The organism is Paramesorhizobium endophyticum, assembly GCF_014640615.1.
Lineage (GTDB): Bacteria > Pseudomonadota > Alphaproteobacteria > Rhizobiales > Rhizobiaceae > Paramesorhizobium > Paramesorhizobium endophyticum.
On record NZ_BMHH01000011.1, the window covers coordinates 1 to 113,134 of the forward strand.

The following is a 113,134-nucleotide window of genomic DNA, read 5'->3' on the forward strand; positions in this document are numbered from 1 at the left end:
CCATCAGAGCGAAGCGATCAGTCGCCAGTGGCGCCGCCGCCGTCGTTGTGTCGCTATATAGGGTCCACACCGCCAAACTGTCAACGCACAAAATGCGCCTTTATGAACTTTTTTCGAAACCCCACTCCCCGCCCCTGTGGATAACCCAAAACGAAAAACGGACGGGCGCCCCCACCCGTCCGTCTCCGTCCCCCGGCCCCCAAGCTCGGCCCACCCGGCCCAAGCCCTCTCCTGCCGGTCAGGTAACCGCCCGCCCCTCCGCGTCGAACCGATAGGTCTTCGCCGCATCCGGCGTCGCGAAAAGCTCGGCCCCCGGCTCGGCCCTGTACTCTCCGAAAAGCCTGATAGTGATGAGCCCGGCCTCCTTGCTGTCGAGATAGACATTGGTGTCCGCGCCCAGATGCTCGACATGCATGACAGTGCCGGCCCAGGCGCCGGACTTCGGATCGACCGTAATATGCTCTGGCCGCACACCTATCGTCTTCACGCCATTCTGCCCCAGCCGCTCCGCATCGATGAAATTCATCTTGGGCGAGCCGATGAAACCGGCGACGAACAGATTGGCCGGGGAATTATAGAGTTCCATCGGCGCACCGACCTGCTCGACCCGCCCATTGTTGAGAACGACGATCTTGTCGGCGAGCGTCATCGCCTCCACCTGGTCATGCGTCACATAGATCATGGTCGCCGAGAGGTCCCGGTGCAACCGCGCGATCTCGAGCCGCGTGTTGACGCGCAGCGCCGCGTCGAGATTCGACAAAGGCTCGTCGAAAAGGAACAATTTCGGCTCGCGCACCAGCGCCCGGCCGATGGCGACGCGCTGCCGCTGGCCGCCGGAGAGCTCCGCGGGACGCCGCGCCAGATATTGCTCGAGCGACAGCATGGCCGAGGCCTTGGCGACGCGGGCATTGACTTCCGCCGCCGGCGCACCGGCCTGCTTGAGGCCCAGACCCATATTGTCGCGCACGGTCAGATGCGGATAGAGCGCGTAGGTCTGGAACACCATGGCGATGCCGCGCTTGGCCGGCGGCACATGGCCGGATGCCTCGCCGTCGATCAGAACCTCGCCTGAGGTCGCATCCTCGAGCCCGGCGATGATCCGGAGCAGGGTCGACTTCCCGCAACCGGACGGCCCGACGAAGACCACCAGTTCCCCATCCTTCACATCGAGGTCGATGCCCTTCAAGACATCGACCGAGCCGAAGGATTTGCGGATATTTTCCAGTTTCAGCGTACCCAAAACAATTATTCCCTTAAATTACAGCTTGATGGCCTTGCCGGTGCGCACGCTCTCATCCGCCGCCAGACAGATGCGCAGCGATTGCACCGCGTCCTCCATATGACGGGTCAAATCGATGCCCTCGCGGATCGCCTTCAGCATATAAGCCTGTTCCAGATCGCAGAGCTTCTGATGGTCCGGCTCGCCTTCCATCGAAAGATGCCGGTCGGCTTCCGCCAGATTGCCCGCCGCATCGAGCTTCGCCGGATGCACCCGGATGACGGAGGTCTTCGTATGCGTGTCGATATCGGCGGACTTCGCCCCCTCGTCCATGACGATGGAGACGGAGCCGTTTGGCGAGATGACGTCCTTCACGAAGAAGGCCGTTTCCGACATCATCGGCCCCCACCCGGCCTCATACCAGCCGATGGAGCCGTCATCGAACAGCACCTGGAGATGGCCGTAATTATACATGGTCTCGTCGATTTCGGGCGAGAGCCGCAGGCCCATGCCGCGCACCTCCACCGGCTTGGCGTCGGTGATCTGGCACATCACATCGACATAATGCACGCCGCAATCGACGATCGGCGAAGTGCTCTGCATCAATTGCTTGTGCGTGCGCCAATGGTCGCCGCTCGATTGCTGGTTGAGGTTCATGCGGAAGACATAGGGCCCGCCGAGCGCCCGCGCCTCGGCGATGAGCCGCATCCAGGAAGGGTGGTGGCGCAGGATATAGCCGACCACCAGCTTGCGGCCCCTCGCCTTCGCCACCTCCACCACGCGCACGGCATCGGCCACGTTGGGCGCCAGCGGCTTTTCCACGAACACATCCGCGCCCGCTTCCATCGCCTTGATGGCGTAATCTGCATGGGTGTCGGAATAGGTGGCGATGCAGGCAAGCTCTGGCTTCAGCTTCTCCAGCGCTTCATCGAATGCATTGAAGAAAGGATATCCCCTCAGCTCCTCGGGCAGGTCGATCCGTGAGCGGTTGACGAGGCCGACGATCTCGAAGCCGGGATTGTTATGATAGGCAAGCGCGTGGCTCAGCCCCATATGGCCGAGACCGGCGACCATGACCCGTACCGGCTTTGCGTTTTCAGCACTCATTTGACTGCTCCTGCCGTGATCCCGCGGATAAGCTGGCGGGAAAAGAAGAAATAGAGAACGAGCACCGGCAGGATCGCCAGCGACAGCGCGGCGAGTACCGCGTTCCAGTTGGTGACATATTGGCCGATGAACATCTGCGCGCCCAGGGTGACGGTCTTCGTCTCCTCCGCCGGCGCGAGGATCAGCGGGAACCACAGATCATTCCAGATCGGGATCATGGTGAAGACCGCGACCGTCGCCATCGCGGGGCGCACCAGCGGCAGCACCAGCCGGAAGAAGATGCGGTATTCGCTGAGACCGTCGATGCGCCCGGCATTCTTCAAATCGTCCGAAACCTGCTTCATGAATTCCGACAGGATGAAGACGGCAAGCGGCAGCCCCTGCGCGGTATAGACGAGGATGAGCGAGGTCAGCGTGTTGACGAGCCCGCCCGCCACCATCAGTTCGAGGATGGAAACCGTTCCGAGCCGGATGGGGATCATGATGCCGAGCGCCAGATAGAGGCCCATCAGCGTGTTGCCGCGAAAGCGATATTCGGAAAGCGCGAAGGCCGCCATTGCGCCGAACACCAGCACCAGCGCGATGGACACCACCGTCACGATCAGGCTGTTCTGGAAATAGAGCAGGAAATTGCCCTGGGTGAGCACCGTCTCGTAGCCGATCAGGCTGAACGTCTCCGGCGTCGGCGGCTGCATCGGCATGCGGAAGATCGCATTGCGCGACTTGAACGAATTGATGATGACGACGAACACCGGAAACAGCGCGATCAGCGTATAGGTAATCAGCACCGCATGGGCGGCTATGGTGCGGGGTAAGGAATGGGTGGCGCGGCTCATTCTTCAGCCTCCTCAGAACTGATACCGGCGCAGACGCCGCTGGATGCCGAAAAGATAGAGGCCGACGCCCACGAGAATGATCAGGAACATGACCGAGGCGATGGCAGCGCCCATATTGCGGTCGCCCACCTGAAGCTGGAACCCGAAGAAGGTGCGGAACAGGAAGGTGCCGAGGATATCGGTCGAATAGTTCGGTCCCGCCAGCGCGCCCTGCGTTGTGTAGACAAGGTCGAAGGCGTTGAAATTGCCCACGAAGGTCAGGATCGAGATGATGCCGATGGAAGGCAGGATCAGCGGCAGTTTGATCTTCCAGAACTGCGCCGCGCCGGTGATGCCGTCGCATTCCGCCGCCTCGACGATCTCGTCGGGGATCGACAGCAGCGCAGCATAGATCAGCATCATCGGAATGCCGATGAACTGCCAGACGGAGATGAGACTGACGGTAATCAGCGCCGAGCGCTCCTGCCCGAGCCAGGGGGCGAACAGGCTCTTGAGGCCGACAAGGTCCAGCATATTGGGCGCGATGCCCCAGAGCGGCGAGAGGATCAACTTCCAGATGAAGCCGACGATGACGAAGGATAGGATCGTCGGAATGAAGATGGCCGAACGGTAGAAGGCGCTGAACCGCAGCTTAGGATGGCTCAGCAGCGCCGCCAGCAGGACGCCGATGGGGTTCTGCACCAGCATATGGATGATGAAGAACCAGACATTGTTCACGAACGCATTCCAGAAGCTCGCCGCCCAGCGCGGATCGCCGAACAGGGTGCGGAAATTGTCGAAACCAGCGAAAACGGAAACATTGTTCTCGACCCGGAACAGCGAAAGCTGCAGCGTACCGAAAAGCGGCAGGATCATCACCGCCGTATAGATCAGAACCGCGGGCGCGAGAAAAACGGCGATATGCCATCGCACGGGCCTGATTTTTGCGGTTGTCGTCGCCATTCTACCTTCCAAAAATTTATGTAGCGGGGCCGCCCTCGCCCTTCGAGGCTCATTCCGCTTCGCTCCATGAGCACCTCAGGATGAGGGCTATTGGAACGTCGCGCCCCGCCTCGGGTCGCAAATGCCTGCCCCGGCATTCGTCTACCTTGCCGACAAACGCTTACCTCTCAGAATGAGGCGCGACAGGCTTATCCCTCATCCTGAGGTGCTCGTGAAGCGAAGCGGAACGAGCCTCGAAGGGCGAGGGATAAGCCTGCGCCGGTCAAATATCCCGGCGCGCATTAAACGGGCCGGGATATGTCATCACTTCGCCGGCTTGTACCAGCTATCGAGCCCCTTCTGCAGCTTCTCAGCCGCAACATCAGGCGTATCGGTCCCGTTGATCACGTTCGCCGACTCGATCCAGGTCTCGTTCTCCAGGTTCGGCGTGCCGCGCGACAGGATCTGGTAGGTCGAGCGGATCGTCGGCTGGCACTTCTCGCGCCAGGAGACGAATTCCTGGGCCAGCGGGTCCTGCATCTTCACCGGCGTCGAGGACAGGCTGAAGAAGCCCGGCAGCGCGTTGGCGTAGATTTCGGCGAACTCGGGCGAGGCCACCCATTCCAGGAACTTCTTCGCCGCTTCCGGATTCTTGGTCTTGGCGTTCATGCCGATACCAAGGTCCGTGTGGTCGGAAATGTAGCAGGTGTCGCCCGCATTCTTCACCGGCGGCGGGAAGGCCCCCATCTTGAACTGCGCCTGCGTATTGAAGGTCGAGATTTCCCACGAGCCGGCGGGGTAGATCGCAGCGCGGCCGAGCGTGAACAGGTTCTGGCTGTCCGGATAGGTCTGCGCCTCGAAGCCGTCGCCGAGATAATCCTTCCAGCGGGCAAGCGTCTTGAACGGCTCGACCCATTGCGGATCGGTCAGCTTTTCCTTGCCTTCGATCAGCGCCTTGCGGCCTTCCTCGCCCTTCCAGTAGTTCGGGCCGATATTCTGGTAGCCCATGGTTGCGGCTTCCCAGAGATCCTTGGTGCCCATCGCCATCGGGATGTAATTGCCATCCTTCTTGAAGGCGTCGAGAACGGCGAAGAACTCGTCTTCCGTCTGCGGCACTTTCAGGCCCAGCTTATCGAACGCTTCCTGATTATAGATGAAGCCATGGATGACCGAGGCCACCGGCACGCAGAAGGTGTCCTTGCCATCGTCCGTGATCCAGGCCGACTTGGCGACGGGGCTGAACTTATCGATGCCGGGCAGATCGTTGAGCGAGGCAAGCTGGCCCTTCTGGAACAGCGCCAGCGACTTGTCGAACGGGCGGCAGGTGATGATGTCTCCGGCCGAGCCGGCGTCGAGCTTGGCGCCCAGCGCGGCGTCATATTCCGTCGGCGCGGACGGGTTGAATTTCAGCTTGATGCCGGGGTTCTTCGCCTCGAAGGCCGGGATCAGCTTTTCCTGCCAGATCGGCAGGTCGTCATTGCGCCAGCTTTCGATGTTCAGCGTCACGTCTTCCGCGTTGGCCGCCCTGGCAAAGCCGAGCGTGGCGGACGCCAGCAACACCGCGATCATTGTCCTGTTCATGATAATTCTCCCCTTTTGCGCCTGATGGCGCGTTGTTCCCGCATAAACTTGTTATGCAGCACACTCTAATAGGAACCGAAATTCCCCTCTAATTCGACGAGCGCCGGACGCAGTTTCTGCCCGTTGCCGTCGAGAAGCTTTTGCGCGGCGCCGATATCCGCCGCGCCGGCCGCCAGCAGAACCGCCGGCTTGACCGCGCCGCCCGCCTCATCGAGACAGGCTTCGGCTTTTTCAAGGCCGCAATTCGCTATGGAGGCCACGATATGCGCCGCCCTCGCCTTCAGCTTCTGGTTATCCGCGTGAAGATTGACCATGTAGCCGTCATGGACATGGCCCAGCCGGATGGCCGCGAGCGTCGACAGAAGGTTCAGCGCGATTTTCTGGGCGGTCCCCGCGCCCATGCGGGTGGACCCCGCTATGATTTCCGGCGGCGTCGCCAGGAGAATGCCGATATCGGCCTCCTCAAGGATCGGCGCGCCGGGATTATTGGCCATGGCGACGGTCTTCGCGCCACGGCTTTTCGCAGCCTGAAGCGCGCCGACCGCATAGGGCGTCGACCCGCTGGCTGAAATGGCAATGAGGCAATCATTTGCGCCGGGATCGATCGCAAGCAAGTCCTTGCGAGCGCTCTCCGCATTGTCCTCCGGCGCGCCGGTCAGATGGGTGAGGCTCTCGACCCCGCCCGCAAGCAGGATGACGATGCGGTCGCGCGGAATGCCGAATGTGCCGGGCAGCTCCAGCGCATCGGCCAGCGCCATCAGCCCCGAGCTTCCGGCGGCGGCATAGATGATCCGCCCGCCCTTTTCGAGCGCGTCGGCAGCCAGACCCGCCGCACGGGCAATATCATCGGAAACACCGGAGACGACAGCGGCGGCATCTTCCTGCGCTTTCGCAAGAAGCGAAGCGATCTCATGCGGCTGACGGCAATCGAGGCCGCGCGCCTCTTCATTGAGCTGTTCGGTCCGGTTGAGGGCCATTTTTGTTCTCCCACATTTTGATAATGCCAAAAAAATACCACTTGTCCAGAGACCTTAACGGTTTCTTGCGATGAAATTTCACACCACAGAAAAATATCCTTAATTTGCAGTGGTTTGAGAATTTTAGGCGGCAGATGGTTTTTGGCTCTTGGCTATTGGTACTTTATTGGTATCATCACAAATGAGTAGGAGACCTCAGCGCGTGGAACTATTTCTCGGGATTGACGGCGGCGGCACGGGATGCCGTGCGGCGCTGGCCGACCAGACGGGGCGGATCATCGGGCGCGGCAAGAGCGGCGCGGCCAATATCATGACGGATATCGACACGGCCCGGATGAATGTGCTCGCCGCGACCGGGCAGGCTCTGGCGGAAGCCGGGCTTGACGAGAGCGCCTATGGATCGATCTCCGCCGTGCTCGGCCATGCAGGGGCGAACGTCAACAACAATGGCGCGCGCTTTGAAGAGATGCTGCCCTTCGCCCGCGCCACGGTGAAATCCGATGTGATCATAGCGCTGCATGGCGCGGTCGGCGATGGCGACGGCACGGTCGTCGTTCTCGGCACCGGCTCGGTGTTCGTCACGCGCGAGAAGGGCCATATCCGCACCATCGGCGGCTGGGGCTTCAAGGTGAGCGACCTTGCCAGCGGGGCGCGCCTTGGCCGCGATCTGCTGGAGGAGGCGCTGCTCGCCCATGACAGTGTCCACCCCGCCACACCGCTGGCGGGAAAAACCATGGCGCTGTTCGAGAACAATCCGGACAGGATCGTCACCTTCGCCCGTGACGCCCTCCCCAGCGATTTCGGAACTTACGCCCCCCTCGTCTTCGAATATGCCGGCAAAGGGGATCCGCTCGGAGTCCGGCTTATCGAGCGGGCGGTGAAGACCATCGAGGAAGCGCTCGACGCCATCATGCCGGCGGATAAGGTGCCGCTCTGCCTGATCGGCGGCCTCGGCCCTCTTTACGCAGAGAGGCTTTCGCCCAAATATCGGGAGCGCATCCGCCAGCCCCTGGACGACGCCCTGGGCGGGGCGGTCAAGCTTGCATTTCAACTCTATGGGCGCGAGGCGGGCCATCATGGCTGATTCCATGCAGTCCGTTTTCGCCGGTATTGCGGCGCAATCGCCCGGAAGCGGCCCGCTTTACGTTAAATTGAAGCGGATCATCGAGGGCGCCGTGGAGCGCGGGCTCATCAAGGCGGGCGACGCCCTGCCGCCCGAGCGCGAGATCGCCAGCATGGCCGAGGTGTCGCGCGTCACCGTGCGCAAGGCCGTGCAGGAGCTGGTGAAGGAAGGGCTGCTCATCCAGCGCCACGGCTCCGGCACCTTCGTCGCCTCGCGGGTAAAGCCCGTGGAGCAATATCTGACGCAGCTCACCTCCTTCACCGAGGACATGGCCCGGCGCGGCATGATTGTCCGCTCGGTCTGGCTCGACCGGGGCCTCTATGTCCCCTCCCCCGAGGAAATGGTGACGCTCGGCCTCACCTCAGGCGAAAAGGTCGCCCGGATCAGCCGCCTGCGCGTCGCCAACGATACGCCCATGGCCATCGAGCGGGCGGCGCTCTCGCCTGCCGTCCTGCCGCGACCGGAGGACGTGACCACTTCGCTCTATGCGGTGCTGGCGGAAAACGGCAACCGCCCGGTGCGCGCCATCCAGCGCATTTCGGCTGCGATCCTTAAGGAAAACGACGCCCGCCTGCTTGACGTTCAGCCGGGTTCCGCCAGCCTCAATATCGAGCGTATTTCCTATCTCGAATCCGGCAAGGTGGTCGAGTTTACCCGCTCGATCTACCGCGCCGACGCCTATGAGTTTATTGCCGAGCTGCGCCTGAGCGAATCCTCAGGCCAGCCGGCGGAAGCAGCGGGAGCCGTGCTTTAAATGACTGAAACCACACTTATGCGCGCCGAAATCAGCTCCATTCCGGAGGTGGTCGCGCGTTTTCTCGATGCGTCGGACGAAACGATGCGCAAGGCGGGCGACCGCTTGCGCGAGAAGAACCCGGCCTTCCTCGCTTCCATCGCCCGCGGCTCATCCGACCATGCCGCGACCTATCTGAAATATGTCGCCGAGCTCACCGCCGGCGTTCCGGTCGCCTCGCTCGGCCCTTCCGTCGCCTCGATCTATGGCGCGAAGCTGAAACTGGCCAGCGCCGCCGCCATCGCCATTTCGCAATCCGGCAAGAGCCCTGACATCGTGACCATGGCGACCATGGCGCGGGAAAGTGGCGCCCTCACCTATGCGATCAGCAATGCGCCCGATTCCCCCTTGGCGCAGGCAAGCGATGTCGCCATCGACATTCTTGCCGGACCGGAAAAAAGCGTCGCTGCGACGAAAACCTTCATCGCCTCCGCCGTCGCCGGCCTTTCCCTTCTGGCGCACTGGACCGGCGACACGGAGCTTCTCGCCGCGCTGCGGCAATTGCCGCGCTTCTTGAGCGATGCGCTCCATTGCGACTGGTCGCCTCTGGCGAATGCGCTGGAAGGCCGCGACTCGCTCTATGTTCTGGGACGCGGTCCCTCCTTCGCCATCGCCAACGAAACGGCGCTGAAATTCAAGGAAACCAGCTCCATCCACGCCGAAGCCTATAGCGCGGCGGAGGTGCTGCACGGCCCCGTCGCCATCGTCGGCGAGGCTTTCCCGGTGCTGGCGCTCGCTGCCCGCGACCAGGCGGAGCAGTCCGTCATCGAAACCTGCGACCGCATCGCTGGGCAGGGCGCAGCCGTCTTCATCACCTCGACGAAGGAAACTGCCGCGACCGCCCTCCCCTTCGTCGCCACGGCGCATCCGCTGACCGATCCGCTGGCGCTGCTCGTCTCCTTCTACGGCTTCGTTGAGCAGCTCTCGCGCCATCGTGGCTTCAACCCGGACCAGCCCCCTCACCTGCGCAAAGTGACCGAAACGATATGAGCGAACGATATGCCCTGACCGCGCCGCGCCTTTTCGACGGCGAACAATGGCACGACGACGCAGCCCTCATCGTGAATGGCGGGCGGATCGAGGACGTCGTACCCAGGGGTACGGTTCCCTCTGGTTTACATACAGTCGTGTATGAAGGCGGGATGATCGTCCCCGGCTTCATCGACCTGCAGGTCAATGGCGGCGGCGGCGTGCTGCTGAACGAACACCCCGACGTGGAGAGCATCCGCACCATCTGCGCCGCCCATGCCCAGTTCGGCACCACCGGGCTGCTGCCGACGCTCATCACCGATACTCCCGAAATCACCGCTGCGGCGATAAAAGCTGGAGAGGAAGCGGCGCGGGAAAACGTCCCGGGTTTCCTCGGCCTGCATCTCGAAGGCCCGCATCTGTCGGTCGCGCGCAAGGGCACGCACCACCCGGCCCTCATCCGCCCGATGGAAGAGGCCGACCTCGCCCGGCTAGTCGAGGCGCGCAAGCACCTGCCCGTGCTGCTCACAACGATCGCCCCGGAAAACACCACCGTCGAGCAGATCAGGGCGCTTGCCGGGGCCGGTATCATCGTCAGCCTCGGCCATTCCGATTGCTCCTACGCCACGGCAGCTGAGGCCGCAGCAGCTGGCGCGTCGATGATGACCCACCTCTTCAACGCCATGAGCCCGCTCGGCCACCGCGAGCCGGGCATGGTCGGCGCGGCGCTGGACATCGGCGCGCTCAATGTCGGGCTTATCGCTGACGGCTTCCATGTCGATCCGGCGTCCATGCGTGTTGCGCTTCGGGCCAAGGCGGGACCGGGCCGTATCTTTCTCGTCACCGACGCCATGTCGACCATCGGCACCGGCATCACGGAATTCACCCTCAACGGCCGCACCATCCACCGCGCCGGCGGCCGTCTGACGCTGAACGATGGCACGCTGGCGGGTGCGGACCTCGACATGATCTCCGCCGTCCGCTTCATCCACGAAACGATCGGCCTGCCGCTGGCCGAAGCCCTGCGCATGGCCTCGCTCTATCCCGCTGAAAGCATCGGCCTCGGCGGCCAGCTCGGCGCATTACGGCCAGGTATGCGCGCCAGCTTCCTGCATCTGAGCGAGGGGCTGGAGGTGGAGAGAACGGTGATTGATGGAAAAATCGTTTTTGGGGAGCCGCTGGAATAAACGCTGGCGAGAAAGTCTCGCACCCTCCTTCCCCCTTGCGGGGAAGGTGCCCGCGTCAGCGGGCGGATGGGGGTGGTGACGTTTACGCCAAGTTCTCCGGCAAAAGTGCAAACGTCACCACCCCCACCCGACCCTTCGGGCCACCCTCCCCGCAAGGGGAGGGAGAGCGCCGCAGACATTGCAATTCCCCCCAGCCATTTCATCAACAAATCCCTTGCACCCCCTCCCCCAACTTCCTAACGTCCGCCAGCAAAAATTGCGGCGGGAAGAACATGCTGACGAAGAAGGGAAAATACGGCCTCAAGGCCATGGTGCATCTGGCCGAGGTAGCCGAAGGTGAAGTCGCCACCGTTCAGGACATTGCCACGACGCGCCGGATTCCCCGCAAGTTTCTCGACAATATCCTCGCGGAATTGCGCAATGCCGGGCTGGTGACGAGCCGCAAGGGCAAGGGCGGCGGCTTCCGGCTGGCCCAGCCCGCCAATGAAATCCGCATCGGCAACATCATCCGCGTTCTCGACGGCCCGCTGGCGCCGATCTCTTGCGCCAGCAAGACCGATTATCGCCCGTGCGAGGATTGCACGGAGGACGATTGCGAGGTGCGCCGCATGATGCTGGAAGTGCGCGAGGCGGTGGCAACCGTGCTCGACAACAAGACGCTGGCGGAAGCTGGCGCTCCGGTGGTGGATGCGTTGGTGGGGCAGTAGTTTAACTTGCAATCCCAAGCGCTCTACGGGCCCCGGTCCGCACCTTCCTTCCCCCCTGCGGGCCACCCTCCCCGCAAGGGGGAGGGAGGGAGCGAAAACGCCAACGCCCCCTATTTCGACAAACAATTCTTCAGCGAATCCGCCAGATTCCGTATCAACTGCGGATAAAGATCCGGGCCATCCTTCAACGTCGAGCCGAGCGGATCGAGCACGCCGGACTTGGCCTTGGTGCCCTCGATTACCGTATTGACCAGGCGTGGCTCGAATTGCGGTTCCGAGAAGACGCAGGTCGCGCCCAGTTCCTCGATCTTGTCGTGGATCTCCTCGACGCGCTGCGCGCCGGGCATATTCTCCGGATTGACGGTGATCGAACCCGCCACGTCAACGCCGAAGCGATGCTCGAAATATTGATAGGCGTCGTGGAAGACGATGAAGGGCTTGTCCTTGACCGGCGCAAGCTCGGAGGCGACTTCCTTCGTCAGGGCGTCGAGCTTCTCATTATACGCCGCCGCATTGCTCTTATATTGCTCCGCATGCGCGGGATCGGCCTTCGCCAGCGTTGCCGCGATATCCTTCACCATAAGCTTCGCATTCTCAGGATCGAGCCAGAGATGCAGGTCATATTCGCCATGGTCGTGATCATGATGAGCGTGGCCGGCTTCGGCCTCTCCCCCATGCGCGTGATCGTGGCCTTCGCCGCCATGGTCATGCGCCTCGAACGGGCCGCCTTCTCGGAACGGCAGCTTGGTCAGGCCGGGCGTGTTCTCCAGCGCGACAACCTCCGCACCCTCACCCAGCGTCTCCAGCGGCTTTTCCAGGAAATTCTCCATGCTTGGCCCCATCCAGAAGATGACCTTGGCGTTCTGAATCGCCTCGGCATCGGAAGGCTTGAGGCTATAGCCATGCTCCGAGCCCATGCCCTGCACGATGACGGCGGGCTTCCCCACCCCCTTCATCACAGCGGCGACCAGCGACTCCACCGGCTTGATGGAGGTCACCACACCTTCCCTGTCGGCAGCAAAAGCAGAGCCTGCCGAAACGCACATGACGGAAGCGAGCAGAAGGGAACGGAAAAGTCGCATGATATCCTCTCGGTTTGCAGCGAAGCATTTCGACGGCGCATAAAGGCGGCCATCGACTGATATGTTATTAAATTACACCAGTTGCGTTATGCTATAACGTCTGCCATAAGGCCTGGCAAGTGTTCGTTGGGGAAATTATCATGTCAACCTTACCCCCCCTTATCGAGATCCGGAATGCCGGCGTCGTGCGCAGCGGCAGACGGCTTGTGCGCGACATCAGCCTGCAATTGGCGCGCGGCGAAATCGTGACCCTGATCGGGCCGAACGGCGCGGGAAAAAGCACCACCGCCAAGCTGGCGCTCAAGATCATGAAGCCGGACGAAGGCGAAGTCATCCATGCGCCGGGCCTGCGCGTCGGCTATGTGCCGCAGAAGCTGGCAGTGGACTGGACGATGCCCTTGACCGTCGAGCGGCTGATCACCCTGACCGCGCGGCGAACCAGGCAGGAAATAGCGCTGGCGCTGGAGTCCGTCGGCATCCCGCATCTGGCAAAAGCGGAGTTGCGCCATCTGTCGGGCGGAGAGTTCCAGCGCGCGCTGCTGGCCCGCGCAATCGCGCGCCAGCCGGATGTCCTCGTTCTCGACGAGCCCGTGCAGGGCGTCGATTTCGCCGGGGAAGCCGCGCTCTACGAACTGATCGAGAAGGTGCGCGACAGCACCCATTGCGGCGTGCTGCTCGTCTCGCATGACCTGCATCTGGTCATGGCCGCGACCGACCGCGTCATCTGCCTCAATGGCCATGTGTGCTGCAGCGGCACGCCGAAGGACGTGGCGGCGAGCGAGGAATATGTCCGGCTCTTCGGCCCGCATGCGGCGGGATCGTTCGCAGTGTATGAACATCGTCACGACCATACACATCTTGATGATGGCCGCGTCCGCCATGCGGATGGCACCATTACCGATCATTGCCACGAGCATGACGGGCATCATTCATGAAACGACATTAGAGCGCTGTTCGTTCTGATAGAACCAGAACGGCGCTCTAAGTATTTGTTTTAGCCGCATGATCTTATCCGAAAAGTCTGCAACTTTCCGGGATCATGCTCCATCCACAGCGGGGGACCCCATGCTTGACGACTTCTTCGTCCGCGCGCTCATCGCCGGCGTAGGCCTCGCGCTCACCACCGGGCCGCTCGGCTGCTTCATCATCTGGCGGCGCATGGCCTATTTCGGCGACACCATGGCGCATTCGGCGTTGCTGGGCGTCGCGCTCGCCTTCTTTTTCGACATCAACCTCATGATCGGGGTCTTCGCCGTCGCGCTGCTGATTGCGGTGCTGCTCCTGTTTTTGCAGCGCCGCGAATCGCTTTCCACCGACTCGCTCCTCGGCATCCTTTCCCATTCCACGCTGGCGCTGGGCCTGGTCATGGTCGCGTTCATGACATGGATAAGGGTCGATCTGCTGGGCTTCCTGTTCGGCGATATCCTCTCCGTCTCGAAATCCGATATCGCCTTCATCTATGGCGGCGGGCTTTTCGTGCTGCTGGTCATGGCGTGGCTGTGGCGTCCCCTGCTTGCCGCGACCGTCAACGAAGACATCGCCGAAGCGGAGGGCCTCTATCCCGATTACTCCCGCATGATTTTCATGCTGCTCATGGCCCTCGTCATCGCCATCGCGATGAAGATCGTCGGCATCCTGCTGATCACCGCCCTCCTCATCATTCCCGCGGCGACGGCGCGGCGCTTTTCGAGCACGCCGGAACAGATGGCCGTCTTCGCCTCGCTTCTGGGCGCGGTCGCGGTGATCGGCGGGCTGTTCGGCTCGCTGCATTTCGATACGCCGTCCGGCCCATCCATCGTCGTGGCCGCATTAGGGGTTTTTATTTTGAGCCTGTTGCCACTACATATAGTCTATCATCCGCAACAATTGAGGGGCCCTTACTCCGATGACGAGCAGAAATGAGCTTACCCGTAATCAGAGCCTGGTCTTTGATGCGCTTGCCAAAGCCGAGGGACCGCTGAGCGCATATACGATCCTCGACAAGCTGCGCGACGACGGCTTCCGTGCGCCGCTGCAGGTCTACCGGGCGCTCGACAAGCTCGTGGATTTCGGCATCGTGCACCGCGTCGAAAGCCTCAACGCCTTCGTCGCCTGCGCACACCCGGATTGCGGCCAGCACGGCGTCGTCGCCTTCGCCATCTGCGACAAATGCGGCCACGTTTCGGAATTCTCCGACGATGTCATCGAGGATCAGGTACGGGGCCGCGCAAGCAGCAATGGCTTCAAGCTGTCCAAGACCACGATCGAGATTCGCGGCACCTGCGCCAACTGCCTGAATAGTTAAATTTATTTTCGGCGGGGCGGATCATCCCTCATCCAGCCTCGCCTCGCTGCCTCCCCTCCCTTATTCACAAAAACGACTGCGCCGGCTTGCGCCCTGATCACGGCGTCCAGGCTCGCGATAGCCTGCCTGCGCGCCTTATTCCTTTGCATTTTCAAGCATAGCGCGGCCTGCCTCAGCGCACATCAGTATTTCTAAAAAGAAAACACAACTCCCTATAAATTGGGAGAAATTATTTGGAGTAAAACCTTACTCGATAAACAAAAGTCGGCCGACAAATATGAAACTATCCGCATGTTTTATCATGAATTACTGCAAATTTACGAATTCATTTAATTTCGATTTCACTAATGGACGCAAATATCCGCCTCGGGGCGGATAGACCGGTTTCATTGCCGGTATTCCACTAGGCACGACTCGTCAATCTCGCCTCAAGCAAGTCTTAAAGCGATTGAGGAGCCATCATGCTACACTATATTCACCCAGATCAACGGTCACAATACCGATCACTTCTTGAAGATTATTTTCGCCTTCGCAAAAATATCTTTCACGACAAGCTTGGATGGAGTGTAAAAATCACAGGAGACATGGAAAAGGACGTCTACGACACGATGGATTGTCTTTATATTCTCTCCACCGATGCAAAAGGAAAACTCCTGGGCGGCCTGCGCCAGATGGTTACCACCGGCCCGACCCTGACATGGGAAGCCTTCTCCGATCTCGTCCCTGACCGCACCAGCATCATGTCGCCGCGCGTGTGGGAGACCACCCGCTTCTGCGTGTCACCCGAAGCCTCGCATCTGAAATTCAACAGCGGCGTCAACCGCGTGGCCATCGAGCTCTCGCTGGGCGCCATCGAGTACGGCATCGAGCATGGCGTCCGCCGCCACATCGCCGTCTGCGAACGCACGGTATTCGAACTGTGCCGCTCATTCCGCGTCCCCTCGGAAATCCTCGGCTCCCGCATCGAGCCTAACGGTTCGGAAATTCTTTGTGTGGCATGGGAGGTCAACGAAGAATCCGCGGCGAGGCTGAAATGGGCAGGATCGATGGCACAGGTGGCATAAGGGCAATTTCCGCCATCTCATCGCGGGCGCCGCACGGTGCGTAATCCCTCGATAAACGAGAAACGCAGCTCTGAGCGCCGCCGTACGCGGCTGCGCTCGGGGAAGGTGGTCGATTTGACCGGCCGTTTCCTGATCGAATGCCAATTGCATGACATCGCCGGCGGAGGCGCGAAACTCCGCGTCGCCGACCCGCGCAAGGTTCCCGACCGTTTCTGGCTGTTCGACGATTTCTACGCCCGCGCCCTGATCGCCGAAGCGGTCTGGCGCGAGGGCCTCGAACTTGGCGTCCGCTTCCGCCACGACCCGGAAGTGCTGCCACTCAGCGAAACGCGCCTGGCGGAACTGGCCGGGAAATATTATTCGCTTTGAGTGATAGAGCAAATGCGGTTCTTTGGGTCCCTTTGCGCGCCTGGGTGTCGCTTCAGTGACTTGATGAGCGCCGAGCCGCCCGGTCAAAAGCTTCGACGACCGTATGATACAGCGCAGGCGGCAAATCATGCCCCATTCTATCCATCAGCATGAGGTCCGCATTCGGGATCGAAGCTGCGGTGTCTCGACCGCAAGCCGGATGGAATATCGGATCATCAGTACCATGAATAACGAGCGTTGGTGCGGTAATGGTCGCCAGGCGTGAGCGACGGTCACCGGCCACAGCCATGGCGGCGATCTGCCGTGCGGAGCCAGCGGGATCATAGGCGCGCCGGGTCTCCTCCAGGATGAGGAGGCGATGAGCCCTTTCGTCAAACGCATGGCCGCTGCCGGCGATGCGGCGTGCAAAGGCAAGCTTGTGTGCAAGGAAGCCGGTTTCGTCCGCGGCGGGATCCGGCGCCGGGCGCATCATCATCGCCATGACCTCGGGCGTGGCCCGGGGCAGCATGGGATTGCCCGTGCTCGACATGATCGAGGTCAGCGACAGCACCCGCCCGGGATACTTGTACGCCATAATCTGGGCGATCATCCCGCCCATCGAGCGCCCGATAACATGCGCCCTCTCGATGGCGAGGATGTCCAGCAGCCCAATGGCGTCCGCAGCCATGTCGTGGAGCATATAGGGCACCTTGGGTTGCTGCCCAGCCATCAGCGCTGCCGCCAGTGCACCGAAATCCGGCGGAGGGCACTGGTGAAAATGGGTCGAGTGTCCGCTGTCCCGGTTGTCGAACCGGATCACGCGGTAGCCGCGCGCCGCCAGCGCTTCGCAGAAAGGAACCGTCCACCGGATCATTTGCGTGCCTAACCCTGCGATCAGCAGGATCGCCTCGTCGGCCTCGTCGCCGAAACTGTCAAAGGCCAGATCGATCCCATTGGTCTTCGCGATGGCCATGATGCTATTCCGCTCGGAGTAAGGTTGAATGAGCCGGCACGCCAAACGTCAGGCGCAGGAGGTGCGACCGGATGTCTTGGGGCCAGTCCGCGATGCATTCCTCCAGCCTGGGGCGATCATCCGCGAAGAGCGCGCGCGTCGCCTCCTCGTAGCCCGGCATATCCCCCGCCATGGCCAGCATGAAGTGATAGGCGGCTTCCTGGGCGGAACGTTTCTGCTGTCGCGTTCCCCCGCTTCGGCGGGCCTCGTCTACCAGCCTTCTCAGGGCGGCAGATGCGCCACCCGGCTGAGCGGCCAGCCAGTCCCAGTGCCGCGGCAGCAGTGTCACCTCCCGCGCAACGACGCCCAGTTTTGGTCGCCCCCGGCCCCTTGGTTCGGAGCTCTCGTCCTTCGTGAGTTCAGCCGCCTCATCCGCACGGGGGCGGTAGCGCCCCGCCTTCATCCGAGGCGGCTGGGACAATCTCTCAACGATGTCGGCCTCGGACCCGCGCAGGTCCAGATCGATGACGCGGCCGGTCGCATCGTCGAAAACGAGGATCGCATTCGATGAGCGATTGTCGGTGACCGCTTTGACCGCGAGAGCCACCTCGACCAGCGGGCCGGAGAGGAGCAAGCGATGGCCGTCAAAGGCCGTGCAGGGTTTGGCAAGGAGGTCGGACATGTTCGGCACCATAAGTTAGGCGTCAATTACTACCCGGATAAAAAACTTGCGTCAATATTGCCCGGGTAGTATTCATGAAGGGTGTCCTGTAGGCACCGAGGCGATATGCAGTCGCCTCGCAACGGAGTGAAAGGTGAAAGGATGAAAAGCGAGGCGCGCAAGGCGGCGGTGGCAGCCTACAAACAACGCAAGGTCGTCGGCGGGGTCTATGCGGTTCGCTGCGCGGCTTCCGGCGAGACCTGGGTCCGGACATTGGCCCAACATCGAGACCATTCAGACCCGCCTGTGGTTCACGCTGCGACATGGCATCCACCCCAGGAGGGAGATGCTCGAGGCTTGGCGTCGCCACGGCGAGGCGCAATTCAGTTTCGAAATCCTGGAAAGGCTGGAGGATGAGCCATCATCTTATACGCGTGACTCGTCCTTGAAGGATCTGGCATCCCTTTGGCGGGAGAGATTGAAAGCCAAGCCGATATGAGAAGAGGAAATTCCAACTTCCGCTATTCACTTTCACTATCCACTACCCGCCATTCGCCAGCTTCTTCCCGATTCCCTTCATGTTCATCTCGCGGATTTCGTCCGACGACATATAGGTGAACTGCTCCACCAGAAGGTCGCGCACGACCGGCTCGGGGAAATGCCTGTTAATACCGTCGATGACGGATTTCTTCACCGTCTCGAAATTTACCTTCTCGACCTGCTTGGTGTCGGAATAGCTTCCGTAGAACTGCCGGAAGATTTCGTCCTTGATGAAATATTCCAGCGGAACGGTAATACGGCCCTTCGCCTTCGGATCGATCGTGTAGACCAGCTGCGCGATGACATAGCCCGCGACCGACCCGCCGCTCATGACCGGCACGCTGAACACGTCGGTCTTGTTATATTCCATCCCGCCGAGATAGCTCGCCTTCTCGTCTTTCCCCTCGGACGGCACTCGGTTCTTCGCCGTGAAGAACAGCGAGCCGAGAGCCACAACGCAAATCCAAAGGCCGATCAGTACGATGCGGATCATAGGGCTTGACCGGCCCTTGCATCGCGCAGCGTATAGGTGCCGTCCGCTTCATGCGTCTCGATGGCGGTGCGGATGATGTCGGAGAGCTCGCCCACGGCGCGCAAATGCAATTGCAGCGCATCGCAATTGCGCTCCAGCTTCTGCCGCAGCCGGTCGAGCAGCGGCTGTAACGTCCTAAGCGCCGATGCCTCCGCCCGCGCCGATGCCTTGTTCATCGCCCGGGTGAAATCGTAAAGCCCCCTGCTCTTACGGGCGTTGATTTCCACGAGGTCCGGATGCGCGCCTTCGAGCAGCATCTGCGTTTCCGTCTCGACCACCGTTTCCAGCCGTTCGATGGCGTTGACGACCGGCTTCAGCACGGCTTCGACTTCCGCCTGCTCCCTAGGCGTATCCGCGGCTTCGATGATGGCAAGCATGTTTTCAGATGTCATCAGACGTTTCCTTGAGCTGTCCGCGGCGTCGACTCCATATCCGCGTCGGTATCCAATTGTTGCTTGATGAGCTGGCGCTCGGCCTGGTGCAAAATGGCGGCTTGCGTGGTTCCGTCAGCCGCCCGCCTGCCCTGCGCCTCCAGCATGCGGGCAATGCCGATGCCGCCCGCATCCGCCATTTTTTCCGCAATCGCTTCCGCCATCATCGATTTCCAGTATTCCCCGGCGATGCCCTGCCCGAACACAGCATTTGCATCCTGCGGAAACATCGACTGCACGAAGGTCTGCAGCATGAACGCCTCGAACTTCGTATAGGCGGAAGCCGGCTTGGCGATTGTCGGCTTGAGCGCATCCGCGGGCACGGCCTCGACGGAGAAGGCCGGCGCGGACGGATCGGCCGCCATCCGCGATGCCGCGATGCTGCGCAGCCGCTCGACCGACGCCCGGTATGTTTCGGGATCGGCGGCATTGGCCACGTCGAGCACCAGATCTGACGGCGGACTTATCGCCATGTCGGTTCGTATCCCTTTCTCATCATTCGCAGCACTTTAAAGGCCCAAACTTACGGCAGGCTTGAGTGAGTTTGCTTTGCCGCAAATTCCTCGATGAGAAGCGCCAGCGCCTTTTTCTCATCCTCGCGCCGGCAGTCAGCCATGCGCTCCCGCAGCATTTGCGTGCGGCGCGAGGTCTGAAGCAGTTCCTGCCGCAAGCCGGTGAGTTCCTGCTCCAATTCGCCCTTGCGGCGCGTATTGGTGCTGATTCTCGCCAGGATCGCCGCCGGATCGACGAAATGCGCTTGGCCCTGATAGCGGCGGTCGAGCATCAAGAGCAGGTCTTCATTCTCAGAGACGATCCGTGTGAGCGTGCCGGTAAGGCTGCCAATGGCCATTTCCTGCCGCGCCTTCATCAGGGCCTGCAGCGCGATCATCTTCTTGAGGCTCTTCGCGTCCATCGAAACTCCCTCAGAAACTGCGCAGATGCTGGCCGATTTCGGCGTTGAAGAAGCTCAGCAGTTCCGGCAGCAGGAAATAGATGAGCGTCAGCCCACCCGCGAGCACGAAGGGCAGCGAGATGAAATAAACCGGGATCGTCGGCGTCAGCTTGTTGATGAGGCCGATTGCGATGTTGACCAGGATCGCGAAGACGATGAACGGCGCGGCGATGCGCAAGGTGCCGGTAAAGGCAGCCGAAAACGCGTCCGTGATATCCACCAGCGCCGCACTGGGCTTGAGCCCGCTATCAATGGGAATGACCGAATAGGAGGCGAGCAGAGCGCGCAACACCTCCAGATGCAGATCGGTGACGAAGAACAGGAACAGCGCCGAAAAGGTGATGATGCTGGCGATGATCGCCTGCGGCTCCGTCTCCTCGATGGCCGGGCTTGGCGATCCGGAATAGCCAATGGCCATGGCGATCACATTCGCCATGAATTGCAGCGCCCAGAAATAGATTTGCGCCAGAATGCCGATAAGCCCGCCGACGATGCTTTCCGTCACGATCATCCTGAGCAGCGTCCACGATTGCGCATTCGCCAGCGACCCCGCCATGCTTGCGCTCATCAGCGGCACCACCGCCAGCGAGCACGCAATCGCCAGGAACAGCCGCACCGACATGGGCACGCGTGGGCTCGATATGCCCGGCATGACCATCAGGCACGCCCCGACGCGGGCGAAGACGAGGAAGGCGGCGGGGACCATTTCGTTGATGGGGAGGGAGAGGAGAAATGGAGGCACGGTCAGCCTGCTCCATATCCGGTTAGGCTTGCGGCTGGAACACCCCCCTCTGCCCTGCCGGGCATCTCCCCCACAAGGGGGGAGATTACGCCTTCATCGGCGCTTGGTACCGATCGCAGACGTTGCAGGATGAGCGATGGTCGTTGCGTCAGCCAATCTCCCCCCTTGAGGGGGAGATGCCCGGCAGGGCAGAGGGGGGTGAATAGCGCAGTCATCGAAACCCAATCCACCCTACGAAATCGTCCCCAGCGCCTTCACCTCCACCCCGCGCGCAATCTCCACATGCGAAAGCACCGCCAGCGTGGCGAACAGGCGCTCGATGATCATGCGGATATAAGGCCGCGCTTCCGGCGAGGCGACGAGGACGAAGCGTTCGCCATTGTCCATATGCTTGCGGATCGCAGCGCTCGCTTCGGTGCCGAACTGTTCCAGCAGGCGCGGGTCGATGTCGAACTCGATCACCTCGCCCTTGGCGTCGCGTTTCAGGCTCTGGTGAAACACCATGTCCCAGCGATTGCCGAGCCTGAGCACGTTGAGCACGCCGTTCTCCGACAGATCGCCGCAGATCTGCTGCGCCATGCGCATGCGCACATGCTCCACGATCAGCTCCGACCGGCGCACATGCGGCGCGATTTCGGCGATGGCTTCCAGAATAAGATGCAGATTGCGGATCGACACCCGTTCCGCCAGCAGCAGCTTCAGCACCGCCTGCAAGCCTGAATAGGACAGATGCGCCGGGCAGATATCGTCGAGCAGCTTGCGATATTCCGGCCCGAGCCGGTCGAGCAGGATGCGCATATCCTTGTAGGAAAGCAGCTGCGCCAGATTGTTGCGGATGATCTCGCTTAAGTGAGTGAGCAGCACCGAGAGATTATCGACCGTCATATAGCCGTCGCGCTTCAGTTCCGCCGCAAAAGTCTCCGGCACGGAATAGGCGCGCATGCCGAAGGCCGGCTCGCGCATTTCCTCGCCTGGCACGGCGGGCGGCGTGCGCTCGCCCAGCACCACCAGCGTCTCGCCCACCCGCAGCTCATGCGATGCCACCGCCGTGCCATGAATTTTGATCCGGTAGACTTTCGGCGGCAAGCCGATTTCGTCCGTCACCTTGATCTCGGGGATGACGAAGCCGTATTCGAGCGCGAATTTCTTGCGCATCTTGTTGACGCGGTGGGCGAGTTCGTCCTGCTGCGCCAGAAGCCGGGTGGAGAGTTGCTTGCCGAGGCAAAGCTCGATCTGCGCCGTCTCCAGCGAAGCCTTAACCGAATTGCGCTCCTCGTCCTCCTTCTGCTTGGCCTTTTGCGCCACCTCCGCGTCCTCGTCCGCGCGGCGGCGGGCGGCGCGGCGCGGAATGGCGAAGCCGACAAAAGCCATGCCGCCGGCAAGCACGAAGAACGGAAACGCCGGCAGCCCCGGCAGCACGCCGAGCACGAAGAGCAGCAGCGCCGCGATGAACAGCGCCTTCGGATAAGCGCCGAGCTGGCCGAACACCGCCTGGTCGGTCGACCCGCGCGTGCCGCCCTTGGAGACGAGCAGGCCCGCCGCCAGCGACACGATCAGCGCCGGGATCTGCGTCACAATACCGTCGCCGACGGAGAGCTTGGTGAACACATCCGCCGCCTGCCCGACATCCATGCCATGACGAGTGACGCCGATGATGATTCCGCCGAAAATATTGACGGTGGTGATGATCAGACCGGCGATGGCGTCGCCGCGCACGAATTTCGACGCGCCGTCCATGGAGCCGAAGAAGGAGCTTTCCTCCTCCAGTTCGCGGCGGCGATGCTGCGCCTGCTTCTCGTCGATGAGGCCCGAGGAAAGGTCGGCGTCGATGGCCATCTGCTTGCCAGGAATGGCGTCGAGCGTGAAGCGCGCTCCCACCTCCGCGATACGGGTCGCGCCCTTGGTGATGACGAGGAAGTTGACGATGATCAGGATGCAGAAGACGACGATGCCGATGACGAAATCGCCGCCCATGACGAATTGCGAGAAGCCATGGATGACATGCCCCGCCGCCGTATAGCCCTCATTACCATGGGTGAGGATCACGCGCGTCGTCGCGATATTGAGCGACAGCCGCATCATCGTCGCGATCAGCAGCACGGTCGGAAACGCGGAAAAATCGAGCGGCCGCTGAATCCACAGCGAAACCATCAGGATCAGCACCGAAAAGGCGATGGAAAAAGCAAGGCCGATATCGAGAATCACCGGCGGGACCGGCAGGAACAGGACGGTCAGGATAATGACGATGCCGGCGGCAAAGCCGATATCGCTGCCGGTCAGGAATCCCTTCTCGCCGAACGTTTTTGTTGCGCCTTGCTGCACATTATTCTCCCATGCTGTTCGCCGAGAATAAACGGCGAAGCTTGCGCGAGGGATTCGGTCTGAATGGACAACCAGGCTCGGAAAGACTATAGTATCGTAAGGTAATACCTTTTGATACGGTGATGGCACCATGACAACAGCGACATCCGTCAAGCTTGACGATGAATTAAAACAACGAGTGCGCGATTTGGCCGATGTGCGTCAACGCTCGGCGCACTGGATCATGCGTGAAGCGATCCAGCAATATGTAGACCGTGAGGAAGCCCGCGAGAGCTTTAAGCAGGAAGCGTTGGCGTCCTGGGCTTCCTATCAGGAAACCGGCCTCCATCTGACTGGGCAGGAAGTCCGCGAGTGGTTGAACACCTGGGGCACCGATGACGAAAAGGCTATGCCTGAGTGCCACAAGTAATCATTACGCAATACGCGGCGGAAGGTTTGGAGCGCTGCCGCCGGTTTCTGGCCGCCAAGGTCCCGGAGGCGGTCAGGCGAGCCAGTCAAGCCATCGAGCGGCAATTCCTGCTCCTGGAAGCGACACCGGGCATAGGCCGGCCGTTTCCCGACATGCCGGAGTTGCGCGAGCTGGTAATACCGTTCGGAGATTCCGGCTATCTCGCGCTATATCGCCATGAACCGGTTGACGATGCGGTGTATGTACTGGCCTTCCGGCATCAAAAAAGCGGGATATTGATCAAAACCCCTTCTCAATCCTCGAATAGGCTAGCAGGGTGAAGGAATTGATCTGCGCGCCGACGAAGGGGGCGGTGAAGGCGAGGACAATGAAGATCACTACGATCTTCGGCACGAAGGTCAGCGTCATCTCCTGAATCTGCGTCAGCGCCTGGAAAAGCGCGATGCCGATGCCCGCGAGCATGGCGGCGAGCACCGCCGGGCCGGAAGCCGCGAGAACCGTCCAGATAGCCGAATTGATGATGTCGAGCGCGTCGGCTTCGTTCATGCTGTTTCCTGGTGCTTCTGTCGCCAAGCGCCCTCGCCCTTCGAGGCTCGCTTCGCGAGCGCCTCAGGATGAGGGCTACGGGAAGCGCTGGCTCCCTTCCCCCTCATGGTGAGGTGCGAATGGACCATGAGGAGCGACCCTGAGCCTGTCGAAGGGAAGCCCCGAAGGGGAATGAGCCTCGAACCACGAGGGAGAAGGGAGCCAGCGCTTAACTGATCGTCACCCCTGATGTAATCGGCAACTCTTTCCCGTCGGCGAGCTTGGCGAGCAGGCTGCCGTCCTGCTGGATGAGCACGGACTTCACCTGGCCCGTCGTATTGCCGTCCGCACTCGTGACCGTGTGGCCGATAAGGCTGTCCGCCTGCGAGAGCAGGGAATTGCCGAGCAACTTCTCCAGCTTGCTGTTCATCTGCACCGCCTGTTCGACATTCGAGAACGTCGCAAGCTGCGAGACATATTGCGTGGAATCCATCGGCTGCGTGGGGTCCTGATTCTTCATCTGCGCCACGAGCAGCTTGAGGAAGGACTGGTAATCCGCCGACGCCGCCCCTGATGTCGCCTCGTTGGTGGTCTTGGGCGTGTTCTGCGTAGTGGTGTTGGTGTTCGTCGTCGGGTTATAAACGCTCGGTGTCGTCGTCATGCCATTGCCTCCGCGGGCTGATTTTTCGATTCAGGTTTGCGCTCCGTCTCACCGCCGGTCATGATCCGCGCCTCGCCGGGATAAAGCCCGCGCAGCGTCTTCAGCGCCTCGAAGATACGGTCCTGATGGACGAGCTCGTCGACCAGCTTCAGGCCCTTCAAAATTTCCGCATCCTCGAATGCGCCAAGCGTCGCCTTGAGCATGGTGTTGAACGTCGCGCGCGCCTTTTCGGCAAGCGCCGGCTCGATCAGCATGGTCTGCGCGGCGAAATAGAGCTGCTTCAAAGGCGTCGTCGTCTGCTCGGGCTGCAGCACATGGCTTTCGAGAAGGAAGGTGGCGTTGTTGAGCAGTTCCAGTGAAACCTTGCGGTCGGCGCGCAGCACCGCGCCATTGATATAGATCTTCTCACCGGCTCGAAGCGAAAGGCGGATGGTATTCTTCGGCGCGGGTGCCATTAAAGACTGTCCCTGATCGTGCGGGTGATGTCGATGATGGTGTCGTAATCCTCGGACTGCCCCTGCCTGATCCGCTCCAGCTCCTTGAGGATGAAGATGCCGATGGAGATGATCGCGGCGCGCAATTCCTTCGGCAGGGCGTTCTCGGCGCTGCCCAGATCTTCGATCAGCGTGGTCCAAAGCCGCATCGTGAAATAGCCGGCATCGATCGCCTCGCGCGATGATGCCCCTTTTTCGCGCGCCTCCACCAGCATGTCGATGCAGCGGTCGAAGAGCTGGCGCTCGCGCTCCTTGGCGCTTCCGGCATCCTCACTCATCACATCTTCATAGCGCATCTGGTACATGGCGTCTCCCGGGGCATTGCGATAAGAAAAACCTCAATATAATTAAGTGTTCTTCATGTTTTACTTGATGTGTTATTTTGTATACTTGAATCGATACATCAAAAATCTACTTCAAGTAATTGAGAAGACTCAAGCTCATCAGCCGCGCGGTCATTGCATAGGAGGTGTCGAGCTGGGTCTGCAGCGCGGTGACGCGCGTTGCCGCCTCGTAGGGATCGACCGCTTCCAGATCGAGGACCGAGTTGTTGAGGATGTTGAGCTGGGCCGCGATACGGGTATTGGCGCTCGCCGTGCGGTCCTGCGCGATGCCGAGGGTCGATTGCGACTGCGACACCCCGGTAATGGCTTCAGTCGTGCTCGTCAGGGCCTTATCGACAAGCGCATTGAAGGCCCCGTCGCTGAGGCCGATACCGCCCAACTCCGCCACCATGGCGAAGCTCATCGCCGCCTTGCGGAACCCTGAATCATTGGCGCTGACGGAGGTTTCGGCGAGTTCCGTCGGGGCGATACGGCTCTTGATCACATCGCTCGATGCCTGCGACCAGTTCTCGCTCCAATTGGCCTCGCTGAACTCGTCCGCAAAGGCCCCGTCGAGGAATTCCGTCATCTGCTCGCCCGTGATGCCGGCCACCTGCGGATCGTCCATGCCGAAGCCGAAATGATCCTCGAACGCCTGCTGGACAGATGCTCGCGCGGTACTGCCATCGGCATAATAATCAGCGACCGGCTTCACATCCGTATTGACGCCGGAGAAGATATATTCGCCGTTGAAGCTGCTGTTGAGCAGGCCCGTCATCGTCTGCAGGCCCGCCTTGGCACTCTCGACGATGGTGGTCTTGCCTTCGGGTGTGGAGGTCGCGCCGGTCAGATTGGCGAGATATTTCTGCGATTCCTTGATGACGTCGCTGATCGCCGTCTGCGAGGTCTTCATGCGCTCGCCGGTGAGCTTGTTCATGTCGCTGAGCGAGGTCAGCCGGTCATATTCCTTGCGCAGCGAGATGGTCTGGCCCGCGCGCGAGCCCAGCGCCAGCCCCACGTCGAAGACGGTGCCGGTGGTGGCTTCCTTCTGCGCCTTGATGAGTTCGGCCTGCGCCTTGGAAACCACCGAGCGAAGGCTGCTGTTAAGTGCGTAGGTGGAAACTGATTGAGCCTTCATGGGCCTTACCTCACCGCATTGAGGAGATCGTCGAGCATGGCGCCGACGGTTGAAAGAATCCGGCTTGATGCGCTGAACGATTGTTCGATTTCGAGCATCAGCGCCATTTCCTCATTGATATCGACGCCCGTGGCATTGGAGAGCGCCTCTTCCGCCCGCGAGGCGATGATGGCGTTGTAGTCCTGGTTTTCCGTCACGATCTTGCGCTTGCCCTCGAGCCAGCCGGAGGAGGCAGCGCTGTAATCGACGATGCTCAGATTCGTGCCAAGGCCCGCCGCGGTATCGAACGGGCGCTTCTCCCCCATGAGGCCGATCAGCTGCTGCAGCCGCCCGGAGAAGCCTGAGGCATTGTCCTTGTTGTAGATGTCGTCATGCCCGTCGCGCAGCAATTCCGGATTGCCGCCTTCGGAGCGGATATAGTCTGAGGGGACATGGATCGTCCCCGCCGCGCCCGGCTTGGTCATATCGCCGGTAACGCTGAAAAGCCCGGTCCGCCCGCCCTCTTCCGAGAAGATGCCGACAAGGCCGCGCGCCATTTCATCGAGCTGGCTCTGATAGTCCGGAGCGATCTGGTCGCGCAGTTGGAGGAGGCCCGAGAGTCGTCCCGTGCCGTAGGGTTGGTCGAACGTGCCGTGCGACAGCGGCACGCCATCCACATAGACATTGTTGCCGCTCGTGCCCGGCGCGAAGCCCGGCGTCGGCTCGAAGCTCACCTGGCGCGCCGTTTTTTCGAACAGCGTCACCCCGTTGTCGGCGAAGATCACCATGTCGTTGTCGCTGCGCGTCATCGTCGTGATGCCGATCTCGCCCGACAGATCCTTCAGGATCGCGTCCCGCTGGTCGAGATAGTCGGAGACATCGGCCCCTGAGCGCGTGCCATTGACGATCTTGCCGTTGACCTCTTCGAACCGCGCCAGCAGCTGGTTGATGCCATCGACCGAGGTGGCGATATCCTGGTCCGCATCGGCGCGCAGCTGCTGGATTTGCGTCGTGCCTTCGTTGAGCGCCTGGGCGAGTTGCACGGCCTTGTTGACAGCCATGTCGCCCGTCGTGCCCTGCCCCGGCTGCGTGGCATAGGTCTGCAGCGCATCGCGCAGGTCGCCGATGAGCGCCGCGGGCGATCCGGCATAGTCGTTGGCGGAATAGAGCGAGGATAGCCGGTCGAGCCCGGCGGCGAGCGTGTCCGAGGCCATGGTCTGGCTGTTGGCCTCGATATAGCGCGTGAGCAGCGCCTCGTTCGCCGCGCGCCCGACATTCACTGAGAGCGAGCCATATGCACCCGACACCAGCGAAGAGGTGCGCCGGACATAGTTTGGATCGCTTGCGCCCGCGATGTTCCGGGAGACGACCGCCGTCTTCTTCGACGCTGCGGCCAGGGAATTCTGGGCCGTAAGCAATGCAGAACTAAGTGACATTTTTGATCCAATCCCCGCCAGTATTGGAAGCATTTCGTGGCGAAATCCCGGTATTCGGTCTCAAAATCCCGGCGAAATCTTGTTTAAAGGAAGGCCGGGCGCCCGCACGCCCAACCCTGAGGTTGTAGAACTATCGTTTGAGGTTGACGAGCACATCCATCAAATCCGCCCCCGTCTGGAAGGCCTTGGAATTGGCGGTGTAGCTGCGCTGCGCCTCGATCATCTCGGTCAGCTCTTCGGCGATATCGGCATTCGATTCCTCGAGCGCGCCGGAGGAAATGCTGCCAAGGCCGTTATCCTGAGGAAATCCGAGTTGGATATCGCCGGAGTCCGCGCTGGGCGAATAGACGTTGCCGGAGAGGACCTTCATATTGTCCGGACTTGCAACATTGCCGAGCGGAATACGGTAAATCTCGCGCTGGCTGCCGTTCTCGTAGAGCGCCACCACCGAGCCGTCATCGCTGATATCCACGCTCTTGATCGCGCTCGGACCCTGCCCGTCGATCTTCGCTTCATAGACCGTGTATTTGCCGCTGAGTTGCTTCGTCGCGGACAGATCGAGATTGAGCGTCTGTCCGCCCGGAATATCGATCTCGAGCTTGCCGCCGGTCAGGTTGTTTCCACCCGTCAGCTTGCCCGTGTCCGGGTCGAAGGCCATGGTGGAGGTTTCAAGCAGCCCCCCCTCCGAATAGGGAAAGCCGCCACTGGCCGATGCCTTCGACTGGTCATAGACCGCGACCTGCCAGGTGTTGTCGGCGGTCTTGGTGTAATAGACGTCAAGCACGACCGCCTTGCCGAGATTGTCAAAGGCGACGAGCGAGGTCTTGTTGGTGAATTTCGAATTGGCGTCGTTCGCTCCAGCCGCGGGCGGCGGGGTGATTTCGGCATCCGCCGGCAAATTGACCGTGAATTTGCCGTTTCGGCTTGGATCAGCGACCAGATCCATCTGTGCGATGTTGATCTTCTCAAGTCCCTGGAAGCCGTTGGCGACGTTATTCACCTTGCCGTCAACCACCGGATAGCCCATCAAATAGTAGCCTGCGGTGTTCTGCAAAAAGCCGTCTGGATCCTTTACGAACGAGCCCGAGCGCGTCAGGTATGGTGTACCGTTCGCATTGCTGACGACGAAGAAGCCATTGCCGTCGATGGCAAGGTCGGTCGGCGAATCCGACGGGCGGATGCCGCCCTGGTCGGAAATCCCATAGCGCACATCGGTCTTGACGCTGCCGGAATTATACTGCCCGTCCGTGCTCGGCAGCACCAGCGAGGAGAACTGCGTGTTGGCGCGCTTGTAGCCGGCGGTGGAGGAATTGGCGATGTTGTCGGCGACTGCCGAAAGCCGGTTCACCTGGGCATTCATGCCCGAAACGCCGGTACGCATCATTCCATAAAGGCTCATAGGTGTCTCCTGGAGCATTCGCAGCCAGGCCGGGCCGGGCATCGCGCAATGCGTAAAACCAAACTTGGGAATCCCGGAATCCGAGGCTAGTCCACGGCGCTTGCGTGAACCTGATGCCCCCCTAGTATCGTGATTTCGAAGTTCGCTTGGTTTCGATATCGACCTCGAGAACTTCGAAATCACGATACGAGTCGGATACTCACGATTTACTGGGAAAGCGGCACATGGGCAGGCCGGGAAACCGGCCCGGCGAATTACTCGATGTTGATGCAGTAGCCGAGGAAGCGCTTGGAATCGATGGGATCGTAACCGAGCCGCTCCCGAAGCTTCTTGCGCAGCTTGCTGATATGGCTTTCGACCACGTTCTCCTCGACTTCCGCGTCGAAGATTCCGTAGATCGCATTGAAGATCTGCGTCTTGTTGAGCCGGCGGCCGCGATTGGCGATCAGATATTCCAGAATGCGCCGCTCGCGCCGGGGCAGGATGAACTCCACGCCGTTGACCTGCGGATCGCGCCCGTCGGAGAAGACGCGGATCGGCCCGACCTGCGTGCTCGCCGCCTCGCCTTTCGCCGCATCCACGCCCGCCCTGCGGCGGATGGCGTTGATGCGCGCCATGATCTCGCGGACATGCACGGGCTTGCGCACCACATCGTCGACACCCGACTGGAAAAGCTCCAGCGTATGCTCCAGCGATTGCGTATCGTTCACCGCGATAACAGGCGCGGGAGAGCGCTCACGTATCTTGAGTGGAAGGTGGTTGCGATTGGCGCATTCGCCAATCAGGAAAGCTTCGACCGCCAGAATATCGCTCTGCGCGACGCTGTCGACCCAGTCGCCGAAATCCGTTGGAGAAAAACCTGTCGTTGAAATGCCTTCACGTCCGAACCATGCGGAATATCCGCTGGTCACTAGGTTGCGTTCGTCCACAACCACAATCATCGGCCCGCCTCCGAATCAGTATGTGCCCCGTATGGTTAACGGATAACTGGCGCGATGACTCGCCAGCAATCCCAATTAATTGGGGGCAATGATTTGGAGGGCGGAGTGAGTCAAAAAAGCCACAGGGACCGAAGGAGCCAGGAACAAGAACGCTTGTCATTCTAGCTATATAAAACTGTAAGGAGCGATGGAATTCACATTTAGTGACAGCAGGTTACCTGACTATTCGAAGCAGAATTTCCGCGCCTGCGCCGTCCAGTTTCCGAAGCCCGTCGCTACCATATTCTCCATCACGCGGCAGACATATTTCTTCTGGGCCGGGTTGTTGTTGGGCCCGGCATGGTAGCGGGCCACCGCCAGCGTCCAGCTGCCCTCGCGCGCGCGAAGCTCTTTCAGGAACCGCGCCGCGTAATCGACATTGGCGCGGGGCTCCAGCATCTGCGCCACCGAGGGGAACTTGTTCCCGTGGAAGTAGTGGTTGATCTGCATGCAGCCGAGGTCGATCAGCTTCGCCCCCTGCCTCTGCGCTTCGCGAAATCCGAGCAGCGCCGCCGATGCCGAGGGGAAGAATTTCGCGCTCCCCTCGATGTTCATCGCATAGGGCTGCAGGGAATTCTTGCGCCCTGTTTCGGTCAGCCCCACTGCATAGAGAATGCCGATGGGGATGCCGTATTTGGCCGAAGCCTTGTGCATCTCCCGCTCGCAGGAATTTTCCGCCCGCGCCGGGAGAGGCGCCAGCAGGCTAGACCACAAGACCGCGATCGAGACGGCGGCCCAAAGGCGCGTCCACGGCTGCGGACGTCCCGCCCCGCTGCGCTTTTTCATCATCCATCCACGACCCGCGCTCGCCCCGGTTGCCATTGCCCTCTCCCTGCATCTGGGTCTGCGCCTGTCCGCCATTGCGCCCGCCGGACTGGTCCTGCGCGCCAAAATTCTGCTGTCCCTGCTGGCCGCCTCCCATATTCGCGGTCGAGGAATTGGCCCGCTCCGTCACCGTGACGGAGACGACGGCATTGTCGCCGAGGCCCGTCGACTGCAGCGCCTTGCTCAGCATGTCGCGGTCGGCGGCAAGCCGCTCCGCCGTGTCGCGCCGGTCCGCCATCAGTTCCACCTGCATACCCTCAGGGACGAGCCGGAGCCGCGCGGTGACGGTTCCAAGGTCCTCCGGCTGCAGGCGGATGTGAAGCGTTTTGGCGACACCATAGCTGCGCTCCGAGATGACATCCACGCCCGCGATATGCATGGGCTGCCGGACGGGCGCAGCCGCGCTAGCGGGCGCCTGTGGGGCAGCGGAAGCGCTTGGCGCGTTGCCCGTGCCTTGCGTGGCTGGCTGCACCCGTTCTGCACTGGACACCGCATCGTTCCGTACAGGCTGGCTGGGCGCATCCGGCTGAGGATCTCGCGGCTCACCCTTCGTCTCCTCCTGCGGGCTCGCCGCCTCCGCCTTCGGAGACGCTAGGCTATTCGTCGCGGGAGCATCACCGCCCGGCTGCGGTGCGACATCCGCATGACCAGCCTGCTTCTTGCTCGCCTGGGGTTCTGCCCGTTCCATGGGCTTCACGCGCTCGGCCTTGGGATCGTCAGCGTCCCCAGCACGTGCCGCATCGACAGGAATTTCATCGACCGTATCGTCGGCGGGGGCTTTCTTCTTCCCCTCCATGTCGGGCAAGAGGAAATCCGCTTCCGCGCTCACCGCCGCCGTTTCCGTGCTCCTGGTCAGGAAGGGATCGAGCGCCAGCATGGCCTGCGCCGCGAGCGCCGAGAGCGGATCGGGCTCCCGCGTCTCAGGCTTGCCATCCTCGGCTTCCGCTTCTTCCAGCTTCGAGACCCGCTTGCCGCGTGGCTCCACTTTGTCCGCCATCTCCCGCACCAGCGCCTCGAAACCGCCCGCCTGCTTTGGATCGGCATCCTTTTCATTGGCATGAAGTGCGTGCTTGCCGCCGGTGCGCGCGGCGTGGGCGGGGGGCTGCGTCATCTGGGGCAGGATATCCTTGATCGTCATTGCGTCTTTCCCAAAAGCCGGTCGATCTCGGCCAGCTTTTTCTTCGTCTCGTCCATGGTCTCCTGCACCGCGCTATCGACTGGCGGGGTTTCCGCGACCGGCTCGATCCATTCGGGGCGCGCCTCCTCCTTATCAGCCGAAGCAGGAACCGGCCTTGCGGAAGGCTCCCGCACGACGCGCCCCGCCATCGCCTCCGCCGCGTCGAGCAGCCGCTGGTCGCGCTCGTGGAGCCGGTCCCTCGGGATTTCCGAGAGTGTGCGGATCGCCTCGCTCGCTCCGGTCGAGGCAGCCGCGCTCGCCGCCGAGTAAAGCCGCGCCTGCGCGTCGTCGAGGCCCAGTCGCTGCGCCAATTCCACTGCCTTCGCTGATGTGAACCGCGCGCGCTCCATCTGCCCGTCGAGCAGCGCGCCACGCGCCACGCGCAGGTAGAACGCCCGCTGCGCCATGGGGCTGGCGAACCGCATCAGTTCGGCAATGTCGTCGTTGGAAATGCCGTCCTTCAACTGCATCAGCGCATCGACAAATTGCAGGTAGAAATCCTCTGCATAGGGCGAACGGGAGAAGCGCTGGAGATAATTGCGCGCCAGCAGCTTCACCCTGCCCGCATCCCTCAGGCGCGCCGCGGTCTTGAGGCTGCGCCGGATCGCCGCCTCCTCGAAAAGCGAGCCCGGCACCGACACGCGGATCGTGTCGAGCCGCTTCAGCGCCAGCGCCGGATCGCTGGAAGCAAGCGGCGGCGAGGTCACCAGATAGATCGAGGCCACCAGTTCCGGCGGAAGGCCTGGCGGCAGCGGCTCGGCGAACTGCCTCACCGCCTCCGCCGTATTGGCATCCGTATAGGCGAGCGCGCCCGCCACCAGCCGCGGCGCGAGCATCTCGGGCGGCGCATCCTTGAGAATGCTCCGCACCACCTCCGGATTGCCGCCATTGAGCAGATAGATCACCGCCGCATGGAGGTTTTCCGGCTGCGACCACACATCCGAAGGGCTCGCCTGCATCTGCCCCGCAATGCGCGTCAGCACCCGCCCCAGCATCGCCAACGCCTCCGGCTTCCCCGCCACTACCTGGTCCTGCAGCATGCGCAACGAGCGGACGAGTTGGTAGGGTTCCAGCTTGGGCAAGGGCGAGGCGGCGAAAGTGCTGGTGGCGAGGAGCGAGGTGGAGGCGGCGAGGAGGAGGATATGCAGGGAGCGCCGGAGGCTGTTCATGAGGATGCTCTCCGCATGAACGGAAACGTCGGCGGGACAGTACCCCCCTCTGCCCTGCCGGGCATCTCCCCCACAAGGGGGGAGATTGGCTGTGACTTCCGCTTTCGCCAATCGCCAATGCAAGCCGAACTAAGCGCCGTCACCGATGAAGGCCAATCTCCCCCCTTGTGGGGGAGATGCCCGGCAGGGCAGAGGGGGGTGTGCAACGTTTCCATCCTCACCACCTCTACGGCGCCGTCTTCAAAAATATATCGATCCGCCGGTTCTCCGCCGCATTCGGATCGCCAGCCTTTTTCGGCTGCCTGTCGGCATAGCCCTCCACCCGCAGCACGCGCTTTTCATCCAGCCCGCCGCGCACCAGCATATAATAGGCCATCTGCGCGCGGGCGGAGGAGAGCCGCCAATTGTCATAGGTGGCGCTCTTGAAGGGCCGTGCATCCGTGTGGCCGCTGATGATGACGTCGCCCTTGCGCTCCGAGATGATCTTCGCGATCTTCTCCATCACCTCGATCACGCGCCGGTCCGGCTTGGCAGAGCCGATGGCGAACATGCCATAGTCGATCTTGTCGGTGAGCTGGATCAGCACGCCGCCCTCGGCAGGCACGACGGTAATGTCGGGGCTGTTCCCGGTCTTCGCGCCGGCAGTGGCCTCGGCGATATCCTTCACCAGCTTTTGCGCTTCCGTGCCATTAGCACTGCCCGCGCCCTGCTGCGCTTTTGCCGAAGCGGCCCCCTCGCTCTTCTCTTCCTTCGCAGGCTCGTCCTTGGGCTTGTCGGCAGCGCCCTCCTGCTTCTCCGCCCCATCCTTCCCGGCCTCGCCCGTCTCCTTGGCTGCCTTCGGCGGCGCAGGCTCGGCGATGGCGGGGAAAAGCTCGTCGTCGGCGCGGTTCGACCAGTAATCAGGATTGAAGGGGTCGCGAAAGGCCTTGCCGCCCTCCGATCCCGTCAGCGGCCCGGCAACGCTCGCGCCGCCCTCGCCCGCCTTCGACTGGTTCTGCAACACGCCGCTCTGATTGGCGATGTCGGCGAGCACCGCATAGGGCTCTTTGAACATCAGCCGCTCTTCCGCTTCCGTCGGCACCTCGGATTTCTGGTCATTGATGACCTTGGTGCCTTCCTCGGTCTTCTTCTCGCTGTCGAAGCGGACCTTGCCGTCGTTCTGGTCGATCTCCTCGACGCCCTTGCGGCTCGAATGCCGGTCCACCAGCTTGACCGGGTTGAAATAGCTCGCCACCGCCGCCTTGGTTTCCTCATTGGTGGCGTTGATCAGCCACATGACGAGGAAGAACGCCATCATCGCGGTCATGAAATCCGCATAGGCGATCTTCCAGGTGCCGCCATGATGCTCGTCGTGATCGTCGCCATGGCCCCGGCGCACGATAATGATTTCGCGATCGGTCTCGGGGTCCCGGTTCATCGGATCAAAACTTTCAATTCTGCGAGGATTGGCGCGAGCCGCGTTTCGATGACTTGGTTGTCAAGCCGCAGGCTGAGTTCCGCCGCATTCGCCTCGATGGGAATGAAATTCTCGGATGCGAAGCCCTCGAGGCCGTGCAGCGCGTCGAGAAGGTCGCGCGGCCCCCGGATTTCCATGCCCATGGCGGCGGGAAGGCACGCCGTAACCTGCCGCGCGAAATCTGCCACCGCCGCCCGCTCGATATGCGCGGCAATGAGCGGCTCGATCAGGTCCGCCAACTGGCGCGAGAAGGAGGCTTCCAGCGTTTGAAGCGCCGTCTCCACCTGCGCCGTCAGCCGGTCCGCTGTCTCGCTTAGGACGGATGCTCGAATGCCCGTCATCTCCTCCTCATGCGCGCGCTGCAGGCGCTGCTTCTCCGCCTCGTAGAGCGCATCCGCCTCCGCCCGGCCCGCTTCGCGCCCCGCCTCGAAAGCCTGCTTTACCTGCAATTCGACATCGACCGCCGCTTCGAACGCCTGTTCAGCGCTGGGCTCGTCCAACTGCTCCGGTTCCGGCTCTTCCTCGCGCAAGGCGGACAGGATCACCACCCGCTCGTCGGGAATCCGCCGCGGCGAAAAGTCGGTCAGGAAACTGGCGATGGAAACGGCGCTCATCGTCAGGCGGCCTTGCGCTCGGTTGCCTCGGGCTCGAAGCGCCGCTCGACCGGCGCGTCTTCATGCACCCATTGCTTCAGCACCGCCGCCACGCGCTCCTCGTCCATCTCGATCATCTGCTCCAGCCGGTAACGCGCCGGGGCGCGCATTCGCTGGCGAAGGTCGCCAAGGCTCTCCTGCGCCTGGGCGGCGTAATTCGTCGGGCCGGGCAGCGCAGCCTCGCCGGCATTGGCGAGTTGTCCCGTGCCGGTGAAATCGGGAATGGCGACATCGCTGCCCTCGCGCTTGGCGACAGCCTGCACATTGGAAACGGCCATTTCGCGCATCAGCGGTCGCGCGCCGAACCAGATGATCAGCACCACCGCGCCGATCAGCGCCGCGGCATTGATGAGGCTGCCGGCCTGTGACAGCAGCATCTCCGATACCGGCTTCGAAAGCGGCTGCAGATCCTCACCCCTGGCGTCGAGGAAGTTGAGCGCCGTCACATTGACCACGTCGCCGCGCTGGGCGTCGAGCCCCGCCGCCGTGGAGACGAGATCGCGGATCTTCGCCACCTGCTCGTCGACGAAATTGGCGGGCGGCGGGTTGGTGCCCGCCGAGGCGAGCAGCCGCGCCTGATCCACCACCACGGCGATGGAGAGCCGCTTGACCGAATAGCCGTCGCTCACCGTCGAGACGGTCTTGCTGTTGATCTCGTAATTGGTCAGTTCCTCGCGGCGCTCATTCTTCTCCGACGAGCTTTCGCCGTTCCGGCTCTGGATTTCCTCCTGCGGGATGTTCTGTTCCACGCCGGTGGCGTTGTCGTCCTTGGAGTTCTGCGAGGCGGCATTCTCGCGCACCACGCGCACGGAGCGTTCCACCCGCGATTCGGGGTCGTACACCGTCTCGTTGACCTGCCTGCGGTCGGTATCGAGCGCCACCTGCACGCTGGTCTGGAAATGGCCTAGCCCAAGATAGGGCGCGAGCGCCTTGCGGATATTGTCGTCGATGGAGGCGGAGACCTGCGCCTCGAGCGTCGCCGCCGCGACCGCCGCGCCGTTGGTGGCGCTATCGCTGGAGGCAAGCAGCCGCCCATTGGTATCCATCACGGTGATCGCGGCGGCATCGAGCGAGGGAACGGCGGCGGCAACGAGCTGACGGATCGATTGCGCCGATTCGACTGCAAAACCGCCCTCTGTACGGATCACCACGGAAGCGGAAGGCTTCTGGTCGCCGCGCCGGAAGCTGCCCTTCTCCGGCAAAACGATATGAACGCGCGCGGCCTTGATGCCCCGGATCGCCTGGATGGTGCGCGCGATCTCGCCTTCGAGCGCACGCACGCGGGTGATTTCCTGCATGAAGGAGGTGAGGCCCAGCGAGCCCATATTGTCGAAAAGCTCGTAGCCGGCATTATTGCTGGTCGGCAGGCCCTTTTCGGCCAGATGCATGCGCGCCTGCTCCGCCTTGCCGAAGGGAACGAGGATGGAGGTGCCGTCCGACTTCACGTCGAAGGGTATTCCCGCCTCGCCGAGCGCCATGCCCATGCGGTTCACATCATCGCGGTTGAGGCCGACATAGAGCGTCTCATAGGCGGGCTGGCTGAAATAGAAGCTGGAGAAGAGGATCGTGCCGAAAAGCGCCGCGCCGACGAGGCCCAGCGCGATCAGCCGCTTCGTCCCGAGCCGGGCGAGCGCCCCTGAAAACTGTTCGAGAAACTGCCGGAAATTCTTCTGCATCGCATCCTGCCGCCACATTACAGGACGGACAGTAGAGCGCGAAGCTTGCGCGAAGGTGGTTTCGGCAGAAATAGCTAAGGGACCGTGCCCCCCGCACGGTCCCCCGCCCCCCGCTTTAGCCCCCTAAATCCGCAGCTTTAGCCGCGGAACAGCGAGAGGATCTGCTGGTTGCTGGAGTTGGCGATCGAGAGCGCCTGAACGCCCAGCTGCTGCTGGACCTGCAGGGCCGAAAGACGCGCCGATTCCTTGTTCATGTCGGCATCGACGAGCTGGCCGACGCCCTTGTCGATCGAGTCGCTCAGCGAAGAGAGGAAGCTCTTCTGGCTGTCGATCTGCGACTTGGCCGCGCCGAGCGTCGCTGCACCGGTCGTCAGGCCGGCGAGAGCGGTTTCGACTGCGTCCAGCGCCGTCTTGATATCCGCGTCGGATTCCGGCGTACCAGCTGCCGGGGCGAAAGCGGCCATTGCAGTATTCAGCGTGCCGACGATACCGCCCGTACCGGCGCCATCCAGAAGCTGGATTTTGGCCGCTTCGACATTAATCGTATCGACGGTCACGGAGGTGCCGGTACGATTATAGGACGCGACAACCTTCAGGTCTGCAGCGGCAGTGCCATCGGAAACCAGCAGGTTCGTGCCGGCATACTGGGCATTTTTGGCGAACGACGTGATGTTCTTCGTGATCGAGGTGATTTCGTCCTTGATCTTCAGCTGATCTTCAGCGCTAGCGCCCTGAGCGGACACGAGCTTGGTCTTCAGCTTGTCGACTTCATCCTTGATCTTGTTGATCGCGGAATAGGCCGTATCGACCTTGCCGGCGCCGAGGCCCAGCGAGTCCTGAACGGCCGAGTTGGCCTTGTTGTCGGACTTCATCGAGGTCGCGATCGACCAGTAAGCCGCGTTATCCGAGGCCTCGTTGATGCGCAGGCCGGTGGAGATGCGGTTCTGGGTGGCTTCGAGCGACTTGTTGGTGGAAGCCAGCGTCTGCAGCGCGGTCATCGCTGCGGAATTGGTCAGAAGACTCATGGGTATTGCCCCTGTTCACAGGCATGACCTTCCGATAGCCGTAAGGCTTTCCGGACGAAATCATGCGATTTATGGAATGGTTTTCGGGACAGGCCGGATTGATACCGGCATGAGCGGAGCGGCATCATGCCTATTTGCCGACAACAGCGGCAAATCCGTCATGCCGCTACCCTATCGGCGAATTCTTACCAATCGTTTAATGCAGATCAAGAAAACGACCTGATCAGGCTTCCCACCAGAATATTCCACCCGTCGATCAGCACGAAGAACAGGATCTTGAACGGCAGCGACAGCACGGTCGGCGGCAGCATCATCATGCCCATCGACATGGTGAGCGTGGCGACGACGAGATCGATCACCAGAAACGGCAGCACGATCAGGAAGCCGATTTCGAAGCCGCGCCGCAATTCGGAAATCATGAAGGCGGGAACGAGGATGCGCAAATCCACCACGCCATCCTCGCCTGTGCGGAACGATGGATCGGCGAGATCCTCGAACAGGCGCAGATCCTTGTCTCGCACCTGCCGCAGCATGAATTCGCGGAAGGGCGAGGAGATTTCCCGCAGCGCCACCTCCTGACTGATCTCATTGCGCATCAGCGGCTGCACCCCGTTCTGCCACGCCCGGTCGAAGGCCGGGGCCATGACATAAAACGTCATGAAAAGGGCCAGGCTCACCATAACAAGATTGGCGGGCGCGGTCTGCAACCCGAGCCCGGAGCGCAGCATGGAGAAGGCAATGGCAAAGCGCGTGAAGCTCGTCACCATGATGAGCAGACCCGGCGCGATGGAAAGCACCGTGAGCAGTCCGAGCAATTGCACGATCTGCCCGCTCGCCGCCCCGCTTCCGGCGGGAAGCAGGCTTTGCAAGGAGGGAGCGGTTTGGGTTTGCGCGGCGGCCTCGCCCAGCGCAAGCAAAAGAAACGCCGCGGTGAAAGCGAAAGCGGTCCCTGTTTTGGCGATGGTGCGAAATACCCCCCTCTGCCCTGCCGGGCATCTCCCCCACAAGGGGGGAGATTGGCTGTCAGATACGCTTTCGCCAATCGTCAACGTCCCAGAGGAAAGCACCGTCGCCGATGAAGGCCAATCTCCCCCCTTGTGGGGGAGATGTCCGGCAGGACAGAGGGGGGTGTCACCGCGCAAGCATCCCCATGTTGTCACGAGCAACTGCCCCATCACTCCACCACCAGCGAGTAAATAAACACCCGCTCCACCTTGCCCTCGGAGCGCATCTTTGCGCGTTCTTCCAGATCAGCCCGCAAATAGGCGAGCCCCGTCGCGCCCTGCAGTTGCATCAGGCTAGCGCTGCGCAGGAAGGCCATGAAATCGTCGGAAATCTTCATCGCCATGTCGGGCGCAATTTCCTCGCCGGGCTTGGCGACCAGCCCTGCCTCCAGCCTGATCCAGGTCGAGGACGGCACGGCGAGATTGGTGAGAATCGGCTTCAGCGCCACCACGGCCCCGAGCGGTTGCGCCTCGGGCTTTTTCTCCGGCGCTTTTTCTGGGCTCGCACTGGCCGGCTCCCCTGCTCCGCCGATAAAGCCGCCGAGAAACCAGCCCCCGCCGGCGGCGATAACGGTCAGCAGCGCCACCGCCGCGATGAGGCCCACAAGCGAGCCGCTCGCCTCTTTGGCCTCGGATGTTTTCGTCGCGCCCGCCATGATTTGCCTCTGAGCACGATCCCGAAAAGTTGCAGACTTTTCGGACAGGATCATGCCTAAAAAAATCGAATACCTGGAGCACGCAGTGCTCTAGAATGGAGAAACCTGATCGAGGATCTGCTGGCCGTAGGGCGGCTGCATGACCTCGCTGATGCGCCCGCGCCCGCCATAGGAAATGCGCGCCTCGGCGATCTTGTCGTAGGAGATGGTGTTGTAGCCGGAGATATCGCGCGGCCGCACCACGCCCGCCACATTCAGCACGCGCAGCTCATTGTTGACGCGCACCTCCTGCGAGCCGCTGATGACGAGGTTGCCGTTGGGCAAAATCTCGGTGACGATAGCGGCGATGGAAAGCTTGATCTCCTCCTTGCGCTCCACCACGCCTTTCCCTTCCGAGCGGCTGTCCGAATTCGACTTGAGCTGCCCCGCGAAATCCCCCGCCGAGCCGCCGCTCGTCGAGAATTCCCCGCCGAGCCCATAAAGCCCGGAGGAGACGCGCTGGCGATTGCTCTTGTTATCGAGATTGGCCTTGTCGTTGATCGAGATGTTGACGGTCAGCACATCGCCCGGGCTCGATGCACGCGGATCGCGGAAGAAATTCGTCGAGCGCTTGTTCCAGAGCGAATATTTGCCGCCCCCCGGCTGCGCCGGATAGCCCGCGCTCGCGCCATAGCCGCCATAGGACGAGCCGATATCGGTCCTGACCGGCGTCAATTCCGGCGTGCGGTTGACCTCTTTCAGCGAGTTGGCGCAGCCGGAAAGCCCAAGCAGCCCGGCATAAACGATTATCATTGTCTTTTTCATTGGATCCGGCCTGCCGTTTCAGGCTTCGTCTTGCTGCCGCGTTTTTCCGTCGATTGCGCACCGACGATGACGCGCGCCAATTGCGCGGATTTCTCCGCCGGCATCTCGTTGAGGATCACGCTCGATGTGCGCGGGCTGAGTTTGAGAAGCAGTGCCGCCGCCGCCTCGTCATCGATCAGCGCCAGCTGCGCCGCCGCCGCATCCGGCTTCATCTTGGAGATGATCTCGACCAGCGAATCCTGCGCCTTGGCGATGAACTCGTTGCGCCGTTGCAGCCAGACTTCATACTCCTTGCGCTTTTCCTCCAGCGCGGCGACGCGCTCATCCACCTGCTTGCGCAGATCGTTGAGTTCCTTCGTTTGGATCGCATAGCGCGCATCGGCGGCATTGTCGGTCAAATTGCTGCAATATTTCTGGATTTCCTCGACGCCCGAAGGCATCTGCGGAATGGCGTTGGTTTGCTGGGCGTGGGCGGGGAGCGCAAGGGCGATGATGGCTGCGACTGCAGCGCCAAACACCCCCCTCTGGCCTGCCGGCCATCTCCCCCACAAGGGGGGAGATTGGATGTCAGTTCCGCTTTCGCCAATCGCCAGCGTTGCAAGATTACGCGCCGTCACCGATGCAGGCCAATCTCCCCCCTTGTGGGGGAGATGCCCGGGAGGGCAGAGGGGGGTTACGCCGCGCCAACACTTCCAACTATATGCAGATACCCACCCCATCATTGCACCACCAATTCCGCATGCAGCGCGCCTGATGTCTTGATCGCCTGGAGGATCGCGATGATGCCGGTCGGCTTCATGCCGATCTGGTTGAGCCCCTTGACCAGATTCTCCAGATTGGTGCCGGACAGCACGCCGATCTTCGATTGCTGTTCATTGGCCTCGATATTGGTCGTCGGCACCACCACCGTCTCGCCATCGGAGAACGGCTCGGGCTGAGAGACGACAGGCGTCTCGGTGACACGTACGGTGAGGCTGCCATGGCTGATGGCGACCTTGGAGATGCGTACCTTCTCGCCGATGACAACCGTGCCGGTGCGCTCGTCCACCACCACGCGGGCGATTTCGTCGGTCGCGACCGGCAGGCCCTCGATCTCCGCCAGGAAACGCGCGGCGCTGATGTTCTTCGGCTTCCGGAGCCGGATCGACTTCGCGTCGCGCTCCTTCGCCACCGGCTGTCCGTAGCGGCGCTTGGCGAAGATATTGATCGTATCCGTCACGCGGATGGCCGTGGTGAAATCCGGGTCGCGCAATTCGACGACGAGATCGTCCCGGCCGAAATTGCCCTTCACCTCGCGCTCCACCAGCGCGCCGTTGACGATGCGCCCGCTGGTCGGCACGCCCTGCGTCAGGGATTCCGCCTCGCCCTGCGCCGAAAAGCCTGACACGATCATATTGCCCTGCGCCACCGCGTAGATTTCGCCATCCGCGCCTGCGAGCGGCGTCATCACGAGCGTGCCGCCCTGCAAAGATGTTGCATCGCCCAGCGAGGAAACCGTCACGTCGATGCGCGAGCCCGCGCCCGCGAAAGCAGGGAGATTGGCCGTCACAATGACCGCCGCCGTATTCTTGGAGCGCGTCGCGCCGCTGGGCGCGCTGATGCCGAGATTATCGAGCATCGCGCGCATCGATTGCTCGGTGAAGGGAGAATTGCGCAAGCTATCGCCCGTGCCCTTGAGACCTATGACGAGGCCATAGCCGACCAGCTGATTCTCGCGCACGCCCTGGATAGTGGCGATGTCTTTCAGCCGCGCCACCACGCCGCCCTTGCCCAGATCCGAATAGGCCATCTTCGACGGCGAACCGCCCGAGCCGAGCCAATCGGCATCGGCCTCAGCAGCAGTTGCATAATCCTTGTTGTTGCGCGCCGATTCATCCGCGGCAAGCGGCGAGACACCCATCAAAAGCGCAAGGCTGGTGGCGACGATCCGCTTCACTGCATTCCCACCTGTATCCTGCCATCGGAAAGCACGGTTCCCGAAACGACGAGACCGCTATCGATATTGCGCGCCTTGATGAAATCCCCTGCGGAACCGGGCTCAAGCGGCGTCCCCATCGCCGTGATGGTGAGCCCGCCAGCGGTATAGACGAGCGGCGCGGGAACGCCGCGCTTGACGAGCGATGGTTCGCTGACCGCGCCGATGAGAATGGGCTTGCCGGGCAGCAGCGTCCGCCGCGCGATCTTGCCCGTCACCTGTTCCGGCGTTTGGGCATATTGCTGGGCGGCTTCGGCGCGGATGGTGAAGGTTTTTTCCAAAAGCGCGGTGTCACCGACCGTCTGGCCGGGGTAGATGACGGCCGAGGGCACGACGAAGGAGATGCGATCGGCATGGGCCGCGGGTGTAACGCCGAGAAAGATGACCGCAAGCGTAGCGACCCGCTGGAACACCCCCCTCTGCCCTGCCGGGCATCTCCCCCACAAGGGGGGAGATTGGATGTGAGTTCCGCTTTCGCCAATCGCTACCGTCGCAGAGTAACGCACCTTGGCCAATGCCAGCCAATCTCCCCCCTTGTGGGGGAGATGCCCGGCAGGGCAGAGGGGGGTTCTCTTGGAAGCGCGGCTCTTCACAAACATCGTCAACTTACCGCAAATTCTTCGAAACGACCGCCGCCATTTCGTCCGCGGCCTGGATGACCTTCGAGTTCATTTCATAGGCCCGCTGCGCCGTGATCAGTTCGGTGATTTCCTTGACCGGATCGACGTTCGAGGCTTCCAGATAGCGCTGTTGCAGCTTGGCGAAGCCGGGATCGCCGGGTACACCGACGATAGGCGCGCCGGAGGCTTCCGTTTCGCGGAAGAGATTGTTGCCGAGTGGCTCCAGCCCTGCCTCATTGGTGAAATTGGCGAGCGTCAGCTGGCCCAAATTAACCTGTTGCACCTGATCCTGCAGCTTGGCGAACACCTGCCCCGTCTCGGTGATCGTCACCTCCACCGCCTCGGCCGGAATGGTGATGGCGGGCTCCACAGGGCTGCCGTCGATGGTGACGAGCTGGCCGTCCGGATTCCGGTTGAACGCGCCGGCGCGGGTATAGAACGTCTCGCCAGTAGGGCTCTGAATCTGGAACCAGCCATTGCCTGAAAGCGCCACGTCGAGCGGATTGCCGGTCTGGTTGAAGCTGCCCTGGATATGCAGATTGCGCACCGCCGCCGTCTGCACGCCAAGGCCCACCAGCGCGCCCTCCGGCACGATGTTCTGGTTCGCCTGGTTGGGCACGCCCGCCGACCGCTCCGCCTGATAGATGAGGTCCGAGAACTCCGCCCGCGCGCGCTTGAAGCCGGTCGTGTTGATATTGGCGATGTTGTTGGCGATGACTTCCAGATTGAGCTGCTGGGCATTCATGCCCGTGGCGGCGATGGTGAGCGCTTTCATGTTAGCTCCTTAAGCCTAGATCTGCATCCGGCTGATTTCGAGATAGGCCTGCACGATCTTGTCGCGGATTGCGATGGCGGTCTGGAGCGATTGCTCGGCCTCCATGATGGAGCTGACCACTTCCCGTGCCGGCACGTCGCCGGTCATCGAGGAGATGGACGTCGCCTCGGCGGTCCTGAGCTTGTCGCCGGTGGCGCTCGTCAGTTGCGACAGCACGTCGCCGAACGAAGCGCCGCTGCCGGATTCAACCGGCTTGGGCGCGACCGCACCGGCCTGGCCGCCATTGACGACTTCGCTGAGGTTCGACAGCGCATTGCGGGTGGAAACACTCAACAGAGAATCGATCATCACGAGTTCCTCAAAAGGTCGATGGTCATGGCGATCATCTCGCGGGCCTGCTTGATCACCTGGAGATTGGCTTCATACGAACGGTTCGCTTCCCGCATGTCGGCCATTTCGACCACCATGTTGACATTGGGATATTTGACATAACCGCGCGCATCCGCCGCCGGATGGCTCGGGTCGTACTGCTCGGTGAAAGGCGAGGAGTCGGCGCCGACCTCGGCGACGCGCACCTCCTGCGTGCCTGTCGTATGTTCGAGCTCGGTGCGGAACGAGACAGTCTTGCGCCGGTAGGGATCGGCCTCCGGCGTCTTGCCGGTCGATTGCGCATTGGCGATGTTTTCGGAAACGATGCGCAGGCGCGTGGATTGCGCGGAAAGCCCCGACGCCGCCACCTTCAACGCGCTGACGATTGGATCGGACATAGCGCGCTACCCTTTCACCGCCGCCAGCATCATGCGGTGAAACGCCTTGACGATGCTGGTGTTGAGCGAGAATTCGCGGTTCACTTCCCCGGCCTTCATCATTTCCTGTTCCAGGTTGACGGTGTTGCCGGAATGGGTCGTCTCGCTCACATCCTCCTGGCGCATCTGCACGGCGCTGATGCCGCTGGCATTGACCTCCAGATGGTGCGGATCGGTCGCGGCCATGCTGAGCTGCGTCTTTTCGAGCACGTCGGTGAAGGGATCGACATCGCGCGCGCGAAAGCCCGGCGTGTTGGCATTGGCCACATTGCCCGCAACCGCCGCCTGCTTCACGGACAGCCACTGCGCCTGCCGCGACGCCAGATCGAAGAGATGAATCGGCCCCATAGAGAGATATCCCGCCTTGGAGCAAGCCCAGGAAAAGTGCGAAGCGGTTTTCCGTCCGGACTTGCGAAAGAATTGCCCCATTAACTGATCGTTAACCTACGCGTCGAATCTTGTGTGAGGCTTGCGCTACTGCGCCAGCTCGATCACATCCCCTGCCGATGTCTTGAGCTGCCACGTCCCTGCCCCTTCGCTGCGGCTCACCGCAACCAGCGTGCTGCCGTCGGGCAGGAGCGAACCCTTTTCCACGAACCAATATCCCGCGGCGTCCTCGATCATCGCCATGCCGCCGACCACCTCGCGCAGGTAGAAGACCGGCTTTTCCGGGTAAGGTTGGTTCTCCGGCGCCGTGTCATCCACCCCGGGCGCGCGCGGCTGGCCCTTGCCGTTCGACATGGTCGAACCGGTCGGGTTGGTGTCGAGTCGCGGCGTGGCCGCGATGGTTTCCGATGGCAGGAACGGCCCCGGCTTGCGGAAGACTGTCTGCTTCGAACGGTCGAGCGGGTCGCGGATGTTCTTCTGCTCGGCATTTTGCGGCGGAGCCGTATCCGCGCGGTCCCAATAGACGACGAAGGGCAGCATGGCGCAGCCCGCCGCCAGCGCCACCCCCGCCGCCTTCAGATAGCCGTCGATCACCTTCGCCGTTCCGAGCAATCCGGATACGGAATCAAGGGCTGGCTTGATATTCTCGTCTTCGCGGCTCATGCGGCCTCCTTGGCATGATCCCGAAAAGTTGCAGACTTTTCGGATAAGATCATGCGGCTATTCTGTTTTGCCGCGCAGCGCGGCAGCAAGATCGTTATAGGGGTCGGTTGAAACGGGCGTTTCCGGCGTCTGCCGCATCGCCTCGTAAATCTTCGGCACCAGCGCCACCGCCTGGTCGAGCAGGCCGTCGCTGCCCGGCTGGTAGGCTCCGATGGCGCGCAGATCCCGCGTCTCCTCGAAGCGGGCGATCAATCCGCGCAATTGGCTGACCAGCTTCTTCTGCTCCGGCGTCCAGCCGTATTGCGCAAGGCGCGAGACGGAGCCGGGAATATCCACAGCCGGGAACCGTCCCTGCGCCGCGATGCCGCGCTCCAGCACGATATGCCCGTCGAGCGTACCGCGAATGGCGTCCGAGACAGGGTCATTATGGTCGTCCCCATCGACCAGCACCGAATAGATGCCGGTAATCGTGCCGCTGCCTTCCAGCCCCGGCCCGGCCCGTTCGAGCAAGCGCGGCAACTGGCTGAACACGCTCGGCGGATAGCCGCGCGAAACTGGGGGCTCCTCGGCGGCGATGGCGACTTCGCGCGCGGCATGGGCGAAGCGCGTCACCGAATCGACGATCAGCAGCACATTCTCGCCCCGGTCGCGGAAATATTCAGCGATGGCCGTCGCGGTGTTGGGCGCAAGCCGCCGCATCATCGGGCTCTCGTCGCTGGTGGCAACGACGGTGACCGTCTTGCCCAGCTTGCCGGCCATGGTGTCCTCGAGCATGTCACGCACTTCGCGCCCGCGCTCGCCGGTAAGCGCGAGCACCACCGTGTCGAAATCCGCCGCCTTCGCCATCATGGCAAGCAGCGTCGATTTGCCGACGCCCGACCCGGCGAAAATGCCGAGACGCTGGCCGAAACAAACTGGCGTGAAGATGTCGATGACATTGACGCCGGTGCGCAAACGCTTGTCCACCCGCGCGCGGCGCATGGCGGCTGGCGGCGCGCTGTCGGCGGGCATGGGGGCATCGCCCGGCATCAGCGGTCCATTGCCGTCGAGCGGACCGCCCAGCGCGTCGATCACCCTGCCCTTCCACTCGGGCGACGGGGCAATGCGCCATGCGCCATCGGCAAACACCGGCGCGCCCAGCGACGGCACCACGCGGTCGTCGAACGGCTTAACCAGCACATGGGTTTCCGCCACGCGTATCACCTCGCCCCGGTAAAGCCGCTCGCCGCAGCGCATCATCACGCCGTCGCCCAGCGTCGCGGACCGCGACAGGCCGCGCACCGCCACCGCCGAGCGCGAGACGTCGCTGACCGTCCCGCCAATGCCCGACAGCGGCGACGGCGCGGCGCTCTCGCGGCGGACGAAGGCCGTAAGCCGTTGCAGCGGAAGCGAAACGGCCGTCGTCATCAGGCTTTCGAGCCGAGCGTCTTGACCGCTTCGGTCAGGGTGCTTTCCTGCGTGCGAAGCAGCGCGTCCACCTGCTCGAAGGCGCGGCTGACGGCGATGAGCCGCGTCATCTCGGTGATGCCATCGACATTCGAGCCCTCGATGGCGCCCTGCACCACGCCGACGCTGGCGTCATCCACCACCGCCTGCGCTGGAATATCGGGAATGACGGCGGAATTGCCCGCATGGATCAGATTGGCTTCCTTGGGGATCGCGAACAGCCCGATGCCGCCCACCTGCGCGCCGTTCTGGTAGATCGCCCCGTCGGATGAAATCTTCGGCGCGCCGGCGTTGGGGTTGATGGCGATCGGCTGCCCGCCCGCGTCGAGCACCGGATGGCCCATGACGGTGACAAGCTGTCCGTCCGGCGTCATCTGCATCCGCCCGTCGCGGGTGTAGACCTGCCCCTGCGGCGTCAGGATCGACAGCCACGCCTCGCCCTTCACCGCCACATCGAACGGATTGTCCGTCTGGATGATCGGCCCGCCCTCGGTGCGGATATAGCTCTTGCCGGCGGAGGCGAAAGCGATGTCGTCACTGGCCTTCATGGAGACGAGCGAGTCGAACTTCGTGCCCTCGCCGCGAAAGCCGGGGGTGGACATGTTCGCCACATTGTTGGCGATGGCGTCCATCCGGCGCTCCAGCGTGATCTGCGCGGAAAGCCCGACATAGATGGAATTTTGCATGGGTTTACCTCCCGCCCGGCTTGAAGCTTTGCAGCGTGGTGAGGATGTCCATGGAGATTCCCACCGATGATGTGCTGCCCAGAAGCAGCGAGGCGATGGATGAGGTGCTGCCTGCCGATGGATTGTTCATCTCGTACATCGCAGAAAAGCGGGTGAGGAACTTTTCCATTTCCTTGGGGTCCGACAATGACGCGATGTCGAGCCGGTCCTCGATCATTTTCGCCTGCTTGTCGATATCCGCATTGGAGACGAATGAGGGAATGCCCAGCGCCGTCTGCACCACCTGCAAAAGCGCCTTGTCGCCGAGAATTTCATAGGCGTTGGTCAGCTTCCCGGCCTTGCGCTGGAAATAAAGCGCCAGCCGCACGCCCTCATTCTGCTCGCCCGCTTCTTCCTCGAGGGTCTGGCGGGTATATTTATCCACCACGCCCTGCTGCGCCTCCTTGGAAGCGGTGGCCTTATCGCCCAGCCCGGCGAAATCGAAGGTTGTGGCGAATTCCTTGTAGCGCTTGTCCACCAGCGTATTGGCCATGCTCTCGCTGTCCGTGACGCCTTCGGTCAGCACCTTGCGGATGAACGCCTTGGCATAGGCCATGTCCTCCAGCCCGTAGGCTTTCATGGCATAGCGATAGAGCCGGTCATCGGCCATGAAATCGTCGATCGTTTTCACATTGCCGATATTTTCGAGATAATAGGCCGTCTCGCGCTCGACCAGCGGTTCCTTCGATACCCGCGTCAGCGACCGCGTCATATTGGACGTGATCATGCGATAGCTTGTAAGTGTATCGACCATGCCGCCGCTCCCTTGAAATCGTTTGGGAGCCTTTATCGCCCGGAAAGCTTGCCTGAAGCTGGCTTCAAACGCAGGCGCATAAAAGCCAGTTGCTTCTATAAATCGCCCTAAGGCCGCCGCCCGGCGAACAGATCCGCTTTGCTCTTAACAAACTTGACCATCCGGTCGGCCACGGTGCGGATTTCCCGGCGGTGGCGGTCGTCATTGTTCATTACAAGCCACTGGCTATGTCGGAGCTCGGCAATCTCCTCACCTGCCCGAACCAGCCGCATGTCCTGATCTCCGACGAAGCAAGGCAGCACCGCCGTACCCGCGCAGGCTAGCGCGAGATCGCGCAGCGAGCGGGGCCGATTGACCGTTACGGTCAACTGATCCGCCCGGTGCTGACGCGGCCAGCGCAAATAGGCTGAAATGGCATCCTCCTCGCAAACCGCCAGCCACTGCTCGGCGACGGAAGGATGAGCGTTGCGTGCATGATACGCCGCATAGGCGACCTCACCCAGCTTGATCGCCGCCAGATTGGACTCCTGCGGCTCGAAAGCGCGGATACCGATATCGTTTTCGCGATGAGTGAGGCTCGCTCGCCGCTCGGCGATGGCAAAGTCCAGGGAAAAGTCATCACGCTCGGTGCGGATAGCCGAAAGGTTACGCGTGAGCATCCACGCATGCCACGTGCCACAGGCGATCCGCACGAGCGGCGATCCGTTACTTTTACGCTTCCAGCTTTCGATCCGGCGGGCAGCGCCCTCCATGTCGAGAATTTGCGTAAACAAAGCCGACCCCTCGGCGGTGAGCTGGTAGCCCGTGCGGCTGCGTGAAAAAAGCGGACGCCCCACCGCCTCCTCAAAATCGAGCATCCGGCGGCTGATCGTGGCGGGGCTTAACGCCGTCACCGCCGCTGCGCCGGAGAGCCCGCCGTGACGCGCGACATGCATGAAAAGCTCATAGGAGTCCCAACCGATGTTTTTCATGGGTGAAAAACATAGCCGGATTTGACAGGTACAAAAAGCAGATTTTAGCGCATAGGAAAGATGACGGCATTTCAATGGAGTTTCCTATGCGAGATAATGTCGTCGGCCCCCTTCTCTTCCCCGAACGCCCGCGGACAAAGAGCGAAATCAGCCCTCTGCAGGCTGAGGATGAGTTTTATGAAGAGTTCGGCCATCCCTTGCCGCGGTGGCTTACCGCACTGTGCACTTTGATAAAAAGGGTGCCAGGGCGATCCCTTCACCCTCGTCCTTCGAGGCTCGCTTCGCGAGCACCTCAGGATGAGGATGAAGGGGCGGCGGCACCTCAGGATGAGGGTGAAGGAGCGTCGGCGCCTCAAAACGAGAACGAAGCGGTGCCGGCGCTCCAGTAGCCCTCATGGTGAGGTGCGAATGGAGCGCAGCGGAATTCGCCTCGAACCACGAGGGCGCTTGGCGCTGCGTTCAGCAAAACACCAAGCCCCCCGACAAGCTTCGCGCAAGCCGCCCGCTCTATCACTGCGCGTGACCGTACCCGCAGGAGAGAAAAGCTTTGGGCATTATCATCGGCCTCGTCGTCACCCTCGGCTGCATGCTCGGCGGCTTCATCGCCATGGGCGGGCATATCGGCGTGCTCATCCAGCCCTGGGAGTTCGTGATCATCCTCGGCGCGGCGCTCGGCACCTTTCTCGTCGCCAACCCGTTCTCCACCGTCAAGGACACGGGCAAGGCCTGCATGGAGGCGTTCACCAACGCCGTGCCGAAGCAGCGCGACTATCTCGACATTCTGGGCGTGCTCTACAGCCTGATGCGCGAACTGCGCTCCAAATCGCGCAACGAGGTCGAGGTCCATGTCGACAACCCGCAGGAATCGCCGATTTTCCAGGCATTTCCCAGCGTCCTGAAGAACAAGGACCTGACCAGTTTCATCTGCGATTATTGCCGCCTTATCCTCATGGGCAATGCCCGCTCGCATGAGATCGAGGCGCTGATGGACGAGGAAATCCAGACCATCTCGCGCGACAAGCTGAAATCCTACAGCGCCATGGTCGCCGTCTCCGAAGGCCTGCCCGCGCTCGGCATCGTCGCCGCCGTGCTCGGCGTCATCAAGGCCATGGGCGCGCTCGACCAGTCGCCGGAAGTGCTGGGCCATCTGATCGGCGCGGCGCTGGTCGGCACCTTCGCCGGCATCTTCTTCTCCTATGCTGTGTTCGCCCCCATCGCCACCAAGATCAAGACGACGCGCGAGAAGAACAACCGGCTCTATATCGTCGTCAAGCAGACGCTGCTTGCCTATATGAACGGCGCGCTGCCGCAGATCGCGCTCGAATATGGGCGCAAGACCATCTCCTCCTACGACCGCCCGTCCATCGACGTGGTCGAGCAGGAAACGCTGACCAGCATCCCCACCCAGCAGGCGGCGTGAGATGACCGAATTTGCCGGCACCTCGCCTCAAGGGTCGAAGCCCGACGTTCTGGCGGAAAGCATCCTGCGCGCCGCCGGCATGTCGGTGGACGACCTGAAATCCCTCGGCCATGTCTTCAAGGACGCGGCCAGCACCTTCTCCATCAGGATGAAGGAACTGGCTCCCATCGCCGTCGAGACCGAGATATCAGGCCTGGAAAGCGTCGAGCGGGCGCAGGTCGAGGCGCTGCTTGCCCGCCATGGCATGATCGTGCCGGTTGACGTGGCCTCCTGGGGCAGCACAATCCACATGGTCGCCGACCGCGCATTCGTTTTTACCGGGCTGGAGGCTCTCTTCGGCGCCGGCGCGAATTTCGGCGCCGTCGAAAGCTTCAAGCCTTTCACCAGCATCGAGCGCAAGGTCGCGCGCGAGCTTTTCGCCCATCTCGGCGCGGCGCTCGATCACGTCTTCGCAGGGGCGGACGAGCGTATTTTCCGCGTCGGCGAGCCGGTGGACACTAGCGGCTTCGACCCCGAGGAATTCGGCCAGTCGCGCCTCTTCGCCTGCGCCTTCACCATCCGCGCGGCGGGCAAGACCGGAACCGTGCGCCTGCTGATGCCCCGCGCCTGCCACCGCCCGATGCAGGACGCGATTGCCGAATTGCTGCGCAAGCCATCCGCCCATTCGGACCCGGCCTGGGCCAAGAAGCTGCGGCTGGAAGTGAGCCGCGCCAAGATCGGCATCGAGGCCTTCATCCATCAGGGCACGATGACGCTGGACGAAATCGCCCGGCTGAAGCCCGGCCAGGTGCTGAAGCTGCCGAAGGACGCCATCGAGCAGGTGCGCCTGCGCTCGGGGAGCCAGGCGCTGTTCAAATGCACGCTCGGCAAGGCCGGCGCAAATTTCACCGTGCGGATTGGCGATCCCGTCAATCAGGAAGAGGATCTTATCGATGAACTTGCTGCTGGTTAACGCGATTTCCGCGGGGCTTTCCCTCGTCTCCATCGCCATCGTCATCGTGGCGCTGCGCAAGGCGGCGGAGACGATTCGCCTGGGCCGGGCGCTCGCCGACGGCATCGCCGCCTCCTCCGCCGGGCTGGAAAAGGCGCTGGCCGCGCTGCAGGCCGAGCGCGACGATCTGCGCGACGAAAGCCGCAAGCTGAGCGCGCGGCTGGAGGAATCCGCCAAGGCGCAGCGCGAGATCAACCGCTCGCTCGACCTGATGGAGCGCATCCGCGCCGAGTTACAAGGCGACGTCCGCGCGCTGCGCAGTTCGATTACCGCGCGCCCGGTTGCCACGGCATCGACGCCTGCGCCCCTCGCTCAAACGGCTCCGGCAAAGCCCGCGCAGGCCCAACCCGCGAAACTGCCGGTGTTCGTGCATCGCCGGGTTCAGTCCGCCGCGTCCACGATTGGAACCGGACGTTCATGAGTGCGTAATCTCCCCCCTTGCGGGGGAGATGTCCGGCAGGACAGAGGGGGGCACTGTCCCGCCAGCATTTCCATTTCAAGAAGGTCACGACCATGAACAACGAACTCGACGAAGCGATCGAAGCGCTGAAAAGCGACCAGCCTCGCTCCACCCGCCAGACGGGCGCGAGCCATGGCGGCAAGCCCAATCTCGACCTCATCATGGGCATTCCCGTGGATGTGCAAGTGGTGCTGGGCGGCACGACCATGCCGGTCGCCAATCTCATGAAGCTCGGGCGCGGCGCGGTCGTCACCCTCGACAAGCAGATCGGCGATCCCGTCGATATCGTCGTCAACGGGCGCGTCATCGCCCGCGGCGAAGTGATCGTGCTGGAGGACGATTCCTCCCGCTTCGGCGTCAGCCTGACCGAAGTTATCGGCAAGTAAGATGTACGAACAAGAGACGGCAGACGAAGCAGACACGAGCGAGGCCGCGCGAGCCCTGTCCCTGTCCGGTCCGCAGAAGGCGGCGGCGTTGCTGGTCGCCATCGGACGGCCTGCCGCGGCGCGGCTGCTCAAGCATTTCCAGCAGGACGATCTGCGCCTCCTTGCCGCCCACGCGAAGAAGCTCGACCCGATCTCCCCGTCCGATTTCGAGGAACTCGTCCAGGAATTCGAGGACGCCTTCGCCGATGGCGCATCGCTTTCGGAAGCAGGCTTGCGCTTCGAAGGCCTGTTGCGCGAGGCCCTGCCGCAGGAGGAAGTCGACGCGCTCTTCGACGACCGTCCGAAGCCCGCTCTGGTGCAGGAATCCGTCTGGGATCAGCTGACCCGCTTGCCCATCGAAACGCTGCAGGCCTATCTCGTCGAACAGCACCCGCAGGTCATCGCCTATACGATTTCGAAGCTGCCCTCCGACATCGCTGCACGGCTTTTCATCGCCCTGCCGGCGCGCCTGCGCAGCGCCGTCGTTCAGCGCACGCTGCATATCCGCTCCGTCACCCCGGCCGTGTCGGCGATGCTGGAGGATGTGCTGCGCCGCGAGGTGACCGGCAGCACGGACCGAGGCCCCCAGCAGGCTAACCACGGCCAGATCGCCAACATCCTCAACCAGCTCGACAAGACCGAAATCGCCGACATGCTGGAGAGCCTGTCCGATCTCAACACCGACGACCTGTCGAGGATCAAGGCCAAGCTCTTCACCTTCGACGACATCGCCCGCCTGTCGCAGCGCGCGCGCCTGCTGCTGTTCGATGAGGTACAGACCGAACAGGTCGCCACGGCGCTGCGCGGCGCGGATCCGGAACTGCAGGAGATGATCCTCTCCTCGCTCTCCACGCGCGGACGCCGCATGGTGGAGACGGAGCTTTCCGCCGCCCAGGGCAACATCACCGCGCAGAACATAGCCGACGCCCGCCGCGCCATCGCCCGCATCGCCATTTCGCTCGCCGAACGCGGGCTGATCGACATCGAGGCGGATGGCGGGGCGGGGTGAGCCGTGGCTGTCGTTTGGCGTAGCAATTCCCCCCTCTGCCCTGCCGGGCATCTCCCCCACAAGGGGGGAGATTGGATGGGAGTTCCGCTTTCGCCAATCGTCAACGTCGCAAGATAAAGCGCCTTCATAGATGAAGGCCAATCTCCCCCCTTGTGGGGGAGATGTCCGGCAGGACAGAGGGGGGTGTCTCGAGCCAGCGCTTCCAGTTTAACCAATGATGCACTCTAATCGAGTCTCGCGCCATGTCGGAAGCCCCCGATAAAGAAAGCAAAACGGAAGAGGCCACCGAGCAGAAGATTCGCGACGCGGTGGAGAAGGGCAATCTTCCTTTTGCGAAGGAAGTGCCGATCCTCGCCTCCGTCGTCGCTTTTCTCATCATCGCCGTGTTCATTGCCGCCCCGGGGGCTGCCAAGCTCACCCTGTTCCTGGCAGAGCTCATCGACCGGCCCGAGGACTGGCATTTGAATTCCAGCGAAGACGCCGGACAGCTTTTCCAACTGCTGGGACTGGCGGTCGGCACGGCCCTGCTTCCGATATTGATCATCGTGCCGCTCTCCGGCCTCGCCGCATCCGCCCTTCAGAACGCGCCCCGCTTCGTCGGCGAGCGTATCCGCCCGCAATTCTCGCGCATCTCGCCTGCCAAGGGCTGGGGCCGTGTTTTCGGGCGCGCCGGCCAGGTTGAGTTCCTGAAATCCCTGTTCAAGCTTCTGGCCGCGAGCCTCGTTGTCTTCTTCGTCTTCTTCAACAGCAATGCGCTCTTCACCGACGCCGTCGCCACCGACCCGCGCGCCCTGCCTGAGTTCATCCGGCAGAACGTCGTTCATCTCCTCGCCGCCAACGCCGTGGCCATCACCCTGCTGGCCGGCTTCGACATCGCCTGGTCGCGCATTCACTGGCGCCAGGAGCTGCGCATGACCAAGCAGGAGATCAAGGACGAGCACAAGCAATCCGAAGGCGACCCGCTGGTGAAATCGCGCATCCGCTCGCTCGGACGCGACCGCGCGCGGCGACGCATGATCGCGGCGGTTCCCACTGCCACCCTCGTCGTCGCCAATCCGACACATTTCTCCGTTGCACTGCGCTACCGGCCCAACGAAGATTCGGCGCCTGTCGTCGTCGCCAAGGGACAGGACCTGATCGCCCTGAGGATTCGCGAGATCGCCGAGGCGAGCGGCGTTCCCGTCTTCGAGAATGTGGAGCTCGCCCGCGCCCTCTATGCCCAAATGAAGGTCGATCAGGTCATAGCGCCAGAATTTTACAAGGCGGTGGCGGAACTCATACAGTTCATCAATTCCCGCCAGAAAACCTATGCAAATGCGGTGAGGTCATGAGAAGCACGCAATATTCGCAGACGCGCGAAGCCATCATCGCCGGCCATATGCACGAGGTCGTCGAGGATTTGCGGCTCGTCGATGTCGCTGATTACATCGCCTTCATCCGCTGCGAGCTCTTCGCCAACATCGCCGATATCGTCAACTCGGCGACCGAACTGCATTTCCAGCCGCAGACGCTGCAATTCGGCCATGGCGGAGAATATGAGCTCGACTGGAACCGCCCTCCCCGCATCACCCTCGACATGGAGTTCCGCAATGAGGGCGTTTACGCCTATTTTCGGGTGCTGATCGACGCTGATGGCGCGCAGATCGACCTGAACCACATCGCCTTCGACCATGCGGACGAAAGCCCGGAGCGCAACACGGCGCGGCTGGCGGCGGCGTTGGAGGAGGCGCGGGTACGCTTGGTGGAAGGACAGGGGAATAACGGACAAGGGCAGTAAGTTACCCGGCTATTCCCTGCTTTCCTTATTGGCTAGTTCTGCAAATGCGAAGCATCCGGCATCTCGATGATCCCGAGCGACAAGGCCGTCGCCACCGCCGAGGTGCGGTTGGAGCAGCCGAGCTTGATCTTGGCGTTTTGCAGATAGGTCACCACCGTCCAGCGGGCGATGTTGAGGATTTCGGCGATCTCGCCATCGGTCTTGCCGCTGGCCGCCCAGCGCAGGCAATCGATCTCGCGCCGTGTCAGCAGGTTCGCAGCCGCTCCCGCCGTGCCTTCTCTCGTCCCGTAGAGCGAATTGTGGATGAGGCTCGACGCGCTGATCAGGTTGGTCCGCATCTTCGCAATGAACTGGTCCTTGTCGGCATCACCGACATCGAAGGTGAAAAGCGTCGAGCCCGGGAAGCCGTGAGTGTTGGCCACCCCCACGCCGACGAAGAGATTGCCGAGCCCATGCTTCTGCGCGTCGCGGATGAAATCCCTTATTTGGTCGCTGTTCTTCGCATCCTCGTCGAGATTGCGCAGCGTGCCCGCCGCGTCGCTACGCAGAAGAGGGGAATCGTCCTGCATCATCGGGTCGACGCTGAAGTAATTCTTGGCGGAATAGCGCAATATCCAGCTGGTGGGATAGGTCATCACCACCGATAGGTCAGAGGGATTGCTCTTCACCGTCTCGTCAAACCGCGTGCGTGAAACATGCCCTATATGCTGGCAGCCGAGTTCATCGCGAATACGGCAAAACAGCTCCAATGTGCCACTCTTGGAAGAAGAACCGAAAAAGCTCTTCTTGAAATTTGGAAAATGCACAAGATCAAGGCTCATTGTACGTCCTTAGCCATCCCGCCGGAAATGAATGATCGTCTCTCGCAACGCCGTTCCATAAACGGCATTGCGAGTGTAAGCGAGTCGAATATTCGACATAGCTACAAGACGCGCAACTGACGCAAAAAGAAACCGGCATCTCGAGCGGATTCAACAACTTCCGCAAGCTTATGCACAGGAAGGAGGGGAACTGTCACGCAGTTGACTTAACGTTAACCATTGCTGGTTGCGTGACCGGTAAAATCTTCATTTTGCAGGAGATTTTTCAGTTTACCGCGATTTCGGCGCATAGCCGGCAAAAAACAGCTCCACCGCCGACACGACAGCCGTGCGGATCTGTTCTTCGCTAGGCTCCTCAGGCATCACGCCGAACAGCCGCTGCCGGTAGATGCCGGCAAGGAACATGTCGCTCAACTGATGGGTCGCCAGTTCCGTATCGGGAATGTCGAGATGACCGCCCGCGACCTGCATGTCGAGGAATTTTTTCAGCAGCGTCTTGCCGCGCTTCGGCCCTTGGTCATAAAAGCGCGCGCCGACTTCCGGCATCCGTTCGACAACGCCGATGACGATGCGCTGGGCCTGGATGAGGGGCTCCGATGTGATCAGCTTGCCGAGTTTGACACCGAACCGGACGAGCGCGTCCCGTCCCGATAACCCCCTCTCCGTATCGTCGAGAAGTTCATCGAACAGTTCGGCGCGATATTCATCGCACAGCGCCTCGAAAAGCTCTTCCTTGTTGGCGAAATAAACGTAGATCGTGCCCTTGGAGACGCCCGCCTCGCGCGTAATGTCATTCATGCTGGCGGCGTCGAAGCCCATCTGCATGAAGACGCGCCTTGCCCCTTCCAGGATCTGCCTGCGCTTTGCCGGGTCCTGCCCCGCGCCCAGCCGGGGCTGGCGGGGACACGCCGCCTCGCCGCGATCCCCGCATTTCTCAGTGCGGACATCTCCAGCTTTGCTTCGGCCCCGTAGTTTTTTAAACACTCTTCAACGCTCTTTCACATTTTTTCGAACCGATTGGTTCGATTGCCTCTTGATATGGCGCGTGTGCTGATCTAAGTCAACCGTCGAACCAATCGGTTCGTTCGCGGTGAGATTTTTCATAGAAAGCCATCTTCCCCATGTCGACAACGAGAACCGCTGCCAAGCCTGAAGAAAGCGGCGAGGTCCGCCCATTTCCTGCACTGAAGCAGGGGCATGAGGGTCCGGCGCCCGTGGAGCCTCCCCATGCCGAGCAGCCGGCGCCGCAAGCGCCCGCCGCGCAGAAGATCGACGCCGGCAATGCGTCCGGGGCCAGGAAGAAGGGCGCCGGCCGGCGCTTCGTGCTGCCCCTCATCGCCGCCGTGGCCATCGTCGGCGCGGGCTGGTACGGCTATGATTACTGGACGAACGGCCGCTTCCTGGTGACCACCGACGACGCCTATGTGCAGGGCGATATCTCCGCTCTTTCGCCGAAGGTGACGGGCTATATCGAAAAAGTGCCGGTCGCGGCCAACCAGCACGTCAAGGCCGGCGACGTGATCTTCCAGCTCGACGACGGCGATTACCGCATCGCGCTCGACGAGGCGAACGCCAAGATCGAGACCCAGCACCAGACGCTGGCGCGCATCACCGCGCAGATCAAGGCCGCCGAGGCCTCGCTCCAGCAGGCCGAGGCGTCGAAGCTCGCCGCACAGGCGGTGGCGACCAACGCAAAGCTCGCCATGGACCGCGCCCAGCAATTGCACGCGACGCGCTTCGCCTCGCAGTCCGATCTCGACAACGCTACCTCGTCCTTCAACCAGGCCAACGCCAATCTGGCGGGCGCGGATGCGCAGATCGCGGCGGCTGAGGCAAATATCGGCGTCCTGCAGGCGCAGTACAAGGAAGCCGAAAGCGGAATGAAGTCGCTCGAGCTCGCCCGCGACAAGGCGCAGCGCGACCTCTCCTTCACGACCATCCGCGCGCCCTTCGACGGTGTGGTCGGCAATCTCTCCGGCAAGCAGGGCGACCTCGTCAGCGCCGGGCAGCGAATCGCGGCGTTGGTGCCGGTCGATCATCTCTATATCGACGCCAATTTCAAGGAAACGCAGCTGGCCGAAATCAGGCCCGGCGAGAAGGTGAGCATCGAGGTCGATGCCCTTGATGGCGAGACCTTCGAAGGCACCGTCGCCTCTGTCTCTCCTGCCTCTGGCTCGGTCTTCTCGCTGCTCCCGCCGCAAAACGCCACCGGCAACTTCACCAAGGTGGTGCAGCGCGTGCCGGTACGCATTTCGATCCCGGCAGACGCGCTGGCGACCGACAAGTTCCGCGCGGGCCTGAGCGTCATCGTCAGCGTCGACACCCGCACCGCGCCGAAGGAAAATACGGTCGCGGCGGCGGTGAAGTAAGAGCGCTCTCCTTCCCCCTTGCGGGGAAGGTGCCCGCGTTAGCGGGCGGATGGGGGTGGTGACGTTTGCGCTTCTAATGGAGACAATGGCGCAAACGTCACCACCCCCACCCGACCCTTCGGGCCACCCTCCCCGCAAGGGGGAGGGAGAAAGCCGCCGCAACGCTCTGCGTTAGCAAAGAAAGTAAAACCCATGGCCGCCACCACCGCCGATATGCCTGTTGTTCAGGACCGCATGGACCCGAAGAAGACCATTGCCTTCTTCGCCATGGTCTTCGGCATGTTCATGGCCATTCTGGACATCCAGATCGTATCGGCCTCGCTGGCGGAGATCCAGGCGGGCCTTTCCGCCAGTTCCGATGAGATATCCTGGGTGCAGACCTCCTACCTGATCGCGGAGGTCATCATGATCCCGCTTTCGGGCTTCCTCGGGCGGCTGCTCTCGACGCGCGTGCTCTTCACCGTCTCGGCGGCGGGCTTCACCCTTGCCAGCATCCTCTGCGCGACCGCCACCAATATCGACCAGATGATCATCTACCGCGCGCTGCAGGGCTTCATCGGCGGCGGCATGATCCCGAGCGTGTTCGCGGCGGCCTTCACCATCTTCCCGCCGTCGAAGCGCGCCATCGTCTCGCCGATGATCGGCCTCGTCGCCACCCTCGCCCCCACCATCGGCCCGACGGTCGGCGGCTATTTGAGCGACGCCTTTTCCTGGCACTGGCTGTTCCTCGTCAACGTCATCCCCGGCATTCTCGTGACCATCGCCGCTTGGAACCTCATCGATTTCGACGAGGGCGACCGTTCGCTGTTCAGCAAGTTCGATTGGTGGGGCCTCGCCGGCATGGCGGCATTCCTCGGCTCGCTCGAATATGTGCTGGAGGAAGGCCCGCGCAATGACTGGCTGCAGGACGAGACGATCTTCATCCTCACCATCGTCCTCGTCGTCGGCGCGGTGATCTTCTTCTACCGTGCCTTCACCGCGGAAGAACCCATCGCGGATCTGCGCGCCTTCACCAACATGAACTTCGCCTTCGGCTCGGTGTTCTCCTTCGTCATGGGCATTGGACTCTACGGCCTGACCTATCTCTATCCGCTCTTCCTCGGCCAGATTCGCGGCTATGACGCGCTGATGATCGGCGAGGCGCTGTTCGTCAGCGGCCTTGCCATGTTCATGACCGCGCCGGTTGCGGGCTTCCTGTCGAACCGGATGGACCCGCGCCTGATGATGATGATTGGCTTCCTCGGCTTCGCCGCCGGCACATGGACGATGACGGGCCTGACGGCGGACTGGGACTTCCACGAGCTTTTGCTGCCGCAGATCCTGCGCGGCTGCTCGCTGATGCTCTGCATGGTGCCGATCAACAACCTGGCGCTCGGCACACTGCCGCCCTCGCGCATGAAGGGCGCATCCGGCCTCTATAATCTGACGCGCAATTTGGGCGGCGCCGTCGGCCTCGCCGTCATCAACACGATCCTGACCGACCGCGAGGACATGCACTATGAGCGCCTTGCCGAGCATGTCCGCTGGGGCAGCCAGGCAGCGCAGGACATGCTGAACAGCATGGCGGCCAATTTCAACGCCAGCGGCCTCGACGGCAACACCGCCGCCCTCTCCCGCATCTCCAGCATGGTCCGCCAGCAGGCGACGCTGATGTCCTTCATCGACGTGTTCTTCATCCTCACCATGCTCTTCGCCTCCCTAGCACTCTTCGCCGTCCTCCTGCGCAAGCCCGGCAAAGCCGCCGGCGGGGGTGGAGGGCATTAGGATTGACCGAAGCTGGCATGAAACGACCCCCTTCGGACAGAACGTCTCTAGTCGGCGTTCCAATCGGAGTCGCGCCTCACATTTCTTTTACTCCGCAAAATCGGGAGGCGAATGTAAGGAATTTTACATCGGCGCACCCATGGGCAATGCTCTCAAACCGTCATGAAACAGTAGTATTTCTGTAATGAAAGATCGTTTTACCGGCTGATTGTTCAAAAGGATCAATTGCTAAGCCCTATAAAAAATGTTTCACTTCCCCCCGATACGGCGATCGGGAAGCTGTGGCGTCTGTCATCCAAATGTCATCCGAGGGGACTATCGGGAGGGCGCGGATGCTGGGATCAAGCCAAAGGCGTTCGCCGTTCCAAACAGGGGAGTTTTCATATGCTCAGGCTTTCAGCACGGTTGCTGTCTCTTTCGACCGCTCTCGCTTTTCTCGGCACATCCATTGCCGCCGCGGAGCCTTCCGCCGACCTCATCGCCGCCGCCAAGAAGGAAGGTCAGCTGACGACCATCGCCCTTCCCCATAACTGGTGCGGCTATGGCAACCTCATCGCCGGCTTCAAGCAGAAATACGGCATCGAGATCAACGAGCTGAACCCGGATGCGGGCTCGGGCGACGAGATCGAGGCGATCAAGGCCAACAAGGATAACAAGGGCCCGCAGGCCCCCGACGTGATCGACGTCGGCTTCTCCTTCGGTCCCACCGCCAAGGCCGACAAGCTGATCCAGCCCTACAAGGTCTCGACCTGGGATTCGATCCCCGACAGCGCCAAGGACCCCGAGGGCTACTGGTACGGCGACTACTACGGCGTCCTCTCCTTCGAGGTAAACAAGGACATCATCCAGAACGTGCCGCAGGATTGGTCCGACCTCCTGAAGGACGAGTACAAGAATTCGGTGGCGCTCGCCGGTGACCCGCGCGTGTCGAACCAGGCGATCCTCGGCGTCTATGCCGCCGGCCTCTCCACCGGCGCTGCCGCCGGCGAAAAGGCTGGCCAGGCCGGTCTCGACTTCTTCAAGCAGCTGAACGCCAAGGGCAATTTCGTCCCAGTCATCGGCAAGGCCGCTTCCGTGGCGCAAGGGTCGACCCCGATCCTCGTGCGCTGGGATTATAATGCCCTCGCCGATCGCGACCAGCTCAACGGCAACCCGAATGTGGAAGTCGTCGTGCCGAAGACGGGCGTCGTCGCCGGCGTCTACGTCCAGGCGATCAGCGCCTACGCGCCGCACCCCAACGCCGCCAAGCTCTGGATGGAATATCTCTATTCCGACGAAGGCCAGCTCGGCTGGCTCAAGGGCTACTGCCACCCGATCCGCTTCAACGACCTCGTGAAGAAGGGCAAGGTGCCGCAGGACCTTCTCGACAAGCTGCCGCCGGCCGCCTCCTATGAAAAGGCCGTGTTCCCGACGCTCGACGAGCAGAAGGCTTCGAACGAGGTGATCACCAAGAACTGGGACAGCGTCGTCGGCGCGAACGTGCAATAAAGAGATTCTCGCCGGGCGGCGGTAAACCTCGCCCGGCGGACACCTTCTTTTTTTAGACGATAGCCCTGTGTTTTCTACGTTGCATATGCTGCACTGTAGAGGCATGGATCCCAGTGACAAGCACTGGGATGACGAGGCAGAGATGGCTTCGCCTCAACGAAAACCGTTCTTGCAGGCGGAGCCGTTTGGAGATTGGCAGCAGCAGTCATCCATCCCATCCGTCATCCCAGTGCTTGTCACTGGGATCCATGCCTCGACATTTCCATCGCAACGGCGGTTAGAAGTAATTTCGATGATTTCACCAAAAGTGAAAGACTCTAATATGCAGACTGGCATGGCTTCATGAGCAGTATTCCCAACACCTCCGCGCCCCCCCTCGCCCCGTCGCTCATGCGGCGGCTTCCACTCGAGTGGCTGGGTGTCGTTCCGTTTTTCCTTTTTGCCATTCTGTTCCTGCTCTGGCCGACGCTGTTCCTGATCATCGGCGCGTTCAAGGACAATGCGGGCAATTTCACGCTCCAGAATATCGCCGACCTGTTCCAGCCCTCGATCCTGAGCGCCTACTGGATTTCGATCCAGGTGAGCCTTGCCTCGGCCCTTGGCGGCGCTGTCATCGGCTTCTTCCTCGCCTGGGCGATCGTGCAGGGTGGCCTGCCCGCATGGCTGCGCCCGACGGTGCTGACCTTTTCCGGCGTCGCGTCGAATTTCGCCGGCGTACCCCTCGCCTTCGCCTTCCTCGCCACGCTTGGCCGCACCGGTCTCGTGACGATGCTCATGAACAAATATCTGGGCTTCAACCTCTATTCGACCGGCTTCAACCTTCTGAGCTTCACCGGCCTGACGCTCACCTATCTCTTCTTCCAGATCCCGCTGATGGTGCTGATCCTGACGCCCGCGCTCGACGGTCTGAAGAAGGAATGGCGCGAGGCCGCTTCCATTCTCGGCGCCTCGTCCGCGCAATATTGGCGCATGGTGGCGTTCCCCATTCTCTGGCCCAGCCTGATGGGCACGACGCTGCTGCTCTTCGCCAATGCCTTCGGCGCCATCGCCACGGCCTATGCGCTGACCGGCTCCTCGCTCAACATCGTTCCGATCCTGCTTTACGCGCAAATCCGCGGCGACGTGCTGCACAATGAGCATCTGGGCTATGCCCTCGCGCTCGGCATGATCGTCATCACGGGCCTGTCCAATGTGCTTTACATCTGGCTGCGCATGCGCGCCGAAAGGTGGCTCAAATGAAGGCGCAACGTATCGGCGCATGGATCGCATTCGCGATCGGCGCAATCTACTTCCTGGTGCCGCTCATCGGCACGTTCGAGTTCTCGCTGCGCATGCGGCGCGGCGAATATTCCTTCGACGCCTACCGCGTCGTTTTTTCCGACCCGACCTTTCAGGCGACCTTCGCCTATTCGACGGTCATGGGCCTGCTGACCATTCTCTTCGGCGTGCTGCTCGTCGTGCCCACCGCCTACTGGATCCGGCTGCGCCTGCCGCAGATCCGCCCCGTGGTCGAGTTCATCACGCTGATGCCGCTGGTGATCCCGGCCATCGTCATCGTCTTCGGTTATCTGCGCATCTACAATTCCTCCTCCATCCTGCCCTTCACGGATTCCCGGCGGATGACGGATTTGCTGCTGATGTTCGGCTATGTGACGCTGTCGCTGCCCTATATGTATCGCGCGGTGGACACCTCCATGCGCACCATCGACGTGCGCACCCTGACGGAAGCCGCCGAAAGCCTTGGCGCGGGCTGGCCGACCATCCTGTTCCGGGTGATTTTTCCGAATGTCATGTCGGGTGTTCTCAGCGGCGCGTTCGTGACCTTCGCCATCGTCATCGGCGAGTTTACCTTCGCCTCGCTCCTGAACCGCCCGGCCTTCGGCCCCTATCTCCAGCTTGTCGGCGCAAATCGTGCCTATGAGCCGTCCGCCCTGGCGGTCATATCCTTCGCCGTGACCTGGCTCGCCATCGGGATGATCCAACTCGCGTCACGCCTCAACAAGTTTAAAATTTCAAGCTAGGGCATGATCCCGAACCGAAGGTCAGCGTCAGCAAAATTGCAGACTTTTCGGATCAGATCATGCGGCTGAAGACATAGAGAACGGTTCCCATGAGTTTCCTCACCATCTCCCATCTCAAGAAGAACTTCGGGACCAACACGGTCGTCAAGGATTTCAGCCTGAACATAGAGAAGGGCGAGTTCGTCTCCTTCCTTGGCCCAAGCGGCTGCGGCAAGACCACGGTGCTGCGCATGGTCGCCGGCTTCGAGATGCCGACATCGGGCACCATCAGCATCGCCGGCAAGGATGTGGTGAATCTGAAACCGAACCAGCGCAATATCGGCATGGTGTTCCAGGCCTATGCGCTGTTTCCGAACATGACCGTGGCGCAGAACGTCGCCTTCGGCCTTCGTGTCTCGCGCAAGCCCAGGACGGAGATCGATGCGACGGTGAAGGAGATGCTCGGCCTCATCCGCCTCGACCATCTGGGCGAGCGCTATCCCTACCAGCTCTCCGGCGGCCAGCAGCAGCGTGTGGCGCTCGCGCGGGCATTGGCGACCAAGCCGCAGGTGCTCCTCCTTGACGAGCCGCTCTCGGCGCTGGACGCCAAGATCCGCGTGTCGCTGCGCGAGGAAATCCGCTCAATCCAGCAGAAGCTCGGCATCACCACCATTTTTGTGACGCATGACCAGGAGGAGGCGCTGTCCATCTCCGACCGCATCGTCGTCATGCATGAGGGCCGCGCCGATCAGGTCGGCACCCCCTTCGAAATCTACAACCACCCCGCCTCCCGCTTCGTCGCCTCCTTCGTCGGCACGCTCAATATCCTCGAAGGCAAGGTGGACGACGCAGACAAGGGTGTCGTCGATCTCGACGGTATCAGGATCACTCTGGCAAAGCCCCTCTCCGGCCATAAGAAGGGCGACACGCTTGCTCTTGCCCTGCGCCCCGAGGCTGTCTCAATCGACCCGCACACGAAGCATGACACGGCAATTGAAGGCACGATCGATGATGTGCATTTCCTCGGCTCCGTCATCCGAACGCGCGTTTCGCTCGGCAAGAACAAGGTCTCCCTCGACATGTTCAACGACCCCGCCTTCCCGCCCCCTGCGCGAGGCGACAAGGTGAAGATCGGCTTTGCCGCGCGGGATTTGCTGGTGCTGGGGGAATAGGCTTGCGACGCTCTACCCACATCCCCACATATGTGCTAATGTGGGGATGTGGGGATTTATGGAGATTACCCGGATGAGCCGCCTTACCATCGACATAACGGAACAGCAGCACCAAAGCTTGAAAGCGTTGGCCGCATTGCAGGGTAAGACGATCAAGCAATACGCGCTGGAACGTTTATTCCCCGGCGATACTGACGCAGATCAGGCCTGGCAAGAACTGAAAACCTTGCTCGGAATGCGCATCGAAGAGGCGCTCGCAGGAAAGGTTTCCACCAAAAGCATTGATGAAATCTTGGATGAGGAATTGAACGAGGGCGGTGCTTGACAGGTTATATCCTTGCCAAAGCTGCGGAAGCCGATGTGCGCGATATCATGCAATACACGCGCAAGCAGTGGGGCGCGCCTCAAATGCGCCGCTATATCGCGGCGCTGAAACAAGGCATTACGGGCCTGGCTGCAGGCCAAGGCGCTTCCAAGGATATGAGCGCGCTGTACCCGTCACTTCGGATGGCGCGTTGTGAACATCATTACGTATTTTGCCTGTCGCGTAAGGACGCACCTGCGCTGATCATAGCGATTTTTCATGAACGCATGGATCTGATGACACGGCTGGCCGATAGGCTCAACGATCAGGGTAGCAACTAAGCCGCAAGCCGCCTCACCGGCGGCTTGCGGAGCAGCCAACGCTTACGCCTGGAAATCCACATCCGACCACGGCCCGTGGAAATTCCCCTCCCGATCCACACGCTGGAAGCCATGGGCGCCGAAGAAATCGCGCTGCGCCTGGATGAGGTTGGCAGTGCCGCGCGCCTGGCGGTAGCTGTCGAAATAGCTGAGCGCCGCGCCGAGCGCTGGGGTGGGCAGGCCTGCGAGAGCGGCGGTGGAGACCACATTGCGCAAGGGCTTCGAGGCCTTAGCCATACGCTCCACGAAGGCAGGCGCAAGCAGCAGGTTTTCCGGCTGTTCCCGCTCATAGGCATCGGCGATGACATCGAGGAATTGCGAGCGGATGATGCAGCCGGCGCGCCAGATGCGGGCGACGGTGGCAAGCGGAATGTTCCAGTTATACTCCTTCGACGCCCCCGCCATTACGGCGAAGCCTTGCGCATAGGCCGCGATCTTGCCGGCATAGAGCCCCTGCTCCAGATCGTCGATGAAGCGCGCGCGGTCCGCCGGCGAAAGCGCCGCCTCGTCGAGCGGATAGGCCTTCGCCGCCTGCTCGCGCTGCTTCTTCAAGGCCGAAAGCGAGCGCGCCGCGACGGCGGCTTCGATGGCGGTGGCCGGGATGCCAAGCATCTGCGCCTCGATCGCCGCCCAGCGGCCCGTGCCCTTCTGGCCGGCGGAATCGAGGATCACATCCACCTCCGCTTTACCCGTGTCCGGATCGACGGCATGAAGCACCTTGGCGGTGATCTCGATCAGGTAGGAATTAAGCGGACCATTGTTCCACTTCGCAAAGACGTCGCCGATAGCAGGGGCGGAAAGGCCGAGCCCGTCCCGCAATATGCCGTAGATCTCGGCGATCATCTGCATATCGCCATATTCGATGCCGTTATGGATCGTCTTGACAAAATGCCCCGCTCCGTCAGGCCCGAGCAGCGCGACGCAAGGCTGGCCGTCATATTTGGCGGCGATGGCGTTCAACACCGGCGCGATGCGGTCATAGGCTTCCTGCGTGCCGCCGACCATGATCGAAGGCCCGTGCCGCGCACCCTCCTCGCCGCCCGAGACGCCCATGCCGACGAAGGTCGGATCGTTTGGCCCGAGGCTCGCCAGGCGGCGCACCGTATCGTGGAAATTGGCGTTGCCCGCATCGATGATGATATCTTCATGCGCCAGCAGCGGCTTCAGCGCTTTCATTTCATTGTCCACCGGCTCGCCGGCTTTGATCATCAGGATGATCGGCCGCGGCGCGCGGATGCTTTCGGCAAGCTGCGCCAGCGTATCGCAGGGGATGATCCGCTCCTTCAACTCGCCGGCATTTTCGTAAAACTCGTGGGTCCTGTCCGGCGTGCGGTTGTAAACGGCGACGCGATAGCCCTGTTCGGCAATGTTGAGCGCGAGATTGGAGCCCATGACTCCAAGCCCGACCAATCCGATATCCGCTTTTTCCATGACTGTTCCTTGTTGAGGCAGATTGACGGCACGGATGTGCCGGAATCAGTTTTTGACTATCTGCAACTTATCCATTCTATAAACAGCAAACAAATATGACGTGGCCTGCGTCAGTGCAAAAGGAAGTGAGCATGACCGAAACGATCAGGATCGTCTCGCCCGTCGACGGGTCCGTCCATGCGGAGCGGCCCGTGCTGAGCGAGTCCGCGCTTGAAGCGGCGGTGGAAACCGCGCGGGCGGCGCAAACCGCCTGGGCGGAAATGCCGATCGCCGAACGCGGACGCTATTGCCTCGCCGCCCTTGAGTCGCTGCTTGCCATGAATGACGAGATCGTGCCGGAACTCGCCTGGCAGATGGGCCGTCCCGTGCGCTATGGCGGGGAAAAGGGCGGCGTTGAGGAACGCACGCGCTACATGGTCGGTATAGCCGAAGAAGCGTTGAAGCCGGTCATCGCCGGCGACCGCCCCGGCTTCCGCCGTTATATCAGGCATGTACCGCTGGGCGTCGTCATGGTCATCGCGCCGTGGAACTATCCCTATCTCACCTCCATCAACACCATCATTCCTGCCCTGATGGCCGGAAACACGGTTCTCCTGAAACATGCAGCCCAGACCCTTCTCGTCGGGGAGCGCTTCCAGCGCGCCTTTGATATGGCCGGGCTGCCGAAGGGCGTGTTCCAGAATATCGTCCTCAGCCATGCCCAGACGGAGAAGCTCCTCGCCTCCGGCCGCATCGACCATGTGAACTTTACCGGCTCGGTTGGCGGCGGCAAGGCCATCGAGCGCGCCGCGGCGGGCACTTTCATGACACTGGGGCTGGAACTGGGCGGCAAGGACCCGGCCTATGTCCTGCCCGACGTCGATCTCGACCATGCGGTGGAAAATCTCGTCGATGGCGCATTCTATAATACAGGCCAATGCTGCTGCGGCATCGAGCGCATCTATGTGCATGAAAAGCTGTATGACAGATTCGTTGAGGGCTTCATCGACCTGACGAAGCGCTATATCGTCGGTAACCCGCTGGATCAGGCCACCACCATGGGCCCGATGGCGCAGGCCCGCTTCGCTGACCTCATCCGCGAGCAGAAGGCCGAAGCGCTTCGCAAGGGCGCAAAGGCGCATATCGGCATGAAGCTGGACGAAGACCGGCCCGGCTCGCCCTATCTCGCGCCGGAGGTGCTGACCGCTGTCGATCACCAGATGAGCGTCATGCGCGAGGAAAGCTTCGGCCCCATCGTCGGCATCATGAAGGTGCGCAATGACGAGGAGGCGGTGGCGCTGATGAACGACAGCCCCTACGGCCTCACCGCCTCGCTCTGGACCGCCGACGCCGACCACGCCGCCGCGCTCGGCGACCGCATCGAAACCGGAACAGTGTTCATGAACCGCTGCGACTATCTCGACCCGGCGCTGGTCTGGACCGGCGTGAAGGACACCGGCAAGGGCGCGGCGCTATCGGCCATCGGCTATGCCAATCTGACGCGGCCCAAGTCTTATCATTTGCGGGAGAGAATTTAGTCCAGCTCGCACCCCCTTCCCCCTTGCGGGGAAGGTGCCCGCGTAGCGGGCGGATGGGGGTGGTGACGCTTGCGCTTTTGCGACAAATGTAGCGCAAACGTCACCACCCCCACCCGACCCTTCGGGCCACCCTCCCCGCAAGGGGGAGGGAGGGCGCATCACTTCAAGCCGTCATCCGCAACGCCTGCACCTCACCCGTCACCCGCCGTCCAGTCGGGGCCAGCACCCCATGCGCGCCGTCGAGATGGCCTGCACGCAACTCCAGCGCCAGAAACCGCCGCCGTTCCACCGGCCCCGGCATGGCAAGTCCGCCCACCTTCTCGCCGGAAAACCCGAAGCGCGCATAATATTCCGGATCGCCGACGAGCAGAATCGCGCCGTGACCGAGGCGCGCCGCCTCCTTCACCGCATGGCGCATCAGCGCCGAGCCGATGCCGTGCCCCTCATAGGCCGGATCGACCGCGAGCGGCCCGAGCAGCAGCGCGGGAACGGAGCGGCCAGCCGCATCGCGTCCCGCGCGGATATCCCACAGCCGAACGGTGCCGATGAGCGTGCCGTTTTCATCGCGCGCGGCGAAGGCGAGCCCCGCCGATGGCGTGCGCCCGCGCCGCAACTTTTCGGAAGATTTGCGCCGCCGCCCCTCGCCCATGGCGCGGTCAAGCAGCGCCTCGCGGACGGGCTCGTCCTGCGTGGCTTCTTCGAGGATGACAAAGGTCCGGTCCTGCCGGATTTCGGAAGTGATCGCGTTCATGGTCGTAACCAATCAAGAGGATGTGTGCGTGCCATCCCTCGCCCGGCATTGCCGCCGGGCGAGATTGAAGGAGCCGGTCTGGCGACTGGCTCAGATCACATAGGATCGGAGCGGCTCGAAGCCGTTGAACGCGACCGAGGCGTAGGTCGTGGTGTATGCGCCGGTGCCTTCGATCAGCAGCTCGTCGCCGATGGTCAGCGAAACGGGCAGCGGATACGGGGCCTTCTCATACATCACGTCGGCGGAGTCGCAAGTCGGCCCGGCGAGGATGCACGGCTCCGTGCGCTCGCCATCATGCGGCGTGACGATCTGGTAGCGGATCGCCTCGTCCATGGTTTCGGCGAGGCCGCCGAACTTGCCGATGTCGAGATAGACCCAGCGCACATTGTCATTGTCCGCCTTCTTCGAGATCAGCACCACTTCCGTCTTGATCACGCCGGCATTGCCGACCATGCCGCGGCCCGGCTCGATGATCGTCTCCGGGATGCGGTTGCCGAAATGCTTGCGCAGCGCGTCGAAGATGGCGCGGCCATAGGCTTCCGCCGTCGGCACGTCCTTGAGATAGCGCGTCGGGAAACCGCCGCCCATATTGACCATCTTGAGCGTGATGCCTTCCTCGGCCAGCGTCTGGAACACGCCCTTGGCGTCGCCGAGCGCGCGATCCCAGGCTGCAAGGTCCGTCTGCTGCGAGCCGACATGGAACGACACGCCATAGGCGTTGAGCCCCAGCGACTTGGCATGGCGCAGCACGGTGACGGCCATGGCGGGCACGCAGCCGAACTTGCGCGACAGCGGCCATTCGGCCCCGGCCCCATCGGTCAGCACACGGCAGAACACGCGGGCGCCGGGGGCGGCGCGGGCGATCTTCTCCACTTCCTCGACGCTGTCGACGGCGAAGAGACGGATGCCGAGCTCATGGGCGCGCGCAATGTCGCGCTCCTTCTTGATGGTGTTGCCGTAGGAGATACGCTCCGCGGGCGCGCCGGCGTCGAGCGCCATCTCGATCTCCGCCACCGAAGCGGTGTCGAAGGACGAGCCGAGCGAGGCCAGCAGGCGCAGGATCTCCGGCGCGGGGTTGGCCTTCACCGCGTAGAAGATGCGCGAATCCGGAAGCGCCTTCTCGAAGGCGGCATAGTTTTCGCGCACGACGTCGAGGTCCAGCACGAGGCAGGGACCGTTCGGGCGTCGGGTGTTAAGGAAATCGATAATGCGCTGCGTTGCCATCGGTTTCTCCTATCCAGCGGCGTCAAGCCGTCTGTCGCAAAAGGCTGCGGCCCGCCGGATCGCTACCGCAAGTGGACAAAGTGCATAAAGCCATCCGCCGAGCTGCCAGACTTTGGAGATCCTGGAAACACGCGAGAGCTCATGCGGCGATGGAACAACGCAATTCTGTGCGTCACTCCGCTTTGTCTGCCTTGGCTTGGAATTGGGAGAACCGCATCCGCACTGCCGGCAATGAAGGTGTGCCTCTTCAGTAATTTCGGCATTTGGACAGCCGAAAGACACCAGAAAGGCCCGCACCGTCGTTGCTTCAAGATGTCCTCGATTTCAGCGGTTGGCCGCGAGATCGACTGGAGGGGTTAGTTCCAGGTACCATACCGTTTACCTCACCATTCGAGGATACGGCGGACACCCACAGGCACGTGCGACTTTGGGCAAGCGCGATATAAGGTGAAACTTGTGTCCATTCAATGACAAATCAGGCCTTGGGCAAAAATTTTTTGATGCCGGCGCTGCCCCTCACCCTTACCCTCTCCCCGTGAAGGACGGGGAGAGGGGGACATGAACGTTTTCACCTGTTCGTTTTGCCTGGTGCTGGGGAGAAGAAAGAGGCGGCAACGCGGATGCCCCCTCGCCCCGCGAGCGGGGAGAGGGTAAGGGTGAGGGGCAAAGCAGAGTTAAACAGGATGTGGTCATGGACACGCTCACCCGCATGCGCGCCTTTATCGATGTCGTGGAAGCCGAGGGCTTTTCCGCCGCAGCGCGCAAGATCGGGCGCTCCAAGGCGCTGCTTTCCAAATATGTGCGCGAGTTGGAGGATGAGCTTGGCGTACTTCTGCTCAACCGCACGACGCGGCAGTTTTCGCTGACCGAGGCAGGCCACACCTATTATCAGCGCGCCTCCGAGATCATCCGCGATATCGACAGCCTTCAGGACTCCATCAGCGAAACCAGCGGCGACGCGCGCGGGCGCATAAAACTTTCTGCGCCGCGCACCTTCGCCGACGCCCCCATCGGCCTCTCGCTGATCGATTTCTGCGCCGAGCATCCCGAAATCGTCCTCGATATCAGGCTCGACGACCGGTTCGTCGATCTGGTGGAGGAAGGCTTCGACATGGCGATCCGCATCACGCGGCTGCAGGATTCCTCGCTGATTGCCCGTCGCCTGACGGCTTTCGAAGGCGTCCTTGCGGCCTCGCCGGATCTCATCGCGAAGGTAGGGATGCCGGAACGACCGGAAGGGCTGCACGGGCTTCCTTGCATTATCGACACCAACGGCCGCTCGCGCAACAACTGGCATTTCCGCAACACGGACGGCTCGCTCCTGACCGTCCCCGTCAGCGGGCCGGTGGAGGTTAACAGCCCGCTGGCCACCATGGCGGCAGCGGTCAAGGGGCTGGGCTTTTGCATTCTCCCGCGTTTCATCGCCGAGCCGGAGCTTGCCAGCGGGCGCCTGGTGGCTGGGCTCGATGAATTTACCATCAAGGATGGCGGCATCTACGCGGTCTACCCCCACCGCCGCTACCTGCCGATGAAAGTGCGCGTGCTGGTGGATTATCTGGCCAAGTGGTTCAAGGAGCGGGAAAATTCGTGAACGGTTCAGTCCCACTTTCGCCAGTTTCGGGCATTGAAATGCGCATTCAAGGAATCAGCCATGTCGCAAGGTGAGGCCCGCTTGACGAAACGCCGCTCGGCAATCCTCTTCGCCGCCATTGCTTTGGCGTCGCTGCCCTCGCTGGCGGTTGCGCATCCGCATGTCTTCGCCGAGGCGCGGCTGGAAGTCACCGTAGCCCCTGACGGCACGGTGGAAAAGCTCGCCCATGTCTGGCGCTTCGACGATATATTTTCGTCAACCGTGCTGATGGAATTCGACAAGAACGGCGACCTGAAGCTCGACCAGAAGGAACTGGACGAGTTGGGCAAGACGATCAACGAATCCATCGCCGAGTATAAATATTTCCAGACCGTTCTTTCCGATGGCAAGGACGTGCCGATGGCCAGGCCCGCGCATCTCATCGCCGATTTTCCCGACAATCAGCTGCTGATCATGTTCGAATCCAAACCGGAGAAGCCGCTGAAGCTCGATCACACGGTGAGCTTCGGCGTCTATGATCCGACCTTCTACACCGCCATCGACTACGTCAATGATTCCGACATGCACATATCGGGCGTGCCGAGGAACTGTTCATCCAAGGTGGTGCGCCCCAACCCCGACGAGGCAATCGCCGCCAATCAGTCAACCCTGACCGAAGCCTTCTTCAACGACCCGACCGGGACGGATATGTCGAAGATATTTGCGACCCGGCTGGAGATTACGTGTGGGAAATAGGATTTCCGCTTTGACGAAATCGCGAGCCACCCCCCTCCGCCCTGCTGGGCATCTCCCCCACAAGGGGGGAGATCACGCCTTCATAGACGCGCAGTACCAATCGCAGACGTCGCAGAATGAGGGCGGAGCGTCGTGTCAGACAATCTCCCCCCTTGTGGGGGAGATGGCCGGCAGGCCAGAGGGGGGTGCCAGCAGAAGGCCCGCCTTCGTTGCCACCATCCTCGCCGCCCTCCTCATCACCGGCGAAGCATGGGCCCAATCCTCCCTCGGCATCGGCGCCAGCGAGACGGCGATGACGCCCTCCGGCCCCTTTGCGCATATCATCCAATGGCTTGCCGCCGAGCAGCGCAATTTCTACCTGGCGATGACCGGCGCGCTCAAGGCCATGCGGGACGACCCGTGGCAGGCGGCGGTTCTGGTCGGGCTTTCCTTCGTCTATGGCGTGTTCCATGCCGCCGGTCCCGGCCATGGCAAGGCGGTCATCTCCAGCTACATGATCGCCAATGAAACGACGCTGCGGCGCGGGATTTTCCTCTCCTTCGTTTCGTCCCTCCTTCAGGCGCTCTCGGCGATTCTTGTCGTCGGCGCGGCCTGGGTGGTCCTGCGCGGGACCAGCATCTCGATGAAGGACACGGCGCGCTACATGGAACTGGCGAGCTATGTTCTCATCGTCCTTTTCGGCCTGTGGCTGTTGCGGCGCAAGCTGCCGCTGCTATTTGCAAAAAAGGAACGCGAGCCGGAATTCGCCGCCGCCAGCCTGGCCTTCGCCGCGCCCTCGACGAGCACTGCATGGGAAGGCTCCCTCTCGCAAAGCGCCCGCACGGCGGCGTCCAGCCGCGCGGTGCGCCTGAACTATGATACCTCGGCGCCCGGGCGGGCCAGCTTCGATCACGGTTTCATCGGCGCGGGCGAAATCTGCGACGCCTGCGGCACGGCCCATATCGCCGATCCGTCCACGCTTTCGGGGGATTTCGACTGGAAAACCGCCTGGTCCGCAATCCTGGCCGTGGGCCTGCGCCCCTGCTCCGGCGCGCTGATCGTGCTCACCTTCGCCCTGCTGAACGGTCTCGTTTTCGGCGGCATTCTCTCGGTCTTCGCCATGGCGCTGGGAACGTTCATCACCGTGGCGGTGCTGGCCGCCATCGCGGTGATGGCTAAAAACGTCGCGCTCAAGCTCGCCGGCAGCCGCGTCATGTCGCTGAGGCTTCAGGCCTTCATCGAGGTCGCCGCCGCGCTCTTCATCACGCTGACGGGCGTGCTGCTTTTCACCGCCGCACTATCGATCTGAATCGTTCCGCCTTTGCTGGCGGGCACGCAGCCAGAACACGGCGAAGAAAGCCATCACGAAGAGCGCCGCGAACGCCCCGGCCAGCAAGGGCGATTCCGAGCCGATCCCCAGCATGATGCGGGGCATCGCGATCCACAGGATGCCGAAGCCGAGAAGAATGACGAAGGCGGCGATCGCCGCGTTACGTGTCTTTGGGTCCTGCAATGCCTTGTCCCCTTGCGCGTGAACGGCGCTGGCCCGCGGGCCTTGCCGTTCCATCATGCTCGTGGTCCTCATGCGCGGCGCCGGGACCGGCTTCGATTTCCACCGTTGCATGGGCGATTCCATGCGCTGAGGCAAGCCTCCGCTTGACCTGCCGGACAATCGCCGCCGCATCGACGCGATTCGCGATCCGCACATGCATGGTCGCAAGATGGCTCTTGCCGTCCAGCGACCAGACGTGCACATGGTGGACATTCTCCACGCCCGGTATGGTTTTTTCGAGATCGCGGACGACGTCGCTGGGGTCGATCTGCCCCGGCGTGCCTTCGAGCAGCAATTGCCCCGCATCGCGCGTGAGCCGCCAGGCGCTGGCGAAAAGCATCACCGCTACGAGCGCCGAAAGGATCGGGTCGATCGGATACCAGCCCGTAAGCAGGATCACGATTGCCGCCGCGATGGCCGCGACCGAGCCGAGCAGATCGCCCATCACATGCAGCAGCGCGCCGCGCATGTTGAGATTGTCCCGGTCACCGCCATGGAGGACGAGATAGGCAACGATGTTCACGGCAAGCCCCGCCACGCCGACCGCCAGCATCGGTCCGCCCAGCACCGTTGAAGGCTGCTCGAAACGCTCCCACGCCTCATAGACGATCCATGCCCCCACCACGAAGATGGCAAGGCCGTTCGTATAGGCGACCAGCGTTTTGACCCGCCCGAAACCGTAGGAGTGGCGGCTGGTGGCCGGGCGGCTTTCCAGATGGAACGCATACCAGGCAAGCAGCAGCGAGACGGAGTCAGTCAGCATATGCCCCGCATCCGCCAGAAGCGCCAGCGAGCCGGCCAGAATGCCGCCCAGCGCCTCCACCACCATGAAGCCCGTCGTCAGCACGGCGGCAATCAGCACCCGCCGCTTGTCGAGCTTGCCATAATCGCCATGGTCATGCCCGTCGCCGGGGCCATGGCCGGCATGATCATGCGTGGGCTTTGCCATGAGCGCCTCTCACGCCGTGCGGAATTCTTCCAGCCGTTTCCTCTGCCTGCCGTCTCCGCCGAAATTGTCAGGCGCGAGCCATTTCTCGTAGGCAGCCTTCAGCGTCGGCCATTCGCTGTCGAGCATCGAGAACCACGCCGTGTCGCGGTTTCGGCCCTTCGCCACCATATGCTGGCGGAAGATGCCCTCGAATGTGAAACCGAAGCGCTCCGCCGCCCGCTTCGACGGCTCGTTCTCATTGTTGCACTTCCATTCGTAGCGGCGATAGCCCAGTTCATCGAAGATGTAGCGGGCAAACAGGAATTGCGCCTCCGTCGCCGGGGCTTTGCGCGAAATGAGCGGCCCCCAATAGATGCTGCCGATCTCGATAACGCCATGCGCCGGATCGATGCGCATCAGCGCCTGCCGCCCGGCGACCTTGCCGCTCGCCGTGTCGATCACCGCGAAGAACAACGGATCCTTGCTTGCTTCCACCCTTTCCAGCCATGGCTGGAATGCGGCCCTATTGGCGGGCGCATCCTCGAACAGCCAGGTAAAGCGTCCGTCCGCATCGGGCACGGACGAAGCCTCGTAAAGCCCATCGCCATGCTTTGCAGCGTCGAGCGGCTCAAGGCGCACATAAGCACCTTCCAGAACCTTGCGCTCAGGCAGCGGACGCGCCGTCCAGTTTGTCAAATCGGTCATTCTCTCCTCCACGCCCTGCCATCATTCTCGGGGCTTGTCCCGAGAATCTCTCATAAAGAAAAGATAAGCAATTACCGTCCTGACAGATTAGTACATTTCATATCCAGACGGAAACAACTGTGCGCCCTTCCCCCTCGTGGTTCGAGGCTCCCCTTCCCCTTCGACAAGCTCAGGGTAAGGGGCGCACCTCACCATGAGGGTGAAGGGTTGCAACGCCGCAGTAGCCCTCATCCTGAGGTGCGACTGAAGCGAAGCGGAACGAGCCTCGAAGGGCGAGGGCGCTTGGCGATTCCGTCGAAACAAGAACCGCTTTAGACAGCGATAGATTCTGAGAACGACGACGGCGACCGTTAGTGCCCGATATGCCGCCCATCGCCGCGCTGCTTCGCCAGCAGCACCTGCCGGTGGCGTTCGGCATAGCGGGCGCGGTCTTCTTCGGTGCGCTCGTGATAGCAATGCGAGCAGGAAACGCCTTCCTGGTAATAGCACGACAGGCGCTCCTCCGGCGTGATCGGATGACGGCAGGCGCGGCAGAGTTCCGTCTCGCCCTCACGCAAGCCATGGCCCACCGAAACCCGCTCGTCGAAGACGAAGCACTCTCCGTCCCAGCGGCTTTCCTCCGGCGGCACATCCTCCAGATATCTAAGAATCCCGCCCTTCAGATGGTAAACCTCGTCGAAGCCCAATCCCTTGACATAGGCGGTCGCCTTTTCGCAGCGTATGCCGCCGGTGCAGAACATGGCGATCTTCTTGCCTTCCAGCTTCGCGCGGTTCTGCTCGACCCATTCGGGAAACTCACGGAAGGTCCGGGTCTTCGGATCGACTGCGCCGCGAAATGTGCCGATTGCCACTTCGTAATCATTGCGGGTGTCGATCACCACCGTATCGGGGCGGGAAATCAGGTCATTCCACTCGTTCGGCGCGATGTAGGTCCCGGCGCTTTTCAGGGGATCGACCTCGGGCACGCCCATGGTGACGATCTCCTTCTTGAGCCGCACCTTCATACGGTGAAACGGCATCTCGCTGGCGTAGGAATATTTGAGTTCCACCCCCCTAAGCGCCGGCTCCGCCTCGATCCACGCAATCAGTTTCCCGATCGCCTCGGCGCTGCCGGCCACCGTGCCGTTAATGCCTTCGGCGGCCAGAAGCAGCGTGCCCTTGATGCCCTGGCTGCAGCAAAGCTCGGCCAGCGGCGAGCGCAATGCCTCGTAATGCGGCAAGCGCGCGAAACGGTAGAGAGCGGCGACGGTGAAAGACGGATTGGTCATGGCTGATCGAACTAATCCCGATACGCGAGGATTGCAAGATAGCAAATGATTGCATTTGACGATAATTCTCGTAAAAATTGTATAAATTCCGAGGAAGCCAAACCCGCGATCCGGACTTATCCCACACCGGCGTTTCCGGACAAAAATCATTTTCAGCGTGGGTTTTGCAGAAATTATGAGGGAAAGCGATGTTTGAAGAAGAAACCATCCAGCAGATCATCAGAGCCGCTACCGCATCGGGCGTCGAGCCCGCGGCGCTTCTGGCAGTAGCAGAGGTGGAAAGCAGCGGACAGGCCACTGCGCGAGTCAACGGGCGCGACGAACCGTTAATCCGGTTTGAGGGTCATTATTTCCACCAGCGTTTGACAGGCGCGAAACTTGCCGAAGCCAGGCGGCAAGGCCTCGCCTCGCCCAAGGCCGGCGCAGTCAAGAACCCGGCGGCGCAGGCCGACCGTTGGCGTCTGCTCGAGCGCGCCATGAAAATCGACCGGGAGGCCGCGCTCGAATCCGTCTCATGGGGATTGGGACAAGTCATGGGCGCGCACTGGGAATGGCTCGGATATGAAAGCGTCGAGGCGCTCGTGGCCGAAGCGCGCGGCTCTGTGACGGGACAAGTCCGGCTGATGCTGCGCTTCATCGAAAAATCCGGCCTGGTGGATGAGTTGAACGCCCATGACTGGCCCAAATTCGCCCGGGCGTATAATGGCCCTGCCTATCGCAAATTCGACTACGACCGCAAAATGGCGCGGTCTTGGGAAAACTGGCGCAAGCGCATCTCTCCGTCACCGGTCTCGCCTGCTGCAAACATGCTCGTCGCATGATGGACAAAACAATGCAGCGGGACTAAATCGGTTAAAAAACCCGGAGATATGCTGATGACCCAGAAAACCGACCTTCTGCTTCCAATCCTCAAAGGCCAGCCAGTCATTCCGGTCCTGCTGATCGACAAGGCTTCCGATGCGGTTCCGCTGGCGCGCGCTCTCGCGGCGGGCGGGCTGCCTGCCATCGAGATCACGCTGAGGACCGCCGCCGCGCTCGACGCCATCCGCGCCGTGGCGCAGGAAGTACCGGAGGCGATTGTCGGCGCGGGCACCATCCTCAATGCGCGCCAGTATGAAGAGGCGGCCAAGGCCGGTTCGCGTTTCATCGTCAGCCCCGGCGTGACCGAAGCGATCCGCCAGGCCGCGCGCGACAGCGACGTGCCGCTTCTGCCCGGCAGCGTCACGCCCAGCGAGATCATGGCTGCGCGTGAAGAGGGCTACACACTCCTCAAATTCTTCCCCGCCGAGCAGGCCGGCGGCGCGGCATTCCTGAAATCCCTCGCCTCCCCGCTCGCCGGAACCAGCTTCTGCCCCACTGGCGGCATCAGCCTCGCCAATGCCAAAATCTATCTCTCGCTCCCCAACGTCGTCTGCGTCGGCGGCTCCTGGGTCGCTCCGAAGGAACTGGTGGAAGCGGGCGAATGGGACAAGGTCACGACGCTTGCAAGGGAAGCGGCGGGGTTGGCTGCTTAACTTTTCGCGAGAGGGCAGTTACCCTGGGCTCACCGTCTCAATAGTGATTGCGCAGCTCAGTTCGTCTCCGAAAACTTCGCGATCGACAGGAACGTCACGGCCTTGCCGGAAAAGCGGTTTGCTTTTTCCGTGGGCAGGGCGCGCTGGAAGCCGGCGGTGTAGACGGTGGTGGGCGCGGTGCGGAGCGCATCGTTGCGCAGCACCTTGCCGCCCGCAGGCGCAACCCTGGCGACCGGCGTCGCGGACATAGCCAGGCGCGACACCGGCACCGCCGCGGCAGGCTGGACGATCGCCTCTGGCTCGCGCGCCTCGCCGGAATGGGGCTTGGCGCCTTTTGCCGTCGTTTTCACGCCCGTCTCGACAGCCGCGATGGCGCGTGCCTTGGGTGCGGCCTCATGGAGCGCCTTGCGCGGCATGGCGGCGGGCGTTACCGAGGCGACCATCTCGGGCGCATGGTCCTCCGCTTCATCGGGCACGGGGACCACATCCTCATGAGCGGCAAGCGCAGCCTGTTGCGGCTCGGGCCTTGGCGGCGCGCTTTGCGGCAGCGGATAGGCCGGCATCTCGGCATGGGCCGCAGCGATTTCGGCAATCGCGTCACGCTTCGGCTCCGGTTCCTGCACGGCAGCCTCGGCGGCAGCGGCAGCGGGACTCATTTCAGGACGTGGCGCGGGCACCACGGCGGAGGCAAGGGCCATCGCCGGGTTCTCATGCTTCGGCTTGTTCATCGGCACCGGCACGAAACCGTTCACCAGAGGATTGGGCGCGCTGACGGCTGCCACCTGCTGCTCCGAAGCGGCCTCGGCATTCGCACGGCCATCCACAGCGGATGCGCTCGGCACATAGCCTGCTGTTCCCGGCGCGGGCGGCTGAAGCGTGTTGGGCGGCGGCGCGACCATGGCGATCGCGGCCTGCGGCTTCTGGCCCGGCAGCGGCACGGCATAGGCGAGCGCCGGTTGCTCCACAGGCGTTCCCTCCGCCATGGCAGCGGCGGGACGCGGCGCGTCGAGCGGACGCGGAACCTCGCGCGGCGGCAGCGCAGCGACCAGCGTCTGCTGCGGCGGCCCAGGCGCCGGCTGTGGCTGTGGCGCCGGGGCGCGCGCGACAGGCGCGGCGGGTGCCTCCTCTTCGGCGACAGGCGCTCTCGGTGTCGCGCGCGACGGCCGCGCGGCGGAAGCCACCGCGATCTCGCCGCCGGATTCGCTGTTATCCTCTTCCTCGTCAGCCCCGCCGCCGAAGAGCATGGCCAGCAGGCTCTTGCTCTTGCGCGGCGCGCTGGCCATCATCACCCCGCCGCTGCCGGACTTGCGGGCTTCATAAGCCGCAAGCGCCGCCTCATAGCCGGGCAATGGCTTCCCGTCGGTCGGCAGATGCAGCGTCTTGCCATCGGGGAAGAGCGCCAGCAATTCGCGGCGGCTCATGCGCGGCCAGCTGCGCACATTGCCGACATCCATATGCACGAAGGGCGAGCCCGAGCGCGGGTAATAGCCGACGCCGCCCGATTGATAGCGCATGCCGATGGCGCGCAGCTTGTTGAGCGGTACGCCGGGAATATAGAAGTCCATCGCCCTGCCGAGCATGTGCTGGCTCTTCTTCGCGACGCCGCGCGTGCGCGAGCGCAGCATCGAGTTTGTCGCGGGCGAGCGGTAGGCGGAAAGAACGTGAATATACTCGCGCGAGCCGCTGGCCTTGTAGACCTGCCAGACGAGATCGAACAGGCGCGGGTCCATCTTGGTGGGCTCGTTGCGGCGCCAGTCGCGGAGGAAACGGTTCAATTGATTGAGGCCGGACGGAATGTAGCGCCCATCCTTCTTGAAGGCGATCTCCGCCCTCTCCTTGGTATGAACGTAATAAAGCTTGAGCGTCCGGGTCTCCGCCGACGCAAGGGAAGGCGCGAGAATTACGGTAAGGAAAGCGATCCACAGCACACGGCGCGCGAGCACCGCTGCATAAATCCCCCTGAGTGCCGAAATACAGTCCGTCAATTGCGTAGCCTTGCCATTCTAGCAGTCCCCGAAGGCTGGACTATCGGAATAATGGTTAATGGACGTTTATTGAATACCGAATACGTTTATAGAATGGCAAAAAAGGCACACCGCAGCATTCAATTAATGCCATGGTAAATGGCTTGTTAACAAGCTTTCAGTAGCGCTAATCTTCGCGGGCTGTCATCCGCCGCGTCGCCGCTAAAATGGTTCGCCCGGCGAGCGCTCGGTATCGGAAGAATCCTCCGCCGCCTCGTTCCCTCCCCCGGCGTCGATGCCATAATCCTTGAGCTTGCGGTAAAGCGTCGAGCGGCCGATGCCGAGCCGCCGCGCCACTTCGCTCATCTGGCCGCCATAATGCGCGATGGCGAGGCGTATCATCGCCTCCTCCATTTCGGCGAGCTGGCGCACATGTCCGCGCCCGTCCATGCCCTGCAACTGGCCGAATTTTTCCGTTGCCGCCTGGCTTTCCGCCATGGGCTGGGGGCCCTCCCTCTCCGCCTGCTGAGGCATCGGGGGCCGCTCCCCGGCGAGCCCTGCGGACGCATGCGCCTGGATCTGCGGAAAGTCGTCCACCGTCAGTTCCGTGCCTTCGCACAGCACCACGGCGCGGAACACCGCATTCTCCAATTGCCGGATATTGCCCGGCCAGTCATAGGCCGCCAGCAGCGCCAGCGCGGAAGGCGCGATGCCCTTGATGTGCGGCCGCCCCTCCTCCGCCGTGAACCGCGCCAGAAAATGGCGCACCAGCACGGGAATGTCCTCGCTCCGCTTGCGCAGGGACGGCAGGGAAATCGGGAACACATGCAGCCGGTAGAACAGATCCTCGCGGAACTGCCCGCTCTTCACCAGATCGATGAGATTGCGGTTGGTCGCCGATATCAGCCTTATATCCACCTTCACCGGCTTCTTGCTGCCGATAGGGTCGACCTCGCCCTCCTGCACAGCGCGCAACAGCTTCACCTGAAGCTCGGGCGTCAACTCGCCCACCTCGTCGAGGAACAGCGTGCCGCCATCGGCCTCCACGAATTTCCCCAGATGCTTCTCGGTGGCCCCTGTGAAGGCGCCCTTTTCATGGCCGAACAGGATGCTCTCCGCCAGATTGTCGGGGATCGCCCCGCAATTGACTGATATGAAAGGCTTGCCGCGCCGGTCGCCCGAGCCCTGGATCGCCCGCGCCAGCATCTCCTTGCCGACACCGGACTCCCCCTCGATGAGAATGGGGATATTCGAAGCCGCCGCCTTCTGGCCCAGCTTGAGCACACGCTCCATCGCCTCGCTGCGCGCCGCCAGATCGCGGAAGGTGAGCCGCCCCTCCGCCGAATGGCGGATGCGCTTGATCTCGCCTTCCAGCGCCCCCAGCTTCAGCGCATTGCCGATGGAGACCTGCAGCCGTTCCGGCGAAACGGGCTTCACCACAAAATCGAACGCGCCGAGCCGCATGGCGGTCACCACCGTATCGAGCCCGCCTTGCGCCGTCTGCACGATAATGGGAACCGACACGCCCGCCTCGCGCATGCGCTTGAGGATCGTGAAACCATCCATGTCGGGCATGACGAGATCGAGGATGACAAGGGAAATTTCCTTGCGGTAGCGCAGCAGCGTCAGCGCCGCCTGCCCGCCATCGGCCAGAATGGTTCTGTAACCCATGCGCAGCACCGCGGCTTCCAGCAGGCGACGCTGCACCGGATCGTCATCAACGATAAGAATGGGGCCGGCCATGGAATATGTTTTCATCTGACATAAATCGGAACTGGATCAACATGGCCGAGGAATCTAAACAAAAAGCCGCCAACGAAGCCCGCTTTTGACTAAAATGCGTTTCGCATCCCGGCTCTTTCGATTTTGAAATTCGCCATACGGCCTGTATCGGTAGTACGAATTTCAAAAACGGGACACTGGCCGCAGCGTCCCAGGAAGTGAAGAATAGTATGAATGGCGAATTTAAGGAACCTCTTATGAATAGCTCCCCGGAACTTGCCCGCCAATCTATTGGGAACGAGGCTGCCGCCGCACGGCCGCAGGCTCAAAATCTGGGCGATCTGCCGGAATGGAACCTCGCCGATCTCTACCCCGCGATGGACTCCGCCGAACTTGCCGCCGACATGGAGAAAGCCGCCCGCGACGCCGCGGCCTTCGAGGAACGCTGGAAGGGCAAGCTCGCGGCGGAAGCGGCGAAGCCCGATGGCGGCGAACTGGCGGAAGCGATCAAGGCCTTCGAGGCGCTGGAAGAGCTGATGGGTCGCATCTATTCTTACGCGGGCCTTCTCTATGCGGGCGACACGTCCGACCCCAAGCGCGCGAAGTTCTATGGCGATGTGCAGGGAAAGATGACCGACGCCAGCCGTCACCTGATCTTCTTCGGGCTGGAACTCAACCACATCGACGATGCTGTCATCGAAAAGGCGATGGACGCCAATCCCGCCATCGGCCATTACCGGCCCTGGCTCGTGGATCTGCGCAAGGACAAGCCCTACCAGCTTGAAGACCGCATCGAGCAGCTGTTCCATGAAAAGTCGGTGACCGGCTATAGCGCCTGGAACCGCCTGTTCGACGAGACGATGACGGCGCTGCGCTTCACCGTCAATGGCGAGCAGCTACCCATCGAGCCGACGCTCAACCTCCTGCAGGATCCTGACGGCGCGGTGCGCAAAAAAGCTTCGGAAGCGCTGGCCGAGACCTTCACCGCCAATTTGCGCACCTTCACGCTCATCACCAACACGCTGGCCAAGGACAAGGAGATTTCCGACCGCTGGCGCGGCTTCAAGGACATCGCCGACTCCCGCCATCTGGCCAACCGCGTCGAGCCGGAAGTGGTGGATGCTTTGGCGAAAGCCGTACGCGAAGCCTATCCGCGCCTTTCGCACCGTTATTATGCGATGAAGGCCAAATGGCTGGGCCTGCCCGTGCTGGAAAACTGGGACCGCAACGCGCCCCTGCCCGAGACGCCGCAGGCGGTGATTCCGTGGGACGAGGCGAAGGCGACGGTACTGTCGGCCTATGCCGGCTTCGCCCCTGAAATGGCCGATATCGCCCGCGACTTCTTCGACAGGAAGTGGATCGACGCGCCGACGCGCCCCGGCAAGGCCCCCGGCGCCTTCGCGCACCCCACCGTGCCTTCCGCCCACCCCTACGTGCTCCTCAACTATATGGGCAAGCCGCGCGACGTGATGACGCTGGCGCATGAGCTTGGCCATGGCGTGCATCAGGTGCTGGCGGGCAGGCAGGGCGCGCTGATGGCATCCACCCCGCTCACGCTCGCCGAAACCGCCTCCGTCTTCGGCGAAATGCTGACCTTCCGCTCATTGCTGGAGGCTACGCAGGACAAGCGTGAGCGCAAGGCCATGCTGGCGCAGAAGGCCGAGGACATGATCAACACGGTCGTCCGCCAGATCGCCTTCTACGAATTCGAGCGCCGCGTCCACACCGAGCGCCGCAATGGGGAACTGACGGCGGAGCGCATCGGCGAAATCTGGCTCGACGTGCAGCGCGAGAGCCTTGGCGACGCCGTGCGACTCAATCCGGGCTACGAGACCTTCTGGACCTATATCCCCCACTTCATCCACTCGCCCTTCTACGTCTACGCCTACGCCTTCGGCGACTGCCTGGTGAACTCGCTCTACGCCGTCTACCAGAACAGCGAAAAAGGCTTTCAGGACAAATATTTCGAGATGTTGAAAGCGGGCGGCACCAAGCATCACAAGGAACTGCTCGCGCCATTCGGGCTCGATGCGTCGGATCCCGGCTTCTGGCAGAAGGGCCTGTCGGTGATCGAAGGGATCATCGATGAGCTGGAGGGGATGGAAAAGTAATCAGAGCAAGTTCTTTCGATGGCATCGCTAGGCGCCCCCCTCTGTCCTGCCGGACATCTCCCCCGCGAGGGGGGAGATTGGGCGGCATTGCTCTCCGCGTCCATTCAGCGACGTTTGCGTTCTGCACAGGCGAAACTGGCAGCTAATCTCCCCCCTTGCGGGAGAGATGCCCGGCAGGGCAGAGGGGGGCGCTGTCCCGCCAGCGTTTCCAATTAAATGGAAAACCCCCTCATCCTCTTCCGCGACGACCCCGCCCAGCGCGAACTCCTCTTCGCCGGCCCGTCGCAAATCATAACCGCCGAACACCCGGACGACTTCGAACCGGCCTTCACCGCCCTGCAATCCGCCCATGAAGCAGGTAAGTGGCTGGCGGGCTATCTCTCCTATGAGGCAGGCTATCTCCTTGAACGGAAACTAAAGTCTCGCCTCCCATCCAACCGCCGCGCGCCGCTTCTCTGCTTCGGCGTCTTCGACGGCCCATCGGACCTCGGCCTGCCCGACCGCAAGCCGCAGAACGAACCATTCCTCACCGACGCCCGCGCCGCGTGGAGTTTCCCCGACTACGAAAAGCGCTTCGCCCGCCTCCACCGTCATTTGCGCGAGGGCGATTGCTACCAGGGCAATCTGACCTTCCCCGTCCATGCCCGCTGGTCGGGCGATCCGCTGGCCGCCTTCGATGCTCTCACCGCCCGCCAGCCTGTCCGCTATGGCGCGTTCGTCGATCTTGGTGGACCGATCATCCTGTCGCGTTCGCCGGAGCTGTTCTTCGACATCGACAATGACGGCTGGATCGAAACCCACCCGATGAAGGGCACGACGCCGCGCGGAAAAACGCCCGAGGAAGACGACCGCCTCCGCGATTTCCTGATCCACGACCCCAAAAGCCAGGCGGAAAACCGCATGATCGTCGATCTCCTGCGCAACGACATATCATTGATCAGCGACCCGGCGAGCCTATATGTACCGGAGCTTTTCAAGGTCGAGCGCTATCCGACCGTCCACCAGATGGTGTCGAAAGTGCGCGCCCGCCTCAACCCGGGCCTCACGCTTCGCGCCATTTTCGCGGCGCTTTTTCCCTGCGGCTCGATAACCGGCGCGCCGAAGATCCGCGCCATGGAAATCCTGTCCGAGCTTGAAGAAGCCCCGCGCGACGTATATTGCGGTGCGATTGGCTGGATAGGGCCGCAAGGCCGGATGCGCTTCAATGTGGCCATCCGCACCATTTCGCTCTATCCTGACGGCAATGCCACTTTCAACATCGGCGGTGGAATCGTATTCGATTCAACCGCTGAGGCGGAGTATGAGGAATGTCTTCTGAAAGCCCGGTTCGCAACGGGAACGGTCCCGATTACGAACTGATCGAGACGCTGCGATGGGAGCCGCTCTGTGGTTTCCTGCGGCTGCAACGTCATCTGGCGCGGCTGGAGCACTCTGCCCAAGCGCTGAGCTTCCCCTTCGATGAGACGGCGATCCGCGCCAGGCTGGAGAGCGTCGCCAGGGGCGATCAGGCGCTGCGCGTTCGCCTGGCGCTCGATCTGGGCGGCACCGTCAGCGTCACCGCGCAACCTTTCACCCCGCTTTCCCCCGATACCATCTGGCGCGTCGCCATCGCCCACACCCGGCTCGACAAAAAGGACCCGCTGCTCCACCACAAGACGACGCGGCGGCAGATTTACGAGGCGGCGCGGGCCGAATTCTCCCGCGACGACGTGGACGAGGTGATCCTCCTCAACAATGAAGGCCGCGTCTGCGAAGGCACCATCACCTCGGTCTTCGCCGATCATGGGGGCACCTGCTGCGCCACCCCGGCGCTCGACTGCGGCCTCCTGCCCGGCATCCTGCGCGGCGAACTCCTCGCCGGCGGCATCGTCCATGAGGCGGAACTCACCGAAGACGATCTGCGCAAGGCGAAGAACATCCTCGTCGGGAATTCGCTCCGCGGGCTGATCCGGGCGCGGCTGTTGTAAACTGCACGAAAATTAACGCTCTTTACTCATCTGCATCCAAATGATGCAGGGAGAATGCATTGCCGCACTTTATTGTGACGAGAAACTATGGTTTAGCCGGAGTTGGACCCCTTACAAGGAACATTCTGCACGAAACATCGAACCCAGATCGGAGATACTGGAAATGGCGGAAGCGAAATGGCCGATTTACGGCGAAATCACCGGCCCTATTGTTATGATCGGCTTCGGGTCGATCGGGCGCGGTACCCTGCCGCTGATCGAACGCCATTTCAAATTCGACAAATCGCGTCTGGTCATCATTGACCCCAGCGACGCAAACAGGAAGATCGCCGAGGACAAGGGCTACCGTTTCTTCCAGCAGGCGATCACGAAGGACAATTACAAATCCATCCTCGCGCCATTGCTGAACGAGGGTGAAGGCCAGGCCTTCTGCGTCAACCTCTCGGTCGATACCTCCTCGCTCGATCTGATGAAATTCTGCCGTGAAGAAGGCGCGCTCTACATCGACACCGTGGTAGAGCCGTGGCTCGGCTTCTATTTCGACGACAAGGCCGACAATGCCGCGCGCACCAACTATGCGCTGCGCGAGACGGTGCGGGCCGAGAAGAAGAAAAACCCCGGCGGCACCACCGCCGTCTCCTGCTGCGGCGCCAATCCCGGCATGGTCTCCTGGTTCGTGAAGAAGGCGCTTGTCGATCTCGCCATCGAACTGAAGCTCGACTTCACCGAGCCCGCCGTTGACGATCGCGAGGGCTGGGCCAAGCTGATGAAAAAGGCCGGCGTCAAGGGCATTCACATTGCCGAGCGCGACACGCAGCGCGCCAAAGAGCCCAAACCGCTCAACGTGTTCTGGAATACATGGTCGGTCGAAGGCTTCATCGCCGAAGGCCTTCAGCCGGCGGAGCTTGGCTGGGGCACGCACGAAAAATGGATGCCGAAGAACGCCCGCGAGCAGAAGAAGGGCAACAAGGCCGCCATCTTCCTCGAGCAGCCCGGCGCGAACACGCGCGTGCGCAGCTGGTGCCCGACACCGGGCCCGCAATATGGCTTCCTTGTCACCCATAACGAATCCATCTCGATCGCCGATTTCTTCACCGTGCGCGACAAGAAGGACGAGGTGGTCTACCGCCCGACCTGCCATTACGCCTACCATCCCGCTAATGATGCGATGCTCTCGCTCGACGAGATGTTCGGCGCGGCCGGTAAGCCACAGCCGGTCCTGCATGTGCTGGAAGAGGGTGAACTCCTCGACGGCATCGACGAGCTGGGCGTGCTGCTCTACGGCCACGACCGCAATGCCTATTGGTATGGCTCACAGCTCTCGCTGGAGGAAGCCCGCAAGCTCGCCCCTTACCAGAACGCCACCGGCCTTCAGGTATCGTCCGCCGTGCTCGCGGGCATGGTCTGGGCGCTGGAGAATCCGGAAGCCGGCATCGTCGAGACCGACGAGATGGACTACAAGCGCTGCCTCGAAGTGCAATCGCCTTACCTCGGTCCCGTGAAAGGTTATTACACCGACTGGACCCCGCTCGAAGGCCGCCCCGGCTTCTTCAAGGAAGACCTCGACACGAAGGATCCCTGGCAGTTCAGGAATATTCTGGTGCGGTAATCCCAAGCGCTCCCTTCCCCCTTGCGGGGATTGAGGAGCGTTCGGTCGAAGACCGAGGAAAAGCCAACGATTTGGCTTTTCCAGCGACGAACCCCGCGTCAGCGGGCGGATGGGGTGGTGACGTTGCGCTACTTCTGGAGATCATGGCGTAAACGTCACCACCCCCACCCGACCCTTCGGGCCACCCTCCCCGCAAGGGGGAGGGAAGGCGCCAACCCGTTGCCAAAATACCACACACCTCTCCCCCTCCCCTCAATGGGCTTGTTTTCGTTAAAATTTGGATACATCAGAGGAGAGGCCCAATCTGAACGGGAGAGCCAGACCATGAAACGTTTAAACACGGCGGCAGCCCTTGCAGTCATTTCCGTGACTCTCGCGGCCTGTCAGTCCGCCGGCCCCATCGGCGGCAATGCCCCCACCGTGATCGGTCGTGGCGGCATCGAAGGCAATTGGGTCGATGCGAACGGCATCACCTCCAGCTTCAATTCCGGCGTCTTCGTCACGCGGACGACCGACACCAACGAGAAGCTCGCCGAAGGCAGCTACCGCTACGAAAACCCGCAGCTCGTCGCCATCGACATGCGCTCGCTCGTGCGCGGCACCACCTCGCGCGTCAATTGCGCCGTGGTTTCGCCCTCGCAGCTCAACTGCACTTCCTCCGCCGGGTCGCAATTCTCGCTGACCCGCAAGGCCGCTGGGTAATTTATAAACGCTGGCGGGACAGCGCCTCCCTCGGCCCTCCTGAGCGTGTCGAAGGGCGGACAGAGGGGGGCGCTGTCCCGCAAAGGCTATTATTTTCTCCCCTTTTCGATAACCATCTCCCGCCTCTCCCAAAATATTAACAAAATATAACTTTCCACTTGCATAAGACATCGCAAGATGTTTGCATCAGGCATCTCGGTGGGGGCCGAGGTGCTAGCGGGCGAGTTCACAGGGAGACAAGTAGTAATGTCCGCATTTCGTATTCGTGTATTGTTGTGTACTTCCGTACTAGCGATGTCGGCTGATGCCGCTTTCGCCGATTACAAGCTCAACATCCTGCATAACAACGACTGGCACAGCCGGATCGAATCCATCAACAAATATGATTCCACCTGTTCCACCGAGGAAGAGGCGAAGAATGAGTGCTTCGGCGGCGCCGCTCGGTTGAAAGCGGCCATAGATAGCCGAAGGGGTGCGCTGAAGGACGAGAATGTCCTGCTCCTCAACGCGGGCGACAATTTCCAGGGCTCGCTCTTCTACACCACCTACAAGGGGGCTGCCGAAGCCGAATTCATGAACCTCATGAAGTTCGATGCCATGACCATCGGCAATCATGAGTTCGATGATGGCGAGGATGGGCTCGCGACCTTCATTGGCAAGACCGATTTCCCTGTTGTCAGCGCCAATGTGCGCACCGACGTGAAATCCGCCATCAAGGACAAGATCAAACCTTACCTCATCAAGGAAGTGGGCGGCACGAAGATCGCCATCGTCGGCGCCGTAACGAACGACACCGCCGAGCTCGCCTCTCCCGGTCCAAATGTCGGCATCGAGGACGATGTGAAGGCCATCACATCAGCCGTCGAGGAGGTGACGAAGCAAGGCGTCGACAAGGTGATCGCGCTCACCCATGTCGGCTACGCACGTGACATCGCCGCCATCGCCAAGATTCCAGGCGTCGATGTGGTGGTGGGCGGCCATTCCCACACCCTGCTCTCCAACACGGACAGCACGGCGGAAGGCCCCTACCCCACTTTCGTAGAGAATCCCGGCGGCTATTCGGTGCCCGTCGTCCAGGCGCGCTCCTATGGCAAATATCTCGGCGAGATTGCCGTCACCTTCGACGACAAGGGCAAGCCGCTTTCAGCCAAGGGCGACCCTGTTCTCATCGATTCCTCGATCAAGCCGGACGAGGCAGTGCTCGCCCGCGTCAAGGAACTGGGCAAGCCCATCGAGGAACTGAAGGCGAAGGTTATCTCCAGCACGGTCGGCCCCATCGAGGGCGGGCGTGAGGTCTGCCGCGTGGCCGAATGCACTATGGGCAATCTCGTCGCAGATGCCATGCTCGACCGCGTGAAAAGCCAGGGCATTGCGATTGCCATCATGAATGGCGGCGGTCTGCGCGCCTCCATCGACGCCGGCGATATCAGCATGGGCGAAGTGCTGACCGTGCTGCCGTTTCAGAACACGCTCGCTACCTTCCAGTTGAAGGGTGCGGACGTAAAGGCGGCGCTGGAAAACGGCGTCAGCCAGGTGACCGAGGGCGGCGGGCGCTTCCCGCAGGTCGCGGGGCTGAAGTTCAGCTTCGACAAGTCGAAACCGGTGGGCGAGCGGGTTGCCGACATCCAGGTGCAGGATGGAAACAGCTGGAAGCCGCTGGATACGAAAGCCACTTACGGCGTCGTCTCCAACAATTTTATGCGCGGCGGCGGCGACGGCTACAAGATCTTCGCGACAGCGGCGGCGAACGCCTATGATTACGGCCCGGGCCTCGATCAGGTCGTCGCCGATTATCTCGCCAAGAACCGGTCCTACAAGCCCTATCTGGACGGGCGCATAAAGGCCGTCGCGACGCAAGTGGCAGCGAAGGCTCCCGAGCCGACGACAACAGGAACGATCAAGCCGGCCCAGAAAGCCGCGCCTGCCGAACCTGTCAACCCGGCTAAATCGATGGAAGCAGCGAAGACGATGGCCGCGGCCAAGCCGGCGGAAGAGGTGAAGAAGCCTGCAAAGCCGGACGCCGCCAAGGCCACAACGCCTGCAAAGCCGGCGGAAGCGGCAAAGCCTGCAAAGCCGGTGCAGACGATCAAGGCGAAGCCCGTGGAAGCCGCGAAGCCCATGAAGCCCGCTGCCACCGTCGCCAAGCCCGCAACCGCCGCCAAGCCAGCCCAGACGGTCAAGGCCAAACCCGCAACCCCGGCCAAGCCGGCACAAGCGGCCAAGGCCAAGCCCATGGAGCCGGCGAAGCCAGCAAAGACCCTCGCAGCGGCAAAACCCGCAAAGCCTGCCAAACCGGCTGCATCCGTCAAACCTGCCAAAACCGCTGTTATCGTGCGGAAGAAACAGGCTGAAACACGCAAGCCCGTCACTCCGGTAAAGCAGGCCGTGGTGGCAAAGAAGGCCGCGCCGAAGCAGATTGCGAAGGCGAAGCAAGACACAAAGCAGAAGCCGGCCAAGCCGCAAACGCTGGCGCAATTGCTTGCCAAGCCCGCAAAGCCGAAAAAGCCCGTCGTGAAGAAGGTTCACCTCATCAAGGCGGGCGACACCTACTGGGATCTGGCGAAACGCTACTATGGCGATGCGACGGACTGGCCGAAGCTCCACAAGGCCAACAAATACGCCCCGCGCCGCCTGCCTATCGGTGTAAAACTGAGCATCCCGGCCTGATCTTCTTCTTACCCTCCCCCTAGCGGGGAGGGTCGCGAACGAAGTAAGTGGGGTGGCGAAGGATAGAGCGCAACCGTCACCACCCCCATCCGCCCGCTAACGCGGGCACCTTTCCCGCAAGGGGGAAGGAGGGAGCCGAACCTGCGCGCATTCGCTCAATTGTATTCTTAACCAGAAGACTCTACTTCTCCGCCCGGCTTTTAATTTGGAGCAGGATGCATTCGGTTGCATTCTGCTCTAGAGCGGTTCTTGTTTCGACGGAATTGCCAAGCGCCCTCGCCCTTCGAGGCTTCGTTCCGCTGCGCTCCACTACGCACCTCAGGATGAGGGCTACTGCGGCGTTGCAACCCTTCACCCTCATGGTGAGGTGCGAGCGTAGCGAGCCTCGAACCACGAGGGTGAAGGGCGCACAGTTGTTTCCGTCTAGATATGAAAATGCTCTAAATGCCCCAGGGCAAGGAGAAATGACATGAGCGAAGCGGGTGAAACACGGGTTGCGAAGGGCGCCATGCCCAAGGTCGGCGTGCTCTTGGTCAATCTCGGCACCCCTGACGGCACGGATTTCGCCAATATGCGGCGGTATCTGAAGGAGTTCCTCTCCGACCGCCGCGTCATCGAATGGCCGCGCGCCGTCTGGTATCCGATCCTCTACGGCATCGTGCTCAACACCCGCCCGAAGCGTTCCGGCAAGCTCTACGACCGTATTTGGAACCGCGAAAAGAACGAGTCGCCTCTGCGCACCTTCACCCGCGCGCAGGGCGAGAAGCTGGCCACTTCGCTCGCGGAATACCCCAATGTCGTGGTCGATTGGGCGATGCGCTATGGCCAGCCCTCCATCGAAACCGTGCTGACGCGGCTGCGGGAGCAGGGCTGCCAGCGCATCGTCATGTTCCCGCTCTATCCGCAATATTCGGCCACCACCACGGCAACGGTGAACGACAAATTCTTCGAGGCGCTGATGAAGACGCGCTTCATGCCCTCGTCACGCACCGTGCCCTCCTATGAGGACGAGCCCGTCTATATCGAGGCCCTGGCGACCTCCATCGAGAAGCACCTCAAGACACTCGCCTTCGAGCCGGAAGTGGTGATTGCCTCCTATCACGGCATTCCCAAAAGCTATGCCGAGCGCGGCGACCCCTACCCCGCCCATTGCCAGACCACCACGCGCCTCCTGCGCGAGCGGCTGGGCTGGGACGAGAAAAAGCTGATCACCTGCTTCCAGTCCCGCTTCGGCCCCGAGGAATGGCTCCAGCCCTATACGGACAAGACCGTCGAGCGCCTGGCGCAGGAAGGCGTCAAATCCATCGCCATCTTCAATCCCGGCTTCGTCTCGGATTGCCTGGAAACGCTGGATGAGATCGGCAACGAGGCAGCCCATAGTTTCCGCGAGAACGGCGGTGTCAATTTCAGCTTCATCCCCTGCCTCAACGATTCCGAAGAGGGCATGGCGGTGATCGAGACATTGGTGCGCCGCGAGTTGCAAGGCTGGGTGTAGTGGAAGGAAAATAGCGCAGGGGTGGTATTCACCATTGCCACAACCGCCCGCTCGCCTTACTTACATTTTTGATAAGATAGGGATTTGAGCAATGACGGGTTTGGACATCACACTTCTCATTCTGGCCGCGCTGGTTCTGGCGACGCTGTTCGCCGGCATCAAGACCGTGCCGCAGGGCTATAATTACACCGTCGAGCGGTTCGGCCGTTACACGCGCACGCTCAATCCCGGGCTCAGCCTGATCGTTCCGTTTTTCGACCGCATCGGCGCACGCCTCAACATGATGGAGCAGGTGCTCGACGTACCGACGCAAGAGGTCATCACCCGCGACAACGCCATTGTCGGCGTCGATGGCGTGGCCTTCTATCAGGTGCTCAATGCCGCACAGGCGGCCTATCAGGTCGCAAATTTGCAGAATGCCATCCTCAATCTGACCATGACCAACATCCGCACCGTCATGGGCTCGATGGATCTCGACGAGCTTCTCTCCAACCGCGACGCCATCAATGACCGCCTGCTGCGTGTCGTCGATGGGGCCGCGCATCCATGGGGCATCAAGATGACCCGTGTGGAGATCAAGGACATCAATCCTCCGGCCGATATCATCGCCTCCATGGGCCGTCAGATGAAAGCCGAGCGCGACAAGCGCGCGCAGGTGCTGGAGGCCGAGGGCGACCGCGCCGCGCAAATCCTGCGCGCAGAGGGTTTGAAACAGGCGCAGATCCTTGGAGCCGAGGGCAAGCTTGAAGCCGCAAAGCGCGAGGCGGACGCCCGCGAGCGCCTGGCGGAAGCGGAGGCGACAGCCACACGGCTCGTTTCCGAAGCCGTCTCCAACGGCAATGTGCAGGCGCTCAACTATTTCGTTGCGCAGAAATACACGGAAGCTCTGGGTCAGATCGCCAGCGCCAACAACCAGAAAATCGTGCTGATGCCGCTCGAGGCCAGCGCGTTGATCGGCTCGCTCGGCGGCATCGGCGCCATCGCGAAGGAAGTCTTCGGCGATAGCGGAGCCCCCTCCAACCCCGCGCCGCAATCCCCCGCTCCATCCCGCCCGCGCAGCGTTCCATCAGCGGGGCGCGGTAAGGACGTATAAATAGAAACCGTTGGCGGGACAGCGCCCCCTCTGCCCGGCCGGGCAGAGGGGGCGCTGTCCCGCCGACGTTACTATATAAAGCTATAAACCGGACGAAGCATCATGATCGTCGAATTTCTGACCAATCTCGGCATATGGAACTGGCTCGTTCTCGGGCTGGTCCTGCTCATGCTGGAAATCCTGGCGCCCGGCATCTTCTTCATCTGGTTCGGGCTTGCCGCGCTGGTGACGGGGGCGCTCGCCTTTCTCCTCGCCTCGTCGGCGGCTGGCTTCGGCTGGCAGCTTCAGACGGTCGTGTTCCTCGTGCTCGCCGTCCTCTTCGCGCTGGCGGGCCGCCGCTTCTTCGGCTCGCGAAGCGATGATTCAGACGATCCCCTCCTCAACCGCCGCGGCCAGCAGCTTGTCGGCCAGCGCGCCACGCTGACGGAACCGATCGTCAATGGCCGCGGCCGCATCCGCATGAATGACACCATGTGGCGTGTAAAAGGTCCAGACCTCCCCGCCGGAACGGAAGTTCGCGTGGTCGGGTTCGATCCGGTTTCGCTGGAAATGGACGTTGAGGGAATAAGGGAATAAGGGAAGATACCCGTCTATCGGGCCATGGCAGCCGCCAACATATTCCCTTATTCCCCTTAACTAAGCCACTCCGATCCGCAGCAGGTCGTGGAAATGCACCAGCCCTACAGGGCGATTTTCCTCGGTTGCGATCAGCGCGCTGATATTATGCTCGTTGAGGATGCTCATCGCCGCGCCGACCAGCATCTGCGGCGCGACCACCTTTGGGTTCGGCGTCATGATCTCGTCGACACGCGTCGTCGCAAGGTTGCGGTGAAGATTGCGCGCCAGGTCGCCGTCCGTGATGATGCCGGCCAGCCTCCCCTCGGCATCGACAATACCGACGCAGCCGAAACGCTTGTGTGAGAGCACCTGCATTGCCTCGGGCAAGGACGTGCCGAGCGGCACCAGCGGCAGTTCGTCGCCGCGATGCATGATATCGCGCACATGGGTGAGGCTTGCCCCCAGCGAGCCGCCGGGGTGGAAAGTGCGGAAATCGCCCGCCGTGAAGCCGCGCGCCTCCAGCAGCGCCACCACGAGCGCGTCGCCCATGGCAAGCTGCATCAGCGTCGACGTGGTGGGGGCAAGGCCGTGCGGGCAGGCTTCGTCCGCCCGGGGCAGTAGGAGCATTATGTCGGCCTCGCGGCCGAGCGTGGAATTCTCCCGCGAGGTGAGCGCGATCAGCGGAATGCGAAAACGCCGCGAATAGCTGACGATGCCCTTGAGCTCCGCCGTCTCGCCCGACCAGGAAAGCGCCAGAATGACGTCGTCGCTTCCCACCATGCCGAGGTCCCCATGATTGGCCTCTGCCGAGTGGACGAAATGAGCGGGCGTTCCGGTGGAGGCGAGCGAGGCGGCGATCTTGGTGCCGATATGGCCGCTCTTGCCGACCCCCGTCACGATGACGCGCCCAGGGCTGGCAACGATCCGTCCAACCGCTTCAGCGAATGGCTTGGAGAGGCCGTTTTGCAGCGCCTCTTCCAGCGCGCTAAGGCCCGCTTTTTCCGTTCCAATCGTGCGCAGCGCCGACTCGATGGCCGCCGCCGCATCCGCTTTTTTGTCTCTTATATCCTGCATGGGGTGAAGCGTTAGCGCTTCGCCGCGCGCCTGTCCAATATTTGTTGCTTGGGAAGAGCGTCAATCTCCCTCAACAAACGGTTAAGGAAACCATGCGTTAACCATGTGGATTTACGGTCCGGGAACCATGTTGGGAATCGGGTTCCAGTCCAGATCATGCATCACGCCGCATCGCCTGCCGGCAGTCATCTGCCCATAGCCAGGAAGCGCAGGTTCGCCGCGCTGCTTCTGGCCGGCGTTGCCTTGAGTACCTTCAATCTCCCAGCCTTGGCGCAGGACACAGCTCTGCGCGGATCGCTTCAGGAAGCCGCGCCCTACCAGCCAGCAAGCGCCGGTGCAGTGCCGGACGACGATGCACCCGACAATGGCGGCTATGCCGTCAGCGTTGACGAGAACACGCTGCAGGGCCTGCCCATCGAACCACAGGGCCTGCCCGGCTCGCCGCAGACCGAGGAAAATACAAATCGCCGCCCCACGCCCGCCGACGATCAATCCGCGCCCATCGATCTGCGCACCGGGCCGCTAAGCGAAGATCTTGACGATACGGGCCGCGTGGCGCGAGACAATCAGCGGGAGCCGCCGATCGACGGCCATCCGCGCACCCGCACCGAGGCCGACCCCTTCGCGCCCTTGGGCATCCGCGCCCGCTCGTTCATCCTGCGCCCCAGCATCGAACAGGGCATCCGCGCCACCAGCAATGCCGACACCAGTTCCGACGGCAGGAGCGCGATCCTGTCCGAAACCACGCTGCGATTGGGCGCTCAGTCCGACTGGTCGCGCCATCAGGCGACGCTCGACGCCTCCGGCAATATCGTCAAGACGCTCTCCGGTCAGAAAGTCGACGAGCCGCGCATCGACATTGAAAGCGGCCTGCGGCTCGATTTGAACGACGCCACGAAGGTCAATATCGGCGCGGGTTATCATCTGCGCCGCGAAAGCGCGTCCAACCCCTCCGGCGTTATCGGCGCCCTGAAGCGCCCCATCGTGCAGACGCTGAACGGCTCCCTCGGCGTGGAACGCGATATGGGCGTGTTCTTCGGCGCGGCCACGGCGAGGGTCGAGCGCTCCGTCTATGGCGACGCCGAACTGTCCGGTGGCGGCAAGGTCACCCAGAAGGATCGCGACGCCAATCTCGTGACCGTGACGTTGCGCGGCGGCTACGAGATCTCAGAAGCGATAAAGCCCTTTGCCGAAATCGAAGCCGGCAGGCGGATCTATGACCAGAAGCACGACTCCAACGGCTATGAGCGCGACGCCACGCGCCTCGGCCTGCGCGTCGGCTCCATCGTCGATATGGGCGAGAAGCTGAATGGCGAATTCTCGGTCGGTTACCTGCGCGAGAATATCGAGGATGAACGGCTGAAGGATATCGGCGGCCTTTGGGTGAATGCCGCGATGAACTGGTCGCCCGAGCGCGGCACGGATGTGCGGATTTCGGGACAGACCATCGTCGATGGCGGAACCGCACCCGGCGACAGCGGCAATATCCTCTATCTCGCGAATATCGACGTGAAGCGCCTGATCCGCGCCAACCTGACTTTCGAAACAGGCCTGGACCTGACCCTGCGCGACAATCGCGACGGCACAAGCCTCGACTACGGCCTCGGCGCGGAAATCGGCGCCACCTACTGGTTCAACCGCTTCGTCGGCATCAACGGACGCCTGCGCCACGAATTCATGAAGAGCGACGTCAGTTGGCGGGAATATACAGCCAACAGCGTCTATGTCGGAGTGAAGGTGCAGCGGTAGCCTTACCCTCCCCCTTGCGGGGGTCCGAAGGACGGGCGAGACCCGTGGCTCGCCCCGGCAAGACGCGAACGAAGTGATCGGGGTGGGGGTGGTGACGTTTGCGCTACTTCCTTCAGCCAGGGCGCAAACGTCACCACCCCCATCCGCCCGCTACGCGGGCACCTTCCCCGCAAGGGGGAAGGAGGGCGTCAGCGCTAGCTGCCTATCTTGATCGTCTGCAGCAATTCCCCAATCGAATGCTCGACATTCGGACGAATATCGCTGCGCCACAGGGCGAAGGCGACATTGGCTTCGATGAAGCCTTCCTTGGAGCCGCAATCGAAGGTGCGGCCCGTATAGTGGAAGCCGTAGAAGGGCTGTTCCTTGGCGAGCTTCAGCATCCCGTCGGTCAGTTGGATTTCTCCGCCCGAGCCCTTTTCCTGATTTTCGAGAATATCGAAAATCTCCGGCTGGAGGATGTAGCGACCGTTGATGTAGAGGTTCGACGGCGCAGTGCCCTTGGCGGGCTTTTCCACCATGCCGGTCACCTTGAACCCGTTGCCGACAGGCTCGCCGCGACCGACGATGCCGTATTTATGCGCTTCCGCCGGGTCGCATTCCTGCACGGCGATGACATTGCCGCCGCTCTCCTCGTAAAGCTCCACCATCTCGGCGAGGCAGCTCTTTTTCGATTGCATCACCATGTCGGGCAGCAGCAATGCGAAGGGCTCGTCGCCTACAAGCTCGCGCGCGCACCAGACGGCGTGGCCGAGCCCCAGCGGCACCTGCTGGCGGGTGAAGCTCGCCGTGCCCGGCTGGGGCTGAATGCTCTGGAGATGATCGAGAAGCTCGTTCTTGCCGCGTTCGGCAAGCGTCGAATAAAGCTCGACCTGCGCGTCGAAATAATCCTCGATCACTGCCTTGTTGCGGCCGGTGACGAAGATCAGATGCTCAATCCCCGCCTCGCGCGCCTCATCCACGACATACTGGATGACCGGCTTGTCGACGACGGGCAGCATTTCCTTCGGAATGGACTTGGTGGCCGGCAAGAAGCGGGTCCCCAGGCCTGCCACGGGGAAAATTGCCTTGCGGATCTTTTTCTTCGAACTCATTCCTTTTCCAACTCCACAAAAGGGCCTGACAGGCTCAACTTCCAGCCGAATAACGATGAACATCGGCGGAAAGCAACACAATAAGCAATCACGTTGCATATCGGCATAAAACGTGGATTGAGCGCATGAACAGCCCGCCCTGCCGAACTTCAGCCAGATGGTAAACCAATTGCTAACCCAAGGGCGATATTTTGCCGATTGTGAAGGGACTGCCGGGTTACAAGGAGTAAAGCATGATTCGGACGCGCCGCGCTTCAATCGGGCGGATGGGGAAAACGCTCGCGCAATTCGCTGTGACGGTGGCACTGCTATCCACATTCATGACGCCAAGCGCGCTGGCCGATGCGGGTTTCAAACGCTGGATCGCCAGTTTCCGCACCACCGCGCTCAATAGCGGCGTCTCCGCCACCACCTTCAACCGCGCCTTTGCGGGCGTCACCGCGCCCGACCCGGAGGTGCTGAAGAAGGCCGCCTACCAGCCGGAATTCACTGCTCCCGTCTGGGATTATATCGACAACCGCGTCAACGAGCACTCGATTGCGACGGGACAGGCCATGGCGCGCCAATGGGGCCCCTGGCTTCAGCGCATCGAGCAGCGGTTCGGCGTTCACCGCAGCATTCTTCTCGCCATCTGGTCGATGGAGAGCAATTATGGCGAGATTCTCAAGCGCGAGGAGGTGATGCGCGACGCTATCCGTTCGCTGGCCACCCTCGCCTACGCCGACAAGGCCCGCGCCAAATATGCGCGCACGCAGTTGATCGCCGCGATGAAGATTCTCCAGACCGGCGACATCGATCGCAGCCATCTGACCGGCTCGTGGGCGGGCGCGCTCGGCCACACCCAGTTCATCCCGACGAGCTATCAGGCCTATGCGGTCGATATCGATGGCGACGGCAAGCGCAATATCTGGACTTCGCCTCCCGATGCGCTGGCGACGGCGGCCAATCTCCTGAAGCGCAATGGCTGGGAGTCCGGCCAGACCTGGGGCTATGAGGTGGTGCTGCCGGCAGGGCGCAAGCTCCCTTCGGGCTCGCTGACCCTTGCCGAATGGCAGGCGCTCGGCGTCAAGCGCGCCAATGGCAAGCCCTTCCCGCGCGGCTCGCAAAAGGCAACGCTGAAGGTACCTGACGGGCGCGAAGGCCCCGCCTTCCTGATGACCAAGAATTTCTTCGTCCTGAAGCGCTATAACAATGCCGATAAATATGCGCTGGGCGTGGGCCTTCTCGCCGACCGCATTGCCGGTTATCCTGGACTCGTGCAGGATTGGAACCGGCCCTTCACGCCCATCTCCATGCGCGAGCGGCAGGAATTGCAGCAGCATTTGCAGGCGCTGGGCTATTATGACGGCAATATCGACGGCAAGATCGGGTCCACCTCGCGCAAGGCCATCGAAGCCTTCCAGCAACGCAACGGCCTTTCGCCCGACGGCCACCCAAGCAAGGAAGTGCTGTCGGTGCTGCGGCAGCGATAGGGTGAAATTGATTTGAGGGAAATGCGACAACGCCCGGCATCATTTCTAGCGCTTCTCCTCATCCTCCTCTCGCTGGCGGCGATGACGATCCTCGCCGTCACCCCTGAGGCGGCGGCGCAGGAGCGCAGGAACCTGCTTGAGATGCTGTTCGGCAGGCGGACGCCTCCCCCGGTTTATGACAATCCCCCGGAATATCGCGAGCCGGGCCGGATGAGAAAACGCCCATCGAAGCCATCCGCCCGCAGGCGTCCGCCATCCGAGCGTCCGGTTGAACGCCCCATGCGTTCGCGCGCGCCTGCTGCCACCGATGCGCCGTCGCCTCGCGCGGCGGCGGCTCCTGCCACGGCCCCGGTCGAAAAGACCCCCGATGCGAGGACTGTGCTGGTCGTCGGCGATTTCATCGGCAGCGGGCTTGCGGAGGGCTTGGCCGAAGCCTTTGCCGAGACGCCTGACATCCGCGTGGCAAGCCGCACCAACGGCTCCTCCGGCTTCGTCCGCACCGATCATTATGATTGGGGGACAAACATCAAAACCCTCCTCGAAGAGGAAAAGCCGGCCGCCGTCGTGGTGATGATCGGCGCGAACGACCGCCAACCGATGGCGGTGGACGGCGTCACCTACGCGCCGCGCACCCCGCAATGGACGACGGAATATACCAGGCGCGTCGATAATTTCGTCAATACGGTCAAGAGCGCGGGCTATCCGCTGATCTGGGTTGGACAACCGCCTTTCAAGCTGCGCAGCCTGTCGCAGGACATGCTGGCGTTGAACGAAATCTACCAAACCGCCACGGAAAAGGCAGGCGGCAATTTCGCCGATGTCTGGGACGGCTTCGTCGACGAAAACGGCAATTTCGTCCTCTCCGGCGTCGATATCAACGGCCAGACCGCGCGCCTGCGCGCCAATGACGGCATCAACATCACCCGCGCCGGCAAGCGCAAGCTCGCCTTCTACGCCGAAAAGCCGCTGCGCCAATTGCTGGGCGACACCACCCCCGCCGCTCTGCCCGGCCCCCCTGCCGGCCCGCAAGCGCCAACTGTCGCCGCCCCCGTAAAGATCGACCGCATCGCACCGGTGAGCCTGAAGGAGCTTGATCTTCAGGGCAGCAACGAACTCATGGGCGCGCATATTGGCAGTCCAACCACCCCCGCCAAACCCGCCAGCACCGACGGCACCGACGTGAAGCCCCAGCCCGGACGGGCGGACGATTTCAGTTGGCCGCGATAGCCGCAGACTTGATACGCATTGGGTTATTTCCTATATAGCTAGCCAGTCTAGCCAGATGGAGACATGGAATGGAATGGCATCTGCAGGACGCCAAAAACCACTTTTCGAAAGTGGTGCAGAAGGCGTTGAATGAAGGCCCGCAGACCGTCACGTTGCGGGGCGAACGCGCCGCCGTCGTGCTATCCGCGGCCGACTATGATGCGCTCGCCGGCAACCAGCCCAACATTATCGAGGATTTGCTCAGCGGTCCGGCGTGGGACGATGAGTTTGTCGATGCAGTCAATGCGCGAGCAAAGCATCCCAGCCGCGATCCGGCCTTCTGATGTACTTGGTCGATACGAACGTTCTCTCGGAGGCCAGGCGTAGAACCCCGCAGGCTGTCAATTGGCTGCGCGCTGCCGACCCGCAAATGATTTACCTCAGCGCGCTGACATTTGGCGAGATCATGCGCGGCATTGCTCTCAAGCAAAAGTCCGACCCGATTGCCGCCGGCCATCTCGCTGAATGGATGCAAAAGCTGCGGCGCCAGCATGCCTCACGAATTCTTCCGGTAACGGACCAGATTGCGATTGAGTGGGGCCGGATCGCCGCCATCCGTCCGCGTGGCGACGCCGACGCATTGATCGCCGCCACGGCCATTATCCATGATCTTGTAGTGGTCACCCGGAATGTTGCCGATTTCGCCGACACCGGAGCCCAGATCATCAATCCATGGGCCCCGGCATAGGCAATCCCTCAAACCTCAGCGCGGCAGCACGCTCGCGCCCATCAGAAACTCATCCACCGCCCGCGCGGCCTGACGCCCCTCACGAATGGCCCAGACCACCAGCGACTGGCCGCGCCGCACGTCGCCTGCAGCGAAGAGCTTGTCCACGCTGGTGCGATAGTCGCGCTCATTGGCCTCGACTGCGCGGTTGCCGCGGCGGTCGGCGGAAATCTTGAGCCCCTCGCCCAGTTCCTTCACCACGCCATCCTCCAGCGGGCCGGAGAAGCCGATGGCGATGAAGGCAAGGTCGGCCTTGATGAAGAACTCCGTGCCTTCGATGGGCTTGCGCTTATCGTCCACCTCGCAGCAGCGCACATGGGTGAGCCTGCCTTCTTCGCCGATGAATTCCAGCGTCGCCACCTGAAACTCGCGGTCCGCGCCTTCGGCCTGAGATGAGGAAACGCGCATCTTCGTCGCCCAATAGGGCCAGACGGTGAGCTTGTCTTCCTTGACAGGGGGCTCGGGGCGGATGTCGAGCTGCGTCACCTTCACCGCCCCCTGGCGGAATGCCGTTCCGACGCAGTCCGACGCCGTGTCGCCGCCACCCACCACCACCACATGCTTGCCGCCCGCGAGGATCGGCGCGGAGGGCCAGGCCACGGAATCGATGTTCTCGCGCCCGATGCGGCGATTCTGCTGGACGAGATAGTTCATCGCATTATGCACGCCCTCGAGATCGGCACCGGGAATGCCTGCCGGACGCGGCGTTTCCGACCCGCCGCAATAGACCACCGCGTCATACTGCTCCAGAAGTTCCTGCACCGGCTTGTCCACGCCGACATTGACGCCGCAGAAGAAGGTGACGCCCTCGCCCTGCATCTGCGCCACGCGGCGGTCGATATAGTGCTTCTCCATCTTGAAATCGGGAATGCCGTAGCGCAGCAGCCCGCCGGGGCGGCTCTCCCGTTCATAGACATGCACCTCGTGCCCGGCGCGGCCAAGCTGCTGCGCCGCCGCCAGACCCGCCGGGCCGGAGCCGATGACAGCCACTTTTTTGCCTGTCTGCGCCTCGGCGGGCTGCGGCACGACATAGCCCGTCTCATAGGCCTTGTCGGCAATCGCCTGCTCAACCGTCTTGATGGCGACCGGCATGTCTTCCAAATTCAGCGTGCAGGCCTCCTCGCAGGGCGCCGGGCAGATGCGGCCGGTGAATTCCGGGAAGTTGTTGGTCGAGTGGAGGTTGCGGATCGCCTCCTCCCAATTGTCGTTGTAGACGAGATCGTTCCAGTCCGGAATCTGGTTGTGCACCGGGCAGCCCGTCGGCCCATGGCAATAGGGCACGCCGCAATCCATGCAGCGCGCCGCCTGCTTCTGCACCTCGCCATCCGTCATCGGAATGGTGAACTCGCGAAAATGCCGGATGCGGTCGGAAGCCGGCTGATACTTCGCCACCTGCCGGTCGATTTCCAGAAAACCTGTTACCTTGCCCATGAACCTTTTCTCCCCTCGCTGTCGAGGTTTTTACCCTGCCGGGCGGCTTTCAAGCCAGCGACACAAACAGGGTTCGTTGATCGTTATCTAGCTCCGACCGCCCCAGCCGTCATCCTCGGGCTTGTCCCGAGGATCTGCGACGGAGCGTTCAATCAGGACGGTCGTCACTTTCCTGCTTCTTATGGTAGATCCTCGGGACAAGCCCGAGGATGACGACTAGAGAGCCATTGACGGCTGAACGGCTCATTCCGCAGCAATGCCGATCCGCATCCGCTCCATTTCCTCGAGCGCGCGGCGGTATTCCACCGGCATGACCTTCACGAACTTCGGGCGATACGTCTCCCAATTGTCGAGAATGTCCTTGGCGCGCGCCGAGCCGGTATAGTGCAGATGGTTCGAGATCAGTTGAACCAGGCGCTCCTCATCATGATGCGTCATATTGGCGGAAACGTCGACCCGGCCCTTGTGCATGAGGTCGCCGCCATGATGATGCAGCTTTTCGAGGATGTCGTCCTCTTCCGGCACCGGCTCGAGCTCGACCATCGCCATGTTGCAGCGCTGCGCGAAATCGCCCACCTCGTCGAGCACATAGGCGACGCCGCCCGACATGCCCGCCGCGAAGTTGCGTCCCGTCTGGCCGATGACGACCACCACGCCGCCGGTCATGTACTCGCAGCCATGATCGCCCACGCCCTCGACCACCGCCACCGCGCCGGAATTGCGCACGGCGAAGCGCTCGCCGACGACGCCGCTGAAATAGGCCTCGCCCTCGATCGCGCCGTAAAGCGCGGTGTTGCCGGCGATGATCGATTCCGCCGCGACGATTTTCGCGTCCTCCGGCGGGCGGATGGTGATGATGCCGCCCGACAGCCCCTTGCCGACATAGTCGTTGCCGTCGCCGATGAGGTCAATCGAGATGCCATGCGCCAGGAACGCCCCAAAGGACTGCCCCGCCGTGCCGCGCAACGTGACGGAGATCGTATCTTCAGGCAGGCCCTTGTGGCGGTAGCGCTTGGCCACCTCGCCGGAGAGCATCGCGCCCACCGAGCGGTCCACATTCTTGATGGGCAGTTCGATCTTGACCGGCGTCCTGTATTCGAGCGCGGGCTTCGCCAGTTCGATCAGCTTGCGGTCGAGTACATCCTCGATCGGGTGATGCTGCCGCTCTGTCCAGCGGATTTTCTCTTTCGGCGCATCCGGCTTGTAGAAGATGCGGCTGAAATCGAGGCCCCGCGCCTTCCAATGGTCGATCATCGCCTGCTTTTCGAGAAGATCGGCCTCGCCGATGATCTGCTCAAGCTTGGTGAAGCCCATCTCCGCCAGGAATTCCCGCACTTCTTCCGCCAGATAGAAGAAGAAGTTGATGACATGCTCCGGCGTGCCCTTGAAGCGCTTGCGCAACACGGGGTCCTGCGTGGCGACGCCCACGGGGCAGGTGTTGAGATGGCACTTGCGCATCATGATGCAGCCCGCCGCGATGAGCGGCGCGGTCGAGAAGCCGAACTCGTCCGCGCCCAAGAGCGCGCCAACGATGACGTCGCGGCCGGTACGAAGCCCGCCGTCCACCTGCAACGCCACGCGGGAGCGCAGGCCGTTCAGCACCAGCGTCTGGTGCGTTTCGGCAAGGCCCATTTCCCATGGGCTTCCGGCATGTTTCAGCGAGGTGAGCGGCGAAGCGCCCGTGCCGCCATCATAGCCGGAGATGGTGATGTGGTCGGCGCGCGCCTTGGCGACACCCGCCGCGACCGTGCCGACGCCGACTTCCGACACCAGCTTGACCGACACATCCGCCTGCGGATTGACGTTCTTCAGGTCATAAATGAGCTGCGCCAGATCCTCGATCGAGTAGATGTCATGGTGCGGCGGCGGCGAGATGAGGCCGACGCCCGGCGTCGAGTGACGGGTCTTGGCGATGGTCGCATCCACCTTGTGGCCGGGCAGTTGGCCGCCCTCGCCCGGCTTCGCGCCCTGCGCCACCTTGATCTGCATCATGTCGGAGTTGACGAGAAATTCCGTCGTCACGCCGAACCGGCCCGACGCCACCTGCTTGATCGCCGAGCGCTCCGGGTTCGGCTTGCCGTTGGGCAGCGGATAGAAGCGGTCCGGCTCCTCGCCGCCCTCGCCGGTGTTCGACTTGCCGCCGATGCGATTCATGGCGATGGCGAGCGTCGTATGCGCCTCGCGACTGATCGAGCCGAAGGACATCGCCCCGGTCGAGAAGCGCTTGACGATTTCGGCCGCAGACTCCACCTCTTCCAGCGGCACCGGCTTCACGCCGCGTTCCGCCGCCGACTTGATGTGGAACAGGCCGCGGATGCTCTTCGCCTCCGCCGTCTCGCTATTGATGAGGTCGGAATATTCCTTGAACGTCCTGGGGTTCTCGGTGCGCACCGCATGCTGCAGCTTCGCCACCGCATCCGGCGTCCACTGATGCGCCTCGCCGCGCATGCGGTAGGCATATTCGCCGCCCACATCGAGCGTCGAGAGCAGCACGGGATCCTTGCCGAACGCATCGGTATGACGGCGCACGGTCTCCTCGGCGATTTCCTCCAGCCCGACGCCCTCGATGGTGGTGGCCGTGCCGGTGAAGAACTTGTCGACGAACTCCGTCTTCAGCCCCACCGCGTCGAAAATCTGCGCGCCGCAATAGGACTGGTAGGTCGAGATGCCCATCTTGGACATGACCTTGAGGATGCCCTTCCCGATAGACTTGATGTAGCGATAGACGACCTCATGCGCGTCCACCTCTTTCGGGAACTCACCGCGCCGGTGCATTTCCAGCAGCGTGTCGAAGGCGAGATAGGGGTTGATCGCCTCCGCGCCATAGCCGGCGAGGCAACAGAAATGATGCACCTCGCGCGGCTCACCCGATTCCACCACGAGGCCGACCGAAGTGCGCTGCCCCTTGCGGATCAAATGATGGTGAACCGCCGCCGTCGCCAGCAGCGCCGGGATCGGGATGCGGTCCGGGCCCACCTGACGGTCGGAGAGGATGATGATGTTGTAGCCGCCATGCACCGCCGCTTCCGCGCGGTCGCAAAGCCGCTCCACCGCCCCGGCCATGCCGGCAGGCCCTTCACCGGCATTATAGGTGATGTCGAGCGTCTTGGTGTCGAACCGGTCCTCGGTATGGCCGATGGAGCGGATCTTTTCCAGGTCGCCATTGGTCAGGATCGGCTGGCGCACTTCGAGGCGCTTGCGCCGTGAGGTGCCGACCAGGTCGAAAATATTCGGGCGCGGGCCGATGAAGGAGACGAGGCTCATCACCAGTTCCTCGCGGATCGGGTCGATGGGCGGGTTCGTCACCTGCGCGAAATTCTGCTTGAAATAGGTGTAGAGCAGCTTCGACTTGTCCGACATGGCCGAAATCGGCGTGTCGGTGCCCATCGAGCCGATAGCCTCCTGCCCCGTGGTCGCCATCGGCGCCATCAGGACCCTCGTGTCCTCCTGCGTGTAGCCGAAGGTCTGCTGCCGGTCGATGAGGTTCACATCCTTGCGCAGCGCGCGCGGCTCCACCGGGCTCAAATCTTCGAGGATGAGCTGCGTGTTCTTGAGCCACTGCTTGTAAGGATGGCGCGTCGCGATCTCCGACTTGATCTCGTCGTCAGAGATGATGCGCCCCTTGACGAGGTCGATCAGCAGCATCTTGCCCGGCTGCAGGCGCCACTTCTTGACGATGTTCTTCTCATCGACGGGCAGCACGCCCGCCTCCGAGGCGAGGATCACCCGGTCGTCGGTGGTGACGAGGTAGCGCGCGGGGCGCAGGCCGTTGCGGTCGAGCGTTGCGCCGATCTGGCGCCCGTCGGTGAAGCACACCGCCGCCGGGCCGTCCCACGGCTCCATCAGCGCCGCGTGATATTCGTAGAACGCCTTGCGCTCCGCATCCATCAGCTTGTTGCCGGCCCACGCCTCGGGGATCAGCATCATCATGGCATGCGCCAGCGTGTAGCCGCCCTGGAACAGAAATTCGAGCGCGTTGTCGAAGCAGGCGGTGTCCGACTGCCCCTCATAGGAGATGGGCCACAGCTTGGAGATGTTGTTGCCGAACAGCTCGGAATCGACCGAAGCCTGCCGCGCGGCCATCCAGTTGTTGTTGCCGCGCACCGTGTTGATCTCGCCATTATGCGCGACCATGCGGTAGGGGTGGGCGAGCTTCCACGAGGGGAAGGTGTTGGTGGAGAAGCGCTGGTGGACGAGGATCAGCGCGGATTCAAAGCGCGGATCGTTCAAATCTCTGTAGTAAGCGCCCACCTGGTTGGCGAGGAACATGCCCTTGTACACGATGGTGCGCGCTGACAGCGACACGCAGTAAGCGCCGGTATCGCGGTTGTCATTCTCAGCGTAAATGCGGCCCGAGATGACCTTGCGCAGCAGATAAAGCCGCGCCTCATATTCCTCGTCATCGGGAATGTCAGGCGTGCGCCCGATGAACACCTGCCGGTGATAAGGCTCGGCGGCGACGATCTCGGGGGCTTTGGACAGCGACGAATTATCGACAGGCACATCGCGGAAGCCGATGACCGGCAGGCCCTCGGATTGCGCCGACTCGCGGATGATGTCGTCGATATGGGCGCGCATTTCCGCGTCCTGCGGCATGAACCAATGGCCGACGCCATATTGCCCGGCAGGAGGCAGCTCGATACCCTGCTTCGCCATCTCCTCGCGGAAGAAGCGGTCGGGAATCTGCACGAGCACGCCCGCGCCGTCGCCGACCAGCGGATCGGCCCCAACCGCGCCGCGATGCGTCAAATTCTCGAGCATGAACAGCCCGTCCTTGACGATCTGATGCGACTTCACACCCTTCATCTGCGCGATGAAGCCGACGCCGCAGGCATCATGCTCGTTGCGCGGATCGTAAAGGCCCTGGGGACCGGGCAACCCGGCAATAGTCGTTCGATCAGGAGTTCGCGACGTTTTGGCGGCTTTGACCGCACGGTTCTGCTCGCCCTTGATAAGCTCGGGTGATACAGATGGCGTCAATTCCGTCATCGTCTTTTCCTCCTGTTGGCGCCCGCAATGGGCGATCATCCTTATATCGGGCGGAATACAACCGATTCCACCCTGGGTCCATGTGTCATATGACTGCAAGAGCCTTGAGGGGCCGCTGGCGGCTCGAAGCCTCGCCCGCATTCCCAGACGCTTTTGCGCCGAAAAGACGGCGATGGAGCGTTTTCGCACGCCATCGCCGGTCAAATAAGACAGCAATGCTGTCCTATATTCTATGGCAGAAATTATGCTCCACCACAAGATGGAAAAGCAAAATAAAATCGCCAACTTTGTAATATTATTGCGCGTACCGATTTTTCTCCATTGCTGAAATTGCTTATCCAGCGCTTTTCGCCGTGAAATCGCCACCGGATAGACAAATTCCCTATGGAAAAATTGTGCGCCTTCGCCCCACCCTTTCACCCCTTCTCTATGGACAGCCGGACCGCCCGGGTGCAAGAACCCTCGCCATCATCAAAGGCATGCGGGAGAAAGCATATGAATTTCGCATCGGACAATTGGGCGGGCGCGCATCCGAAAGTGGCCGAGAGCCTCGTGCGCCACGCGGGCGGCTTTGCGGCGGCCTACGGCGCGAGCGACATCGACCGCGCGGTGGAGAAACGCTTCAACGAGCTGTTCGAACGTGAAGTGGCGGTGTTCTTCGTCGCAACAGGCACGGCGGCCAATTCGCTGGCGCTGGCGAGTGTCAACCGTCCGGGCGGCGTCTCCTTCTGTCATCGCGAGGCCCATGTCATCGAGGACGAATGCGGAGCGCCGGAATATTTCACCGGCGGCGCGCGCCTGCATCCGGTGGACGGCGCGCTCGGGCGCATCGACCCGGCCAATCTGCAGCGCGAACTGAAGCGCTTCAACCCCGGTTTCGTCCATGCCGGCCAGCCCATGGCCGTCTCGATCACGCAGGCAACCGAGGTCGGCACGCTCTATAGCCTCGCCGACATCGCTCGCATATCCGCCGTCTGCCGCAAGCATGACCTGCCGCTACACATGGACGGCGCACGCTTCGCCAATGCGCTGGTGTCGCTTGGGTGTTCCCCGGCGGACATGACCTGGCGGCAAGGCGTGGACATCGTCTCCTTCGGCGGCACCAAGAATGGCTGCTGGTGCGCCGAGGCGCTGGTCTTCATGGACCCCTCGCATGCCAAGGACCTGCCTTTTATCCGCAAGCGCGCCGCGCAGCTATTCTCGAAGACCCGCTTCATCGCCGCCCAGTTCGAAGCCTATCTCGACGGCGACCTCTGGCTGGAACTCGCCACCCACGCCAACGCCATGGCGCAGCGGCTCGCCAGCCACATCCGCGCCTCGCAAACGCTCCGCCTCGCCTGGGAGCCCCAGGCAAACGAAGTATTCGCGGTTCTGAAGAAGAGCGTGTGCGAAAAGTTGCAGGCGCAGGGAGCCGTGTTCTACGACTGGAACCCGCCACGCTCCGAGACGGGTCACGTGCAGGAGGATGAAACCTTCGCCCGCTTCGTGACGAGCTTCGCGACCTCCGAGGAAGAGGTGGATCGGTTTGGGGCATTGGTTAAGTAAAGCGCGACGCCCCCTTCCCCCTTGCGGGGAAGGTGCCCGCGTTAGCGGGCGGATGGGGGTGGCGACGTTTGCGCTTTTGCTGACGAACGTCGCTCACGCGTCGCCACCCCCACCCGACCCTTCGGGCCACCCTCCCCGCAAGGGATACTACCTCATTTACTCAGCAGCCTTCGTCTCAATCGCCTTGGCCTTCTCGGAGGAAAGCACTTCCACGGCGATCTTGCGCGGCTTCATGCCTTCAGGAATTTCACGCTTCAGGTCGATATGGAGCAGGCCGTTCTTGAGGCTTGCGCCCACGACTTCAACGAAATCGGCCAGCTGGAAGCGGCGCTCGAAAGCGCGCGAGGCGATTCCGCGATACAGGAACTGCCGCGGCTCGCCGTTCTCTTCCTCGGCCTTCTGGCCCTTGATGGTGAGCTGGTTGCGATGAGCCTCGATTTCGATCTCATCCTCGGAGAAGCCCGCGACCGCCATGGTGATGCGATAGGCGTTCTCGCCCGTCCGCTCGATATTATAGGGCGGATAGGCCGGCGCGCCCTCGGGTGCGCTAAGCGAATCGAGCATCGTGAAGAGCCGGTCGAAACCGACGGTGGAACGATAGAGTGGTGAAAAATCAACGTGACGCATGGTAAAGCCCTCCTTTAGAGCGACGTTTTTGCGTTGTGGCTGAACGATGGTTCCCAATTCGGCGAACCTCTGAGCCAGCGGCCCCTTCTGGCGACCGCAACCAAGATTTGGGTTCGGCGTTTTGTGATTTCAAGAGATGAAAACCGGTCACATTTTTTGCTTGTGTATATCGCTGAACGCCAGATGAATGCCGCCTTCGGCCTCTATTCAGGATGCCGGAGCTAGTCTCCAACCATGTCCGGAGCGTTCCGGAACTCGAGAGGGAAAAAAGATGAAAAAGGCTGTCCTAGCCATTGCCGCCGCCACGATGCTTGGCCTCGGTATTTCCGCCCCTGTTGCCCCCGCCTTTGCGCAAGGCTGGTATGACGATGCGCCTCCCCCGCCGCGCTGGGGCCATGAGCGACGCGACCGCGACTGGCGCCCTGACCGCGACCGCGACAGCTATGGCCGCCCGCGCGTGATGGGCCCGCGCGAAATCACCCGGTCGCTGGAGCGGCGCGGCTATAGTGTCGGCGACATCGACATGCGGCGCGGCACTTACTACGTGAAGGCCTCCCGCCACGGTCGCCGCCTCATCCTCATCGTCGATGCCCGCGACGGCCGCATCCTGGACGAGCAGCGCGTCGGCGGCGGTCGTCCGCATCGCACCGGCTTCACCATCGAGGTGAACCCGTAACGAGACACGGCCAGCCGGCTGTAACGTCCCTTCCAGAAGGCTGGTCAAGCCGGAGGTTCCGCCACGGAGCCTCCGGCTTTTCTGTTAACTTTAGATTGCAATTTTATTTGATAATACAACCTATGGACTGTATACACAAAGGCGCTCTTACCGCACGAGGAGGAAATTATGAGCGCTGATTGCTTCACCTGGCACAGAGACCAGAGCGATGTATACCAGGGATGCGGCACCATGACCATCAACGGGGCGCCATCCGCATTTCACAAGGACCAGCCCTATGGCTTCATGATGAAGGGTGAAGCGGGGGACGTGTTGACCTTGTCCGCAACGCCCACGAGCGGCGACGTCGCCACGCAATGGGGACGCATCTCCACCACGTCCACGTCTTTTTCATCGTTCAACATCCAGAGCGGAACCTTCGTTTACAACTCCGTGGGAACGGGAGCATTGGTCCTGGGCGACCAGATGGCGACAGGGATCACCCTTCTTTTATACGTCTGGAGCCGCTGTCATATCGTGGCACCCATCGTGATGGCGTATATCCTGACCGCGACAAAAACGCCCGCCACCGAGCTCAGTCTCTTCGGCAGCGGCACCTTTACCATTTCCGCTGACGCCTTCAGCGGCGGATTCAACTCGATTATCGCGGGCACCAGCATGGTGCAGATTCACGCCAATGAGATCAACCTAGCCTACGGCAATTATACGGTAAGCTCCATACCGGTAGAGGGCGACTCTTTCGATATAAACACAAGCTTTCCCGCCCCGGACAAGACCTCTGGC

Annotated in this window: 109 protein-coding genes and 2 pseudogenes (1 of these 111 cut by a window edge); 50 read left to right on the forward strand and 61 right to left on the reverse strand. The window is 62.1% G+C overall.

All coding sequences use genetic code 11. The features are described 5' to 3' along the window. Window positions 1-238 precede the first annotated feature (238 nt). From IEX53_RS13805 to IEX53_RS13830, 6 genes are all read right to left on the reverse strand, one after another. Window positions 239-1,240 carry an ABC transporter ATP-binding protein gene (locus tag IEX53_RS13805; RefSeq protein WP_188824766.1) on the reverse strand — a complete coding sequence of 334 codons (1,002 nt, stop codon included), beginning with the start codon at window positions 1,238-1,240 and terminating at the stop codon, window positions 239-241. An 18-nt stretch (window positions 1,241-1,258) separates the two neighbouring features. Further along, window positions 1,259-2,326, reverse strand: coding sequence for a Gfo/Idh/MocA family protein (locus IEX53_RS13810; RefSeq protein ID WP_188824767.1), 1,068 nt, complete (start codon window positions 2,324-2,326; stop codon window positions 1,259-1,261). Continuing rightward, window positions 2,323-3,162, reverse strand: coding sequence for a carbohydrate ABC transporter permease (locus IEX53_RS13815; RefSeq protein ID WP_188824768.1), 840 nt, complete (start codon window positions 3,160-3,162; stop codon window positions 2,323-2,325). Before IEX53_RS13815 ends, IEX53_RS13810 begins: the two co-directional genes overlap by 4 nt. A gap of 12 nt (window positions 3,163-3,174) precedes the next feature. Further along, window positions 3,175-4,104: a carbohydrate ABC transporter permease gene (locus tag IEX53_RS13820; protein ID WP_188824769.1), complete on the reverse strand. Its 930-nt coding sequence runs from the start codon at window positions 4,102-4,104 to the stop codon at window positions 3,175-3,177. 303 nt (window positions 4,105-4,407) lie between these two features. Next, complete coding sequence (locus tag IEX53_RS13825; RefSeq protein ID WP_188824770.1) at window positions 4,408-5,664, reverse strand: ABC transporter substrate-binding protein; 1,257 nt, start codon at window positions 5,662-5,664, stop codon at window positions 4,408-4,410. A 65-nt stretch (window positions 5,665-5,729) separates the two neighbouring features. Further along, a complete protein-coding gene (locus IEX53_RS13830; RefSeq protein ID WP_188824771.1) occupies window positions 5,730-6,641 on the reverse strand; it encodes an N-acetylmuramic acid 6-phosphate etherase in 912 nt (303 codons plus the stop codon). 181 nt (window positions 6,642-6,822) lie between these two features. On the opposite strand from IEX53_RS13830, the gene IEX53_RS13835 reads away from it, so the two are divergent. The 5 genes from IEX53_RS13835 to IEX53_RS13855 all read left to right on the forward strand — a co-directional run bounded on the left by IEX53_RS13835 (window position 6,823) and on the right by IEX53_RS13855 (window position 11,420). After that, the gene (locus tag IEX53_RS13835) at window positions 6,823-7,725 is read left to right on the forward strand and encodes a glucosamine kinase nucleotide-binding domain-containing protein (RefSeq protein ID WP_188824772.1); all 903 of its coding nucleotides are present in this window, start codon (window positions 6,823-6,825) and stop codon (window positions 7,723-7,725) included. Continuing rightward, complete coding sequence (locus IEX53_RS13840; protein ID WP_188824773.1) at window positions 7,718-8,518, forward strand: GntR family transcriptional regulator; 801 nt, start codon at window positions 7,718-7,720, stop codon at window positions 8,516-8,518. Before IEX53_RS13835 ends, IEX53_RS13840 begins: the two co-directional genes overlap by 8 nt. Then, window positions 8,519-9,547, forward strand: a complete 1,029-nt coding sequence (locus IEX53_RS13845) for an SIS domain-containing protein (RefSeq protein WP_188824774.1) — start codon at window positions 8,519-8,521, stop codon at window positions 9,545-9,547. After that, on the forward strand, window positions 9,544-10,713 hold the full coding sequence (nagA, locus tag IEX53_RS13850; protein WP_188824775.1) for an N-acetylglucosamine-6-phosphate deacetylase: 1,170 nt from the start codon (window positions 9,544-9,546) through the stop codon (window positions 10,711-10,713). Before IEX53_RS13845 ends, nagA begins: the two co-directional genes overlap by 4 nt. 272 nt (window positions 10,714-10,985) lie before the next feature. Next, complete coding sequence (locus tag IEX53_RS13855) at window positions 10,986-11,420, forward strand: RrF2 family transcriptional regulator (RefSeq protein ID WP_188824776.1); 435 nt, start codon at window positions 10,986-10,988, stop codon at window positions 11,418-11,420. A gap of 110 nt (window positions 11,421-11,530) precedes the next feature. On the opposite strand, the gene znuA is transcribed toward IEX53_RS13855, so the two are convergent. Then, window positions 11,531-12,502 (reverse strand): zinc ABC transporter substrate-binding protein ZnuA, encoded by a 972-nt coding sequence (gene znuA, locus IEX53_RS13860; RefSeq protein ID WP_188824777.1) that lies wholly within the window; start codon window positions 12,500-12,502, stop codon window positions 11,531-11,533. A 140-nt stretch (window positions 12,503-12,642) separates the two neighbouring features. Here znuA and IEX53_RS13865 point away from each other — a divergent pair, with 140 nt between their 5' ends. From IEX53_RS13865 to IEX53_RS13885, 5 genes are all read left to right on the forward strand, one after another. After that, on the forward strand, window positions 12,643-13,437 hold the full coding sequence (locus tag IEX53_RS13865; protein WP_188824778.1) for an ATP-binding cassette domain-containing protein: 795 nt from the start codon (window positions 12,643-12,645) through the stop codon (window positions 13,435-13,437). Window positions 13,438-13,567: 130 nt separating this feature from the next. Next, the gene (gene znuB, locus IEX53_RS13870) at window positions 13,568-14,404 is read left to right on the forward strand and encodes a zinc ABC transporter permease subunit ZnuB (RefSeq protein ID WP_188824779.1); all 837 of its coding nucleotides are present in this window, start codon (window positions 13,568-13,570) and stop codon (window positions 14,402-14,404) included. After that, window positions 14,388-14,786 carry a Fur family transcriptional regulator gene (locus IEX53_RS13875; protein ID WP_188824780.1) on the forward strand — a complete coding sequence of 133 codons (399 nt, stop codon included), beginning with the start codon at window positions 14,388-14,390 and terminating at the stop codon, window positions 14,784-14,786. The genes znuB and IEX53_RS13875 overlap by 17 nt, the downstream gene beginning before the upstream one ends. Before the next feature lie 461 nt (window positions 14,787-15,247). Next, the gene (locus IEX53_RS13880; RefSeq protein WP_188824781.1) at window positions 15,248-15,850 is read left to right on the forward strand and encodes an acyl-homoserine-lactone synthase; all 603 of its coding nucleotides are present in this window, start codon (window positions 15,248-15,250) and stop codon (window positions 15,848-15,850) included. 36 nt (window positions 15,851-15,886) lie between these two features. After that, window positions 15,887-16,219, forward strand: coding sequence for a PilZ domain-containing protein (locus IEX53_RS13885; RefSeq protein ID WP_188824782.1), 333 nt, complete (start codon window positions 15,887-15,889; stop codon window positions 16,217-16,219). A 52-nt stretch (window positions 16,220-16,271) separates the two neighbouring features. Here IEX53_RS13885 and IEX53_RS13890 read toward each other — a convergent pair whose 3' ends face one another. The 8 genes from IEX53_RS13890 to flhA all read right to left on the reverse strand — a co-directional run bounded on the left by IEX53_RS13890 (window position 16,272) and on the right by flhA (window position 23,330). Continuing rightward, complete coding sequence (locus IEX53_RS13890) at window positions 16,272-17,171, reverse strand: alpha/beta fold hydrolase (RefSeq protein WP_188824783.1); 900 nt, start codon at window positions 17,169-17,171, stop codon at window positions 16,272-16,274. Window positions 17,172-17,175: 4 nt separating this feature from the next. Continuing rightward, complete coding sequence (locus tag IEX53_RS13895; RefSeq protein WP_188824784.1) at window positions 17,176-17,832, reverse strand: DUF2239 family protein; 657 nt, start codon at window positions 17,830-17,832, stop codon at window positions 17,176-17,178. A 520-nt stretch (window positions 17,833-18,352) separates the two neighbouring features. Further along, a complete protein-coding gene (locus IEX53_RS13900; protein ID WP_188824785.1) occupies window positions 18,353-18,844 on the reverse strand; it encodes a hypothetical protein in 492 nt (163 codons plus the stop codon). Next, window positions 18,841-19,275: a flagellar protein FlgN gene (locus IEX53_RS13905; protein ID WP_188824786.1), complete on the reverse strand. Its 435-nt coding sequence runs from the start codon at window positions 19,273-19,275 to the stop codon at window positions 18,841-18,843. The genes IEX53_RS13900 and IEX53_RS13905 overlap by 4 nt, the downstream gene beginning before the upstream one ends. Further along, entirely contained in the window at window positions 19,275-19,787 is a 513-nt protein-coding gene (locus IEX53_RS13910) for a rod-binding protein (protein ID WP_188824787.1), read from the reverse strand. The genes IEX53_RS13905 and IEX53_RS13910 overlap by 1 nt, the downstream gene beginning before the upstream one ends. A 50-nt stretch (window positions 19,788-19,837) precedes the next feature. Next, complete coding sequence (locus IEX53_RS13915) at window positions 19,838-20,227, reverse strand: hypothetical protein (protein WP_188824788.1); 390 nt, start codon at window positions 20,225-20,227, stop codon at window positions 19,838-19,840. A gap of 10 nt (window positions 20,228-20,237) precedes the next feature. Beyond that, the gene (gene fliR / locus IEX53_RS13920; RefSeq protein WP_188824900.1) at window positions 20,238-20,972 is read right to left on the reverse strand and encodes a flagellar biosynthetic protein FliR; all 735 of its coding nucleotides are present in this window, start codon (window positions 20,970-20,972) and stop codon (window positions 20,238-20,240) included. Window positions 20,973-21,239: 267 nt separating this feature from the next. Next, window positions 21,240-23,330, reverse strand: a complete 2,091-nt coding sequence (gene flhA / locus IEX53_RS13925; protein ID WP_236016194.1) for a flagellar biosynthesis protein FlhA — start codon at window positions 23,328-23,330, stop codon at window positions 21,240-21,242. Window positions 23,331-23,460: 130 nt separating this feature from the next. Between flhA and IEX53_RS13930 the strand changes: the two genes are divergently transcribed. Both IEX53_RS13930 and IEX53_RS13935 read left to right on the forward strand, forming a co-directional pair. Beyond that, complete coding sequence (locus IEX53_RS13930; RefSeq protein ID WP_188824790.1) at window positions 23,461-23,739, forward strand: CopG family ribbon-helix-helix protein; 279 nt, start codon at window positions 23,461-23,463, stop codon at window positions 23,737-23,739. Then, the gene (locus IEX53_RS13935; protein ID WP_188824791.1) at window positions 23,727-24,059 is read left to right on the forward strand and encodes a type II toxin-antitoxin system RelE/ParE family toxin; all 333 of its coding nucleotides are present in this window, start codon (window positions 23,727-23,729) and stop codon (window positions 24,057-24,059) included. Before IEX53_RS13930 ends, IEX53_RS13935 begins: the two co-directional genes overlap by 13 nt. Here IEX53_RS13935 and fliQ read toward each other — a convergent pair. The 30 genes from fliQ to IEX53_RS14085 all read right to left on the reverse strand — a co-directional run bounded on the left by fliQ (window position 24,019) and on the right by IEX53_RS14085 (window position 50,241). After that, on the reverse strand, window positions 24,019-24,285 hold the full coding sequence (gene fliQ, locus IEX53_RS13940) for a flagellar biosynthesis protein FliQ (protein WP_188824792.1): 267 nt from the start codon (window positions 24,283-24,285) through the stop codon (window positions 24,019-24,021). The genes IEX53_RS13935 and fliQ overlap by 41 nt on opposite strands. Before the next feature lie 208 nt (window positions 24,286-24,493). Further along, the gene (gene flgD / locus IEX53_RS13945; RefSeq protein WP_188824793.1) at window positions 24,494-24,925 is read right to left on the reverse strand and encodes a flagellar hook assembly protein FlgD; all 432 of its coding nucleotides are present in this window, start codon (window positions 24,923-24,925) and stop codon (window positions 24,494-24,496) included. Continuing rightward, the gene (flbT, locus tag IEX53_RS13950; RefSeq protein WP_188824794.1) at window positions 24,922-25,380 is read right to left on the reverse strand and encodes a flagellar biosynthesis repressor FlbT; all 459 of its coding nucleotides are present in this window, start codon (window positions 25,378-25,380) and stop codon (window positions 24,922-24,924) included. The genes flgD and flbT overlap by 4 nt, the downstream gene beginning before the upstream one ends. Beyond that, entirely contained in the window at window positions 25,380-25,724 is a 345-nt protein-coding gene (gene flaF / locus IEX53_RS13955) for a flagellar biosynthesis regulator FlaF (protein WP_188824795.1), read from the reverse strand. Before flaF ends, flbT begins: the two co-directional genes overlap by 1 nt. 106 nt (window positions 25,725-25,830) lie before the next feature. Further along, entirely contained in the window at window positions 25,831-26,880 is a 1,050-nt protein-coding gene (locus IEX53_RS13960; RefSeq protein ID WP_188824796.1) for a flagellar hook-associated family protein, read from the reverse strand. Between the two features lie 5 nt (window positions 26,881-26,885). Continuing rightward, on the reverse strand, window positions 26,886-28,295 hold the full coding sequence (gene flgK, locus IEX53_RS13965; protein ID WP_188824797.1) for a flagellar hook-associated protein FlgK: 1,410 nt from the start codon (window positions 28,293-28,295) through the stop codon (window positions 26,886-26,888). A gap of 130 nt (window positions 28,296-28,425) precedes the next feature. Then, on the reverse strand, window positions 28,426-29,694 hold the full coding sequence (locus IEX53_RS13970) for a flagellar hook protein FlgE (RefSeq protein ID WP_188824798.1): 1,269 nt from the start codon (window positions 29,692-29,694) through the stop codon (window positions 28,426-28,428). Between the two features lie 254 nt (window positions 29,695-29,948). Beyond that, window positions 29,949-30,635, reverse strand: coding sequence for a flagellar transcriptional regulator FtcR (ftcR, locus tag IEX53_RS13975; RefSeq protein ID WP_188824799.1), 687 nt, complete (start codon window positions 30,633-30,635; stop codon window positions 29,949-29,951). Window positions 30,636-30,857: 222 nt separating this feature from the next. Continuing rightward, a complete protein-coding gene (locus IEX53_RS13980; protein WP_188824800.1) occupies window positions 30,858-31,328 on the reverse strand; it encodes a transglycosylase SLT domain-containing protein in 471 nt (156 codons plus the stop codon). A gap of 49 nt (window positions 31,329-31,377) precedes the next feature. Continuing rightward, a complete protein-coding gene (gene fliK / locus IEX53_RS13985; RefSeq protein ID WP_188824801.1) occupies window positions 31,378-32,637 on the reverse strand; it encodes a flagellar hook-length control protein FliK in 1,260 nt (419 codons plus the stop codon). Further along, window positions 32,634-33,845, reverse strand: coding sequence for a MotC family chemotaxis protein (locus IEX53_RS13990; RefSeq protein ID WP_236016196.1), 1,212 nt, complete (start codon window positions 33,843-33,845; stop codon window positions 32,634-32,636). The genes fliK and IEX53_RS13990 overlap by 4 nt, the downstream gene beginning before the upstream one ends. A 226-nt stretch (window positions 33,846-34,071) precedes the next feature. After that, window positions 34,072-35,262, reverse strand: a complete 1,191-nt coding sequence (locus IEX53_RS13995; protein ID WP_188824802.1) for a MotB family protein — start codon at window positions 35,260-35,262, stop codon at window positions 34,072-34,074. Further along, window positions 35,259-35,915, reverse strand: coding sequence for a hypothetical protein (locus tag IEX53_RS14000; RefSeq protein WP_188824803.1), 657 nt, complete (start codon window positions 35,913-35,915; stop codon window positions 35,259-35,261). The genes IEX53_RS13995 and IEX53_RS14000 overlap by 4 nt, the downstream gene beginning before the upstream one ends. A gap of 2 nt (window positions 35,916-35,917) precedes the next feature. Next, the gene (fliF, locus tag IEX53_RS14005; RefSeq protein WP_188824804.1) at window positions 35,918-37,630 is read right to left on the reverse strand and encodes a flagellar basal-body MS-ring/collar protein FliF; all 1,713 of its coding nucleotides are present in this window, start codon (window positions 37,628-37,630) and stop codon (window positions 35,918-35,920) included. A 137-nt stretch (window positions 37,631-37,767) separates the two neighbouring features. Further along, window positions 37,768-38,655, reverse strand: a complete 888-nt coding sequence (locus IEX53_RS14010) for a flagellin N-terminal helical domain-containing protein (RefSeq protein ID WP_188824805.1) — start codon at window positions 38,653-38,655, stop codon at window positions 37,768-37,770. Between the two features lie 206 nt (window positions 38,656-38,861). After that, window positions 38,862-39,617, reverse strand: a complete 756-nt coding sequence (fliP, locus tag IEX53_RS14015) for a flagellar type III secretion system pore protein FliP (protein ID WP_373288654.1) — start codon at window positions 39,615-39,617, stop codon at window positions 38,862-38,864. A 212-nt stretch (window positions 39,618-39,829) separates the two neighbouring features. Beyond that, window positions 39,830-40,315: a flagellar basal body-associated FliL family protein gene (locus tag IEX53_RS14020; protein ID WP_188824807.1), complete on the reverse strand. Its 486-nt coding sequence runs from the start codon at window positions 40,313-40,315 to the stop codon at window positions 39,830-39,832. 90 nt (window positions 40,316-40,405) lie between these two features. Next, complete coding sequence (flgH, locus tag IEX53_RS14025) at window positions 40,406-41,119, reverse strand: flagellar basal body L-ring protein FlgH (RefSeq protein WP_188824808.1); 714 nt, start codon at window positions 41,117-41,119, stop codon at window positions 40,406-40,408. After that, window positions 41,116-41,637, reverse strand: a complete 522-nt coding sequence (locus IEX53_RS14030) for a MotE family protein (RefSeq protein WP_188824809.1) — start codon at window positions 41,635-41,637, stop codon at window positions 41,116-41,118. Before IEX53_RS14030 ends, flgH begins: the two co-directional genes overlap by 4 nt. A 200-nt stretch (window positions 41,638-41,837) precedes the next feature. Next, window positions 41,838-43,019, reverse strand: a complete 1,182-nt coding sequence (locus IEX53_RS14035) for a flagellar basal body P-ring protein FlgI (RefSeq protein WP_188824902.1) — start codon at window positions 43,017-43,019, stop codon at window positions 41,838-41,840. A gap of 32 nt (window positions 43,020-43,051) precedes the next feature. Beyond that, window positions 43,052-43,507: a flagellar basal body P-ring formation chaperone FlgA gene (gene flgA, locus IEX53_RS23930; protein ID WP_308429146.1), complete on the reverse strand. Its 456-nt coding sequence runs from the start codon at window positions 43,505-43,507 to the stop codon at window positions 43,052-43,054. A gap of 193 nt (window positions 43,508-43,700) precedes the next feature. Next, a complete protein-coding gene (flgG, locus tag IEX53_RS14045; RefSeq protein ID WP_188824811.1) occupies window positions 43,701-44,489 on the reverse strand; it encodes a flagellar basal-body rod protein FlgG in 789 nt (262 codons plus the stop codon). Between the two features lie 15 nt (window positions 44,490-44,504). Beyond that, window positions 44,505-44,837 (reverse strand): flagellar hook-basal body complex protein FliE, encoded by a 333-nt coding sequence (fliE, locus tag IEX53_RS14050; RefSeq protein WP_188824812.1) that lies wholly within the window; start codon window positions 44,835-44,837, stop codon window positions 44,505-44,507. After that, complete coding sequence (gene flgC, locus IEX53_RS14055; RefSeq protein WP_188824813.1) at window positions 44,837-45,256, reverse strand: flagellar basal body rod protein FlgC; 420 nt, start codon at window positions 45,254-45,256, stop codon at window positions 44,837-44,839. The genes fliE and flgC overlap by 1 nt, the downstream gene beginning before the upstream one ends. 6 nt (window positions 45,257-45,262) lie before the next feature. Then, entirely contained in the window at window positions 45,263-45,643 is a 381-nt protein-coding gene (flgB, locus tag IEX53_RS14060) for a flagellar basal body rod protein FlgB (RefSeq protein ID WP_188824814.1), read from the reverse strand. A 126-nt stretch (window positions 45,644-45,769) separates the two neighbouring features. After that, window positions 45,770-46,345 (reverse strand): hypothetical protein, encoded by a 576-nt coding sequence (locus tag IEX53_RS14065; RefSeq protein WP_236016197.1) that lies wholly within the window; start codon window positions 46,343-46,345, stop codon window positions 45,770-45,772. Window positions 46,346-46,402: 57 nt separating this feature from the next. After that, the gene (fliI, locus tag IEX53_RS14070) at window positions 46,403-47,752 is read right to left on the reverse strand and encodes a flagellar protein export ATPase FliI (protein ID WP_188824815.1); all 1,350 of its coding nucleotides are present in this window, start codon (window positions 47,750-47,752) and stop codon (window positions 46,403-46,405) included. Beyond that, window positions 47,752-48,477 (reverse strand): flagellar basal-body rod protein FlgF, encoded by a 726-nt coding sequence (gene flgF / locus IEX53_RS14075; RefSeq protein WP_188824816.1) that lies wholly within the window; start codon window positions 48,475-48,477, stop codon window positions 47,752-47,754. The genes fliI and flgF overlap by 1 nt, the downstream gene beginning before the upstream one ends. A 4-nt stretch (window positions 48,478-48,481) precedes the next feature. Beyond that, a complete protein-coding gene (locus IEX53_RS14080; protein WP_188824817.1) occupies window positions 48,482-49,270 on the reverse strand; it encodes a DUF1217 domain-containing protein in 789 nt (262 codons plus the stop codon). 107 nt (window positions 49,271-49,377) lie between these two features. Next, entirely contained in the window at window positions 49,378-50,241 is an 864-nt protein-coding gene (locus IEX53_RS14085; RefSeq protein WP_188824818.1) for a LysR family transcriptional regulator, read from the reverse strand. A 547-nt stretch (window positions 50,242-50,788) separates the two neighbouring features. Here IEX53_RS14085 and motA point away from each other — a divergent pair. The 7 genes from motA to IEX53_RS14120 all read left to right on the forward strand — a co-directional run bounded on the left by motA (window position 50,789) and on the right by IEX53_RS14120 (window position 56,323). Beyond that, on the forward strand, window positions 50,789-51,661 hold the full coding sequence (gene motA, locus IEX53_RS14090) for a flagellar motor stator protein MotA (RefSeq protein ID WP_188824819.1): 873 nt from the start codon (window positions 50,789-50,791) through the stop codon (window positions 51,659-51,661). A 1-nt stretch (window position 51,662) separates the two neighbouring features. Then, window positions 51,663-52,613 carry a FliM/FliN family flagellar motor switch protein gene (locus IEX53_RS14095; protein ID WP_188824820.1) on the forward strand — a complete coding sequence of 317 codons (951 nt, stop codon included), beginning with the start codon at window positions 51,663-51,665 and terminating at the stop codon, window positions 52,611-52,613. Further along, entirely contained in the window at window positions 52,594-53,073 is a 480-nt protein-coding gene (locus IEX53_RS14100) for a BAB2_0123 family type IV secretion system effector (protein WP_188824821.1), read from the forward strand. Before IEX53_RS14095 ends, IEX53_RS14100 begins: the two co-directional genes overlap by 20 nt. 92 nt (window positions 53,074-53,165) lie before the next feature. Next, the gene (fliN, locus tag IEX53_RS14105) at window positions 53,166-53,498 is read left to right on the forward strand and encodes a flagellar motor switch protein FliN (protein WP_188824822.1); all 333 of its coding nucleotides are present in this window, start codon (window positions 53,166-53,168) and stop codon (window positions 53,496-53,498) included. Window position 53,499: 1 nt separating this feature from the next. After that, window positions 53,500-54,546 (forward strand): flagellar motor switch protein FliG, encoded by a 1,047-nt coding sequence (locus tag IEX53_RS14110; protein ID WP_188824823.1) that lies wholly within the window; start codon window positions 53,500-53,502, stop codon window positions 54,544-54,546. A 242-nt stretch (window positions 54,547-54,788) separates the two neighbouring features. Continuing rightward, a complete protein-coding gene (gene flhB / locus IEX53_RS14115) occupies window positions 54,789-55,877 on the forward strand; it encodes a flagellar biosynthesis protein FlhB (protein ID WP_188824824.1) in 1,089 nt (362 codons plus the stop codon). Then, the gene (locus IEX53_RS14120) at window positions 55,874-56,323 is read left to right on the forward strand and encodes a BspJ family T4SS effector nucleomodulin (protein ID WP_188824825.1); all 450 of its coding nucleotides are present in this window, start codon (window positions 55,874-55,876) and stop codon (window positions 56,321-56,323) included. The genes flhB and IEX53_RS14120 overlap by 4 nt, the downstream gene beginning before the upstream one ends. A gap of 32 nt (window positions 56,324-56,355) precedes the next feature. On the opposite strand, the gene IEX53_RS14125 is transcribed toward IEX53_RS14120, so the two are convergent. Beyond that, window positions 56,356-57,144 carry a helix-turn-helix transcriptional regulator gene (locus tag IEX53_RS14125; protein WP_188824826.1) on the reverse strand — a complete coding sequence of 263 codons (789 nt, stop codon included), beginning with the start codon at window positions 57,142-57,144 and terminating at the stop codon, window positions 56,356-56,358. 270 nt (window positions 57,145-57,414) lie between these two features. Next, entirely contained in the window at window positions 57,415-58,128 is a 714-nt protein-coding gene (locus tag IEX53_RS14130) for a TetR/AcrR family transcriptional regulator (protein WP_236016198.1), read from the reverse strand. 137 nt (window positions 58,129-58,265) lie between these two features. Here IEX53_RS14130 and IEX53_RS14135 point away from each other — a divergent pair, with 137 nt between their 5' ends. From IEX53_RS14135 to IEX53_RS14170, 8 genes are all read left to right on the forward strand, one after another. Beyond that, window positions 58,266-59,513 (forward strand): HlyD family secretion protein, encoded by a 1,248-nt coding sequence (locus tag IEX53_RS14135; RefSeq protein WP_188824827.1) that lies wholly within the window; start codon window positions 58,266-58,268, stop codon window positions 59,511-59,513. Between the two features lie 192 nt (window positions 59,514-59,705). Beyond that, complete coding sequence (locus IEX53_RS14140) at window positions 59,706-61,277, forward strand: DHA2 family efflux MFS transporter permease subunit (RefSeq protein WP_188824828.1); 1,572 nt, start codon at window positions 59,706-59,708, stop codon at window positions 61,275-61,277. Window positions 61,278-61,661: 384 nt separating this feature from the next. Beyond that, window positions 61,662-62,765 (forward strand): ABC transporter substrate-binding protein, encoded by a 1,104-nt coding sequence (locus IEX53_RS14145; protein WP_188824829.1) that lies wholly within the window; start codon window positions 61,662-61,664, stop codon window positions 62,763-62,765. A gap of 390 nt (window positions 62,766-63,155) precedes the next feature. Next, window positions 63,156-64,004: an ABC transporter permease gene (locus tag IEX53_RS14150; RefSeq protein ID WP_373288655.1), complete on the forward strand. Its 849-nt coding sequence runs from the start codon at window positions 63,156-63,158 to the stop codon at window positions 64,002-64,004. Then, window positions 64,001-64,786 carry an ABC transporter permease gene (locus IEX53_RS14155; protein WP_188824831.1) on the forward strand — a complete coding sequence of 262 codons (786 nt, stop codon included), beginning with the start codon at window positions 64,001-64,003 and terminating at the stop codon, window positions 64,784-64,786. The genes IEX53_RS14150 and IEX53_RS14155 overlap by 4 nt, the downstream gene beginning before the upstream one ends. Before the next feature lie 89 nt (window positions 64,787-64,875). Then, entirely contained in the window at window positions 64,876-65,937 is a 1,062-nt protein-coding gene (locus tag IEX53_RS14160; RefSeq protein ID WP_188824832.1) for an ABC transporter ATP-binding protein, read from the forward strand. A 73-nt stretch (window positions 65,938-66,010) separates the two neighbouring features. Further along, window positions 66,011-66,262 carry a type II TA system antitoxin, ParD family gene (locus tag IEX53_RS14165; protein ID WP_188824833.1) on the forward strand — a complete coding sequence of 84 codons (252 nt, stop codon included), beginning with the start codon at window positions 66,011-66,013 and terminating at the stop codon, window positions 66,260-66,262. Continuing rightward, the gene (locus tag IEX53_RS14170) at window positions 66,259-66,582 is read left to right on the forward strand and encodes a type II toxin-antitoxin system RelE/ParE family toxin (protein ID WP_188824834.1); all 324 of its coding nucleotides are present in this window, start codon (window positions 66,259-66,261) and stop codon (window positions 66,580-66,582) included. Before IEX53_RS14165 ends, IEX53_RS14170 begins: the two co-directional genes overlap by 4 nt. A 42-nt stretch (window positions 66,583-66,624) precedes the next feature. On the opposite strand, the gene gnd is transcribed toward IEX53_RS14170, so the two are convergent. Continuing rightward, the gene (gnd, locus tag IEX53_RS14175) at window positions 66,625-68,052 is read right to left on the reverse strand and encodes an NADP-dependent phosphogluconate dehydrogenase (RefSeq protein ID WP_188824835.1); all 1,428 of its coding nucleotides are present in this window, start codon (window positions 68,050-68,052) and stop codon (window positions 66,625-66,627) included. Between the two features lie 131 nt (window positions 68,053-68,183). On the opposite strand from gnd, the gene IEX53_RS14180 reads away from it, so the two are divergent. Further along, window positions 68,184-69,569 carry an aldehyde dehydrogenase family protein gene (locus tag IEX53_RS14180; protein WP_188824836.1) on the forward strand — a complete coding sequence of 462 codons (1,386 nt, stop codon included), beginning with the start codon at window positions 68,184-68,186 and terminating at the stop codon, window positions 69,567-69,569. A gap of 163 nt (window positions 69,570-69,732) precedes the next feature. Here IEX53_RS14180 and IEX53_RS14185 read toward each other — a convergent pair whose 3' ends face one another. Together IEX53_RS14185 and odc2 are read right to left on the reverse strand one after the other, a co-directional pair. Further along, window positions 69,733-70,320, reverse strand: coding sequence for a GNAT family N-acetyltransferase (locus IEX53_RS14185; protein WP_188824837.1), 588 nt, complete (start codon window positions 70,318-70,320; stop codon window positions 69,733-69,735). Window positions 70,321-70,410: 90 nt separating this feature from the next. After that, window positions 70,411-71,544, reverse strand: coding sequence for an ornithine/lysine decarboxylase (odc2, locus tag IEX53_RS14190; RefSeq protein ID WP_188824838.1), 1,134 nt, complete (start codon window positions 71,542-71,544; stop codon window positions 70,411-70,413). Window positions 71,545-72,235: 691 nt separating this feature from the next. Between odc2 and IEX53_RS14195 the strand changes: the two genes are divergently transcribed. From IEX53_RS14195 to IEX53_RS14205, 3 genes are all read left to right on the forward strand, one after another. After that, window positions 72,236-73,135 carry a LysR family transcriptional regulator gene (locus IEX53_RS14195; RefSeq protein ID WP_188824839.1) on the forward strand — a complete coding sequence of 300 codons (900 nt, stop codon included), beginning with the start codon at window positions 72,236-72,238 and terminating at the stop codon, window positions 73,133-73,135. Between the two features lie 60 nt (window positions 73,136-73,195). Continuing rightward, window positions 73,196-73,870, forward strand: a complete 675-nt coding sequence (locus tag IEX53_RS14200) for a DUF1007 family protein (protein ID WP_188824840.1) — start codon at window positions 73,196-73,198, stop codon at window positions 73,868-73,870. A gap of 163 nt (window positions 73,871-74,033) precedes the next feature. Beyond that, complete coding sequence (locus tag IEX53_RS14205) at window positions 74,034-75,158, forward strand: nickel/cobalt transporter (RefSeq protein WP_188824841.1); 1,125 nt, start codon at window positions 74,034-74,036, stop codon at window positions 75,156-75,158. On the opposite strand, the gene IEX53_RS14210 is transcribed toward IEX53_RS14205, so the two are convergent. The 4 genes from IEX53_RS14210 to trhO all read right to left on the reverse strand — a co-directional run bounded on the left by IEX53_RS14210 (window position 75,147) and on the right by trhO (window position 78,302). After that, the gene (locus IEX53_RS14210) at window positions 75,147-75,362 is read right to left on the reverse strand and encodes a hypothetical protein (protein WP_188824842.1); all 216 of its coding nucleotides are present in this window, start codon (window positions 75,360-75,362) and stop codon (window positions 75,147-75,149) included. The two genes, IEX53_RS14205 and IEX53_RS14210, sit on opposite strands and share 12 nt — an antisense overlap. Further along, window positions 75,340-76,350 carry a cation diffusion facilitator family transporter gene (locus IEX53_RS14215; protein ID WP_188824843.1) on the reverse strand — a complete coding sequence of 337 codons (1,011 nt, stop codon included), beginning with the start codon at window positions 76,348-76,350 and terminating at the stop codon, window positions 75,340-75,342. The genes IEX53_RS14210 and IEX53_RS14215 overlap by 23 nt, the downstream gene beginning before the upstream one ends. Before the next feature lie 9 nt (window positions 76,351-76,359). Further along, window positions 76,360-77,034: a GNAT family N-acetyltransferase gene (locus IEX53_RS14220; RefSeq protein ID WP_188824844.1), complete on the reverse strand. Its 675-nt coding sequence runs from the start codon at window positions 77,032-77,034 to the stop codon at window positions 76,360-76,362. A gap of 350 nt (window positions 77,035-77,384) precedes the next feature. Beyond that, entirely contained in the window at window positions 77,385-78,302 is a 918-nt protein-coding gene (gene trhO, locus IEX53_RS14225; RefSeq protein WP_188824845.1) for an oxygen-dependent tRNA uridine(34) hydroxylase TrhO, read from the reverse strand. Between the two features lie 188 nt (window positions 78,303-78,490). On the opposite strand from trhO, the gene IEX53_RS14230 reads away from it, so the two are divergent. Together IEX53_RS14230 and IEX53_RS14235 are read left to right on the forward strand one after the other, a co-directional pair. Further along, complete coding sequence (locus tag IEX53_RS14230) at window positions 78,491-79,123, forward strand: N-acetylmuramidase family protein (protein WP_188824846.1); 633 nt, start codon at window positions 78,491-78,493, stop codon at window positions 79,121-79,123. Window positions 79,124-79,177: 54 nt separating this feature from the next. Beyond that, the gene (locus IEX53_RS14235) at window positions 79,178-79,816 is read left to right on the forward strand and encodes a 2-dehydro-3-deoxy-phosphogluconate aldolase (protein WP_188824847.1); all 639 of its coding nucleotides are present in this window, start codon (window positions 79,178-79,180) and stop codon (window positions 79,814-79,816) included. Window positions 79,817-79,872: 56 nt separating this feature from the next. Here the strand turns inward: IEX53_RS14235 and IEX53_RS14240 are convergent, their stop codons facing one another. Beyond that, on the reverse strand, window positions 79,873-81,759 hold the full coding sequence (locus IEX53_RS14240; protein ID WP_373288656.1) for a peptidoglycan L,D-endopeptidase MepK: 1,887 nt from the start codon (window positions 81,757-81,759) through the stop codon (window positions 79,873-79,875). Window positions 81,760-82,002: 243 nt separating this feature from the next. Beyond that, window positions 82,003-83,523, reverse strand: a complete 1,521-nt coding sequence (locus tag IEX53_RS14245) for a sigma-54-dependent transcriptional regulator (RefSeq protein WP_188824848.1) — start codon at window positions 83,521-83,523, stop codon at window positions 82,003-82,005. Window positions 83,524-83,834: 311 nt separating this feature from the next. On the opposite strand from IEX53_RS14245, the pseudogene IEX53_RS14250 reads away from it, so the two are divergent. From IEX53_RS14250 to IEX53_RS14290, 9 genes and pseudogenes are all read left to right on the forward strand, one after another. Further along, window positions 83,835-85,613, forward strand: a pseudogene (locus tag IEX53_RS14250) (M3 family oligoendopeptidase); the annotation flags it as partial. A gap of 216 nt (window positions 85,614-85,829) precedes the next feature. Next, complete coding sequence (locus tag IEX53_RS14255) at window positions 85,830-86,972, forward strand: aminodeoxychorismate synthase component I (RefSeq protein WP_188824850.1); 1,143 nt, start codon at window positions 85,830-85,832, stop codon at window positions 86,970-86,972. Then, a complete protein-coding gene (locus IEX53_RS14260) occupies window positions 86,921-87,580 on the forward strand; it encodes an aminotransferase class IV family protein (protein ID WP_188824851.1) in 660 nt (219 codons plus the stop codon). The genes IEX53_RS14255 and IEX53_RS14260 overlap by 52 nt, the downstream gene beginning before the upstream one ends. 163 nt (window positions 87,581-87,743) lie before the next feature. Beyond that, window positions 87,744-89,189: a homospermidine synthase gene (locus IEX53_RS14265; protein ID WP_188824852.1), complete on the forward strand. Its 1,446-nt coding sequence runs from the start codon at window positions 87,744-87,746 to the stop codon at window positions 89,187-89,189. 324 nt (window positions 89,190-89,513) lie between these two features. Further along, entirely contained in the window at window positions 89,514-89,891 is a 378-nt protein-coding gene (gene omp10, locus IEX53_RS14270) for an outer membrane lipoprotein Omp10 (protein ID WP_188824853.1), read from the forward strand. A gap of 246 nt (window positions 89,892-90,137) precedes the next feature. Next, window positions 90,138-91,967 (forward strand): annotated as a pseudogene (locus tag IEX53_RS14275) (bifunctional metallophosphatase/5'-nucleotidase); the annotation flags it as partial. 1,060 nt (window positions 91,968-93,027) lie between these two features. Continuing rightward, entirely contained in the window at window positions 93,028-94,053 is a 1,026-nt protein-coding gene (gene hemH / locus IEX53_RS14280) for a ferrochelatase (protein ID WP_188824855.1), read from the forward strand. 91 nt (window positions 94,054-94,144) lie between these two features. Then, on the forward strand, window positions 94,145-95,146 hold the full coding sequence (locus IEX53_RS14285; RefSeq protein ID WP_188824856.1) for an SPFH domain-containing protein: 1,002 nt from the start codon (window positions 94,145-94,147) through the stop codon (window positions 95,144-95,146). A gap of 102 nt (window positions 95,147-95,248) precedes the next feature. Further along, the gene (locus IEX53_RS14290) at window positions 95,249-95,722 is read left to right on the forward strand and encodes an NfeD family protein (protein ID WP_188824857.1); all 474 of its coding nucleotides are present in this window, start codon (window positions 95,249-95,251) and stop codon (window positions 95,720-95,722) included. 60 nt (window positions 95,723-95,782) lie between these two features. Here the strand turns inward: IEX53_RS14290 and IEX53_RS14295 are convergent, their stop codons facing one another. Continuing rightward, on the reverse strand, window positions 95,783-96,778 hold the full coding sequence (locus IEX53_RS14295) for a KpsF/GutQ family sugar-phosphate isomerase (RefSeq protein WP_188824858.1): 996 nt from the start codon (window positions 96,776-96,778) through the stop codon (window positions 95,783-95,785). 156 nt (window positions 96,779-96,934) lie between these two features. On the opposite strand from IEX53_RS14295, the gene IEX53_RS14300 reads away from it, so the two are divergent. Beyond that, on the forward strand, window positions 96,935-98,527 hold the full coding sequence (locus IEX53_RS14300; RefSeq protein WP_188824859.1) for an outer membrane beta-barrel protein: 1,593 nt from the start codon (window positions 96,935-96,937) through the stop codon (window positions 98,525-98,527). A 194-nt stretch (window positions 98,528-98,721) separates the two neighbouring features. On the opposite strand, the gene galU is transcribed toward IEX53_RS14300, so the two are convergent. Beyond that, the gene (gene galU, locus IEX53_RS14305; RefSeq protein WP_188824860.1) at window positions 98,722-99,618 is read right to left on the reverse strand and encodes a UTP--glucose-1-phosphate uridylyltransferase GalU; all 897 of its coding nucleotides are present in this window, start codon (window positions 99,616-99,618) and stop codon (window positions 98,722-98,724) included. Window positions 99,619-99,884: 266 nt separating this feature from the next. On the opposite strand from galU, the gene IEX53_RS14310 reads away from it, so the two are divergent. The 4 genes from IEX53_RS14310 to IEX53_RS14325 all read left to right on the forward strand — a co-directional run bounded on the left by IEX53_RS14310 (window position 99,885) and on the right by IEX53_RS14325 (window position 103,044). Further along, window positions 99,885-101,090: a lytic murein transglycosylase gene (locus tag IEX53_RS14310; protein WP_373288658.1), complete on the forward strand. Its 1,206-nt coding sequence runs from the start codon at window positions 99,885-99,887 to the stop codon at window positions 101,088-101,090. A gap of 21 nt (window positions 101,091-101,111) precedes the next feature. Beyond that, window positions 101,112-102,317 carry an SGNH/GDSL hydrolase family protein gene (locus IEX53_RS14315; protein ID WP_188824862.1) on the forward strand — a complete coding sequence of 402 codons (1,206 nt, stop codon included), beginning with the start codon at window positions 101,112-101,114 and terminating at the stop codon, window positions 102,315-102,317. Window positions 102,318-102,385: 68 nt separating this feature from the next. After that, a complete protein-coding gene (locus IEX53_RS14320; RefSeq protein WP_188824863.1) occupies window positions 102,386-102,640 on the forward strand; it encodes a type II toxin-antitoxin system Phd/YefM family antitoxin in 255 nt (84 codons plus the stop codon). Next, window positions 102,640-103,044, forward strand: a complete 405-nt coding sequence (locus IEX53_RS14325; RefSeq protein ID WP_188824864.1) for a type II toxin-antitoxin system VapC family toxin — start codon at window positions 102,640-102,642, stop codon at window positions 103,042-103,044. The genes IEX53_RS14320 and IEX53_RS14325 overlap by 1 nt, the downstream gene beginning before the upstream one ends. Window positions 103,045-103,059: 15 nt before the next feature. Here the strand turns inward: IEX53_RS14325 and IEX53_RS14330 are convergent, their stop codons facing one another. Continuing rightward, window positions 103,060-104,514, reverse strand: coding sequence for a glutamate synthase subunit beta (locus IEX53_RS14330; RefSeq protein WP_188824865.1), 1,455 nt, complete (start codon window positions 104,512-104,514; stop codon window positions 103,060-103,062). Between the two features lie 243 nt (window positions 104,515-104,757). Next, window positions 104,758-109,503 carry a glutamate synthase large subunit gene (gltB, locus tag IEX53_RS14335; protein ID WP_188824866.1) on the reverse strand — a complete coding sequence of 1,582 codons (4,746 nt, stop codon included), beginning with the start codon at window positions 109,501-109,503 and terminating at the stop codon, window positions 104,758-104,760. A 495-nt stretch (window positions 109,504-109,998) separates the two neighbouring features. Here gltB and IEX53_RS14340 point away from each other — a divergent pair, with 495 nt between their 5' ends. Then, on the forward strand, window positions 109,999-111,048 hold the full coding sequence (locus IEX53_RS14340; RefSeq protein ID WP_188824867.1) for a threonine aldolase family protein: 1,050 nt from the start codon (window positions 109,999-110,001) through the stop codon (window positions 111,046-111,048). Window positions 111,049-111,204: 156 nt separating this feature from the next. On the opposite strand, the gene IEX53_RS14345 is transcribed toward IEX53_RS14340, so the two are convergent. Then, window positions 111,205-111,675 carry an Hsp20 family protein gene (locus IEX53_RS14345; RefSeq protein ID WP_188824868.1) on the reverse strand — a complete coding sequence of 157 codons (471 nt, stop codon included), beginning with the start codon at window positions 111,673-111,675 and terminating at the stop codon, window positions 111,205-111,207. 271 nt (window positions 111,676-111,946) lie between these two features. Between IEX53_RS14345 and IEX53_RS14350 the strand changes: the two genes are divergently transcribed. After that, window positions 111,947-112,351 carry an antifreeze protein gene (locus tag IEX53_RS14350; RefSeq protein WP_188824869.1) on the forward strand — a complete coding sequence of 135 codons (405 nt, stop codon included), beginning with the start codon at window positions 111,947-111,949 and terminating at the stop codon, window positions 112,349-112,351. 168 nt (window positions 112,352-112,519) lie between these two features. Continuing rightward, window positions 112,520-113,134 carry the 5' portion of a hypothetical protein gene (locus IEX53_RS14355; RefSeq protein WP_188824870.1) on the forward strand. It continues 456 nt past the right edge of the window, so the window shows 615 of its 1,071 coding nt (coding positions 1-615); the start codon lies at window positions 112,520-112,522; the stop codon falls past the right edge of the window.

Bases quoted from the DNA above. Each gene is read 5' to 3' on its own strand.
- IEX53_RS13810 (WP_188824767.1), bottom strand. From the start codon at position 2,326: ATGAGTGCTGAAAACGCAAAGCCGGTACGGGTCATGGTCGCCGGTCTC.
- IEX53_RS13815 (WP_188824768.1), bottom strand. From the start codon at position 3,162: ATGAGCCGCGCCACCCATTCCTTACCCCGCACCATAGCCGCCCATGCG.
- IEX53_RS13820 (WP_188824769.1), bottom strand. From the start codon at position 4,104: ATGGCGACGACAACCGCAAAAATCAGGCCCGTGCGATGGCATATCGCC.
- IEX53_RS13825 (WP_188824770.1), bottom strand. From the start codon at position 5,664: ATGAACAGGACAATGATCGCGGTGTTGCTGGCGTCCGCCACGCTCGGC.
- IEX53_RS13830 (WP_188824771.1), bottom strand. From the start codon at position 6,641: ATGGCCCTCAACCGGACCGAACAGCTCAATGAAGAGGCGCGCGGCCTC.
- IEX53_RS13835 (WP_188824772.1), top strand. From the start codon at position 6,823: ATGAGTAGGAGACCTCAGCGCGTGGAACTATTTCTCGGGATTGACGGC.
- IEX53_RS13840 (WP_188824773.1), top strand. From the start codon at position 7,718: ATGGCTGATTCCATGCAGTCCGTTTTCGCCGGTATTGCGGCGCAATCG.
- IEX53_RS13845 (WP_188824774.1), top strand. From the start codon at position 8,519: ATGACTGAAACCACACTTATGCGCGCCGAAATCAGCTCCATTCCGGAG.
- nagA (WP_188824775.1), top strand. From the start codon at position 9,544: ATGAGCGAACGATATGCCCTGACCGCGCCGCGCCTTTTCGACGGCGAA.
- IEX53_RS13855 (WP_188824776.1), top strand. From the start codon at position 10,986: ATGCTGACGAAGAAGGGAAAATACGGCCTCAAGGCCATGGTGCATCTG.
- znuA (WP_188824777.1), bottom strand. From the start codon at position 12,502: ATGCGACTTTTCCGTTCCCTTCTGCTCGCTTCCGTCATGTGCGTTTCG.
- IEX53_RS13865 (WP_188824778.1), top strand. From the start codon at position 12,643: ATGTCAACCTTACCCCCCCTTATCGAGATCCGGAATGCCGGCGTCGTG.
- znuB (WP_188824779.1), top strand. From the start codon at position 13,568: ATGCTTGACGACTTCTTCGTCCGCGCGCTCATCGCCGGCGTAGGCCTC.
- IEX53_RS13875 (WP_188824780.1), top strand. From the start codon at position 14,388: ATGACGAGCAGAAATGAGCTTACCCGTAATCAGAGCCTGGTCTTTGAT.
- IEX53_RS13880 (WP_188824781.1), top strand. From the start codon at position 15,248: ATGCTACACTATATTCACCCAGATCAACGGTCACAATACCGATCACTT.
- IEX53_RS13890 (WP_188824783.1), bottom strand. From the start codon at position 17,171: ATGGCCATCGCGAAGACCAATGGGATCGATCTGGCCTTTGACAGTTTC.
- IEX53_RS13895 (WP_188824784.1), bottom strand. From the start codon at position 17,832: ATGTCCGACCTCCTTGCCAAACCCTGCACGGCCTTTGACGGCCATCGC.
- IEX53_RS13900 (WP_188824785.1), bottom strand. From the start codon at position 18,844: ATGATCCGCATCGTACTGATCGGCCTTTGGATTTGCGTTGTGGCTCTC.
- IEX53_RS13905 (WP_188824786.1), bottom strand. From the start codon at position 19,275: ATGACATCTGAAAACATGCTTGCCATCATCGAAGCCGCGGATACGCCT.
- IEX53_RS13910 (WP_188824787.1), bottom strand. From the start codon at position 19,787: ATGGCGATAAGTCCGCCGTCAGATCTGGTGCTCGACGTGGCCAATGCC.
- IEX53_RS13915 (WP_188824788.1), bottom strand. From the start codon at position 20,227: ATGGACGCGAAGAGCCTCAAGAAGATGATCGCGCTGCAGGCCCTGATG.
- fliR (WP_188824900.1), bottom strand. From the start codon at position 20,972: ATGGTCCCCGCCGCCTTCCTCGTCTTCGCCCGCGTCGGGGCGTGCCTG.
- IEX53_RS13930 (WP_188824790.1), top strand. From the start codon at position 23,461: ATGACAACAGCGACATCCGTCAAGCTTGACGATGAATTAAAACAACGA.
- fliQ (WP_188824792.1), bottom strand. From the start codon at position 24,285: ATGAACGAAGCCGACGCGCTCGACATCATCAATTCGGCTATCTGGACG.
- flgD (WP_188824793.1), bottom strand. From the start codon at position 24,925: ATGACGACGACACCGAGCGTTTATAACCCGACGACGAACACCAACACC.
- flbT (WP_188824794.1), bottom strand. From the start codon at position 25,380: ATGGCACCCGCGCCGAAGAATACCATCCGCCTTTCGCTTCGAGCCGGT.
- flaF (WP_188824795.1), bottom strand. From the start codon at position 25,724: ATGTACCAGATGCGCTATGAAGATGTGATGAGTGAGGATGCCGGAAGC.
- IEX53_RS13960 (WP_188824796.1), bottom strand. From the start codon at position 26,880: ATGAAGGCTCAATCAGTTTCCACCTACGCACTTAACAGCAGCCTTCGC.
- flgK (WP_188824797.1), bottom strand. From the start codon at position 28,295: ATGTCACTTAGTTCTGCATTGCTTACGGCCCAGAATTCCCTGGCCGCA.
- IEX53_RS13970 (WP_188824798.1), bottom strand. From the start codon at position 29,694: ATGAGCCTTTATGGAATGATGCGTACCGGCGTTTCGGGCATGAATGCC.
- ftcR (WP_188824799.1), bottom strand. From the start codon at position 30,635: ATGATTGTGGTTGTGGACGAACGCAACCTAGTGACCAGCGGATATTCC.
- IEX53_RS13980 (WP_188824800.1), bottom strand. From the start codon at position 31,328: ATGCACAAGGCTTCGGCCAAATACGGCATCCCCATCGGCATTCTCTAT.
- fliK (WP_188824801.1), bottom strand. From the start codon at position 32,637: ATGACGATCAAGGATATCCTGCCCCAGATGACGCAGCCCCCCGCCCAC.
- IEX53_RS13990 (WP_236016196.1), bottom strand. From the start codon at position 33,845: ATGAACAGCCTCCGGCGCTCCCTGCATATCCTCCTCCTCGCCGCCTCC.
- IEX53_RS13995 (WP_188824802.1), bottom strand. From the start codon at position 35,262: ATGAACCGGGACCCCGAGACCGATCGCGAAATCATTATCGTGCGCCGG.
- IEX53_RS14000 (WP_188824803.1), bottom strand. From the start codon at position 35,915: ATGAGCGCCGTTTCCATCGCCAGTTTCCTGACCGACTTTTCGCCGCGG.
- fliF (WP_188824804.1), bottom strand. From the start codon at position 37,630: ATGCAGAAGAATTTCCGGCAGTTTCTCGAACAGTTTTCAGGGGCGCTC.
- IEX53_RS14010 (WP_188824805.1), bottom strand. From the start codon at position 38,655: ATGAGTCTTCTGACCAATTCCGCAGCGATGACCGCGCTGCAGACGCTG.
- IEX53_RS14020 (WP_188824807.1), bottom strand. From the start codon at position 40,315: ATGGCGGGCGCGACGAAAACATCCGAGGCCAAAGAGGCGAGCGGCTCG.
- flgH (WP_188824808.1), bottom strand. From the start codon at position 41,119: ATGAAAAAGACAATGATAATCGTTTATGCCGGGCTGCTTGGGCTTTCC.
- IEX53_RS14035 (WP_188824902.1), bottom strand. From the start codon at position 43,019: ATGGGTGTCTCGCCGCTTGCCGCGGATGAATCGGCGCGCAACAACAAG.
- flgG (WP_188824811.1), bottom strand. From the start codon at position 44,489: ATGAAAGCGCTCACCATCGCCGCCACGGGCATGAATGCCCAGCAGCTC.
- fliE (WP_188824812.1), bottom strand. From the start codon at position 44,837: ATGATCGATTCTCTGTTGAGTGTTTCCACCCGCAATGCGCTGTCGAAC.
- flgC (WP_188824813.1), bottom strand. From the start codon at position 45,256: ATGTCCGATCCAATCGTCAGCGCGTTGAAGGTGGCGGCGTCGGGGCTT.
- flgB (WP_188824814.1), bottom strand. From the start codon at position 45,643: ATGGGGCCGATTCATCTCTTCGATCTGGCGTCGCGGCAGGCGCAGTGG.
- IEX53_RS14065 (WP_236016197.1), bottom strand. From the start codon at position 46,345: ATGAGCCGCGAAGACGAGAATATCAAGCCAGCCCTTGATTCCGTATCC.
- fliI (WP_188824815.1), bottom strand. From the start codon at position 47,752: ATGACGACGGCCGTTTCGCTTCCGCTGCAACGGCTTACGGCCTTCGTC.
- flgF (WP_188824816.1), bottom strand. From the start codon at position 48,477: ATGCAAAATTCCATCTATGTCGGGCTTTCCGCGCAGATCACGCTGGAG.
- IEX53_RS14080 (WP_188824817.1), bottom strand. From the start codon at position 49,270: ATGGTCGATACACTTACAAGCTATCGCATGATCACGTCCAATATGACG.
- IEX53_RS14085 (WP_188824818.1), bottom strand. From the start codon at position 50,241: ATGAAAAACATCGGTTGGGACTCCTATGAGCTTTTCATGCATGTCGCG.
- IEX53_RS14095 (WP_188824820.1), top strand. From the start codon at position 51,663: ATGACCGAATTTGCCGGCACCTCGCCTCAAGGGTCGAAGCCCGACGTT.
- IEX53_RS14100 (WP_188824821.1), top strand. From the start codon at position 52,594: ATGAACTTGCTGCTGGTTAACGCGATTTCCGCGGGGCTTTCCCTCGTC.
- fliN (WP_188824822.1), top strand. From the start codon at position 53,166: ATGAACAACGAACTCGACGAAGCGATCGAAGCGCTGAAAAGCGACCAG.
- IEX53_RS14110 (WP_188824823.1), top strand. From the start codon at position 53,500: ATGTACGAACAAGAGACGGCAGACGAAGCAGACACGAGCGAGGCCGCG.
- flhB (WP_188824824.1), top strand. From the start codon at position 54,789: ATGTCGGAAGCCCCCGATAAAGAAAGCAAAACGGAAGAGGCCACCGAG.
- IEX53_RS14120 (WP_188824825.1), top strand. From the start codon at position 55,874: ATGAGAAGCACGCAATATTCGCAGACGCGCGAAGCCATCATCGCCGGC.
- IEX53_RS14125 (WP_188824826.1), bottom strand. From the start codon at position 57,144: ATGAGCCTTGATCTTGTGCATTTTCCAAATTTCAAGAAGAGCTTTTTC.
- IEX53_RS14135 (WP_188824827.1), top strand. From the start codon at position 58,266: ATGTCGACAACGAGAACCGCTGCCAAGCCTGAAGAAAGCGGCGAGGTC.
- IEX53_RS14140 (WP_188824828.1), top strand. From the start codon at position 59,706: ATGGCCGCCACCACCGCCGATATGCCTGTTGTTCAGGACCGCATGGAC.
- IEX53_RS14145 (WP_188824829.1), top strand. From the start codon at position 61,662: ATGCTCAGGCTTTCAGCACGGTTGCTGTCTCTTTCGACCGCTCTCGCT.
- IEX53_RS14150 (WP_373288655.1), top strand. From the start codon at position 63,156: ATGCGGCGGCTTCCACTCGAGTGGCTGGGTGTCGTTCCGTTTTTCCTT.
- IEX53_RS14155 (WP_188824831.1), top strand. From the start codon at position 64,001: ATGAAGGCGCAACGTATCGGCGCATGGATCGCATTCGCGATCGGCGCA.
- IEX53_RS14160 (WP_188824832.1), top strand. From the start codon at position 64,876: ATGAGTTTCCTCACCATCTCCCATCTCAAGAAGAACTTCGGGACCAAC.
- IEX53_RS14165 (WP_188824833.1), top strand. From the start codon at position 66,011: ATGAGCCGCCTTACCATCGACATAACGGAACAGCAGCACCAAAGCTTG.
- gnd (WP_188824835.1), bottom strand. From the start codon at position 68,052: ATGGAAAAAGCGGATATCGGATTGGTCGGGCTTGGAGTCATGGGCTCC.
- IEX53_RS14180 (WP_188824836.1), top strand. From the start codon at position 68,184: ATGACCGAAACGATCAGGATCGTCTCGCCCGTCGACGGGTCCGTCCAT.
- IEX53_RS14185 (WP_188824837.1), bottom strand. From the start codon at position 70,320: ATGAACGCGATCACTTCCGAAATCCGGCAGGACCGGACCTTTGTCATC.
- odc2 (WP_188824838.1), bottom strand. From the start codon at position 71,544: ATGGCAACGCAGCGCATTATCGATTTCCTTAACACCCGACGCCCGAAC.
- IEX53_RS14195 (WP_188824839.1), top strand. From the start codon at position 72,236: ATGGACACGCTCACCCGCATGCGCGCCTTTATCGATGTCGTGGAAGCC.
- IEX53_RS14200 (WP_188824840.1), top strand. From the start codon at position 73,196: ATGTCGCAAGGTGAGGCCCGCTTGACGAAACGCCGCTCGGCAATCCTC.
- IEX53_RS14205 (WP_188824841.1), top strand. From the start codon at position 74,034: ATGGCCGGCAGGCCAGAGGGGGGTGCCAGCAGAAGGCCCGCCTTCGTT.
- IEX53_RS14215 (WP_188824843.1), bottom strand. From the start codon at position 76,350: ATGGCAAAGCCCACGCATGATCATGCCGGCCATGGCCCCGGCGACGGG.
- IEX53_RS14220 (WP_188824844.1), bottom strand. From the start codon at position 77,034: ATGACCGATTTGACAAACTGGACGGCGCGTCCGCTGCCTGAGCGCAAG.
- trhO (WP_188824845.1), bottom strand. From the start codon at position 78,302: ATGACCAATCCGTCTTTCACCGTCGCCGCTCTCTACCGTTTCGCGCGC.
- IEX53_RS14230 (WP_188824846.1), top strand. From the start codon at position 78,491: ATGTTTGAAGAAGAAACCATCCAGCAGATCATCAGAGCCGCTACCGCA.
- IEX53_RS14235 (WP_188824847.1), top strand. From the start codon at position 79,178: ATGACCCAGAAAACCGACCTTCTGCTTCCAATCCTCAAAGGCCAGCCA.
- IEX53_RS14245 (WP_188824848.1), bottom strand. From the start codon at position 83,523: ATGGCCGGCCCCATTCTTATCGTTGATGACGATCCGGTGCAGCGTCGC.
- IEX53_RS14255 (WP_188824850.1), top strand. From the start codon at position 85,830: ATGGAAAACCCCCTCATCCTCTTCCGCGACGACCCCGCCCAGCGCGAA.
- IEX53_RS14260 (WP_188824851.1), top strand. From the start codon at position 86,921: ATGTCTTCTGAAAGCCCGGTTCGCAACGGGAACGGTCCCGATTACGAA.
- IEX53_RS14265 (WP_188824852.1), top strand. From the start codon at position 87,744: ATGGCGGAAGCGAAATGGCCGATTTACGGCGAAATCACCGGCCCTATT.
- omp10 (WP_188824853.1), top strand. From the start codon at position 89,514: ATGAAACGTTTAAACACGGCGGCAGCCCTTGCAGTCATTTCCGTGACT.
- hemH (WP_188824855.1), top strand. From the start codon at position 93,028: ATGAGCGAAGCGGGTGAAACACGGGTTGCGAAGGGCGCCATGCCCAAG.
- IEX53_RS14285 (WP_188824856.1), top strand. From the start codon at position 94,145: ATGACGGGTTTGGACATCACACTTCTCATTCTGGCCGCGCTGGTTCTG.
- IEX53_RS14290 (WP_188824857.1), top strand. From the start codon at position 95,249: ATGATCGTCGAATTTCTGACCAATCTCGGCATATGGAACTGGCTCGTT.
- IEX53_RS14295 (WP_188824858.1), bottom strand. From the start codon at position 96,778: ATGCAGGATATAAGAGACAAAAAAGCGGATGCGGCGGCGGCCATCGAG.
- IEX53_RS14300 (WP_188824859.1), top strand. From the start codon at position 96,935: ATGCATCACGCCGCATCGCCTGCCGGCAGTCATCTGCCCATAGCCAGG.
- galU (WP_188824860.1), bottom strand. From the start codon at position 99,618: ATGAGTTCGAAGAAAAAGATCCGCAAGGCAATTTTCCCCGTGGCAGGC.
- IEX53_RS14310 (WP_373288658.1), top strand. From the start codon at position 99,885: ATGGGGAAAACGCTCGCGCAATTCGCTGTGACGGTGGCACTGCTATCC.
- IEX53_RS14315 (WP_188824862.1), top strand. From the start codon at position 101,112: ATGCGACAACGCCCGGCATCATTTCTAGCGCTTCTCCTCATCCTCCTC.
- IEX53_RS14320 (WP_188824863.1), top strand. From the start codon at position 102,386: ATGGAATGGCATCTGCAGGACGCCAAAAACCACTTTTCGAAAGTGGTG.
- IEX53_RS14325 (WP_188824864.1), top strand. From the start codon at position 102,640: ATGTACTTGGTCGATACGAACGTTCTCTCGGAGGCCAGGCGTAGAACC.
- IEX53_RS14330 (WP_188824865.1), bottom strand. From the start codon at position 104,514: ATGGGCAAGGTAACAGGTTTTCTGGAAATCGACCGGCAGGTGGCGAAG.
- gltB (WP_188824866.1), bottom strand. From the start codon at position 109,503: ATGACGGAATTGACGCCATCTGTATCACCCGAGCTTATCAAGGGCGAG.
- IEX53_RS14340 (WP_188824867.1), top strand. From the start codon at position 109,999: ATGAATTTCGCATCGGACAATTGGGCGGGCGCGCATCCGAAAGTGGCC.
- IEX53_RS14345 (WP_188824868.1), bottom strand. From the start codon at position 111,675: ATGCGTCACGTTGATTTTTCACCACTCTATCGTTCCACCGTCGGTTTC.
- IEX53_RS14350 (WP_188824869.1), top strand. From the start codon at position 111,947: ATGAAAAAGGCTGTCCTAGCCATTGCCGCCGCCACGATGCTTGGCCTC.